This is a genomic window from Variovorax sp. FW301-JW7 (assembly GCF_058788795.1).
Window position 1 is genome coordinate 503,922 of record NZ_JBYTBC010000004.1, and the last position, 112,666, is coordinate 616,587.

Consider the following 112,666-nt stretch of genomic DNA (forward strand, 5'->3'; position numbering starts at 1 on the left):
ATTCCCGAGTTCCAGGCCATCGGCGTGGCGGTGGGCCAGCAGATGAGCGCGGCGCTGTCGGGCAAGGTCACGGTCGACCAGGCGCTGAAGACCTCGCAGCTCGCCGCTGAGCGCGAGATGAAGAAAGCGGGCTACTACAAATAAGCCGCGCTTCTTCCCCTCTCCCCGCGGGGAGAGGGCCGCAGCCTGAGAGGAACAGACCATGAAAAGACTCCTGCCCCGCGCCCTCATGGCGCCCGCCGTGCTCACGCTCTTCCTCTGGATGATCGTGCCGCTGCTGATGACGTTGTACTTCTCGTTCGTGAACTACAACCTCATGCAGCCCGGCGAACGCACGTTCGCGGGCCTCGAGAACTTTCACTACTTCGTCACCGACCCCGACTTCTGGCCGGCCACGTGGAACACGCTGCTGCTCATCGGCAGCGTGATCGTCATCACGGTGGTGTTCGGCGTGCTGCTCGCGCTGCTGGTGAACGAACCCTTCCCCGGCCGCGGCATCGTGCGCGTGCTGCTGATCTCGCCCTTCTTCGTCATGCCCGCAGTGAACGCGCTGCTGTGGAAGCACATGATGATGAACCCCATCTACGGCATCCTGGCCGACGTGTGGCGCTTCTTCGGCGCGCAGCCGGTCGACTGGCTCACCGACGTGCCGCTCTTCTCCGTGATCATCATGGTGGCGTGGCAGTGGCTGCCCTTCGCGTGCCTGATCTTCATCACCTCGCTGCAGTCGCTGGACCGCGAGCAGATGGAAGCCGCGCGCATGGACGGCGCGAGCTCGTTTCAGCGCTTCTTCTATCTCACCATTCCGCACCTGGGCCGCCCGATGGCCGTGGTGATCATGATCGAGATGATCTTCCTGCTCAGCGTGTTCGCCGAGATCGCCATCACCACCAATGGCGGCCCGGGCAACGAGAGCACGAACATGACCTACATGATCTTCAAGCAGTCGCTCATGAACTTCGACGTGGGCGTGGCCTCCGCCGGTGCGCTGTTCGCGGTGGTGCTGGCCAACATCGTGGCCGTGTTCCTGATCCGCATCATCGGCAAGAACCTCGACTGAAGAAGGAACGACCATGCAACCCAGCAACTTCCTTCCCCAGCTGCTGCGCACCGTCGGTGCGTGGGCCGTGGCGCTGCTTCTGTTCTTCCCGCTCGGCTGGCTGTTCCTCACGGCCTTCAAGACGGAGCTGCAGGCCATTCATGTGCCGCCGCTGTTCATCTTCGAGCCCACGCTCGACAACTTCGGCGAAGTGCAGCGCCGCAGCGACTACCTGCTGTACGCGCGCAACTCGCTCATCACCAGCCTGGGCTCGACGATCCTCGGCCTCTTGATCGCAGCGCCCGCCGCGTACTCGATGGCGTTCTTCCGCACGAAGAAGACGCGCGACATCCTCATGTGGATGCTCTCCACCAAGATGATGCCGGCCGTGGGTGCGCTGGTGCCGATCTACGTGCTCGCGCAGACCGCGGGCATGCTGGACTCGCTCACCGCGCTGACCATCGTGTTCACGCTGTCGAACCTGCCGATCATGGTGTGGATGCTCTACAGCGCCTACAAGGACATTCCGAACGAGATCCTCGAGGCGGCGCGCATGGACGGCGCGAGCCTGTGGACCGAGTTCCGCCATGTCGTGATGCCGCTGTCGGTCGGCGGGCTCGCATCGACCGGCCTGCTGTGCCTGGTGCTGAGCTGGAACGAAGCCTTCTGGGCGTTGAACCTCACCTCCGCCAAGGCCGGCACGCTGGCCACGCTCATCGCGTCGTACTCCAGCCCCGAGGGCCTGTTCTGGGCCAAGTTGTCGGCCGCCTCGCTGATGGCCATCGCGCCCATCGTCGTGTTCGGCTGGTTCAGCCAGAAGCAGCTCGTGCAGGGCCTGACCTTCGGCGCCGTCAAGTAAAGAAAGGGAGACATCTCATGGCCTACCTCGAACTCAAGAACATCAAGAAGAGCTTTGGCGACGTCCACATCATCAAGGGCGTCGACCTGCAGATCCAGAAGGGCGAGTTCATCGTCTTCGTCGGGCCCTCGGGCTGCGGCAAGTCGACGCTGCTGCGGCTGATCGCGGGGCTCGAACCCATCACCAGCGGCAACCTGCTGCTCGACAGCAAGGACATCACCTGGACGCCCTCGGGCAAGCGCGACCTGGCGATGGTGTTCCAGAGCTACGCGCTGTACCCGCACATGAGCGTGTACGACAACATGTCCTTCGCGCTGAAGCTCGCGGGCGTGGCCAAGGACGAGATCAAGACGAAGGTCGAGTACGCGGCCAAGACGCTGAACCTCACGCAGTACCTGGACCGCACGCCGAAGGACCTGTCGGGCGGCCAGCGCCAGCGCGTGGCCATCGGGCGCGCGATCGTGCGTGCGCCGAAGGTGTTTCTCTTCGACGAGCCGCTGTCGAACCTCGATGCGGCGCTGCGCGGCAACACGCGCGTCGAGATCCACAAGCTGCACCGCGCGCTCGGCGCGACCACCATCTACGTGACGCACGACCAGGTCGAGGCCATGACGCTGGCCGACCGCGTGGTGGTGCTGAAAGACGGGCTCATCGAGCAGGTCGGCACGCCGCTGGAGCTGTACGACCGCCCCGCCAACCAGTTCGTCGCGCAGTTCATCGGCATGCCGTCGATGAACATGGTGGCGGCGAGCGCCATTCCGAGCTTTTCCGCCGCCACCGGCGGGCGCCTGCCGAGCGACGGCTTCCTGGGCGTGCGCCCCGAAGGCCTGCGCGTGCATCCGAAGCAGGGCGCGGCCGCCGGCGTGCCGGGCCGCGTCGAGCTCATCGAGGCGCTGGGCGCCGACACGCTGATCCACGTGGACGTGGGTGGCGTGCCGCTCATCGCGCGCCAGAACGAGCGCACGCCGCTGCAGGCTGGTGACGACGTGGCGGTCGAGCTTGACCCGTCCGTGCTGCACCTGTTCAGCCGCGAAGGCCGCGCGGTGGCCGCCTGATTCGACGACCCTCACTTTCAACGGACCTTCCCCGTGACCCTCGCAGCAGCGGGCCTCGTGCCCACCCCACCGGCGCCTTCGGAATTCACGGTGCTTCACCTCGGCCTCGGCTCGTTCCATCGCGCCCACCAGGCCGTCTACCTGCAGCGGCTGATCGATGCGGGCGACACCCGCTGGTCGCTGTCGGGCGCCAACATCCGGCCCGACATGGCCGAGGTCGTCGCGGCGCTGCAGGCCCAGGGCGGGCGCTACACGCTCGAGACGGTGTCGCCGGCCGGTGAGTACCGCTACGAGCAGATCGAGGCGATCCGCGAGGTGCTGCCGTACGAGCCCTCGCTGGCCCCGGTGATCGCACGCGGCGCGGCGCCGTCCACGCGCATCGTCTCCTTCACCGTGACCGAGGCGGGCTACTACCTCGACACCAAGGGCCGGCTCGACCTGTCGTTCGCCGACCTCGCGGCCGACATCGAACGCGCGCGGCGCGGCGAGGCCGGCGAGACGATCTACGGCGCGGTCTGCGCGATCCTGCGGGCACGGCGCGCCGCGCAGGCGGGCCCCGTGACGCTGCTGAACTGCGACAACCTGCGTCACAACGGCGACCGCTTTCGCGCAGGCCTGCTCGAGTTCATCGCGCGCGTCGGCGACGCGCCGCTGCAGGCCTGGGTCGACGCCAACACCCGCTGCCCGAACGCGATGGTCGATCGCATCACGCCGCGCCCGCCGCCGGAGCTGCGTGCGCGCGTGCTGGCCGCCACGGGCCGCGACGACGGCGCGGCGGTCACGGGCGAGAGCTTCATCCAGTGGGTGATCGAAGACGACTTCATTGCCGGCCGGCCCGACTGGGGGCGCGTGGGCGTGGAGCTGGTCGAGTCGGTGCAACCGTATGAAGAGGCCAAGATCCGCATCCTCAACGCCACGCACAGCTGCATCGCCTGGGCCGGCACGCTGGCGGGGCTGGGTTTCATCCACGAAGGCACGCACGACGCGGCCATCCGCCGCATGGCCTTCGACTACGTGACCGACGACGTCATTCCGTGCCTGAGCCCGAGCCCGATCGATCTGGCGGCCTACCGCGACGTGGTGCTCGACCGCTTCGGCAACCCCGCGATCCGCGACACCAACCAGCGCGTGGCGGCCGACGGCTTCTCGAAGATCCCGGGCTTCATCGCGCCGACCGTGCGCGAGCGCCTGGCAGCCGGGCAGGGCATCGACAGCGTGGCGATGCTGCCCGCGCTGTTCCTCGCGTTCCTGCAGCGCTGGCACAAGGGCGCGCTGCCCTATGCCTATCAGGACCAGAGCATGGACGATGCCGTGGCCCACGCCATGTGCGACGCGGCCGACCCCGTGGCGGCGCTGTGCGCCGATGCCGGGCTGTGGGGCAGCCTCGCGGGCGATGCGCGGCTGGTCGACGCGGTGCGCCGTGCCGGCGAGCGCGTGGCGCGCTTCATCGAAGAGAAGGCCGCGTCATGAGCGGCCGTCTGCAAGACCGCCATGTGCTGCTGACCGGTGCTGGCGGCGGCATCGGCCTGGCCGTGGCCGAGGCCTGCATCGCCGAAGGCGCGCGCTGCAGCGTGATCGACCGCGCGACCGCCGCGCCCGAGGCCGTGCGCGCGCTGCAGCAAGCCCACCCCGACACGCTCGCTTACATCGCGGCCGACGTGACCGACACGCAGGCCATCGCGCACATGCTGGCCGAGGCGCAGGTCGCCTTCGGCCCCATCCACACGCTGTTCAACAACGCCGCCGTGTTCGACCTCGCGCCGCTGCTCGACAGCGACGAAGCCTCGTTCGACCGGCTCTTCGCCGTCAACGTGAAAGGCATGTTCTTCGTGATGCAGGCCGTGCTGCGCCACATGGTCGAGGCCGGCACGCCGGGCGCGTCGGTCATCAACATGGCCTCGCAGGCCGGGCGCCGCGGCGAGGCGCTGGTGTCGCACTACTGCGCGACCAAGGCGGCCGTCATCAGCTACACGCAGAGCGCCGCGCTGGCCATGGCGCCGCACGGCATCCGCGTCAACGGCATCGCCCCCGGTGTGGTCGACACGCCGATGTGGGACCATGTCGACAGCCTGTTCGCCAAGGCCGAAGGGCTGGCGCCGGGCGAGAAGAAGCGGCGTGTCGGCCTCGCCGTGCCGCTCGGGCGCATGGGCGTGCCGGGCGACATTGCCGGGGCGGCGGTGTTTCTCGCCAGCGACGAGGCGCGCTACATCACGGCGCAGACCCTCAATGTCGACGGCGGCAATGTCATGAGCTGAACTCACCTTCCTTCCGCATTTCTGCATGAACGACGACTTCCACCTGTACCTCGACAGCGCCGACCTGGCCGAGCTGCAGGCCTGCCTGCCGCACCCGGTGGTGCACGGCGTGACGACCAACCCGACGCTGCTGCAACGCGCCGGCGTGGGGCGCGCCGATGTGCCCGACCTGCTGAAACGCTGCATCGACCTGGGCGCGCGCCAGGTGCAGGCCCAGGTGTATTCGAGCGAGGTCGACGGCATGCTGGAAGACGCCGCCGTCCTGCTGCCGCAGTTCGACCGCGGCCAGCTCGTCATCAAGATTCCCGCCACGCGCCAGGGCCTGGACGCCGGCGCGCGGCTCATCGCCCAGGGCGTGCCCGTCACCTGGACCGCCGTGTACGCGCCCGAGCAGGCGCACTTCGCCGCGCAACTGGGCGCGGCCTATGCGGCGCCGTACCTCGGCCGGCTCGAAGACGCCGGCATCGACGGGCTGGCGCTCATCGCGCAGATGCAGTCGCTGGTCGTGCAACGGCCTTCTTCGGGCACGCGGCTGCTGGTGGCGAGCATCCGTTCGCGCGCGGCCTACCTGTCGCTGCTGGGGCTGGGCGTGGGCGCCATCACCATTCCGCCACGCCTCTTTGCCGAGCTGCTCGACCATCCCGCCACCCTGGCTGCCGAAGCGGGTTTCCTGGCCGACGCCCGCGCCTTGCCCTGACAGAAGAAGAAAATCCAAGCACCATGCGCATTGCACTCACGGGCGAGGCCCTGATCGATTTCACCGCCGCCGAAGGTGGCACCCTGGCGTTCCTCGGCCATGAAGGCGGCTCGCCGCTGAACACGGCCGTGGCCTGCGCGCGGCTGGGGCAGCCGACCGGCTTTCTCACGCAGCTGTCGACCGACCTGTTCGGCGAGCGGCTGGTGGCTTTTCTCGAACGCAACGGCGTCGACACCCGCCTCATCCTGCGCAGCGACGCACCGTCGACGCTGGCCTTTGTCGAGCGCACGCCGCAAACCAACCGCTACGCCTTCTACACACGCGGCAGTGCCGACGCCACCTGGGCGCCCGAGCCACTGCCGCAGCTGCCGGCGGAATGCCGCTTCCTGCACTTCGGCTCGATCTCGCTGCTGCAGGAGCCGGCGTCGTCGCGCATCGCCGACCTCGTGGCCGCCCACACGGGGCGCTGCGTGATCGTGTTCGACCCCAACGTGCGGCCCAGCCTGATCCCGGACATGGCCACCTACCGCGCCCGCGTCAGCGAGTGGTTCACCATGGCCGACCTGGTCAAGCTCAGTGACGAAGACGCCGCGCTGCTCGCCCCCGGGCGACCGGTAGATGCGCTCGCGGCCGAGTGCCTCACCGCTGGCGCGCGCGCCGTGATCGTCACGCGCGGCGGTGCCGGTGCCACGCTGTGGCGCACCGGCAGCGCACCGCTCACCGTGGCCGCGCCGCGCGTCGAGGTGGTCGACACCATCGGCGCGGGAGACACCTTCACCGCCGGGCTGTCGGTGGCGCTGCTGGCGCATGGCGTCGAGCACCCGGCGCAACTGGCCGAGCTCGGCGACGACGCCTGGCGCGCCGTGATGCGCTTTGCCGCCACAGCTGCGGCCCTGAACTGCACCCGCGAGGGCGCCGATCCACCGACGCTGGAAGCCGTTCGCACGGCGCTTTCGCAGGAAGACAATGAGGCCGTCGCTTCCCGGCCCTGATCGACCCGTGCCGCCATGACCACGACCACCCGCAAACGCGCGATCCCTCGCCAACGCCAACCCGAGCTGGAGCGCGATTTCGCGCGCTCCCCGTCGCTGGGCTACGAGGCCCCGGAAGAAACCGGCCTCGTGCGCTGCCTCGCGCACGGCTTTCCGAGCCCGCTGGTGCGTTGGCACTTCCATGAAGACTACGAGCTGCACCTGATCACCGAGACCTCGGGCAAGGCCTTCATCGGCGACTGGATCGGGCCGTTCCAGCCCGGGCATCTCGTGCTGTGCGGGCCGCGCCTGCCGCACAACTGGATCTCGCTCGATGTGCCCGAAGAAGGCGCCGCCGGGCGCGACCGCGTGATCCAGTTCCGCCACGAGCCCATCGAGCGCGCAGCCGCCGAGATTCCCGAGCTGCGCGACGTGATGCCGCTGCTCGACCGCGCGCGCCACGGCATCGAGTTCTTCGGCATGTCGGCGCAGGCGCTGGCGCACTGGGACGCCATCAAGGCCGCGCGCGGCGTGCGCCGCCTGGGCCTGTTCTGCGAGTTCATGGCCGACCTGGCGCAGTGCACCGACTACCGGCTGCTGTCGAGCGTGCAGATGCAGGGCGTGCAGGGCAGCGACGGCGATGCGCAGGTCGACCAGATCAACGACATCGTGAACCGCATCACCAACAACATGACCGACTCGATCTCGATGTCGGACGTGGCCGCCGAGCTGGGCATGAGCGAGAGCCGCTTCAGCCGCTTCTTCCGCCGCTCGACGGGCAACAGCTTCACCGACTTCGTGAACCGCGTGCGCATCAACAGCGCCTGCCACCTGCTGATGCAGACCGACCACTACGTGACCGACATCTGCTACCAGGTGGGCTTCAACAACGTGGCCAACTTCAACAGGCGCTTCCTCGAAATCAAGGGCATGACGCCCAGCGAGTTCAGGCGCCAGGCCGACACGCGCTTCGGCTGACTTCTTTCAAGGCGAACGCGCCCGCTCCGAAGGCGCCATCAGGGAGACCATCTTGTATCTGGGACTCGACCTCGGCACGTCCGAGCTCAAGGCATTGCTGCTCGCGGACGATCACCGCATCGTCGGCGTGGCACGCGCGCCGCTCACGGTCGACCGGCCGCAACCGCTGTGGTCGGAACAGGCGCCCGCCCAATGGTGGCGGGCGCTCGACACGGTCATGGCCGAGCTGCGCACCACGCATGCGAAGGCGCTGGCGCAGGTGCGCGCCATCGGCCTGTCGGGCCAGATGCACGGCGCCACGCTGCTCGACGCGGCAGGCGAGGTGCTGCGCCCGGCCATTCTCTGGAACGACGGCCGCAGCGGCGCGCAGTGCGAGGCGCTCACGCGCGTCGTGCCGCGCCTGGGCGAGATCGCGGGCAACCTCGCGATGCCCGGCTTCACCGCGCCCAAGCTGCTGTGGGTGCGCGAGCACGAGCCCGAGGTCTTCGCCCGCGTGGCGCGCGTGCTGCTGCCCAAGGACTGGCTGCGCTTCATGCTCAGCGGCGAAGCGGTCAGCGAGATGTCCGACGCGGCCGGCACGCTGTGGCTCGACGTGGGCGCGCGCGACTGGTCCGACGAACTGCTCGCCGCCACGGGGCTCACACGTGCTCACATGCCGCGGCTCGTGGAAGGCAGTGAAGTCTCCGCGCTGCTCAAGCCGGAACTGGCGGCGCGCTGGGGACTGCGCGAGGGCGTGAAGATCGCCGGCGGTGCAGGCGACAACGCCGCCAGCGCGGTCGGCATGGGGCTCGTGGAACCGGGGCAGGGCTTCGTCTCGCTCGGCACCTCGGGCGTGGTGTTCGTCTCGACCGATCGCTTCCTGCCGAACCCTGCGCAGGCGATGCACGCCTTCTGCCACGCGCTGCCGAAGCGTTGGCACCAGATGTCGGTGATGCTCTCGGCCGCGAGTGCTGTGAGCTGGGCCGCCAAGGCATTCAAGTTCGCCGATGAATCCGCGCTGCTCGCGGCGGCGGCGTCGGTCGCGCTGGCGGACCGGGCGCGTTGCCCGCTGTTTCTGCCGTACCTGTCGGGCGAGCGTTCGCCGCACAACAACCCGAACGCGCAGGGCACGTTGTTCGGCTTGACGCATGCACACGGCCCCGCAGAGATCGCCTATGCCGTGGTCGAGGGCGTGAGCTTCGGCCTGCGCGACGGCTTCGACACCTTGCGCCTGCCGACCGACATGCCGCTGCGCGAAGTTGCGCTCGTGGGTGGCGGCGCGCGCAGTGTGTGGTGGGGGCAGTTGCTGGCCGACATCTTCCAGGTGCCGCTGACGCTGTATGCGGGCAGCGAAACCGGCGGTGCGCTTGGCGCAGCGCGCCTCGCATGGCTTGCCGATGGTGGCGCGGTGGCAGAGGTTTGCACGTTACCGCCGGTCAAGCAGACGCTGACGCCTTCATCCGAAGGGGCCGACGGACACAGGACGCGGCATGCTCGCTTCCAGGTGCTCTACATGGCGCTGCGCGATCAATTCCGATAGAAGACGCAATACCGAACGCCCATAGAAAAAGCCCCGCCGAAGCGGGGCTTTTTCATTTCGCGAAACACCGCGGAACCGGCTTTGCCGGGCCGCAGGTGTTGCCCCCGGTAGGGGGTTGGCGTAGCGGACACGAAGTGCCGCGCAGCCTGGGGGCGAGCGAAATTACATACCCATGCCGCCCATGCCGCCCATTCCGCCCATGTCAGGCATGCCGCCGCCACCGCCGGCTTCGTCCTTCGGAGCGTCAGCGATCATGGCTTCGGTCGTCAGCAGCAGCGAGGACACCGAAGCGGCGTTCTGCAGTGCGGTGCGGGTGACCTTCGTCGGGTCCAGGATGCCCAGCTCGAGCATGTCGCCGTACGTGTCGTTCGCAGCGTTGAAACCGTAGTTGCCCTTGCCGGCCAGCACAGCGTTCACCACCACCGAGGCTTCGCCGCCGGCGTTGTTCACGATTTCGCGCAGGGGCGCTTCGATGGCCTTCAGCACCAGCTTGATGCCGGCTTCCTGGTCGGCGTTGTCGCCCTTGACCGAGTCGCCCACGGCTTGCTTGGCACGCAGCAGAGCCACGCCGCCGCCAGCCACAACGCCTTCTTCCACTGCAGCGCGGGTGGCGTGCAGGGCGTCTTCGACGCGAGCCTTCTTTTCCTTCATTTCGACTTCGGTGGCAGCGCCAACCTTGATCACTGCCACGCCGCCGGCCAGCTTGGCCACGCGCTCTTGCAGCTTTTCACGGTCGTAGTCGCTGGTCGCTTCTTCGATCTGAACGCGCACTTGCTTCACGCGGGCTTCGATGTCACCAGCAGCGCCAGCGCCGTCGATGATGATCGTGTTTTCCTTGCCCACTTCGATGCGCTTGGCTTGACCCAGGTCGGCCAGCGTCACCTTTTCGAGCGTCAGGCCCACTTCTTCAGCGATGACCTTGCCGCCCGTCAGGATGGCGATGTCTTCCAGCATGGCCTTGCGGCGGTCGCCGAAGCCAGGAGCCTTCACAGCCACAACCTTCAGGATGCCGCGGATCGTGTTCACGACCAAGGTAGCCAGGGCTTCGCCTTCGACTTCTTCGGCAATGATCAGCAGCGGACGGCCCGCCTTGGCGACTTGCTCCAGCACCGGCAGCAGGTCACGGATGTTGCTGATCTTCTTGTCGAACAGCAGCACGAAGGGGTTGTCGAGCAGCGCCGATTGCTTCTCGGGGTTGTTGATGAAGTAGGGCGACAGGTAGCCGCGGTCGAACTGCATGCCTTCGACGACGTCGAGTTCGCTGTCCAGCGACTTGCCGTCTTCCACGGTGATCACGCCTTCCTTGCCGACCTTGTCCATCGCGTCAGCGATGAGCTTGCCGATGGTTTCGTCGCTGTTGGCCGAGATGGAGCCGACTTGCGCGATTTCCTTGGAGGTGGTGGTGGGCTTGGAAGCCTTCTTCAGCTGGGCGACCAGGGCCGTGACAGCCTTGTCGATGCCGCGCTTCAGGTCCATCGGGTTCATGCCGGCAGCCACCAGCTTGAAACCTTCGCGAACGATGGCTTGTGCCAGGACCGTGGCGGTCGTGGTGCCGTCACCAGCGTTGTCGCTGGTCTTGGAGGCCACTTCCTTCACGAGCTGGGCGCCCATGTTCTGCAGCTTGTCCTTCAGTTCGATTTCCTTGGCCACGGACACACCGTCCTTGGTCACGGTGGGGGCGCCGAACGAACGCTCGAGCACCACGTTGCGGCCCTTGGGGCCCAGGGTCACTTTGACTGCGTTGGCCAGGATGTTGACACCCTCGACCATGCGTGCGCGGGCTTCGCCGCCGAAGACTACGTCTTTTGCTGCCATGATGAATTAACTCCGAATGGATTGAATTGGGATGAGATCGAAAGAGAGGAGAAGAATTACTTCTCGACGACTGCGAACAGGTCGTCTTCCTTCATCACGAGCAGTTCGTCGCCATCGACCTTGACGGTCTGGCCGCTGTACTTGCCGAACAGGACGCGGTCGCCGACCTTGACGGTCAGTGCGGCCAGTTCGCCCTTGTCGTTGCGCTTGCCCGGGCCCACGGCCAGGACTTCACCCTGATCGGGCTTTTCGGCGGCTGCGTCGGGGATGACGATGCCGGAGGCGGTCTTGGTTTCGCTGTCAACACGCTTGACGATCACGCGATCGGCCAAAGGACGAAGTTTCATTGCATCTCCTGGAAGGGTAAGAAACGGGTTTGTTTGTGGTCGGGCACCGGAGAAACCGGCGACCTGTCGACTGGATGGGAGGGCTGTTAGCACTCGTCAGCAGCGAGTGCTAATCATAAGGGCATTCGATGACCTTTCAAGAGCGTGGCCCTTGCCCTCGTCCTGCACGGCTGTGCTTTTCCGGGGAAACCCCGGGCTGCCGGGTTCCATCGGTCGGAACGTTTGGGGTTCTTTTGTCCGGGTGAAATGAAACCACTCAGACCCCTGCAGGGGCCGCGCGCGGATTGCTTCTTTGTAATCCACGTGATCGGCGATTGACGGGGCGGGCTTCCTAGAGTCGCGGCACGCCAGCACGCAGCACCGGATGGATGTGCGCGCAGGCCGCCCGATCCACCTCTACAACTTCCAAGGACACCATGGCTCTCACCTTCCGCAACACCGTTTTCGCTGCCTTGGTCGCACTGGCCGCGGCCGGCGCTTCCGCCTCGGGCACCCATGCCGGTGGCCACGACCACGATGCCGAAGCCGCCGTCGGCAAGCCCGGCGTGGCTGCCAAGGTGACGCGCACGGTCCAGGTCGACATGACGGATTCGATGCGCTTCACGCCGGCGGACATCAAGGTCAAGCAGGGGGAGACGGTGCGCTTCGTCGTCAAGAACTCGGGCGTCCTGAAGCACGAGCTTGTGCTCGGGACCGAGAAGGCGCTCAAGGCGCACTACGACGCGATGAAGAAGAACCCCGAGATGGAGCACGCCGATCCGAACATGGTCACGCTGGCCGCGGGCAAGACCGGCGAGATCGTCTGGCAGTTCACCCAGGCCGGCAAGGTCGATTTCGGCTGCCTGCAGCCGGGCCACTACGACGCCGGGATGAAGGGCGCGGTGCTGGTGGGCAAGGCCGGCAAGTAAAGACAGGGAAGCGGCCGCGTGCCGGACACGCACGCAGCCGCCCGGCACGCTCAGAACTTCGCGCGCAGCGTCAGCTGCACCTCGCGCCCCGGTCCCGGCAGGATCAGGTTGTCCACGCTGCCGTGGGCCGAGACGTAGTCTTTGCGGTTCGCGATGTTCTTCAGGTTCAGCGCGATCTCGTAGCGCTCGGTCTTGTAGCTGGCCGCGAGGTCGGCGGTCAGGTACGAGGGCAGCGTGACGAGGTTGCTCAGCGACGCGTAACGCGCGCTGACGTAGTTCAGGCCGCCGCCGGCGCTGAAGCCGTGGCCGAGGTCCTTCATGGCCCACACGAAGGCCGAGTGGCGCGGCGTGAGGGCGGCGGTCTTGCCCTGCACCGGGATCGCGGCGCCCACGGGCAGCTGCAGCGAGCTCACGGTGGCGAGCGATTTGGTCATCTTCGCGTCGAGGTAGGCATAGCCCGCACTCACGTCCCAGCGGCCCGGCAGGCGGCCGTTGAGCGCGAGCTCCAGGCCGTTGGTGCGCTGCGTGCCGACGTTGATCTGGCGGCGCGGGTTGTTCGGGTCGGTGTTCTTGATGCCCGAGCGTTCCAGGTTGAATAGCGCGGTCGTGAGGTTCAGGCCGCCGTCGAGCAGGTCGAACTTGGCGCCGATTTCCTTGTTGACGGTGATCTCGGGCGCGTTGTCGATGTTGCCGGTGGACAGCGCGAAGTTTTCGCCCGAGGGCTGGAACGAGCGGCTGTACGACACGTAGTACGACTGCACCGTGTCGGGCTGCCACACCACGCCGGCGCGCGGGCTGAACTTGCGGTCGGTGCGTTCCAGCGGCGCGAGCTTGCGTTCGAAGCTGGTGTCCTGCTTGAACACGTCGTAGCGCCCGCCGATCAGCGCCTTCCACTGCGGCGCCAGCGTGATCTGGTCCTGGAAGTACACGGCCGCGGTCTTGAACTCGCTGTTGCTCGGGATCGCGCCGTCGGCGAGGTAGGTGGCCAGCGGGATCGGCAGCGGGTCCGCCACCGGGCTGAACAGGTTCACGCGCTGCGCTCCCGTGGCGGAAGACACGCTGAACAGCCGCTTGCGCTGCACGCCGAACTCGGCGCCGACCAGCCACTCCTGCTTGAAGCCGCCGATGTCGTTGCGCCAGGTCAGGTCGGTCTGGTTGAACCAGCCGCTCTCGTCGCGCTCGACGATGCCGCGCGTGCGGCCCACCGTCAGGCGCACCGGGTCGGTGGTGCCGCTGGGCAGCGTGTTGTTGCGGTCCAGGTGGTAGCTGGAATAGCGCGTGGTGTTGCGCAGGCTCAGCGCGTCGCTGAAACGGTGGTTCAGCGTGGCGGTGAAGGTCTGCACCTTGCTGGTCACGGTGTCGTCGCGCTTGCCGTGCGCGGAGCCGTAATACGCGCCGATGGGCACGTCGACCGGGCGGCCGTTGAGCGCCGGGATGCCGAAGTCGGTGAGGCGCTGGTCGCGCAGGTGGGTGTATTGCAGCAGCAGGTCGGTCTGCGGGCTGAACTTGATCGCCAGCGAGGGCGCGATGTTGTGGCGGTCGGTGAACTGCTGGTCGCGGTAGCTGTCCGACTGCTCGCCCGCCACGTTCAGGCGGAAGGCCATGTTCTCGCCGATGGGCGTGTTCAGGTCGATCGTGCTGCGCGTGTAGTGATGGCTGCCCAGGCCCAGCGAGACCTCGCCGAAGCGGCGCTCGAACACGGGCTTCTTGGTCACGCGGTTGATCAGGCCGCCCGAGGAGCCGCGGCCGTAGAGCACGGCGGCCGGGCCCTTGAGCACTTCGATGCGCTCGGTGTCCGAGAGGTCGCGGAAGTACAGCGCGTCGTCGCGCACGCCGTCGACGAACCAGTCGGAGATGCCGCTGAAGCCGCGGATCACGACTTGGTCGCGCTGGCCGTCACCGTGGTTGAAGCTCACGCCCGGCACGTTGCGCAGGGCGTCCTGCATCGACACGGCGCCCTGGTCGCGCAGCAGCTGCTCGGGCAGCACGTTGACGGCCTGCGGCACGTCGCGCAGCGGCGCGCTGCCCTTGGTGGCGGTGCTGGCGGCGGCGGGGGCGTAGCCCTTGTCGTCTTCGGCGCTGACGGTGACTTCCTTCAGGGTCGAGGCGGTGGTCTGTGCCAGCGCGACGCCGCTCAGCGACGCGAGGGCGGCGCCGGCCAGCAGCGAAAGGGGCCACAGCGGGCGCGAGGGAGAGGCGGTGCGGTAGGCGCGGGAAGAGGGCTTCATGTTGTCCAGTTTTTTTAAGGCGGCGGCACCACGCACGGCGGGCCGCGCACGCACACGCACCGCCCTGTCGTCCACGCGACGAAGGGCGATGTCGTGCCTTGCCTTGAAAAAATCTGGGTGAGGCGGGGGCCGCGCGGACGGAAGCTCCGTCGGCGGCACCCCTGGGTGACGGCCGCTGGGCGCGGCGGACTGAATTGTAAAGTTCTAGATGCGAGCTGTTCGCATTTGTGGTGCGGATGCGACGTGCGGCCGTGGGCTCACAGCTGGTCGGTCGGCACGAACCACGAGAACAGCAGCAGCTGCAATCGCGTGAGCATGCTGGAGTCGGGCTCGCTGTCGAGCACCTCGTTATGCACGTCACCGGTGCCGATCCACTGCACGTTCTGGCCGTCGGGCTTGAGCACGACGCGGTACACGCCTTCCATGTCGTCCAGCTGGTAGGCGAAGAGCAGCGCCTGCGTGAGCTCGAAGCTGCGCACGCGCACGCCGAACTCGGTGTTCAGCAGGGCGGAGCGGGGGTCGAGGTTCATCGAGCCGAGCAGCACCCACTGGCGGTCGACCAGCGCCAGCTTGGCGTGCAGGCGCCCGCGCGCCTTCTTGAGCAGGCTGCGGAACTGGCCGCTGCGCTTGAGCTGCTGCGTGCTGACCTCGTACAGGTTCACGCCCAGCTTGAGCATGTCGACGCGGTAGCGGTTGTAGTTGATGTTCACCAGCGGCTCGTCGCTGTCGGCCAGCGAGTTGGTGACCACCGTGATGTTCAGGCCGTGCGCGCGGCCCATGCGGATGCGTTCCATGCCCTCGTCGCCGGGAATGAAGTAGGGCGAGATCACCACCACGTTCGACTTCGCGGCGCCCAGCATCTCGTGGAAGCGCTGGGCCAGCGACTCCTGCGGGCGCGCCATCGTGCCCAGGGCCTTGTTCGGGCTGTCGGCGGTGGCGGCGGCCTCGGCACGGATCCAGCGCGTCTCGCCGATGTTGTCGAGCTGAGCGCCCAGCGGCAGGTCGCCCAGCAGGTCGGTGGCGGCCAGCGGGTCGGGAAGGGGCGCAAAGGCGGGCGAGGTCGCGGCGTCGAAGGCGGCCTTGAGCTCATCGGGCGTGAGCGGCGTGCCGGCCATGCGCTGCAGCGGGTAGACCACGTCGCTGTTCCAGTAGGTGTCGAAGATCCCGGCCGACTGCGGCACCACCGGGCCGGCCAGCAGCAGCTCGAAGTCGATGAAGTTGGCGCTCTCGCTGCGCAGGAAGTACTCGTCCGCGAGGTTGCGCCCGCCGGCGATGGCCAGGGCCCCGTCGGCGATGAACAGCTTGTTGTGCATGCGGTGGTTGAGCCGCCGGAAATCGCCGAAGAACTCCAGCCAGCGCATCGACGAATGGTCGCGGGCGTTCACGAAGGGGTTGAACAGCCGCACCTGCGCGTTGGGCTCGGCGGCCAGCCCGAGCAGCAGGCGGTCCATGCCGGCGGTGTAGAAGTCGTCGAGCAGCAGGCGCACGCGCACGCCGCGCCGGGCGGCGTCGCGCAGTTCGCGCAGCAGCAGGCGGCCGGTCTTGTCGTTGCCGAGCTGGTAGGTCTGCACGTCGAGCGAAGACTGGGCGCGGCGGATGAGCTCCAGCCGCGCATCGAGCGCGAACGAGGCCTCGATCAGCGGCCGCATGCTCGAGAGCCCGTCGGGCGGTGAATCGAGGCTGGCGGCGGCGCGGCCGAGCGGGGTGGCGGCCGAGGCGGGAATGGCGATCGAGGGCGGCCCGTCGGGCAGGCGCGGCGGCAGGCCGGCGCAGCCGGTGAGCACCAGCACGGCCAGCATCAGCGCCGGGCCGCGCAGCGCAGGAAACAACGAGGCGAGGAGCTTGAGCATGGGGCCTGTCAGCGCACGCAAACGGCGTGCGGGCGGGATCGTAGCTCGGCTGGTGCGGGCGTCCGCGGCGGTTTTGCAACGCTTCGCCCCCGTCTGCTGGAAAACCCGAGGACCGAGACTTTCTTGACAATAGAATGCGAATTGTTATCAATAGCGTTCAATGAACCATAAAAACATGGCAAGAATGAGGGCGCGGCGCAGGGCCGCTTCGGTGTTGGTGGGCTGCCTGGCGATCTACGCGCAGCAGCACGTTCTGGCGCAAACGGGCGGCACGGGTTCGCTCCCTGAAGTGCGCGTCGATGCCAATGCCGAAGCCGAAACCGCCACCTCGCCCGTGATCGGCTACCGCGCGAAGAATGCCGTCACCGCCACCAAGACCGACACGCCGCTGTCGGAAACCCCGCAGGCCGTGACCGTGGTCACGCGCGACCAGATGGTCGACCAGGGCGCAACCAACCTGCAGGAGGCGCTCAACTACGCGGCGGGCGTGCGCTCCGACGCCTACGGTGTCGATTCGCGCACCGACTCGATGCGCGTGCGCGGCGCCAACCCCGACATCTACCTCGATGGCCTGCGCCAGGCCTACGGCTACTACACCAGCACGACGCGCACCGAGCCCTACACGCTGGAGCGCCTCGAAGTGCTGCGCGGCCCTTCGGGCATGCTGTTCGGCGCGGGCACCGCGGCGGGCGTGATCAACATGGTCAGCAAGCGACCGCTGCAGGAGGCCCAGCGCGAGGTGGGCGTGCAGTTCGGCAGCTTCGGCCGCAAGCAGGTGCAGGCCGACCTCACCGGTCCGCTGAACGCCGACGGCTCGCTGTCGTACCGGCTCATCGCGCTGCAGCGCAAGTCCGATTCGCAGGTCGACCACGTGCCCGACGACCGCAGCGTGATCGCGCCGTCGCTCGCCTGGCGCCCCAACGCCGCGACCTCGCTCACGCTGCAGGGCCTGTGGCAGAAGGACAAGAACGGCAGCAGCTCGCAGTTCCTGCCGTGGGAAGGCACCTTGCTGCCGAACCCGAACGGCCGCGTGCCGAGCAGCCGCTTCATCGGCGAGCCTGGCGACTACTACAACAGCGAGCGCCAGACCTTCGGCTGGCAGTTCGAGCACAAGTTCAACGACAGCTGGACCGTGCGCCAGAACTTCCGCTATGCGAAGAACGAAAACGACAACCGCTACCACTACGGCGGCGCGTTCAGCGGCTTCGACAGCTGGTCGACCGACCCGATCTTCAAGCGCGTGTTCCCCCGCTACTACGACAGCCAGCTGACGCGCAACCGCACGCAGACACTCGACAACCACGTCGAAGGCCACTTCCAGACCGGCGCGCTCCAGCACACGCTGCTCGTGGGCGCGGACTTCGCGCGCCAGCGCGAGAACGTCTGGGGCGGTACCACGGTCGACACCATCGACCTCTATGCGCCGGTGTACGGCCACCTGGACGAACCCGAGCGCGTGGCGCGTCCGCGCACCCGCCAGCGCCAGACCGGCCTGTACCTGCAGGACCAGATCAAGCTCGACCACTGGATCTTCGTGGCCGGCCTGCGCCATGACCGGGCCGTGTCCAGCGCCGCCGGCAGCGATGAGCAAAAGAGCAGCGCCACCACCAAGCGCCTGGGCGTGATGTACGCCCATCCGTCGGGCTGGTCGCCGTACCTGAGCTACAGCGAGTCGTTCACGCCACAGTCGCCGCGCGAAGGCCGCATCTTCTCGCCGCTGCGCGGCGAGCAGTGGGAAGCGGGCGTCAAGTACGAGCCGAAGAACCGCGCCATGGCCTTCAGCGCCGCGGTGTACGACCTGCGCGAGAAGAACCAGATCGTCGAAGAGCAGCCGAAGGTGTTCTCGCAGCGCGGCCTCACCAAGACGAAGGGCGTGGAGCTCGAAGCCAAGGGCTCGGTGGGCGCCAACCTCGACCTGATCGCCCACTACAACTACACCGACGCCGACGCGCAGATCGAAGGCCTGCCCAAGCACCAGGCCAGCTTCTGGGCCAAGTACAGGTTCTCGGTGGCCGGCATGAGCGGCTTCTCGGCCGGCGCCGGCGTGCGCGTGATGAGCTCGTTCCGCGACACCCAGTTCGGCACCGGCCCGCGCATCCCGGGCGTGGCGCTGGCGGACCTGGTGTTTGCCTACGATACGGCCCAGTGGCGCTATGCGCTCAACATCAACAACGTGACGGACAAGGTGTACTTCAGCACCTGCCTCTCGCGCGGTGACTGCTGGTACGGTGCGCGACGCAACATCGTGGCGAGCGCCACCTACCGCTTCTAGCCTTTTCCCACCACCCAACGACGCACGACGACATGGACAGCCGAAAGATCAAGACCTGGGCCTGGGTTCACAAGTGGAGCAGCCTTGTCTGCACGGTGTTCATGCTGCTGCTGTGCATCACCGGCCTGCCGCTGATCTTCCACCACGAGATCGGCCACCTGCTGGGCACCGAGGTCGAGGCACCGAAGATGCCGGCGAACACGCCGCGCATCAGCCTGGACAAGGTGGTCGAGATCGGCCGTGCCAAGCACCCCGACCGCGTGGTGCAGTTCGTCTCGCAGCCCGAGGACGACGACGGCCTGTGGTTCGTCACGCTCACGCCCACGCCCGAGCCCACCGAAGACTTCAAGTCGGTGGCGGTCGATGCGCGCACCGGCGTCGTGCTGGCGCAGCCGGAGTTCAGCCAGGGCTTCATGTACATCATGTTCAAGCTGCACGTCGACCTGTTCGCCGGGCTGCCGGGCAAGCTGTTCCTGGGCTTCATGGGCTTGCTGCTGCTGGTGGCCATCGTCTCGGGCGTGGTGCTGTATTCGCCGTTCATGCGCAAGCTCGACTTCGGCACGGTGCGGCGCGAGAAGCGCCCGCGCCTGAAGTGGCTCGACCTGCACAACCTGCTGGGCATCGTCACGCTGGTGTGGCTGTTCGTGGTGGGCTCGACCGGCATGATCAACACCTGGGCCGACCTGATCATCAAGTACTGGCAGTACGACCAGCTCAGCACGCTGCTCGCGCCCTACAAGAACGAGCCGGTGGTGCCGGTGGCCGAGCGCGGCTCGCTGCAGCGCTCGATGGAAGGGGCGATGCAGAAGGCGCCCGGCATGAAGCTGTCGTTCATCGCCTTCCCGGGCACCTCGTTCTCGAGCCCGCACCACACGACCTTCTTCCTGCGCGGCAACGAGCCCTTCACCTCGAAGCTGCTGCAACCGGTGCTGGTCGATGCCAAGACGGCGGAGGTCACGGCGGCGCCGAAGATGCCGTGGTACCTCACGGGCCTGCTGGTGTCGCAGCCGCTGCACTTCGGCGACTACGGCGGCATGCCGATGCAGATCCTGTGGGCGCTGCTGGACATCGCGACCATCATCGTGCTGGGCAGCGGGCTGTACCTATGGCTCAAGCGCGGCAACACCGTGCAGGCCCGGGCGACCGCGACGACTGCGGCGCCCGCCACGGTATCGGGCCCGCAGCCTGACCCGGCACCGGCCATGAAGGTGCAGGCATGACGACGCACCACAAGGCACCGCACCAATCGCTCTGGCGCATGTGGGGCTGGCCCATCGTGCTGGGCGTGATGACCACCGTCGGCCTGATCACTGCGCTGTTCAGCGACGGCGGTCTCGGCGACATGGTGGCCTGGGTGGGCCTGGGCGTTCCGGTGCTCGTGTGCGCCTGGTACGGCTGGCGCCGCTCGCCGCGCACGGGTTCCCGCTAGGCCAAAGGGGCAGGGCACCGACGCAGAATCGGTGCCGATGAATGCCGCACTCTCCTATCCGCTTCGCCTGCTGATCCTGGGCGTTCCGCTGGCCGTGCACGGCCAGCAGCCCGCAACGTCGCCGGCCGGCACGCTGCGCGACGTCACCGTTTCCACACCGCGCGGCACGCTGTCTCCCTTTCTCGTGCCCGGCTCGGTCGACCGCGTCGATGGCGACGAGATGCGCGACAGCCGGCTGCAGGTCAACCTGTCCGAGAGCCTGGGCGCCGTGCCCGGCCTGCAGGTGCAGAACCGCATGAACTACGCGCAGGACCTGCAGCTGTCGGTGCGCGGCTTCGGCGCGCGCTCGACCTTCGGCGTGCGCGGCGTGCGCCTGTACGTCGACGGCATTCCGGCCACCTTGCCCGACGGGCAGGGGCAGACCTCGAACATCGACATCGGCTCGGTCGATCGCGTCGAGGTGCTGCGCGGGCCGTTCTCGGCGCTGTACGGCAATTCGTCGGGCGGCGTGGTGCAGGCGTTCACGGCTTCGGGGGAGGGCGCGCCACGCCTGTCGTACTCGCTGGCCGGTGGCAGCTTCGGCAGCTGGCGCCAGTCGCTGCAGCTGAGCGGCTCGCAGGGCGCGGTCGACTACCTGCTCGGTGCGAGCCACTTTCGCACCGACGGCTGGCGCGAACAGAGTGCCGCGCGGCGCAACATCGCGAACGGCAAGCTGGGCGTCGCGCTCGACAACGGCGACAAGCTCACGCTGGTGTTCAACAGCGTGCGCATCGAGGCCCAGGACCCGCTGGGCCTGACGGCCGAGCAGGTCGCGCAGGCACCGCGCAAGGCGCCGCTGGCGTTGCAGTACGACACGCGCAAGACGGTCGAGCAGACGCAGGTCGGCCTGCGCTACGAGCGGCGCCTCAATGCCGAGCAGGCGCTGCAGTTCATGGTCTACGGCGGCGAGCGCAAGACGGTGCAGTTCCAGTCGATCCCGCCGTCGGCGCAGCAGAGCCCGCTGCATGCGGGTGGCGTGATCGACCTCTCGCGCCAGTACGGCGGCGTCGACCTGCGCTGGACCGCCGCGCTGCAGCTGGCCGACCGGCCCTTCGACCTCGTGGCGGGCCTGGGCTACGACAGCCTGCGCGAGCGCCGCCGCGGCTACGAGAACTACCTGGGCCCGGTGGCCGCGCCCCTGCTGGGCGTGCAGGGGCGGCTGCGCCGCAACGAGCGCAACGAGGTCTGGAACCTCGATCCGTATGCGCAGGCGGCGTGGCGTTTTGCCGAGCGCTGGACGCTCGAGGCCGGCGTGCGACGCAGCCGCGTGCATTTCGATTCGCACGACCTGTACATCGGTGGTGCCAACCGCGACGACAGTGGCAGCGCGAGCTACAGCAAGACCCTGCCCGTGGCCTCGCTGCGCTACCAGGCCACGCCCGATCTCGCCGTGTACGGCTCGGTCGGCCGGGGCTTCGAGACGCCGACGCTCAACGAGCTGTCGTACCGACCGGGCGGCGCGAGCGGGCTCAACTTCGGGCTGCGGCCGTCGGTGAACGACAGCCTCGAGGTGGGCGCGAAGGCCCGGCTGGGCGGCGGCCTGCTGACGGCGGCGCTGTTCCACACGCGCACGCGCGACGAGATCGTCACCGCCACCAACAGCGGCGGTCGCGCCACCTTCCAGAACGCCGGGCGCACGCGGCGCAACGGCTTCGAGCTGGGCTGGCAGCACGAGACGGCCGACCACTGGCGCACGCAGGTCGCCTACACCTGGCTGGACGCGACCTACCGCGATGCGTTCTGCTCGCCGTCGCCCTGCGCGGGCGGCAACGCGGTGAACGCGGGCAACCGCATCCCGGGCATCGCGCGCCAGTCGCTGTTCGCCTCGCTCGGCTGGGTGCCGCCCGAGGGCTGGCGCGCGGGTGTCGAGATGCGCGCGCTGAGCCGCATCCAGGCCAACGACATGAACACCGCGAGCGCGCACGGCTACGCCGTGGCGGCGCTGTACGCCGGCTACCTGAAGAAGTGGGAGCGCTGGGACTTCAACGCCTTCGCGCGCGTCGACAATCTGTTCGACCGGCGCTACGTGGGCTCGGTCATCGTCAACGAAGGCAATGCGCGCTTCTACGAGCCCGCGCCGGGCCGCAACTGGACGCTGGGCCTGAGCGGCGCGTACCGCTTCTGAAGAACGCGCCACGAAAAGAAAAAGGCCCGCCGCCCCGAGGGGACGGCGGGCCTTGAGACCCGGTATCGCCGTGCTTACTTGAGGCCGGCTGCGGCGCGCAGTGCGGCCGCTTGCGTCGTGGCTTCCCAGGTGAACTCGGGCTCTTCGCGGCCGAAGTGGCCGTAGGCGGCGGTCTTCTGGTAGATCGGGCGCAGCAGGTCGAGCATCTGGATGATGCCCTTCGGACGCAGGTCGAAGTGCTCGCGCACGAGCTCGGCGATCTTCTCGTCGGGGATCACGCCGGTGCCTTCGGTGTAGACCGTGATGTTCATCGGCTGGGCCACGCCGATGGCGTAGGCCACCTGGATCTGGCACTGGCGCGCCAGACCGGCGGCCACGATGTTCTTGGCCACGTAGCGCGCGGCGTAGGCGGCCGAGCGGTCGACCTTGGACGGGTCCTTGCCCGAGAACGCGCCGCCGCCGTGCGGGCAGGCGCCGCCGTAGGTGTCGACGATGATCTTGCGGCCGGTGAGGCCGCAGTCGCCCTGCGGGCCGCCGATGACGAAGCGGCCGGTCGGGTTGATCAGGTAGCGCGTGTTCTGCAGCCATTCCTTGGGCAGCACGGGCTTGATGATCTCTTCGATGATGGCTTCGTTGAACGAGGCCTTCATCTTGGTCGGCGTCTCGCTCTGGTCGGGGCTGTGCTGCGTGGAGAGCACCACGGTGTCGATGCTGTGGGGCTTGCCGTCCACGTAGCGCATCGTGACCTGGCTCTTGGCGTCAGGGCGCAGGAAGGGCAGGCGGCCGTCCTTGCGCAGCTGGGCCTGGCGCTCCACGAGGCGGTGGGCGTAGTAGATCGGCGCGGGCATCAGCTCGGGCGTCTCGTCGCAGGCGTAGCCGAACATCAGGCCCTGGTCGCCGGCGCCGGTGTTCAGGTGGTCGTCGGAGGCGTGGTCCACGCCCTGGGCGATGTCGTTGGACTGCTTGTCGTAGCAGACCATCACCGCGCAGCCCTTGTAGTCGATGCCGTACTCGGTGTTGTCGTAGCCGATGCGCTTGATGGTGTCGCGCGCGACCTGGATGTAGTCGACGTGCGCGTTGGTCGTGATCTCGCCGGCGAGCACCACGAGGCCGGTGTTGGTCAGCGTTTCGGCGGCGACGCGGCTGCGGGGGTCTTGTTCGAAGATCGCGTCGAGGATCGCGTCCGAGATCTGGTCCGCGACCTTGTCGGGATGGCCTTCGGAAACCGATTCGGAAGTAAAGAGAAAGTCGTTCGCCACTGTAGTCACTCCTTGAGTTCAATTGGCGCGTTGCCAACTCTGCGGAGCCCTGGCGAACGCTTTAGCAGATGTCGACGTATCGACGGGACACAATCGCATTCGCGCTTGTGGGTGTCGCCCTGCAAGTTGTTCCGTAACTCGGCGACAATTTGCATTCTATTCGAGCCGCGCAATACCATGCGCGCGCCTCCGTCTTTTGACGCTCCCTGACTCTCTCTCCCTCCCCGCTCAATGATCACCCTGTTCCGCCTGCTTGCCCGCTTGCCGATGCCATTGATGCATCGGCTCGGCGCCTTGCTGGGGTGGCTGGTCTGGTGGTGCGCGCCGGACTACCGCCGCCGCTTCAAGTCCAACGCCGAGAGCGCCGGCTTCTCGCCCGCGCAGTACCGTCCCGCCATTGCCGCCGCCGGCCACATGGCGTCCGAGCTGCCCTGGCTGTGGCTGCGCCCGCAGGGCGAGAGCGTGCTGACGCGCGTGGTGCGCTGGGAAGGCGTCGAGGCCTTCGAGGCCGCGATGCGCGCGAAAAAGGGCGTGATCCTCGTGGCGCCGCACCTGGGCAGCTGGGAGATGTGCGGCCAGGCCATCGGCGAGCGCTTCCTCGCGGACTTCGGGCCGATCACCGCGCTGTTCCGCCCGGCGCGCAAGAAATGGATGGCCGACCTGATCGCCGCGGGCTCGCGCGACCGGCCCGGCCTGCAGACCCTGCCGACCAACAACACCGGCGTGCGCGGACTGATCCGCACGCTGCGCAGCGGCGGCTACACCGGGATCCTGCCCGACCAGGTGCCGCCGCTGGGGCAGGGCGTGTGGGCGCCTTTCCTCGGCCGTCCTGCCTACACCATGACCCTGCTTCCCCGTTTGGCCCAACAGACCGGCGCCGCCTGCTTCCTCAGCGTGTGCGAGCGCCTGCCGCGCGGCGCGGGCTACGTGATCCGCTTCGAGCCGATCGTCGGCACCGCGCTCACCGACCCCGATGCGTCCATCGAGGACGCCGCCGCTGCCATGAACGACGGCATCGGCCGCCTGATCCACAGCCTGCCCGGGCAGTACGTGTGGGACTACGCGCGCTACAAGGAGCCGCGCGGCGAACCGGCCGTGGTGGCCAACGCCGCTGGAGGGGCTGCGCCATGAGCCTCAGTTCCCGACTCGGTATCGGCTTCATGCGGGTGCTGGCCCCGCTGCCCCTGCCGCTCGTGCGCGGCTTCAGCAGGGTCCTCGGCCGCCTGCTGCACACCATCGCCGTGCCGCGGCGGCGCGTGGTCGACCGGAACCTGGCCCTGTGCTTCCCGGAAAAATCGGAGGCCGAGCGCCGCGCCATCGCGCGTGAGACCTTCGTCTTCGTCGCGCAGTCGTGGCTGGACCGCAGCTGGCTCTGGCATGCGCCCGAACAGGTGGTGAAGCGCCGGCTGAAGATCGTCGGTTCTGCCTCGGAAATCCGCGAGATCGCCGAGGGCGACGCGCCGATGATCCTGTTCGCGCCGCACTTCTACGGCCTCGATGCCGCGGCCACCGCGCTCACCATGCACACGGCGCGCCCCTCGGCCACGATCTACACGACCCAGCGCGACCCGATGGTCGACGCCTGGATCCGCGAAGGCCGCACGCGCTTCGGCGACGTGGCGGCGCTCAACCGGGTGGACGGCATCAAGCCCATCCTCTCGGGGCTGCGCAAGGGCGGTTTGCTGTACCTGCTGCCCGACATGGATTTCGGGCGCGACCAGACCATCTTCGTGCCGTTCTACGGCGTGCAGGCGGCCACCGTGCCCTCGCTGTCGCGCTTTGCGCGGCTGGGCAAGGCCAAGGTGGTGCCGGTGGTGGCGAAGCTCACGCCGGGCGGCTACGAGATCCAGGTGCTGTCGGCGTGGCAGAACTTCCCGACCGACGACGTCGAGGCCGACACGGCGCTCATGAACGAGCGCCTGCAGGGCTACATCGACACGATGCCGTCCCAGTACTACTGGGTGCATCGCCGGTTCAAAACGCGACCGGAAGGCGAGCCGCCGATCTACTGATTGCGGGCCAGGAAGCCCTCGATCTCGCGCGCGACCAACTGCGGCTGCTCGTGCACGATCCAGTGGGTGGCGTTGGGCACCTTCTTGACCTCGAGCTTCGGCACGTAGTCTTCCAGCCCTTCGAGCAGGCCCGGCAGCAGCGCGGCGTCGTCGAGCGCCCAGAACACGAAGGTCGGCATGGTCACCGTGAGGCGTTCGCGCGGCAGCACCGGGATGCTGTCGATGGACTGGCCCGGCAGCGGCGGCTTCATCGGCGTCACGCGGTACAGGTTGCAGGCGCCCGTGAGGCCCGCGCTCCAGACCTCGCGGTACTGTTGCTTCACTTCTTCGGTGAGCCAGCCGAAGCCGTCCGGGCCGGCCTTCATCAGCAGGAAGAAGGGCCACATGCGCTTGAAGTCGTCGGCCGCGAGCAGGGCTTCGGCATCGGGGCGCGCGAGGAAGTGCATGTAGGCACTGGCCTGCTGCTGCGCCGGGTTGTTGCGCAGCTCGCGTGTGAAGGTGCCCGGGTGCGGCGAATTGATGATGACCAGCTTGCCGACCTGCTGCGGGAAGGCGTTGGCGTAGCCCCAGGCGAAGGCGCCGCCCCAATCGTGGGCCACCAGCGCGGCCATCGTGCCGTCGGCGCTCTCGGTGGCCACGAGCTGCTGGATGTCCTGGATCAGCAGGTGGGCCTTGTAGTCGGCCACTTCCGTGGGCGCGCTGGACTTCTCGAAGCCGCGCAGGTTCGGCGCCACGCAGCGGTAGCCGCCGTGGGCCGGGTCCGAGAAGTAGGCGAGCAGTTTGTCCCAGATGAACGCGGCTTCGGGAAAGCCGTGCAGGAACACCATCAGCGGCTGGCCCGGCTTGCCGGCGGCGCGGCAGCTCAGGGTGGTGCCGTTGGGCAGGCTGCGTTGGAAGGTCTCGATCATGCTTCGTGTCTCCTTGGGTTGACTGTCGCTATTGTTTTGATAGTGAACTTCGCAGGCGAGGCGCTCGATGCAGCCGGTTCCTCTAGCGCATCAGGCGTCTTCGGCCGGTGGTGGCGCGGGCGCTGCCGGTGCTGCCGCGGCGTCGTCGGGATGCACCCAGCGCCACAGCAGTTCGGCCGCTTCGCCGACCCCTTGCTTCTTCAGGGCCGAGAACAGTTTGACCTCGCCGCCGCCGGCGTTCAGTCGCGTAATCGACAGCACCTTGGCCGCTTCGGTGCGCGTGAGCTTGTCGGACTTGGTCAGCAGCACGAGGAATTTCAGGCCTTGCTCGACGCGCGGACGGATCACGTCGAGCAGGATCTCGTCGAGTTCGGTCAAGCCGTGGCGCGGATCGCACATCAGGACAACCCCGCGCAGACTTTCGCGCGTCATGAGGTAGTTGCCCATCACGCGCTGCCAGCGCAGCTTGGCTTCCTTCGGCACGGCCGCGTAGCCGTAGCCGGGCAGGTCGGCCAGCACAGCGTCGTCGACCTTCTGCTTGCCGATGCCGAACAGGTTGATGTGCTGCGTGCGGCCGGGCGTCTTCGAGGCAAAAGCCAGGCGCGTCTGCTGCGTCAGCGTATTGATGGCGGTCGATTTGCCGGCGTTGGAGCGGCCGACGAAGGCGATCTCGGGCAGGTCGACCGGAGGCAGGTGTTCCAGTTGCGGAGCGCTGGTCAGGAAGTGGGCGGTGTGCAGCCAACCCAGGGCCACGCGCTCGCGTTCAGCGACCTGCGGGTCCACGGCAGGGGCCGCGCGGGGAGGATAAGCGGCGGACTTGGCGCGCGGGGAGGTCATCTATGGGCTTTCGGAACGGGGCGCCATTGTAGAATCGCGGGGTTTTGCGCCATAAATTCGAAGCCCCCGATATGAAGTTGTTTGCCAATATTCTGCTTGCAGCCCTCATGGGCGTCGCAGCCAGCGCGAGTTTTGCAGCCGATGAGCATGCCGCTGCCCCCGCAGCGGCAGCCGCCAAGCCGGCCAAGCCCGATCCCGCCAAGGGCGACACGCTGTTCAATGCGACGCCGGCCAACAGCCAAAGCTGTGCTTCGTGCCACAACGCGGACGGCAACTCGGCCATCGCAGCCAACCCCAAGCTGGCGCAACAACACCCCGAATACATCCTCAAGCAGCTGCAGGACTTCAAGTCCGGTAAGCGCAAGAGCGCCATCATGAAGCCGCTGGCGTCGGCGCTGTCCGAAGACGACATGCGCAACATCGCCTGGTTCGTCGGCTCCAAGAAGATCAAGCCGGGCTTCTCGAAAGAGAAGGACACGGTCGCCCTCGGCGAAAAGATCTACCGCGGCGGCATCGGCGAGCGCCAGATCCCCGCCTGCGCCGGCTGCCACAGCCCGAACGGCGCCGGCCTCCCGGCCCAATACCCGCGCCTGGGCGGCCAGCACGCCGACTACACCGTGACCCAGCTCGTGGCCTTCCGCGACAACGTCCGCCTGAACAGCTCGCCCATGAACGGCGTGGCCGCCAAGCTCAACGACCGCGAAATCAAGGCTGTCGCCGACTACATCGCCGGCCTGCGCTGATTTCCGCTGTCGCGCTGTCCAGCGTGAACTAACCGCCGATAAAAATCCCAAACAAAGGGCGGGCCGATCCAGGAGGATGGCCCGCCCTTTTGTTTTTTTCTCCTTTCCTGGTTCCCTTCCGATGACCGTTTCCACCCATGGCCTTCGCGTGCACCGCGGCCCGCAGCTGCTTCGCGCCGCGGTGGAACTGCTGTCATCGATGCGCTTCGCGATCGCGCTGCTGACGGTCATCTGCATCGCCTCGATCATCGGCACCGTGCTCAAGCAGCACGAGCCGATCAACAACTACATCAACCAGTTCGGGCCCTTCTGGGCCGAGCTGTTCCGCGCGGCCCGGCTCGACTCGGTCTACAGCGCCTGGTGGTTCATGCTGATCCTGCTGTTCCTGGTGATCAGCACGTCGCTGTGCGTCGCACGCAACACGCCGCGCATCCTGATCGACCTGCGCACCTTCAAGGAAGACATCCGCGCACAGAGCCTCAAGGCCTTCGGCCAGCGCGCCGAAAACCGCCTGGCGGAAACGCCCGACGTGGCGGCCAACCGCATCGGCCAACTGCTGGTGAGCGGCGGCTGGAAGGTCAAGCTGCAGCAGCGCCACGCCAGCGCCGACGGCAAGGCCGCGGCCGGCTGGATGGTCGCGGCACGCGCCGGCGGCGCCCACAAGCTGGGCTACATCGCGGCCCACAGCGCCATCGTGCTGGTGTGCATCGGCGGCCTGCTCGACGGCGACCTCGTCGTGCGCGCCCAGACCTGGTTCAACGGCAAGAGCGTGTTCACGGGCGGCGGCATGATCGCCGACGTGGCGCCCGAGCACCGCCTGTCGGCCGCCAATCCGACCTTCCGCGGGAACATCCTCGTGCCCGAAGGCGGGCGGGGCAACGTGGCCATCCTGAACCAGGCCGACGGCGTGCTGCTGCAGGAGCTGCCGTTCACCATCGAGCTGAAGAAGTTCATCGTCGACTACTACTCGACCGGCATGCCCAAGCTGTTCGCCAGCGAGGTGGTGCTGCACGACCGCGAGAGCGGCGAGCAGGTGCCCGCGCGCATCGAGGTGAACCACCCGGCCAGCTACAAGGGCGTGGAGATCTACCAGTCGAGCTTCGACGACGGCGGCTCCACGGTGAAGCTCAAGGCGGTGCCGATGGCGGCCGCGGCCAAGCCCTTCGAGGTCGAGGGCATCATCGGCGGCCCGAGCACCGAGATCACCAACGGCAAGGACAAGCTCACGCTCGAGTACGCCGCGCTGCGCGTGATCAACGTCGAGAACTTCGCCGACGGCGGTGCGATGGGCAGCGGCGCCGACGTGCGCAAGGTCGACCTGCGCCACGGCCTCGAGTCGCGTCTGGGCGCCGCCAACAAGACCAACAAGCCCAAGGTGCTGCGCAACATCGGCCCCAGCATCGGCTACAAGCTGCGAGATGCGGCCGGCCAGGCACGGGAATACCAGAACTACATGGTGCCGGTCGACGCCGGCGACGGCCAGCCGGTGTTCCTGCTTGGCATGCGCGAGAAGCCCGAGGAGCCGTTCCGCTACCTGCGCGTGCCGGCCGACGAGCAGGGCTCGATGGACGGCTTCGTGCGCATGCGCACCGCGCTGGGCGACCCCGCCACGCGCGAGCGTGCCGTCGAGCGCTACATCGCCAAGGCGACCGATCCGAAGCGCCCGGAGATGGCCGAGCAGCTGCGCGTGTCGGCCGCCCGCGCGCTGGCGCTGTTCTCGGGCGCCGAGCGCGCCAAGGCCGACGCCGCGTCGCAGGGTGGCTGGCAGGCGATTGCCGAGTTCATGGAAGCCAATGTGCCCGAGGCCGAGCGCGAGCGCGCCGGCACGGTGCTGGTGCGCATCCTCAACGACGTGCTGTTCGAAGTGCTCAACCTGAGCCGCGAGGGCGCCGGCCTGGCCGCGCTGCCGAACGACGAGAAAACCCAGGGCTACCTCACGCAGGCCGTGCTGGCCCTGAGCGACGCGCACTTTTATCCGGCGCCGGTCGCGATGATGATGACCGACTTCACCCAGGTGCAGGCCAGCGTGTTCCAGGTGGCGCGCGCCCCTGGCAAGAACATCGTCTATCTGGGGTGTCTGTTGCTGATCATCGGTATTTTTGCCATGCTGTACGTGCGCGAGCGCCGTTTGTGGGTGTGGCTGACACCCGGCGGCGGCGCCTCTGGAGACAACGACGGCCGAGACACCAGCGCAACCGTCGCCTCGATGGCGTTCTCGGTCAACCGCAAGACCCTGGACAGCGATCGCGAATTCGAGCATCTGAAGCACAAGCTGCTCGCCCTGAAGAAAGAAGAACCGGCGTCACCATGAACACCACGACCCTCACGCTCCACGAAAGCTGGCTCTCCCGCCGCAACCTGTTCGACTGGGTGTTCGCGGCGTTGGTGCTGGCCGGCGGCGCGTTCGCCTTCATGCGCCACGCCGCCTCGATGGACAGCTACGAAAAGCCGATCCTCGTGGCGGCGCTGGTCTCGGTCATCGGCATCTGCTGGTTCTGGCGCCCGCTGCGGGTGCTGGCGCTGGTGGTGGCCGCAGCCTCGCTGCTGGCCATCAGCTCCTACCAGGGCGACCTGGCGCGCGCCGATTCGGTGTTCTGGCTCAAGTACTTCCTGTCGAGCCAGTCGGCCATCCTCTGGATGAGCGTGCTGTTCTTCATGAGCACGCTGTTCTACTGGATCGGTTTCGTCGCCGGCAAGCAGCAGGCCGACACCTTCGACCTGATCGGTTCCCGCCTGGCCTGGGCGGCCGTGACCATGGCGCTGATCGGCACCATGGTGCGTTGGTACGAAAGCCACCAGCTCGGCCCGGACATCGGCCACATCCCGGTGAGCAACCTGTACGAAGTGTTCGTGCTGTTCTGCTGGCTGACGGCCGCGTTCTACCTGTACTTCGAAGAGCGCTACAACACGCGCGCGCTGGGCGCGTTCGTGATGCTGGTGGTCAGCGCGGCGGTCGGCTTCCTGCTCTGGTACACGATCGTGCGCGAGGCGCATGAGATCCAGCCGCTGGTGCCTGCGTTGCAGAGCTGGTGGATGAAGCTGCACGTGCCCGCCAACTTCATCGGCTACGGCACCTTCGCGCTCGCGGCCATGGTGGCCTTCGCCTACCTCATCAAGGAGCAGGCCAACGAAACCCGCTGGTACAAGCTCACGCCGATCTGGCTGCTGGGCGCGGCGCTGTGCTTCGTGCCGGTGGCCTTCCGCCAGCGCGTGCAGGAAGCCGGCGGCAGCTACTGGGTGGTCTACGCGGGCATCTCGGCGCTGATCGCCGCGGGCATCCTGCTGGGGCGCAAGCGCATCGCGGCGCGCCTGCCGGCCAACGAGGTGCTCGACGACGTCATGTACAAGTCGATCACCGTCGGCTTCGCCTTCTTCACCATCGCCACCGTGCTGGGCGCCCTGTGGGCGGCCGATGCCTGGGGCGGCTACTGGAGCTGGGACCCGAAGGAAACCTGGGCGCTGATCGTCTGGCTCAACTACGCGGCCTGGCTGCACATGCGCCTCGTGAAGGGCCTGCGCGGCACCGTCGCCGCCTGGTGGGCGCTGGCCGGCCTGGCCGTGACCACCTTCGCCTTCCTCGGCGTGAACATGTTCCTGAGCGGTCTGCACAGCTACGGCACGCTCTGAGCGCAGGTTCTGCGCCTTTCGCGAAGAATTGAAACCACGCGCCGCCATGGCGCGTAACCAAACCAGGGCATGTCACGAACTACCCTGAGCACAACGATTCACGCGAAAGGCCTGTCATGTCGTTCCCTTCCCGTTCGCACCGTCGCGACACCCGCGGTTTCACCCATCCGCTGTCGAGCGAGATCACGCCGCGCGCCGCCTACGAAGGCCGGCGCGACCTGCTCAAGCTGATGGCCGGGGGCGCGGCAGGCGCCGCGCTGGCGGGCTTTGCCGGGCGCGAGGCCTTCGCCCAGGCGGCCGGCCCGCACAAGCTGGCCCCGCTGCCGGGCGCCAAGTCGGCCGTGCCGGGCGCGCAGACCATGGAAAAGCTCACCGACTACAAGGACGCGAGCAGCTACAACAACTACTACGAGTTCGGCGTCGACAAGGGCGATCCGGTGAAGAACGCCGGCACCCTCAAGACGCGGCCGTGGACCGTGGAGGTCGAGGGGCTGGTCAAGAAGCCGGGCAAGTACGGCATCGAAGACCTGCTCAAGCTCAGCGCGCAGGAAGAACGCATCTACCGCCTGCGCTGCGTCGAGGGCTGGTCGATGGTGATCCCGTGGGTGGGCTACTCGCTGGCCGAACTCATCAAGAAGGTCGAGCCGCAGGGCAATGCCAAGTTCATCGAGTTCGTGACGCTGGCCGACCCGAAGACCATGCCCTTCGTCGGCTCGCGCGTGCTCGACTGGCCCTACACCGAGGGCCTGCGCATGGACGAGGCGATGCATCCGCTCACGCTGCTGGCCTTCGGCATGTACGGCGAGGTGCTGCCCAACCAGAACGGCGCGCCGGTGCGGCTCGTGGTGCCATGGAAGTACGGCTTCAAGTCGGCCAAATCGATCGTCAAGATCCGCTTCGTCGAGAAGGAGCCGAGCACGGCCTGGAACAAGGCGGCGGCGCAGGAGTACGGCTTCTATTCGAATGTGAACCCGAACGTCGACCACCCGCGCTGGAGCCAGGCGACCGAGCGCCGCATCGGCGACGGCGGCGGGCTGTTCGCGAAGCGGCGCAAGACCGAGATGTTCAACGGCTACGAGGCGCAGGTCGGCCAGCTCTACGCCGGCATGGACCTGAAGAAGAACTACTGAGCGGGCGCGCCCGCCCGGTCATCGCGCCATGCTGAACAAGCTGCTCATGCACCCGGCGACCAAGCCGGTTGTCTTCCTGCTGTGCCTGCTGCCGTTCGCGCGGCTGGCCTTCGGCGCCTTCACCGACGGGCTGGGCGCGAACCCGGCCGAGTTCCTGATCCGCGCGACGGGCGACTGGACCTTGCGCTTCCTGTGCATCGTGCTGGCGGTGACGCCGCTGCGCGTGATCGCCAAGCTCAACGCGCTGGCGCGGCTGCGCCGCATGCTGGGCCTGTTCGCGTACTTCTACGTGGTGCTGCACCTGCTGTGCTACAGCTGGTTCGACATGAGCTTCGAGTGGGGCGAGATCGCCAAGGACATCGCCAAGCGGCCGTTCATCCTGGTGGGCTTCTCGGCCTTCGTGCTGCTGACGCCGCTGGCCTGCACATCATTCAATCGCGCGATCAAGGCGATGGGCGCCAAGCGCTGGCAGCTGCTGCACAAGCTGGTCTACGTGATCGCGGGGCTCGGGCTGCTGCACTTCTTCTGGATGCGCGCGGGCAAGAACAACTTCGCCGAAGTGTTCGTCTACGCCGCGATCATCGGCGTGCTACTGGCGTGGCGCGTCTGGAATTTCGCGCGCAAGCGCCAGGCCAGGCCGGCGGTGGCCGTGCGCGGCAGCGAGAAGCCGCTGCGCACCGGCTGAGACCGGATCAGCCGTCGATCTCGGCGCGCAGCTGGTCTTCCATCGTCTCGCGGCGACGGATCAGCTTCGTTGTGGCGCCGCTCACCAGCACCTCGGCGGCTCGGCCGCGCGTGTTGTAGTTGCTCGCCATGCTCATGCAGTACGCACCCGCCGACAGCACGGCCAGCAGATCGCCGGCCACCACGTTGAGCGCACGGTCGCGGCCGATCCAGTCGCCGCTTTCGCAGACCGGGCCCACCACGTCGTAGGTCGGCGCGTCGCCGGCGCGCGCGCGCAGCGGCACGATCTTCTGGAAGGCCTGGTACATCGCGGGGCGCGGCAGGTCGTTCATGGCCGCGTCGACGATGCAGAAATTCTTGTCCTCGCCGGGCTTGGTGTAGAGCACCTCGGTCACGCACACGCCGGCGTTGCCGACCAGCGAACGGCCGGGCTCGATCACCAGCTTGCGCTGGCCGAAGCCGCGCGCATCGAGCTTGGCGAGCAGCTGCTGCCACAGTGCATCGGCCTTGGGCGGCACTTCGCCGTTGTAGTCGATGCCCAGGCCGCCGCCGAAGTCCAGGTGATGGATCGGCACGCCGGCCGCCTCGATGGCTTCCACCAGGTCGAGCACGCGGTCGCAGGCGTCCAGGTAGGGCGAGGCTTCGGTGATCTGCGAGCCGATGTGGCAGTCGATGCCGACCACCTCGAGGCCCGGCAGCCGGGCGGCGTGCTGGTAGGCCTGCACCGCGCGGTCGTGCGCGATGCCGAACTTGTTGCCCTTGAGGCCCGTGGAAATGTACGGGTGCGTCTTCGGGTCGACGTTCGGATTGATGCGGATGCTGATCGGTGCGCGCACCTTCTCGGCCAGCGCGACCTCGTTGAGCACGTCGAGCTCGGCTTCGCTCTCGACGTTGAAGCAGGCGATGCCGGCCGCCAGGGCCTGGCGCATCTCGGCGCGTGTCTTGCCGACGCCCGAGAAAATGATCTTCTTCGGATCGGCGCCCACGGCCAGCACGCGCGACAGTTCGCCGCCCGAGACGATGTCGAAACCGCAGCCGGCTTCGGCGAACACGCGCAGCACGCCGAGGGAGGAATTGGCCTTCATGGCGTAGCAGATCAGCGCCTCGCGGCCCTCGAAGCCACGCTGGTAGGCGGCCAGGGCGTCGAGCATCCACTGCTTCGAATAGACGAACAGCGGCGTGCCGTGCGTGCGCGCCAGCGCGTCGAGCGCGACGCCCTCGACGTGCAGGGCGTTGTCCCGGTGGGCAATGTGGGGATGGCCGGGCAGGGGGGTGTTCGTCGTCATTTCTGGGGAGAGGTGGGGGCGCTGCTCGCCGCGGCGGGCTTCGGGGCCGCTTCGTCGGAGGCTTTGGAGCCGCCGGGCGTGAGCAATTGGGGCAAGGTGGCGCGCTGGGCGGCCGCCGGATCGGTCGGCAGGAAGAGCGCGCCGCGCTGTCCGCACGCCGCAAGGCCGGCCGCGCTGGCGGCAAGGCAGACCATGAGCGCGGTGCGGGCGCGAGCGCTCACTAGAATTTGGCGAACATTCAACATGCTGAAATTGTAATGACCGACACCGAGTACATGGACCACGCCGAGGCGGCACTTGCCGCCATCGAGCAGGGCTGCGACCGCATCAACGACGCGACCGACGCCGACATCGACAACCAGCGGGTCGGCGGGATGATCACGATGACCTTCCGCAACGGCAGCCAGTTGATCGTGAACCTGCAGAAGCCGCTGCATGAGATCTGGCTGGCGGCACGTTCCGGCGGCTACCACTACCGGCACGACGGCCGGGTGTGGGTGGACACCAAGACCGGGGAAGAATTCTTCGGCAACCTCTCGCGCGAGGCGACGCTGCAGGCGGGGCTGTTGCTGGTCTTCGCAGCGACGGCCTGAGTCGTCGCTTTCCTTCTTTCTTGATCAGTTCCTGAACAGGTCGAGGATGCGGTTGCGCTCCTCGGGCGGCGCAGGCGCGCTGATCGCCGGGCCGCTCAGGGACTCCGCGGGGGCTGCCGGCGCAGAAGATTCCACGCCCAGGCTCGACACGCCGCGGCCCGGCGCATAGTCGTCGTAGTACCACTCGCCGCCGACGCTCACGATGCCCGAGGGGGGCGTGGTCGACAGGTCGGTCACGGGCACGCCCTTGAGGGCGGTTTCCATGTAGTTGATCCAGATCGGCAGGCTCAGGCCGCCGCCGGTTTCGCGGTCGCCCAGGTTGCGCGGCGTGTCGTAGCCGATCCACGAGATCGCCGTCATGGTGGGCTGGAAGCCCGCGAACCAAGCGTCGAGCGAGTCGTTGGTGGTGCCGGTCTTGCCGTAGAGGTCGGGGCGCTTGAGCATCGCCTGCGCCTTCGCGGCGGTGCCGGCGCGCGTGATGGACTGCAGCAGCGTGTCCATGATGAAAGCGTTGCGCTGCGGGATGGCGCGCGACGTTTCATTCAGCAGCGGCGGCTGGACGTCGACCAGCACGCGGTCCTTGTGGTCGGTGATGCGGGTCACGAGGTACGGATTCACGCGGTAGCCGCCGTTGGCGAACACCGAGTAGCCCACCGCCATCTGCATCGGCGTGACGGCGCCGGCACCGAGCGCCATCGGCAGGTAGGCGGGGTGCTTGTCCTTGTCGAAGCCGAAGTTGGTGATCCAGTCTTGCGCGTAGCGCGTGCCGATGGACTGCAGGATGCGGATCGACACGAGGTTGCGCGACTTCATCAGCGCCGTGCGCATCGACATCGGGCCGTCGAAGCCGCCGCCGTAGTTCTTGGGCTCCCAGGGCTGGCCACCGGTGGTGCCGGCGTCGAAGAACAACGGGCCGTCGTTGATGACCGTGGCGGGGGTGAAGCCCTTTTCGAGCGCGGCCGAGTAGATGAACGGCTTGAAGCTCGAGCCCGGCTGGCGCCAAGCCTGCGTGACGTGGTTGAACTTGTTCTTGCCGAAGTCGAAGCCGCCGACCAGGGCCTTGATGGCGCCGTCGCGCGGGTCCATGGCGACGAACGCGCCCTCGACCTCGGGCAGCTGGGTGATTTCCCAGGTGTTCTTGGGCGTTTTCGCGACGCGGATCACGGCGCCGCGGCGGATCTTGATGTTGGGCGGTGCCTTGTCCGAGAGGCCGGACTGCGCGGGCTTGAGGCCGTCGCCCGTGATCTGCACGGCGTCGCCGTTGGCGCGGATGGCCTGGATTTCCTTGGGCGTGGCCTTGAGCACCACGGCCGCCATCACGTCGCCGTTGTCGGGGTGGTCGTTCAGCACGTCGTCCACCGCTTCGTCGAGCTCCTTCGGGTCGTTCGGCAGGTCGATGAACTTCTCGGGGCCGCGGTACACCTGACGGCGCTCGTAGTCCATGATGCCCTTGCGCAGGGCCTTGTAGGCCGCCGCCTGGTCGGCCGCGACCAGCGAGGTGTAGACCTTCAGGCCGCGCGTGTAGGTGCTGTCGCCGTACTGGGCGTACATCAGCTGGCGCACGGTTTCGGCCACGTACTCGGCGTGCAGGCGGTTCGGGTCGGCGGCATCGCGCAGGTGCAGCTGCTCTTTCTTGGCCTCGGCCGCTTGCTCGGCGGTGATGAAGCCGGCTTCCTGCATGCGGTCGATCACATAGAACTGGCGTCCGCGCGCGCGCTGCGGGTTGTTGACCGGGTTGTTCGCACCGGGCGCCTTCGGCAGGCCGGCGAGCATGGCAGCCTCGGCGATCGTCATCTCGGACAGCGGCTTGCCGAAGTACGCCTCGGAGGCGGCTGCGAAACCGTAGGCGCGGTTGCCCAGGTAGATCTGGTTCAGGTAGATCTCGAAGATCTGGTCCTTGCTGAGCAGGTGCTCCAGCTTGAAGGTCAGCAGCACCTCGTAGATCTTGCGGGTCAGCGTCTTCTCGGAACTCAGGTAGACGTTGCGAGCCACCTGCATGGTGATGGTCGACGCGCCCTGGCTCTTCACGCGATTCAGATTCGCGAGGCCGGCGCGGACCAGGCCCTTGTAGTCGACGCCGCCGTGGTCATAGAAGCGGGCGTCTTCGGCGGCGAGGACAGCGTCCTTCACGACCTTGGGGATCGCGGCGATGGGGGTGAGGTTGCGTCGCTCTTCCCCGAATTCGCCGATCTGCGTGCCTTCGGCGGAGAACACCCGCAGCGGCAGCTTGGGGCGGTAGTCGGAGAGCTCCGAGATGTCCGGCAGGTTGGGATAGGCCACCGCCAGGGCCACGGCCACCACGCACAGGATGGAAAGCAGGCCCGCCGCAGCGATGCCCGCGCCCCAGAACACGAAACGCAACAGCCATTTGAGCCAGAAGGGGCGTTCGGGAGGAGGGGTCTTGGCGCGCCCCTTGGGGCTGGAAGTTTCTTGCATGGGGGCCCGGAGAGTCACCGGACATTATAAAAAGCCGCCCCCTCGGCGCGCCCGGATCTTTGTTACCTCGCGCATTCCCTCCCCCGGGGCTAAGCAGAAAGTTACAGAATGCGGCTTTGACGTCACGTTTTGACAACGGTTGCCGGTTCCGGGCTTTCTGCACGCTTGGTGGGCGCTGTGCCTGCTGCTAGCATGCAACCGAACGCATATTTTTCCATTGGTTACAAATAACAGGGGGAGAGGGACCTAACTTGGCTGCTCTTGGATCATTGTTTCGTCGTCAGAACGCCCCCCTGCTGGGACTGGACGTCAGTTCGTCCAGCGTGAAGCTGGTGGAGCTCGGCCGCGAGGCCAGCGGCAAGCTGGTTCTGGAGCGCTGCGCCATCGAGCCGCTCGAGCGCGGCTGGATCACCGACGGCAACGTCGAAAAATTCGACGAAGTGGCCGAAGCCGTGCGCCGCGTCGTGCGCAAGAGCGGCACCAAGACCCGCAATGTGGCGCTGGCGCTGCCGCCCTCGGCGGTCATCACCAAGAAGATCATTCTTCCGGGCGGCATGAGCGAGCAGGAGCTCGAGATCCAGGTCGAGTCCGAAGCCAATCAGTACATCCCGTTCTCGCTCGATGAAGTGAGCCTCGACTTCTGCGTGACGGGACCGAGCACGACCTCCGTCGGCGACGTGGAAGTGCTGATCGCCGCCTCCCGCAAGGAGAAGGTGCAGGACCGCGAAGGCCTGGCGGAAGCCGCGGGCCTGAAGGCAATGATTCTCGACGTCGAGTCGTATGCCTCGCGTCTGGCCACGGCGCGCCTGATCGAGCAGCTCCCGGGCAAGGGCGTGGATGCGATCGTGGCGCTGTTCGAAGTGGGTGCCTTCACCACCAGCATGCAGGTGCTGCGCAACCAGGAAGTGCTGTACGACCGCGACCAGGCTTTCGGCGGCGCCCAGCTGACCCAGCTCATCGTGCGCCAGTACGGCTTTTCCGCCGAAGAGGCCGAGGCCAAGAAGCGCAGCGGCGACCTGCCCGACGACTACGGCTCGGGCGTGCTCAAACCCTTCGTCGAGAGCATTGCGCAGGAAATCGCGCGGGCGCTGCAGTTCTTCTTCACCAGCACGCCGCACAACCGCGTGGACTATGTGCTGCTGGCCGGCGGCTCCTCGTCGTTGCCGGGGCTGACGAACGCCGTGACCCGCCAGACTTCGTTCGCCTGCTCGCTTGTGAACCCGTTCGACGGCATGGATTTCGGTCCCAGCATCCGTGAGAAGAAGGTCCGCCGCGAAGCGCCTTCTTATCTGACCTCGTGCGGCTTGGCCATGCGGAGGTTCCTGCAGTGATCCTGATCAATCTGCTCCCGCACCGCGAAGCCGCGCGCAAGCGCCGCCGCGAGGCCTTCTACGGCACCCTGGGTGCCGCAGCGCTGCTCGGCGTTCTGATCGCCGGCCTGGGCTACCTCTGGTTCGAAGCCCAGATGTCGGCCCAGCGCTCGAAGAACGGCTTCCTTCAGGCTGAGATCAAGAAACTCGAAGTCGAGATCAAGGAAATCTCGACGCTGCAGGAAGAAATCGCAGCTTTGCGCGCGCGCCAACTGGCCGTGGAAGACCTGCAAGGCGACCGCAACCTGCCCGTGCACCTGCTCAACGAACTCGTCCGGCAACTGCCCGACGGCGTCTACCTCACCAGCATGAAGCAGGAGAACCAGACCGTGACCCTGCAAGGCATGGCGCAGTCGAACGAGCGCGTGTCGGAGCTGCTGCGCAACCTCGGCAACAACAGCCCCTGGCTGGTGAAACCCGAGCTGGTCGAAATCACCTCGGCCAACGTGAGCCTGAGCCAGCGTGATCAGCGCCGCGTGGCGAACTTCACGATGCGCATCGGCCTCAAGCGGCCTACGGACGCCCAGAAGGCGGAGGCCGACAAGGCCCTGGCCGCCAAGGCGCAGGCGAAGGGGTAACCGATCATGGCCATCAGCAAGCGATCCCTCCCCAAAGTCGACGTCGCGACCGCACTGCGGAACTTCGGCGACCAGTTCCGTGGACTGAATCCGAACGACCCTTCCATGTGGCCGGCGGTGCCGCGCTACGCGCTGTGCCTCGCTGTGACCGCATTGGCGTTGGCGGGCCTGTGGTTTGTCTGGCTCACGAATTCCAACGACGAGCTCGAAGCCGAGCGCGCCAAGGAAGTCACGCTCCGAGCCGACTACAAGAAGAAAGTGGCGCAAGCAGCCAACCTCGACCTGTTGAAGAAGCAGCGCGAGCAAGTGCAGCAGTACGTGATCCTGCTCGAGAAGCAGCTGCCCAGCAAGGCAGAAATGGATGCGCTGCTTTCGGACATCAACCAGGCCGGCCTCGGCCGCAGCCTGCAGTTCGAGCTGTTCCGCCCGGGCCAGGTCTCGGTCAAGGACTACTACGCCGAGCTGCCGATCGCCGTGCGCGTCACGGGCCGCTACCACGACATGGGTGCCTTCGCAGCCGACGTGGCCAGCCTGTCGCGCATCGTGACGCTCAACAACGTGACCGTCACACCGCAGAAGGACAAGGACGTGCTGACGATGGACGCCACCGCGCGCACCTACCGCTACCTCGACGAAGACGAGCGGGCCGCCCAGAAACGCGCCACGGCGCCGAAGGCGAAGAAATGAAGCCGGTCGCGAAAGTTCTGTGGTTGGCACTGGCCGCGCTGGGCCTGAGTGCCTGCGGCGATTCCGACCAGGAAGACCTGCAGCGCTGGATGGTCGAGGAGCGCGCCCAGGTCAAGCCTTCGGTGCCGCCGATCTCGGAGCCCAAGAAGTTCACGCCGCAGGCCTACACCGAGGCATCGTCGTTCGAACCCTTCAACATGCTGAAGCTGACCCAGGCGCTGCGCCGGGAGTCGAACCAGCCGAGCACGTCCGAACTGATCGCGCCCGAGCTGGCGCGCCGCAAGGAAGCGCTCGAAGCGTTCCCGCTCGACACGATGGCGATGGTCGGCAGCATGAACCGCAACGGCCAGCCGGTGGCGCTCGTGCGTGTGGACAAGCTGCTCTACAAGGTGCGCGTCGGCGAATACCTGGGGCTCAACTACGGGCGCATCACCCGTATCAACGAAACCGAAGTCGCCCTGCGCGAGATCGTGCAGGACGCCGCGGGCGAATGGATCGAACGCGTAGCCACGCTGCAGTTGCAAGAGAGTGCGAAATGAACCAAAAAAAATCAACGATGGCACAGTGGCTGCGCGCCGCCGGGCTGGGTCTGCTGGCTTTCGGTGCCCTGGCCGTCGCCCATGCGCAAAACGCGATCGAATCGGTGACGAGCTCGACCCAATCGGGTGCGGAAGTGATCCGCATCGACCTGGCCCAGCCGCTCACCACAGTGCCTGCCGGGTTTTCCGTGCAGACGCCCGCGCGCATCGCGCTGGACTTCCCGGGCGTGACCAACGCCATCGGGCGTTCGGCCATCGAGGTGAACCAGGGCAACCTGCGCTCGGTCAACGTGGTGCAGGCTGGTGATCGCAGCCGCGTGGTGCTGAACCTGAAGCAGGCTACTGCTTACAAGGCCGAGATCCAGGGCAAGTCGCTGCTGGTGGTGCTCGAGCCGGTGGCCGGCACGGCGCTCGCCGCCTCCGCGGCGACCACTTTCGCCGAGAACCGCAACCGCGACACGCTGCCCTTGCGCGATGTCGATTTCCGCCTCGGTGCCGACGGCACCGGCCGTGTGTTGGTCGACCTGCCGAACAACCAGGTCGGCGTCGATGTGAAGCAGCAGGGCAAGAGCCTGGTCGTGGAGTTCACCAAGTCGACGCTGCCCGAAGGCCTGCGCCGCCGCCTGGATGTGGCTGATTTCGGTACACCCGTCCAGTTGATCACCTCGCAGCAATCGGGTGACCGCGTGCGCATGACGATCGATGCCAAGGGCGACTGGGAGCACAGTGCCTACCAGAGCGAAAACCAGTTCGTGGTGGAAGTCCGGGCCCGCAAGGTCGATCCGAGCAAGCTGACGCAGGGGGTGGGCTACAACGGCGAGAAGCTGTCGCTCAACTTCCAGAACATCGAGATCCGCTCGCTGCTGCAGGTGATCGCCGACTTCACGAACTTCAACATCGTGACCTCCGATTCGGTCAGCGGCGCACTGACGCTGCGCCTGAAGGATGTGCCCTGGGACCAGGCGCTCGATATCATCATGCAGGCGAAGAACCTGGGCATGCGCAAGAACGGCAGCGTGCTGTGGATCGCGCCCAAGGATGAAATCAACGCCAAGGAAAAGCTCGAGTTCGAAGCCAAGGCGGCGATCGAGAACCTGGAGCCGCTGCGCACGCAGTCGTTCCAGTTGAATTACACGAAGGCCATTGCCATTGCGCAGGGCCTGACGGGAACGGGTGCCTCCGCTGGCGGCGGTGGTGGTGGCGGAGGTACCACCTCGCGCATCCTGAGCCCCCGCGGCAGCGTGATCGCCGAAGCGCGGACCAACCAGCTGTTCGTTTCCGACGTTCCCTCGCGCTTGGCGCAGGTCGCCGACCTGATTCAGAAGCTGGACATTCCCGTCCGCCAGGTGCTGATCGAAGCGCGCATCGTGGAAGCCTCGGACACCTTCGGCAAGTCACTCGGCGTGCGGATGGGCGGCGGTATCTCCCGCGAACGCGTCGCATCGGCCAACGGCAATCCGGCATACGGCACCATCGGCGTCATGCCTGCCACCACCAATGGCGGCGGCGTCGGCGGCGCAGCAGCCACCTGGACCAACTCCAACTTCATCAACCTGCCCGCCGGCGACGCTGGCGGCACCGGCAACGCCGCAGGCGCCTTCGCGATCTCGCTGTTCAACTCGAGCTTGTCGCGCATGCTGAACCTCGAAATCTCGGCGCTCGAAGCCGATGGCAAGGGCAAGCTGGTCTCCAGCCCCCGCGTCATCACGGCCGACCAGACCAAGGCGCTGATCGAGCAGGGTGAGGAAATCCCCTACCAGCAAGCCACGTCGAGTGGCGCCACCTCGATCTCGTTCCGCAAGGCGGTGCTCAAGCTCGAAGTCACGCCGCAGATCACGCCCGAGGGCAACATCATCCTGACGCTGGATGTGAGCAAGGATGCCCGCGGCGTCAACACTTCGGCGGGCCCGGCCATCAACACCAAGCACGTGCAGACCGAGGTGCTGGTCGAGAACGGCGGCACGGTCGTCATCGGTGGTATCTTCGAGCTCACCGAAACCAATGACGAATCGCGCGTGCCGGTGCTGGGTGAAATCCCCTACATGGGGGCATTGTTCCGCAAGCGCGAACGCGTTGCCAACAAGACCGAAATGCTCGTCTTTATCACCCCGAAGATGATTACCGACCGCAACGCCGCGCGCTGACGCGCGGGCGTAGCAGCCACCGCGTGGCGGTCGCACTTGTCGGGTTGCCCGGCGCCGGAAAGTCCGCAGTGGGCCGGCGCCTGGGCGCTCGGCTGAACACTCCCTTCATCGACACCGATCACGTGATCGAGCAGCGCATCGGCTGCACGATCCGTGATTTCTTCGACCGTGAGGGCGAAGCCGCCTTCCGCGACATCGAGCAGGCGGTCATCGCCGACCTGGCCGCCCACCCCCACGGCGTGCTGGCGACTGGCGGTGGCGCCGTGCTGCGCGAGGCCAACCGCCAGCAGTTGCGCGGCCATTTCCACGTCATCTACCTGCGCTCCTCGCCCGAAGACTTGTTCAGGCGGCTGCGCCACGACGTCAAACGCCCGCTCTTGCAGGTGGCCGATCCGCTGGGCCGGCTGCGCGAACTGCACGACGCGCGCGACCCGTTCTATCGGGAAACGGCCCATGACGTGGTCGACACCGGCCGCCCGTCGATTGCCGTGCTCGTCAACCTCATTGTGATGCAGCTCGAACTGGCCGGCGTGGTCGAACCCGGTGCCCACCCGGAAGAGCCCTCCGACTGACCCCGACGGGCCCGAGCGCCTAAACTCGCGGCCATGTCCCTGTCTGTTTCGCCCGCACTTTCCGCCCCGCCAAAGCCCGAACGCGTCGAGATCCAGCTCGGCGAGCGCAGCTACCCGATCCTGATCGGCGGCGGCCTGCTGGAAGACCCTGCCAGCTTCGGTGTCGTTCCCGCTGCCGCCAGTGCGCTGATCGTCAGCAACACCACCGTGGCGCCGCTCTACGCCCGGGCCCTGCGAACCGTGCTGGCCGACCGCTTCCGTACGGTCCACCTGCTCGAACTGCCCGACGGCGAGGTGCACAAGAACCTCGAGACGCTCAACCTGATCTTCGACGCCCTCCTGGGCCACGGCAGCGACCGCAAGACGGTGCTGTTCGCGCTCGGCGGCGGGGTGGTGGGCGACATGACCGGCTTTGCGGCGGCCAGCTACATGCGCGGCGTGCCCTTCGTGCAGGTGCCGACCACGCTGCTGGCGCAGGTCGATTCCTCGGTGGGCGGCAAGACGGCCATCAACCATCCGCTGGGCAAGAACATGATCGGCGCGTTCTACCAGCCGCAGCTCGTGCTGTGCGACCTGGACACGCTGCAGACGCTGCCGCCGCGCGAACTGAGCGCTGGCCTGGCCGAAGTCATCAAGTACGGCCCGATCTACGACATGGCCTTCTTCGACTGGATCGAGTCGAACATCGAAGCGCTGGTGGCGCGTGACCCGGCCGCGCTGGCCCATGCCGTGAAGCGCAGCTGCGAGATCAAGGCGCTGGTCGTCGGCCAGGACGAGCGCGAGACCGGGCTGCGTGCCATCCTCAACTTCGGCCACACCTTCGGCCATGCCATCGAGTCGGGCCTGGGTTACGGCGAGTGGCTGCACGGCGAGGCCGTCGGTTGCGGCATGGTCATGGCAGCGCAGCTGTCGCAGCGGCTGGGCGGCGTCGACGCGGCCTTCGTCGAACGGCTGACTCGCCTGATTGAGCGCGCCGGCCTTCCCACGGTGGGGCCGGCGCTGGGTGCCGAGCGCTACCTCGAGCTGATGCGCGTCGACAAGAAATCCGAAGCCGGCGAGATCCGCTTCGTGGTGATCGACCGCCCCGGCTCCGCCGTCGTGCGCAGCGCGCCCGACGCAATGGTGCGCGACGTGCTCGCGCAGTGCTGCGCGGCATGAGCCTTGCGGCGTACGCCTGCCACCCCGCGCGCTCGCGCGGACGGCGTCACGCGGAGCCGCCCGCGCCCACGCGCGACGCCTTCCAGCGCGACCGCGACCGCATCGTCCATTCCACGGCCTTCCGCCGGCTGGTCTACAAGACCCAGGTCTTCCTGAACCACGAAGGCGACCTGTTCCGCACGCGGCTCACGCATTCGCTCGAAGTCGCGCAGCTGGGTCGTTCCATCGCGCGCGCGCTGCGCCTCAACGAAGACCTGGTCGAAGCGATCGCGCTGGCCCACGACCTCGGTCACACGCCCTTCGGCCACGCCGGCCAGGACGCGCTCAATGCCTGCATGGCCGAACACGGCGGCTTCGAGCACAACCTGCAGAGCCTGCGCGTGGTCGATGCGCTGGAGCACCGCTACCCGCAGTACGACGGCCTGAACCTCAGCTTCGAGACCCGCGAGGGCATCCTCAAGCACTGCTCGCGCGCCAACGCCGAGCGCATCGAGGCCGCCGAGCCGCAAGGCGTGGCCCGCCGCTTTCTCGATCGCACGCAGCCGGGGCTGGAGGCACAGTTGTGCAACCTCGCCGACGCCATCGCCTACAACGCCCACGACATCGATGACGGCGTGCGCTCGGGCCTCATCAGCGTCGAGCAGCTGGCCGACGTCGAGTTGTTCGATCGCTACCGCCGCGAGGCGTTGGCGGAGCATCCGCAGCTGCAGGGCCAGGGCCGGCGCGTGCTCTATGAAACAATCCGCCGCATGCTCAGCGCGCAGGTCTACGACGTGATCGACACGACACGCGCGGCCATCGAGGCGCTGGGCCCCGTCGATGCCGATGCGGTGCGCCAGGCGCCGCCGCTGGTGGCCTTCAGCGGCGTCATGCAGGCGCAGTCGGAGGTGCTCAAGCAGTTCCTGTTCCGCAACCTCTACCGCCATCCGCAGGTCACGCAGACCACCGACCAGGCGAGCGAGGTCGTGCGCGGGCTGTTCGACGCCTACCTGGCGCGCGGCACCGAGATGCCCGCGTCCTACGCCGAGCGCCGCGACCGGCACCGTGCCGTGGCCGACTACATCGCCGGCATGACCGACCGCTTCGCCATGCGCGAGCACGAGCGGCTGACTGGCCGGCGAGGCATCGCATGACGGCGGCCGTGCGCTCGAACAGCGCGTCGGCCCGCGTGCCGGCCGCGGCCTTCGCCGTCGTGCTGGGCGGCGTCAGCGCCGCGCTGCACCTGGGCAAGCTGCCGCCCGCCGTGCCGGCGCTGCAGGCGTCGCTGGGCATCGACCTGGTCGAGGCGGGCTTCCTGCTCTCGCTGGTGCAGGTGGCGAGCATGACCCTGGGGCTGATGGCCGGGCTCGCGGCCGACACCATCGGCCTGCGCCGCAGCATGCTGACCGGACTGGCGGTGCTGACAGTGGCCAGCTTGCTTGGGGGTGCCGTCGGCGCCGGCCCGCTGGGCGGGTCGCATGCGGTGCTGTGGCTGTTCGTGTTGCGTGCGGCCGAAGGCATCGGTTTCCTGATGGCGGTGATGCCTGGCCCGGGACTCATCCGCGCACTGACACCGGCGGGCGCCGACAAGGCCGCGCTGGGCCTGTGGGGTGCCTACATGCCGCTCGGCGTGGCGCTGGCGCTGCTGGTCGGGCCGGCCCTGATCGGTTGGGGCGGCTGGGCCGACTGGTGGTGGACGCTGTCGCTGGTGTCGGCGGGTGCGGCACTCTGGGTGTGGCTGGCAGTGCCGCGCGACCGGCCCCGCGTGGCCGGCGCAAGCCCGCAGCCCGTATCGTCCGGCTGGGCGTCGCGGCTGCGCGAGACGGTCGGTGCGCGCGCGCCGTGGCTGGTCGCGTTGACCTTCGCCGTGTACTCGTCCCAGTGGATGGCCGTGATCGGTTTTCTTCCCGCCATCTATGCCGATGCGAAGGTGCCGGCCGCCTGGAGCGCGGTGCTGACCGCGCTGGCCGCGGCGATGAACATCGTCGGCAACCTCATGGGCGGCCGCTGGCTGCAACGCGGCGTGGCGCCCGAGCGCCTGCTGCAATGGGGCTTCCTGGCCATGGCGCTGGGCGGTGTCGCCGCCTTCGCGCAGGTGGGGCAGGGTGCCGAGGCGCTGGGCCTGCCGCCCGCGTTGCGCTACGCCGCCATCTGTGCTTTTTCGCTTGGCGGCGGCATGGTGCCGGCGACGCTGTTCCTGCTGGGCGTGCGGCTGGCGCCGGGGCCGAGCACCGTCTCGACCACTGTCGGTCTGATGCAGCAGGCGTCGTCGCTCGGCCAGTTCCTGGCGCCGCCCGCGGTGGCCTGGGTGGCGCACCGCGTCGGTGGCTGGCACTGGACCTGGACCGCCACGCTGGCCTGCTCGCTCGCGGGCATGGCGATCGCCACGCGGCTCGGGCGCATTCGCAAGCTCGCGGAGGCCACGCCATGAACGAGCCAACCATCATTGAAACCGCACAAGCCGAAGCCGACACCCGTCGCTGGCTCGAACGCGCCGTGATCGGCCTCAACCTGTGCCCCTTCGCCAAGGCGGTGCATGTGAAGGGCCAGATCCACTACGTCACCTACCTCGACACCCACGAAGGCCGCCTGATCGATGCGCTGCTGGCCGAAGCCCGCGCGCTCGTGGCGCTCGACGCCGAGGTGCGCGACACCACCTTGCTGATCGTCCCCCATACGCTGGCGGACTTTCTCGACTTCAACGATTTCACGGAGCGCGCCGAGCGCAAGCTGGCCCGCGCGGGCTTCGACGGCGTGCTGCAACTCGCCAGCTTTCACCCGCATTTCCAGTTCGGCGGCACCGAGCCCGACGACATCACCAACGCCACCAACCGCGCGCCGTACCCCACGCTGCACCTGCTGCGCGAAGACAGCATGGACCGCGCGGTCGAGGCCTTTCCCGAGGCCGAGGCGATCTTCGAGCGCAACATCGAGACGCTCGAAGCCCTCGGCCCGGCCGGCTGGGCTGCGCTCGATGTCGGCCCGGGAAGCGCCACGCCATGAACAACAAGAACACCATGCCCCGTCCCGCGAAAGCCCATCCCACCCAGAAAGCTGCGAAGGCCGAAGCCGATCTGGCCGAAGTCCTGCGGCCGGGCCAGTCCGTCGAGCTGCTCAAGGAGCTGCACATCCTCACGCGCGAAGGCCGACTCAACCAGGATTCGCGGCGCAAGCTCAAGCAGGTCTACCACCTGTTCCAGTTCATCGAGCAGCTGCTGCGCGAGCTGCCGGGCGAGGGCGCCGAGGCCACGCTGGCCGACCACGGGGCGGGCAAGTCGTACCTCGGCTTCATCATCTACGACCTGTTCTTCCGCGCGCGGCAGGGCGGGCATGTCTACGGCATCGAGACGCGCAGCGAGCTGGTCGAACGCTCCCGCGCGCTGGCGCAGCAGCTGGGCTTCGGGCGCATGTCGTTCCTGAACCTCACCGTGGCCGAGTCGGCGCAGGCGAGCGAGCTGCCGGCGCAGATCGACGTGGTCACCGCGCTGCACGCCTGCGACACCGCCACCGACGATGCCATCGCCTTCGGCCTGGCCAAGAAGGCGCGCTGCATGGTGCTCGTGCCCTGCTGCCAGGCCGAAGTGGCGGCCTGCCTGCGCGAGACCAAGGCGCTGGCCCTGTCGCGCACGCCGCTGGCCGAGTTGTGGCGCCATCCGCTGCACACGCGCGAGATCGGCAGCCAGCTCACCAACGTCCTGCGCTGCCTGTACCTGGAAGCCAACGGCTACAGCGTGACGGTCACTGAGCTCGTCGGCTGGGAGCACAGCATGAAGAACGAGCTGATCCTGGCGCGCTACACCGGCCAGCGCAAGGCGAGTGCGGCGACGCGGCTGCGCGAGCTGCTGGCGCAGTTCGGGCTCGACACGCTGGGCGACACGCGCTTCCGCCTCGCCGATTAAGCACCCGGACGGCGTCGTCCACCGTCACCATGGCCCGTCTCCCCCGTCTCACGCTGGCCGGCATGCCGCACCACGTGATCCAGCGCGGCAACAACCGCCAGCCGATCTTCGTCGACCGCGCCGACCACGAGAAGCTGCTCGGCCTGCTGGCCGAGAACGCCGCGCGCTTCGGCATTGCGCTGCACGCCTACGTGCTGATGGACAACCACTTCCACCTGCTGGCCACCCCCGACAGCGCCGCGGGCCTGCCGCAGTTCATGCAATCGGTCGGGCGCAGTTACGTGCGCTACTTCAACGACCGCCACGGCCGCAGCGGCACCTTGTGGGAAGGGCGCTACAGATCGACGCTGATCCAGACCGAGCGCTACCTGCTGACCTGCATGGCCTACATCGACCTGAACCCGGTGCGCGCCGGGATGGTCGCCGAGGCGCGCGACTTCCCCTGGTCCAGCCACGGCCACTACGCCGGCCTGCGGCAGGACCGGCTGTTGACCCCGCATCCGCTGTACTGGGAACTCGGCAACACGCCCTTTGCGCGGGAGGCGGCGTATGCCGAACTGGTGCGTGGCGGCGTCCGTGCGGCCGATCAGCAGGCCCTGACCGAGGCCACGCTGCGCGGCTGGGCGGCCGGCGATGGCGACTTTTTGGACACGTTGCAGAAGTCCATCGAGCGTCGCGTCATCAAGGCCAAGGCCGGCCGGCCGCCGGCATCCCCTAAGGATCAAGACTGAAAACGGCGAAGTGCCGCATGTGTATTGAGGTTCGTGCTCCTGCTTTTAATATGTCCCCAATTTAATTCTGACAAGAAAACTCAAGATTTAATGGGAATCTGACCCTAATTAAAGTGTTTGGCATTCTTTGTGCATCGCAATATGCTCCCTTTCCCTGCGAAAACTGAAGGAGCGCGCCATGACGACGGCTGCCGAGATTCAACACCTCCAAGAACACGGTCTGTATTCCGGTGCCGATGAGCACGACGCCTGTGGCGTCGGCTTCGTCGCCCATATCAAGGGCGAGAAGAGCCACGCCATCGTGCTGCAGGGCCTGAAGATCCTCGAGAACCTCGACCACCGCGGCGCCGTCGGCGCCGACAAGCTGATGGGCGACGGTGCCGGCATCCTGATCCAGCTGCCCGACCTGCTGTACCGCGAAGAAATGGCCAAGCAGGGCGTCACGCTGCCCCCGCCGGGCGAATACGGCGTCGGCATGATCTTCCTGCCGAAGGAACACGCCTCGCGCGAAGCCTGCGAACAAGAGATGGAACGCGCCATCAAGGCCGAAGGCCAGGAGCTGTTGGGCTGGCGCGACGTGCCGGTCAACCGTGACATGCCCATGTCGCCCACCGTGCGCGAAAAGGAACCGCTGCTGCGCCAGATCTTCATCGGCCGCGGCAACGACGTGATCGTGCAGGACGCGCTGGAGCGCAAGCTGTACGTGATCCGCAAGACCGCCAGCGCCAACATCCAGCGCTTGAAGCTCAAGCACAGCAAGGAATACTACGTTCCGAGCATGTCCAGCCGTACCGTGGTCTACAAGGGCCTGCTGCTGGCCGACCAGGTTGGCACCTACTACCTCGACCTGCAGGACAAGCGCTGCGTCTCGGCCCTGGGCCTGGTGCACCAGCGCTTCTCGACCAACACCTTCCCCGAGTGGCCGCTGGCCCACCCGTACCGTTATGTCGCCCACAACGGCGAGATCAACACGGTCAAGGGCAACTACAACTGGATGAAGGCACGCGAAGGCGTGATGTCGTCGCCGGTGCTCGGCGCCGACCTGCAGAAGCTCTACCCGATCAGCTTCGCGGGCCAGTCCGACACCGCCACCTTCGACAACTGCCTTGAGCTGCTGACGATGGCCGGCTACCCGATCAGCCAGGCCGTGATGATGATGATTCCCGAGCCCTGGGAACAGCACGCCACCATGGACACGCGCCGCCGCGCGTTCTATGAGTACCACGCCGCCATGCTCGAGCCGTGGGACGGCCCGGCCTCCATCGTCTTCACCGACGGCCGCCAGATCGGCGCCACGCTCGACCGCAACGGCCTGCGCCCCTCGCGCTACTGCGTGACCGACGACGACCTGGTCATCATGGCCTCCGAGTCGGGCGTGCTGCCCGTGCCCGAGCAGAAGATCGTGCGCAAGTGGCGCCTGCAGCCCGGCAAGATGTTCCTCATCGACCTGGAGCAGGGCCGCATGATCGACGACGAGGAGGTCAAGTCCACCCTCGCGAACAGCAAACCCTACAAGCAGTGGATCGAGAACCTGCGCATCAAGCTCGACAGCGTCAAGGCCGAACCGGCCGCGATCCCCGTGAGCCAGGTCGCGCTGCTCGACCGCCAGCAGGCCTTCGGCTACACCCAGGAAGACATCAAGTTCCTGATGAGCCCGATGGCGCAGGCCGGCGAAGAGGGTATCGGCTCCATGGGCAACGACAGCCCGCTGGCCGTGCTCTCCAGCAAGAACAAGCCGCTGTACAACTACTTCAAGCAGCTGTTCGCGCAGGTCACGAACCCGCCGATCGACCCGATCCGCGAAGCGATCGTGATGTCGCTCGTGTCCTTCATCGGCCCCAAGCCGAACCTGCTGGACATCAACCAGGTCAACCCGCCCATGCGGCTCGAAGTGAGCCAGCCCATTCTCGACTTCGCCGACATGGCGAAGCTGCGCGACATCGGCACCTACACGCAGGGCAAGTTCAAGAGCTACGTGCTCGACATCACCTACCCGCTGGGCTGGGGCGATGAGGGCGTCGAAGCCAAGCTGGCCTCGCTGTGCGCCGAAGCGGTCGATGCCATCAAGGGCGGCCACAACATCCTGATCGTGAGCGACCGCGGCGTGGGCCCGACGCAAGTGGCGATCCCCGCCGTGCTGGCGCTGTCGGCCGTGCACCAGTACCTCGTGCGCGAGGGCCTGCGCACCACCGCCGGCCTCGTGGTCGAGACCGGTTCGGCGCGCGAAGTGCATCACTTCGGCGTGCTCGCCGGCTACGGCGCCGAAGCCGTGCACCCGTACCTCGCGATGGAAACGCTGGCGGCCATGCACGCCGACCTGCCGGGCGACCTGAGCGCCGAAAAGGCGGTCTACAACTACGTCAAGGCCATCGGCAAGGGCCTGTCGAAGATCATGTCGAAGATGGGTGTCAGCACCTACATGAGCTACTGCGGCGCCCAGCTGTTCGAAGCCATCGGCCTGAACACCGAGACGGTGAACAAGTACTTCACCGGCACTGCCAGCCGCGTGGAAGGCATCGGCGTCTTCGAAATCGCCGAAGAAGCCATCCGCATGCACAAGGCCGCCTTCGGCGACGACCCCGTGCTCGCCCACATGCTGGACGCCGGCGGCGAATACGCCTGGCGCACGCGCGGCGAAGAGCACATGTGGACGCCCGACGCCATCGCCAAGCTGCAGCACAGCACGCGTTCCAACAACTGGAACACGTACAAGGAATACGCGCAGCTCATCAACGACCAGAACCGCCGCCACCTCACGCTGCGCGGCCTGTTCGAGTTCAAGATCGATCCGGCCAAGGCCATCCCGGTCGACGAAGTCGAAGCGGCTGCCGAAATCGTCAAGCGCTTCGCCACCGGTGCCATGTCGCTGGGTTCGATCAGCACCGAGGCGCACGCCACGCTCGCCATTGCCATGAACCGCATCGGCGGCAAGAGCAACACGGGCGAAGGCGGTGAAGACCCCGCGCGCTACCGCAACGAACTGAAGGGCATCCCGATCAAGCAGGGCGACACGCTCAAGAGCGTGATCGGCGCGGCCAACGTCGAGGTGGACCTGCCGCTGAACGACGGCGACTCGCTGCGCTCGCGCATCAAGCAGGTCGCGTCGGGCCGCTTCGGCGTCACCGCCGAGTACCTGCACTCGGCCGACCAGATCCAGATCAAGATGGCGCAAGGTGCCAAGCCGGGCGAGGGCGGTCAGCTGCCCGGCGGCAAGGTCACCGAGTACATCGGCAAGCAGCGTTATGCCGTGCCGGGCGTGGGCCTCATCTCGCCGCCGCCGCACCACGACATCTACTCGATCGAGGACCTGGCCCAGCTCATCCACGACCTGAAGAACACCGCGCCGCACGCCAGCATCAGCGTGAAGCTGGTGAGCGAAATCGGCGTCGGCACCATCGCTGCGGGCGTGGCCAAGTGCAAGAGCGACCACGTCGTGATCGCCGGCCATGACGGCGGCACGGGCGCATCGCCCTGGTCGTCGATCAAGCACGCGGGCAGCCCGTGGGAAATCGGCTTGGCCGAGACGCAGCAGACGCTGGTGCTCAACCGCCTGCGCAGCCGCATCCGCGTGCAGGCCGATGGCCAGATGAAGACCGGCCGCGACGTCGCCATCGGCGCGCTGCTGGGCGCCGACGAGTTCGGCTTCGCCACCGCGCCGCTGGTGGTCGAGGGCTGCATCATGATGCGCAAGTGCCACCTGAACACCTGCCCGGTGGGCGTGGCCACGCAAGACCCGATCCTGCGCAAGAAGTTCTCGGGCAAGCCTGAGCACGTCGTCAACTACTTCTTCTTCGTTGCCGAAGAAGTGCGCCAGATCATGGCCCAGCTGGGCATCCGCAAGTTCGACGACCTGATCGGTCGCGCCGACCTGCTCGACATGCGCAAGGGCATCGAACACTGGAAGGCTTCGGGCCTCGATTTCAGCCGCCTGTTCGCGCTGCCGATCGTGCCGGCCGACGTGCCGCGCTTCCATGTCGAGAACCAGGACCACGGCCTCGAGCGCGCGCTCGACGTGAAGCTCATCGAGAAGTCGCGTCCCGCCATCGACAAGGGCGAGAAGGTGCAGTTCATCGAGGTGGCGCGCAACGTCAACCGTTCGGTGGGCGCGATGCTCTCGGGCGCGCTGACCAAGGTGCATCCGCAAGGCCTGCCCGACGATTCGATCCGCATCCAGCTCGAAGGCACGGGGGGCCAGTCGTTCGGCGCCTTCCTGGCACGCGGCATCACGCTGTACCTGATCGGCGACGCCAACGACTACACCGGCAAGGGCCTCTCGGGCGGCCGCGTGGTGGTGCGACCCAGCCTCGACTTCCGCGGCGAAGCCGTGCGCAACACCATCGTCGGCAACACCGCGCTGTACGGTGCGACGACCGGCGAGGCCTACCTGTGCGGCGTGGCCGGCGAGCGCTTCGCGGTGCGCCTCTCGGGTGCCACGGCGGTCATCGAAGGCACCGGCGACCACGGCTGTGAATACATGACTGGCGGCACGGTGGCTGTGCTCGGCAAGACGGGCCGCAACTTCGCGGCCGGCATGAGCGGCGGCGTCGCCTTCGTCTACGACGAAGACGGCCAGTTCGCCTCGCGCTGCAACCTCTCGATGGTGTCGCTCGACAAGGTGCTGACCTCGGCCGAGCAGACCGCCAGCGTGCATCGCAAGATCTGGCACGGCGGCGAAACCGACGAAGCACAGCTCAAGAAGCTGCTCGAGGAGCACCACCGCTGGACCGGCAGCAAGCGCGCGCGCGAATTGCTCGACCACTGGGCCGAGTCGCGTACCAAGTTCGTCAAGGTGTTCCCGAACGAGTACAAGCGCGCCCTGGCCGAACTGCACGACCGTCAGGTCGAGCTGGCCAGCAGCGGCAACAACGCCCACGTGGGCCTCGAGCCGCACGCACTGGCCGCGCCCGCCACGGCCGCCGTCTGAGCGCGCCATAGATACGAAGAACAGAGGACAGCACGATGGGAAAAATCACCGGCTTCATGGAGCATGAGCGTGTCGAAGAGGGCTACACGCCCGTCGAAGAGCGCGTCAAGCACTACAAGGAATTCGTGGTCGGCCTGAACACCGACCAGGCCAAGGTGCAGGGCGCACGCTGCATGGACTGCGGCACGCCGTTCTGCAACAGCGGCTGCCCGGTCAACAACATCATTCCGGACTTCAACGACCTCGTGTACCGCGACGACTGGCAGAACGCCTTCGCGGTGCTCGACTCGACCAACAACTTCCCCGAGTTCACCGGCCGCATCTGCCCCGCACCCTGCGAGGCCGCCTGCGTGCTCAACGTGAACGACGATGCGGTCGGCATCAAGTCGCTGGAACACGCGATCATCGACCGCGCCTGGGATGAAGGCTGGGTGGCGCCGCGCGTTGCCAAGCACAAGACCGGCAAGAAGGTCGCCGTGGTCGGGGCCGGCCCCGCCGGCATGGCAGCGGCTCAACAACTGGCGCGCGTCGGCCACGACGTGACTCTCTTCGAGAAGAACGACCGCATCGGCGGCCTGCTGCGCTACGGCATTCCCGACTTCAAGATGGAGAAGACGCACATCGATCGCCGCGTCGAGCAGATGAAGGCCGAAGGCGTGACCTTCCGCACCGGCGTCATGGTCGGTGCCGCGAAAGATCCGCTGGGCAAGGGCTCCAAGGTCACGAACCTGGCCAAGGAAACCGTCACGCCCGAGCAGCTGCAGAAAGAGTTCGACGCCGTGGTGCTCACCGGTGGTGCCGAGCAATCGCGCGACCTGCCCGTGCCCGGGCGCGACCTCGACGGCATCCACTTCGCGATGGAGTTCCTGCCGCAGCAGAACCGCGTCAACGCGGGCGACAAGGTCAAGGGCCAGCTGCGCGCCGACGGCAAGCACGTGATCGTCATCGGCGGTGGCGACACCGGCTCCGACTGCGTGGGCACCAGCAACCGCCACGGTGCCGTGAGCGTCACGCAGTTCGAACTGATGCCGCAGCCGCCCGAAGAGGAGAACCGTCCACTGACCTGGCCCTACTGGCCGATCAAGCTGCGCACCAGCTCCAGCCACGAAGAAGGCTGCGAGCGCGAGTTCGCCATCTCCACCAAGGAGTTCATCGGCGAAAAGGGCAAGGTCACCGGCCTGAAGACCGTTCGCGTCGAATGGAAGGACGGCAAGATGCAGGAAGTGGCCGGCAGCGAGCAGATCCTCAAGGCCGACCTCGTGCTGCTCGCCATGGGCTTCATCAGCCCCGTGGCCACCGTGCTCGACGCCTTCGGTGTCGAGAAGGACGCGCGCGGCAACGCGCGCGCCACGGTCGACTTCATCGGCGGCTATGCAACGAATGTGCCCAAAGTGTTTGCAGCCGGCGACATTCGCCGCGGCCAGTCGCTGGTGGTATGGGCAATTCGCGAAGGACGTCAAGCGGCGCGCGCGGTCGACGAATTTTTGATGGGATTCAGCGACTTACCGCGCTGATTTTTGTTTCAGTGAAGCGGCGCCGTTCGTGGCCCCGTTATCATCCGCGGAAACCGCATGCCGGGATGCCTGAGAAGGCGCCCGGCTTTTTTATTGTGATGGACCCAGCCACACCACCGTCTTCCTCCTTCGTCGAATTCCGCGATGTCTCGTTCGGCTACGGCGCGCGCGCGATCCTCGATGGCGTGTCGTTTTCCGTGCCGCGAGGCAAGGTGACGGCGTTGATGGGGGCGTCGGGTGGTGGCAAGACCACCGTGCTGCGCCTGATCGGCGGCCAGCAACGTGCGCAACGCGGCGAGGTGCTGTTCGATGGCAAAGACGTCGGCCGCTTCGATGTTTCGACGCTGTATGCGGCGCGGCGCCGCATGGGCATGCTGTTCCAGTTCGGCGCGCTGTTCACCGACATCAGCGTGTTCGACAACGTGGCCTTCCCGCTGCGCGAGCACACGCAGCTGTCGGAAGCGCTGGTGCGCGACATCGTGCTCATGAAGCTCGACGCCGTCGGCCTGCGCGGCGCGCGCGACCTGATGCCCAGTGAGGTGTCGGGCGGCATGGCGCGGCGCGTGGCGCTGGCCCGTGCGATCGCGCTCGACCCCGACCTCGTCATGTACGACGAGCCCTTTGCGGGGCTCGATCCGATCTCCCTCGGCACGGCCGCACGGCTGATCCGTCAGCTCAATGATGCGCTGGGTCTTACCAGCATCATCGTGTCGCACGATCTCGAAGAAACCTTCCGTATCGCCGACCACGTGATCGTTCTGGCCAACGGCGGCATCGCCGCGCAGGGGCGGCCCGAGGAGGTGCGCGAAAGCGCCGATCCGTTGGTGCACCAGTTCGTCAACGCACTGCCTGACGGGCCTGTGCGCTTCCACTACCCGGGCGTCAGCATCCAAGACGATTTCGGGAACCGGGAAGGGGGACGCTCATGAGCTGGTGGAAGCCCGCCGACATCGGCTTTGCCGTGCGCAGCCAACTGGCTGGCATGGGCCACGCCGCCAAACTCTTCCTGCGGCTGCTCGGCCCGGGCGCGCAGATCATGCGCCGCTTCGGGCTGGTGCGTGACCAGGTCCATTTCCTGGGCAACTACTCGCTCGCGATCATCGGCGTGTCGGGGCTGTTCGTGGGCTTCGTGCTCGGGCTGCAGATGTACTACGCGCTGCAGCGCTACGGCTCGTCCGAAGCGCTCGGCCTGCTGGTCGCGCTGAGCCTCGTGCGCGAACTCGGTCCTGTGGTGGCGGCTCTGCTGTTCACCGGCCGGGCCGGCACTTCGCTGACAGCCGAGATCGGCCTCATGAAAGCCAACGAGCAGTTGAGCGCCATGGAAATGATGGCGGTCGACCCGGTGCAGCGCATCCTTGCGCCGCGCTTCTGGGCTGGCGTCATCACCATGCCGCTGCTGGCAGCCGTGTTCAGCGCGGTCGGCATCATGGGCGGCTATGTCGTGGGCGTGCTGATGCTGGGCGTCGACCCGGGCGCGTTCTGGGGCCAGATGCAGGGTGGCGTCGATGTCTGGCGTGACGTCGGCAACGGCGTCATCAAGAGCATCGTGTTCGGTTTCACCGTGACCTTCGTCGCGCTGCTGCAGGGCTTCGAAGCCCAGCCGACGCCCGAGGGCGTGTCGCGCGCGACCACGCGGACCGTGGTGATGGCGTCGCTGGCGGTGCTGGGGCTAGATTTCTTGCTCACCGCCATGATGTTCAGTATCTAAAGGGGCCCCGGCCCCATCGTTCTAGACAGAGAGTGCAAACCATGCAACGTTCCACCAACGACATCTGGGTCGGCCTGTTCGTGCTGATCGGCGGCGCTGCCCTGCTGTTCCTGGCACTGCAGTCGGCCAACCTGCTGAGCCTGAACTTCCAGAAGACCTACACGGTCACCGCGCGTTTCGACAACATCGGCGGGCTCAAGCCCCAGACGGCGGTCAAGAGCGCCGGCGTGGTCGTCGGTCGTGTGGAATCCATCGCATTCAACGACAAGGCCTTTCAGGCGGACGTGACGCTGGCGCTTCAAAACCGTTACAGTTTTCCCAAGGACAGCTCGCTCAAGATCCTGACCAGTGGCCTGCTCGGCGAGCAGTACATCGGGATCGAGGCGGGCGCCGAGGAAAAGAACCTGCAAGCCGGCGACACCATCACCGCGACTCAGTCGGCCGTGGTGCTGGAGAACCTGATCAGCCAGTTCCTGTACAGCAAGGCCGCCGAGGGGAATACGGCGCCGGGAACAGCCAACAAGAAATGACCACACGACTTTTTTCGTCGAATGCTATTAAAAGTGTAGCGAAATCCGCCCGCTGGGCTGGCGCAACCGTCGGGTTCGCGCTGGTGGCCGGATGCGCCACCGGACCCGGGACGAGCCCGACCGACCCTTTCGAGCCATTCAACCGCGGCGTGACGCGCTTCAACGACACCGTCGACGAAGCGGTGCTCGAGCCCGTGGCCAGCACCTACCAGAAGGTGGTGCCCTCGCTGGTGCGACAGGGCGTGACCAACTTCTTCAGCAACATCGGCGACGTCTGGAGCCTGGCCAACAACGTGGCGCAGCTCAAGCTGCAGAACAGCGCCGAGACCTTCATGCGGCTGAACGTCAACACCTTCTTCGGCTTGGGCGGGCTGCTCGACGTGGCCACGGAAGCAGGCATTCCGCGCCACGAAGAAGATTTCGGTCAGACGCTGGGCTATTGGGGCGTGGGCGCCGGTCCTTATGTCGTGCTGCCTCTGCTTGGACCGTCCACGTTGCGTGACACAGTGGCCAAGCCGCTTGAACTCTATGGCGATGCACAGGGCTATATCCACGATGTCGCCTGGCGCAATTCGCTGTCGGTCCTGCGCATCGTGGACACCCGCTCGCGTTACCTGGGCGCGACCCGCCTGCTCGACGAAGCCGCGCTCGACAAGTATTCGTTCACGCGCGATGCGTTCCTGCAGCGCCGCCGCAACCAGGTCTACGACGGCAACCCGCCGGACGACGACAACGCCGGCAAGTGATGGCGGCGCGGCGGACGGGAAGCCTGCTTGCATCCGGTTGCAGGCTTCACCTCCGCTTCAGGAACCCGGTCGGCCTGGCGCCTGTCGAAACCGTTCCTGTCTCAGCACGGGGCCATTGGCTGCACCGTGCAGGGAAGACAATTCAACCTGAGGGACTCACCATGAACAACAAGATCTTGCTGCAACGACGCGACCTGGGCCGACTGGCATTGGCCGGCGCGCTGCTGTTCGGCGCCGCCACCGCCTTCGTGCACCAGCCCGCATACGCGGCCGACGAGGCCCCCGACGCGCTCGTCAAGCGCCTGTCGACCGACGTGCTCGAGACCATCAAGGCCGATTCGTCGATCAAGGCCGGTGACATCAACAAGATCATGCTGCTGGTCGACAGCAAGATCATGCCCAACGTCAACTTCCAGCGCATGACTGCCTCGGCCGTCGGCCCGGCCTGGCGCCAGGCCACGCCCGAGCAGCAAAAGCGCCTGCAGGACGAGTTCAAGACCCTGCTGGTGCGCACCTACGCCGGTGCGCTCGACCAGGTGAGCGACCAGACCGTCACCATCCGCCCGTTCCGCGGCGCGCCCACCGACACCGACGTGCTCGTGCGCACCGAGGTCAAGGGTCGCGGCGATCCGGTGCAGCTCGACTACCGCCTCGAAAAGACGCCGGGCCAGGGCGCCGGCTGGAAGGTCTACAACCTGAACGTGCTGGGCGTGTGGCTGGTCGATACCTACCGCACCCAGTTTGCGCAGGAAATCAACAAGAGCGGCATCGATGGCCTGATTGCCGCGCTGGCCGCGCGCAACAAGGGCAACGGCAAGGGCTGACGGGCGCACGCCATGCTGGTCCTTCCCTCCCGACTCACCCACGACGAGGCTCCTGCCTGCATGCGCATGCTGCAGCAGGGGCTCAAGGGCCAGACCGACTCGACCTCCACCGTGGTCGACGCCACGGCGCTGGCCCAGTTCGATTCCTCCGCGCTGGCGGTGCTGCTCGAGTGCCGGCGCGAATCCAGCGCGCTGGGCCGGGGGTTCTCGGTCAAGGGCCTGTCGCCGCGCCTGCGCGAGCTGGCCGCGCTGTACGGCATCGCGGGCCTTTTGCCCGCTGCGCCCTGACACCCTAGCGCGTGCGTGGCACTGCTGCGGTCAGTAGCGCGAGTGCCTTGTTCAGGGTCGGGGTCGCGAATCGCTCCCCCTTCGAGTGGCCGATGCGCACGACCACAAGATCGTGCGACGGAATCACGAGCACGAACTGGCCCCCTGCGCCGAGCATGTAGTAGGCCGTCGTCGGCGCCGCCAGCGCCCCCGTTCCATTGATCCAGAAAAATCCCCCGTAGATGGGGCGCTGGTCCACGGCCCAGGCCGGTGCGGCCGTGCTCACGAAATTGACGAACCCCTCGGGAAGGATGCGCTCGCCGTTCCACACACCGTCCTGCAGGTAGAGATTGGCCAGCCGGGCCCAATCGCGGGCCGACATGAAGTCGTAGCCTTGCGTGAGGAAGTTGCCGTAGGGATCGGTCTCGATCACCATGGAGCGGATGCCGATCTTGTCGAAGATGGCGCGCTGCGGGAACGAGAGGTACTCTTCGCCGCGCTTCTCGACCGCAAGGCGGACCAGGTAGTTGGCAAGCACCGGATCGGTGTTGCGGTAACGGCCCACCGTGTTGGGTGGCCATTGCTGCGGTCGGGTCGCGGCGTAGTTGAAGGCGTTGATCCGGCCTGTGTAGTAGTAGATGTGATCGGGGTAGGTGCCGTTGGGGTCGAAGTCCGGATCGTCCGGGGCCTTGATGCGCAGCCCGCTGGACATGCGCAGGATGTCGGCAATGCGGATCTGCTGGCGGCCGTCACCGGCACCTTGCCATTCGGGAATCGGCGCGGGCTGGTCGAGCTTGTACACGCCCTGCTTGATCAGCACGCCCATCATCGTGGCCACGACGCTCTTGCCCATCGACCATGATTCGAGCGGCGTTGTCGGGCCGAGGCCGTTCATGTAGCGCTCGCCGATGAGCCGCCCCTTGTGCGTGACCACGAAGGCCGCGGTGTAGGCCTCCGTCGTTTCGAAGGCGGCGTCGATGGCCTGGGTCACCTTGGCCATGTCGACGTCGGCGGGCGGCGGGTCGTTCGGCAGCACGTCCCCCATGGGCCAGGGCACGGTCGCAGGGTCGGCCAGCGCGCTCTTGACAAGGACGGGGGTGAAGAGAACGTCGTCCTTGCCGGGCGGCAGCGTGATGCAACCCTGCGAGCCGAAGTGGCGGGCCACCAGCGTCGGGCCGCCGTTGGGCATCGTGATGCGGACCTCCTTCTTGGTGCGGTCGACCACTGGCGCGCCCACTTTCTTGCGCTGTTCGTACGGCCCCGTGAAGTACCCGACGGTCTCGGCGGCGACCGCAGGATCGAGTCCGGTGATGAAGACCGCCGAGCACATGGCCTTGGCATACCCGGACGTGTTGTGCTCCAGCACATCGCCGGGTGGCGGCACGTAGGGCGTGTCCAGCTCCAGGCACTTGGCGCGCGCAATGAGTGCATCGCGGGCCGGCAGTTGGGCCGAACCGGCAGATGAGGCGCAAGGTGGGGCGGTGCCACCCCCTGCGCCAGCGCCAGCACCGCCGCCGAGGCCAAGGCCGATACCACCACCTCCGCCGCCGCCGCCACCTCCTCCCCCGCAAGCGGTCAGCACCATCGCCAGGAGCAGGGCGGCCACGGTTGGGAGGGGACTGCGGGTCAAACACTTCATGGGCGTTCCTCGCGATGGGCGGTTGCGGTGCGCAAAATCGGCACCGGCGGGATTGTGGGTGAACTCCGGGCCGATGCCTAGGACGGTCGGCTTCCCGCGTTCACCCCTGAACAGCGCCGAACAACCCATCGCCCGTAAAATCGCGGGCTCCCATGCCCGCGATCTCATTCCAGTCGGTCTCCAAGACCTACCCTCCCTCCCGTCAGCAACGCGCCCAAGGCAAGCAAGGGCTGCGTGCGGTCGACGAGGTTTCCTTCCAGATCGAGCCGGGCGAGTTCTTCGGCCTGCTCGGCCCCAACGGCGCGGGCAAGACCACCCTGATCAGCATGCTGGCGGGCTTGTCGCGGCCCACGGCGGGCGCGATCAGCGTGCACGGCTTCGACGTGCAGCGCGACTACGCCGAGGCCCGGCGCCAGCTCGGCATCGTGCCGCAGGAGCTGGTGTTCGACCCCTTCTTCAACGTGCGCGAGTCGCTGCGCATCCAGTCGGGCTACTTCGGCATCAAGAACAACGAAGCCTGGATCGACGAGCTGCTGCAGAGCCTGGGCCTGGCCGACAAGGCCACGTCCAACATGCGCCAGCTCTCGGGCGGCATGAAGCGCCGCGTGCTGGTGGCGCAGGCGCTGGTGCACAAGCCGCCGGTCATCGTGCTCGACGAGCCCACGGCCGGTGTCGACGTCGAGCTGCGCCAGACGCTCTGGCAGTTCGTCGCCAAGCTCAACAAGCAGGGCAGCACCGTGCTGCTGACCACCCATTACCTCGAAGAGGCCGAGGCGCTGTGCAGCCGCATCGCGATGCTCAAGCTCGGCAAGGTGATCGCGCTGGACCGCACCAGCGAGCTGCTGAAGTCGGCCGCGAGCAACGTGCTGCGCTTCAAGACCGACGCCATGCTGCCCTGGGCCATCGCCCAGCACGCGCGCATCACCGGGCGCATCGTGCAGCTGCCGGCGCAGAACGCGCATGAAGTCGAACAACTGCTGGCCGCGATCCGCGAAGCCGGCGTCGCGGTGGAAGACGTGGAAATGCGCAAGGCCGACCTGGAAGACGTGTTCATCGACCTGATGGCGGGCGAGCAGACGCCGCTGGAGGTGTCGCGATGATGGCCGTGACCGGGTGGCGAGCGCTGCTCTACAAGGAAACGCTGCGCTTCTGGAAGGTCGGCTTCCAGACCGTCGGCGCGCCGGTGCTCACTGCGCTGCTGTACCTCATGGTGTTCGGCCATGTGCTCGAGGGCCGCGTCACGGTCTACGGCTCCGTGGGCTACACCGCCTTCCTGATCCCCGGCCTCGTGATGATGAGCGTGCTGCAGAACGCGTTCGCGAACAGCTCGTCCTCGATCATCCAGAGCAAGATCATGGGCAACCTCGTGTTCGTGCTGCTCACGCCGCTGTCGCACTGGGGCTGGTTCTTCGCCTACGTGGGCTCCTCGGTGATCCGCGGGCTGGCGGTGGGCGTGGGCGTGTTCGCCGTGACCCTCTTCTTCGCCGTGCCGAGCTTCGTGGCGCCGGTGTGGATCCTGGTGTTCGCGCTGCTGGGCTCGGCCATGCTGGGCACGCTGGGCCTCATCGCCGGGCTGTGGGCCGAGAAGTTCGACCAGATGGCCGTGTTCCAGAACTTCCTGATCATGCCCATGACCTTCCTGTCGGGCGTGTTCTATTCGATCGGCTCGCTGCCGCCGTTCTGGCAGAGCGTGAGCCACCTGAACCCCTTCTTCTACATGATCGACGGCTTCCGCTACGGCTTCTTCGGGGTGAGCGACGCTTCGCCCTGGCTGAGCTTCGGCATCGTCGGTTCCGCCTGGCTGGTGGTGAGCGCGATTGCCGTTCACCTCCTGCGCATCGGCTACAAAATCCGCGGCTGATCCCGCCTTCCAAGACCCCATGACCGCTGACGAACTCCAAGCCATCATCGCTGCCCATCTGCCGTGCGAGCACATCACGCTCGAGGGCGACGGCCGACATTGGTACGCGACCATCGTCTCGGCCGAATTCGAGGGCAAGCGCGCCATCCAGCGCCACCAGCGGGTCTACGCCACCCTCGGTGCGAAAATGCACACCGACGAGGTGCATGCGCTCTCGATGAAGACCTACACGCCGGCCGAATGGGCCGCCGTGGACAAATGACTTTCCGGCCCCTGCGGGCCTCCTGATTTCGCTGGATCCTTCATGGACAAACTTCTGATTCGCGGCGGGCGTGAGCTTCGCGGCGAAGTGCTCATTTCCGGCGCCAAGAACGCCGCGCTGCCCGAGCTGTGCGCAGCGCTGCTGACCGACCAGCCCGTGGTGCTGCACAACGTGCCGCGCCTGCAGGACGTGTCGACCATGCTCAAGCTGGTGCGCAACATGGGCGTGACGGCCGAGGCCGACGACAACGGCACCGTGCGCCTGAACGCCGGCGAACTCGGCAACCCCGAGGCCCCCTACGAACTCGTGAAGACCATGCGCGCCTCGGTGCTGGCGCTGGGCCCGCTGCTGGCGCGCTTCGGCCACGCCAAGGTCTCGCTGCCCGGCGGCTGCGCCATCGGCTCGCGGCCGGTCGACCAGCACATCAAGGGTCTGCAGGCGATGGGCGCCGAGATCGTGGTCGAGCACGGCTACATGGTCGCGCGCCTGCCCGAGGGCCGCACGCGGCTGAAGGGCGCGCGCATCCTGACCGACATGGTCACCGTCACCGGCACCGAGAACTTCCTCATGGCCGCCGCGCTGGCCGAGGGCGAGACGCTGCTCGAAAACGCCGCGCAGGAGCCCGAGATCATCGACCTGGCCGAGATGCTGATCCGCATGGGCGCGAAGATCGAAGGCCACGGCACCAGCCACATCCGCATCCAGGGCGTCGAGAAGCTGCACGGCTGCGAGCACGCCGTGGTGGCCGACCGCATCGAGGCCGGCACCTTCCTTTGCGCCGTGGCGGCCACGGGCGGCGAGGCCTTCCTGCGCCATGCGCGCGGCGACCACCTCGACGCCGTGATCGACAAGCTGCGCGACGCCGGCTGCACCGTCGTGACCGAACCCGACGGCGTCCGCATCGGCTCGCTGGGCCCCGCGTACGACCACCTGAAGGCGCAGAGCTTCAGCACCACCGAATACCCCGGCTTCCCGACCGACATGCAGGCCCAGTTCATGGCCCTGAACGTGATCGCGCGCGGCGCCTCGATGGTCACCGAGACCATCTTCGAGAACCGCTTCATGCACGTGAACGAGATGGTGCGCCTGGGCGCGCGCATCCACGTCGAGGGCAAGGTCGCGATGGTCGAGGGCGTGCAACAGCTCTCGGGCGCCACCGTGATGGCCACCGACCTGCGCGCCTCCGCCAGCCTCGTCATCGCCGGCCTCGTGGCCGAGGGCGAGACGCTGGTCGACCGCATCTACCACCTGGACCGGGGTTACGACCGAATGGAATCGAAACTGCGCGGCCTCGGTGCCGACATTGAACGCGTGACGGGAGCCGCCGCATGATCACCTTGGCTCTTTCCAAAGGCCGCATCTTCGAAGAGACGATGCCCCTGCTGGCCGCCGCCGGCATCGAGGTCACCGAAGACCCCGAGAAATCGCGCAAGCTCATCCTCGACACCACCCGCCCCGACGTGCGCGTGGTGCTGGTGCGCGCCTCCGACGTGCCCACCTACGTGCAGTACGGCGGCGCCGACCTCGGTGTGACCGGCCTCGACGTGCTGCTCGAAAACGGCAACCAGGGCATGTACCAGCCGCTGGACCTGCGCATCGCGGCCTGCCGCCTCAGCGTGGCCGTGCGCGCCGACTACGACTACGCCTCGGCCGTGAAGCAGGGCTCGCGCCTGCGCGTGGCCACCAAGTACGTGGGCCTGGCGCGCGACTTCTTCGCCAGCAAGGGCGTGCACGTCGACCTGATCAAGCTCTACGGCAGCATGGAGCTGGCGCCGCTCACGGGCCTGGCCGACGCCATCGTCGACCTGGTCTCGACCGGCAACACGCTCAAGGCCAACCACCTCGTCGAGGTGGAGCGCATCATGGACATCAGCGCCCGGCTGGTCGTCAACCAGGCCGCGCTCAAGCTCAAGCGCGAACCCATCCGCCGCATCATCGACGCCTTCGCGTCCGCCATTCCCTCCGCCTGAACCTCAAGCCCATGACTCTGCAAGCAGCCCCCGCCCGACTGTCCACGAACTCAGCCAGCTTCGACGCTGAATTCAAGGCGCGGCTGCATTGGTCCGCGGACGCGGACGCTGCGATCGAGAAGGTGGTGGCCGACATCCTGGCCGACGTGCAAAAGCGCGGCGACGAGGCGGTGCTCGAGTACACGAACCGCTTCGACAAGCTCGACGCGAAGACGCTGCCCGAGCTCGAACTCACGCAGGCCGAGCTGAAGGCCGCGTTCGAGGGCCTCCCGGCCGTGCAGCGCGACGCGCTCGAAGCCGCCGCCCGCCGCGTGCGCAGCTACCACGAGGCGCAGAAGAAAGCCTCGGGCGAAAGCTGGAGCTACCGCGACGCCGACGGCACGCTGCTCGGCCAGAAGGTCACGCCGCTGGACCGCGTGGGCATCTACGTGCCGGGCGGCAAGGCCGCGTACCCGTCGAGCGTGCTGATGAACGCCATTCCGGCGCACGTCGCGGGCGTGGGCGAGATCATCATGGTCGTGCCCACGCCGAAGGGCGAGAAGAACCAGCTCGTGCTCGCCGCCGCCTACGTGGCCGGCGTGACGCGCGGCTTCACCGTCGGCGGTGCGCAGGCCGTGGCCGCGCTGGCCTACGGCACGGCCACCATCCCGGCCTGCGACAAGATCACCGGCCCCGGCAACGCCTACGTGGCCGCCGCCAAGCGCCGCGTGTTCGGCACCGTGGGCATCGACATGATCGCGGGCCCGAGCGAAATCCTGGTGCTGGCCGACGGCTCCACGCCGCCCGACTGGGTGGCCATGGACCTGTTCAGCCAGGCCGAGCACGACGAGCTGGCCCAGAGCATCCTGCTGTGCCCCGACGCCGCCTACATCGACCGTGTGCAGGCCGAGATCGACCGCCTGCTGCCGACCATGCCGCGCGCCGAGATCATCGCCGCCTCGCTCAACGGCCGCGGCGCGCTGATCCACACGAAGAGCATGGAAGAGGCCTGCGAGATCAGCAACCGGATCGCCCCCGAACACCTCGAGGTCAGCAGCAGCGAACCGCACCGCTGGGAACCGCTGCTGCGCCACGCCGGCGCGATCTTCCTGGGCAACTTCACCAGCGAGAGCCTGGGCGACTACTGCGCCGGCCCGAACCACGTGCTGCCCACGAGCGGCACGGCGCGTTTCTCGAGCCCGCTGGGCGTGTACGACTTCCAGAAGCGCTCCAGCCTCATCGAGGTGAGCGAGGCCGGCGCGCAGGTGCTGGGCCCGATCGCCGTCACGCTGGCCGAAGGCGAGGGCCTGCAGGCGCACGCCGAAGCCGCGCGCATGCGCCTGCGTAAGATCTGAGGCTCCAACAACCCCGCTTCAGGGAGGAGCACGCCAGATGATTCAACGCCTCTATCGCTCGCGATTTTTCCGCTTCGCCACCGGCCTCGTTGCCGGTGCCGCCTTGCTGGCCGCCTGCACCCAGATGCCGCAGAACCGCGCCGAGACGACCGCGATGGCGGCCACGTCCAGTGCTGCAAAGCCCGCACCCGCGCCGGCCCAGCTCGGCACGCAATGGGGCGAAGGCATCGAGTCGAAGACCCGCACGGTGGCTGCCAAGCGCCTGTCCGACCAGCCCGACGACGTGGCCTCGATCGGCTACAACGACGCCGCCAGCGTGCGCCGCGATGCGGGCAGCAACCCCGAGCGCCGGCTGAACCTGCAGCTGGCCCAGGGCGACATCGAATGGTCGGTGCTCGACGAGAACGACCGCCCGCTGCCGTTGCAGCGCGCACGTCGAAGCGGCAATGACATGTTCCGCCTCGCTGGCGTCGAAGGCGCGCGCTACACGCTGCGCTTTCGCAACCTCAGCGACCGCAGCTACGAGGTGATCGCCACCGTCGACGGCCTGGACGTGCTCAACGGCAAGCCCGGCAGCCTGCGCAACGGCGGCTACGTGCTGCGCCCGCAGCAGACGCTGAACATCGAGGGCTTCCGCAAGAGCCAGAGCGAAGTGGCTGCCTTCCGTTTCGCCACGCCGGGCCGTGCCTACGCCGCGAACACCGAGGCCGGCGACGTGCGCAACATCGGCGTGATCGGCGCCGCGTTGTTCGAGCTCGAAGAGCCGAACGCCCCGCGCCGCACCCGCCGCGACGCCTCGCCGTCGCAGCCCAGCGCCTTCCCGGCCGACGGCGCGTACGCGCCGCCGCCGCGCTACCGCAAGTAAGCCGGCGAGGCCATGCAACGTGCCGCCGTCCTGCTGTTGCCGCGCCTGCCGGCGCTGCTGCTCGCCCTGGCGGCCGGTGCGATCGGCGCCGGCGCGCAGGCCATGAGCATCCGCGAGCTGCGCACCCTCGAAGCCAACGAGAAGGACGGCAAGGCCTACGCCAGCTACTACCTCGTCGGCGTGCTCGAAGGCCTGCGTGAGGGCGTCGAGTCGTCGCAGCGCAACGGCCAGGTGCCGCCGTTCTGCATCGAGGGCCGCCGCCTCGAACCCTCGATGGCCCGCTCGCTCTACCAGACCGAGCTGAGCCGTAACGCCGACAGCTACGAAGCCGACATGCCCGTGCAACTGGTCATGGCCGGCGCCCTCCGCAACAGCTACCGCTGCACCCGATGACCGTTTCCGACTCTTCCGCCTCCGACACCCGCCTGCCCCTCGAGCGCATCCGCGCCGACGTGCGCGCCATGCACGCCTACGCGGTGCAGGACGCGCGCGGCTTCCTCAAGCTCGACGCGATGGAGAACCCCTACGGCCTGCCGCCCGCGCTGCAGGCCGAACTGGGCGCGCGCCTGGGCGCGCTGGCGCTCAACCGCTACCCCGGCGACCGCGGCGCCGACCTGCAGCGCGCGCTGGCCGCCCATGCGGGCCTGCCCGAAGGCTTCGGGCTGATGCTGGGCAACGGCTCGGACGAACTGATCTCGCTGCTGGGCATCGCCTGCGACCAGCCCGGCGCCGCCGTGCTGGCGCCCGTGCCCGGCTTCGTCATGTACGCGATGAGCGCCCAGCTGCAGGGCCTGCGCTTCGTGGGCGTGCCGCTGACGGCCGATTTCGAACTCGACGAGGCCGCCATGCTGGCAGCCATCGCGCGCGAGAAGCCCGCCATCGTCTATCTCGCCTACCCGAACAACCCGACCGCCAACCTCTGGGACGACGCCGTCATCGAGAAGATCGTGCAGGCCCAGGGCGCGCAGGGCGGCCTGGTGGTGATCGACGAGGCCTACCAGCCCTTCGCTGCCCGCAGCTACATCGACCGGCTCGCCAAGCACCGCCACGTGCTGCTGATGCGCACCCTGAGCAAGTTCGGCCTGGCCGGCATCCGCCTGGGCTACCTCATGGGCCCCGCCGCGCTGGTCGCCGAGATCGACAAGGTGCGCCCGCCCTACAACATCAGCGTGCTCAACTGCGAGGCCGCGCTGTTCGCGCTGGAGCACGCGGCCGTGTTCGAGGCGCAGGCGCGCCAGATCCGCGAAGGGCGCGACCAGCTCATGGCCGCGCTGGCCCGGCTGCCGGGCGTGAAGACCTGGCCCAGCGACGCCAACATGATCCTGCTGCGCGTGCCCGATGCCACCCGTACCTTCGAGGGCATGAAGGCCCGCGGGGTGCTGGTGAAGAACGTTTCTAAAATGCATGAACTGCTCGCCAACTGCCTGCGCCTCACCGTCGGAACGGCCGACGAGAACACGCAGATGCTGGCGGCGCTCGAAGCCTCACTATGACCACCCCCACGACCCCGGGCAGCACCGATCGCATCGCGACGGTCACCCGCCACACCGCCGAGACGAAGATCACGGTCAGCGTCAACCTCGACGGCACCGGCAAGGCCAAGCTCTCCACGGGCATCGGCTTTTTCGATCACATGCTCGACCAGATCGCCCGCCACGGGCTGATCGACCTGGACATCGACTGCGAGGGCGACCTGCACATCGACGGCCACCACACGGTGGAAGACGTGGGCATCACGCTCGGCCAGGCCGTGGCCAAGGCCATCGGCGACAAGAAGGGCATCCGTCGCTACGGCCATGCCTACGTGCCGCTGGACGAAGCGCTGAGCCGCGTCGTCATCGACTTCTCGGGCCGCCCCGGCCTCGTGATGCACGTGCCCTTCACCAGCGGCATGATCGGCACCTTCGACAGCCAGCTCACCTACGAGTTCTTCCAGGGCTTCGTGAACCACGCCTTCGTCACGCTGCACATCGACAACCTGAAGGGCGTGAACGCGCACCACCAGTGCGAGACCGTGTTCAAGGCCTTCGCGCGCGCCATGCGCGGCGCGCTGGAGCTCGATCCGCGCTCCGTCGGCGTCATTCCCTCGACCAAAGGTTCGCTCTGAAACTCTCTGGCGAACAGCTATGAAATCTGTAGCAAAAAATTCCGTCGCGGTCGTCGACTACGGCATGGGCAACCTGCACTCCGTGTCGCAGGCCGTGCGCCATGCGGCCGACCAGGTGGGCGTGGAGGTGTTCGTCACCTCCGACCCGGACGTGGTGCGAAAGGCCACCCGCGTGGTGCTGCCGGGGCAGGGCGCCATGCCCGACTGCATGCGCGAGCTGCGCGACTCGGGCCTGCTCGAGTCGGTGCTCGAGGCGGCGGCCAGCAAGCCGCTCTTCGGCGTGTGCGTGGGCATGCAGATGCTGCTGTCGCGCAGCGACGAGGGCCCGACCGACGGCCTGGGGCTCATTCCCGGCGAGGTCGTCAAGTTCGACCTGGCCGGTCGCCTGCAGCCCGACGGCAGCCGCTTCAAGGTGCCGCAGATGGGCTGGAACCAGGTGCGCCAGGCCCAGCCGCACGCGGTGTGGGCGGGCATTCCCGACCAGAGCTACTTCTATTTCGTGCACAGCTTCTACGCATGTCCGGCGGATGCCCGGCACAGCGTGGGCGAGGCCGATTACGGGGCATGCTTTACCGCGGCCATCGCACGCGATAACATTTTTGCCACCCAGTTCCACCCGGAGAAGAGTGCGGACCATGGGCTGCAGCTGTATCGCAACTTCCTCCATTGGAACCCCTGACCTTATATTCCCGCCCGGGCCGCACCGTTCGCAGCCCGGCTTTCGCACACTCGCGTCACTTCCATGCTCCTCATTCCCGCCATTGATCTCAAAGACGGCCACTGCGTTCGCCTCAAGCAGGGCGACATGGACCAATCCACGGTCTTCAGCGAAGACCCCGCCGCCATGGCCCGCAAATGGGTCCAGGCCGGCGCGCGCCGGCTGCACCTGGTCGACCTGAATGGCGCCTTCGCCGGCAAGCCGCAGAACCACGCAGCGATCAAGGCGATCCTGAAGGAAGTCGGCGAGGACATCCCCGTGCAGCTCGGCGGCGGCATCCGCGACCTCGACACCATCGAGCGCTACATCGACGACGGCCTGCGCTACGTGATCATCGGCACCGCCGCGGTCAAGAACCCCGGCTTCCTGAAGGATGCCTGCAGCGCCTTCGGCGGCCACATCATCGTGGGCCTGGACGCCAAGGACGGCAAGGTCGCCACCGACGGCTGGAGCAAGCTCACGGGCCACGAGGTGGCCGACCTGGGCAAGAAGTTCGAGGACTACGGCGTCGAATCGATCATCTACACCGACATCGGCCGCGACGGCATGCTCTCGGGCATCAACATCGACGCCACCGTCAAGCTCGCGCAGGCGCTGACCATCCCCGTGATCGCCTCGGGCGGCCTCTCGAACATGGCCGACATCGACCAGCTCTGCGCGGTCGAGTCCGAGGGCGTCGAGGGCGTGATCTGCGGCCGCGCCATCTACTCGGGCGACCTCGACTTCGCCGCCGCCCAGGCGCGCGCGGACGCGCTGGCCGGCGCCTGACGCCTTTGCCGTAGCGGCGCGTGCTCTCCGCGCTCGCCATCGCCAACTACCGCTCGCTGCGCCAGCTGACGGTGCCGCTGGGCCGCCTCACGGTGGTCACGGGCGCCAACGGCAGCGGCAAGTCGAGCGTGTACCGCGCGATGCGCCTGCTGGCCGACATCGCCAACGGCGGCGTGATCCGCTCGCTGGTGCGCGAGGGCGGGTTGTCTTCCACGCTGTGGGCCGGGCCCGAGCGCTTTTCGGCGGCCATGCTGCGCGGCGAACAGCCGGTGCAGGGCACCACGCGCAGCGAGCCGGTGGCGCTGAAGCTGGGCTTCGCCGGCGCTGAAACCGACGATTTCGGCTACGCCATCGACATCGGCCTGCCGCCGCCGATCCCGTTCTCGGCCTTCTCGCACGACCCGCAGATCAAGCACGAGGCGATCTGGAGCGGCCCGCTGCCGCGTCCTTCCACGCACCTGGTCGACCGCAAGGGCGCCGCGCTGCGCCTGCGCGACGGCAAGGGCTGGCAGGCCGCCGGCCGGCCGATCCCGGCCTTCGCCAGCATGATGACCGAGCACGCCGACCCGCGCGACGCGCCCGAGATGCTCACGCTGCGCGAGCAGATGCGCTCCTGGCGCTTCTACGACCACTTCCGCTCGGACGCCGAGGCGCCCGCGCGCCAGCCACAGCTGGGCACCTACACCCCCGTGCTCGCCAACGACGGCGCCGACCTGGCCGCCGCGCTGCAGACCGTCCGCGAGATCGGCGACGGCGAGGCGCTCGACAGCGCCGTGGACGATGCCTTCCCGGGCGCCCGCATCGAGGTGCAGGCGAACGGCGACCGCTTCGAGACGCTGATGCACCAGCACGGCCTGCTGCGGCCCCTGACGGCCGCCGAACTGTCGGACGGCACCCTGCGCTACCTGCTGTGGATCGCGGCGCTGCTGACGCCCCGGCCGCCCGCGCTGCTGGTGCTCAACGAGCCCGAGACCAGCCTGCACCCCGACCTGCTGCCCGCGCTCGGCCGCCTCATCGCGCAGGCCGCGCGGTCGTCGCAGGTGATCGTGGTGTCGCACGCGGCGCGCCTGATCGCCGCCCTGGACGACAGCGAGGGCCTGCAGCCGGTGGTGCTCGAAAAGCGCTTCGGCGAGACCCGCATCGCGAACCTCGACATGAGCGAGATTCCGCGCTGGGAGTGGCCGACGCGTTGAGATTGATGGCTCTCGGGCTTGTCTAGCCAGCTTTCATGGTCTCAAGGACACATTACGCATCCTGCTCGAAATATGCGAGGAAATGTTTCCGGCGCCGTTAGTGCAGTTAACTGCGACTTCCATCCGTACAATGCCTCTGCGGCAAACGGCCTCGTCCTGCTGAATTTGCAGGGCTATCGTTCTACTGGCTGCCGTATTCCTGTTCACTGATTTTCAAGAATCCGACTGTAAGGTGGAGCTCCCCTGCACGGTTCAAACAGCACGGATCGCGGAACTTTATGACTGCTATTGCAAAGCTTGCAGATATGGCGAGCTACCTTCCGGAAGGCGTTCTCGAGAACGACGCGTTGGAGCGCCTGTATCCAGGGTGGACCGCAGAAAAGATTTACGAGAAAACGGGGATCAGGACTCGTGGTGTCGCTGCTATAGGTGAAACGGCGGGTGACTTGGCATTCGAGGCTGCGAGAAAGCTGTTTGCCCAAGGGCTCATTGGCGCGAGAGATGTGGATTTTCTAATCCTGTGCACTCAGGCACCAGATCACGTACTTCCTACCACGGCTTGCTTATTGCAAGATCGACTGGGTCTTGCAACAAGCATCGGTGCACTCGACGTCAACCTGGGCTGTTCGGGCTTCGTCTATTGTCTTTCTCTGGCAAAAGGTCTGATCGAAACAGGCGCTGCTCGTTGTGTATTGCTGCTGACCGCAGATACCTATTCGAAGTACATCCACCCGCTCGATAAGAGCGTCAGGACGTTATTTGGCGATGCCGCCGTTGCGACTGCGATCGTTGCAACCGATGACAGGGAGTCTTCTATTGGCCCATTCGTTTTTGGAACCGATGGAAGCGGCGGCCAGCATCTGATTGTCGAGGCTGGTGGATTTCGTCAGCCGTCGTCGGCTGAGACCTCGACGGAAACAACTGACACATCGGGCAATGTGCGGTCCAAAGACAACCTCTATATGAACGGTGCGGAGGTGATGTCTTTTTCATTGAGAGAAGTCCCTCGAGCAGCGGATGCATTGCTTGCCAAGGCGAATCTGTCGCGGGAAGCAGTGGATTTCTATGTGCTTCATCAAGCCAATCGCTTCATGCTCGAGGCGTTGCGAAAGAAGATGAAACTACCTCCCGAGAAGATGCCAATTCATGTGGAGGACGTTGGAAACACGGTGTCCTCCACGATTCCTCTTACCTTGCTGGCTATGCGCGAGCAGGGGCTCTTTGTTGGCCGCAAGCGTCTGATGCTGATTGGATTCGGTGTCGGCTATTCGTGGTCCGCGTGTTTTTTGACTCTTTAGGAGATTTTTGGTGAGTGCTTTTTATGATGGTATGGCCGAAATTTTTGAGGTCGAAGTTTCGGCCATCAGCTCGGCTTTCGCTTTGCAGGAAGCCGAAATCGCCTGGGACTCTTTGGCTGTCGTTTCAACCATCGCATTGGTTGACGATTGCTTTGGGGCTTCGCTCAACGGTCAAGCGCTCGCCGAATGCCAGACGGTAGGCGATATCGAGGCCTTGATTACTGCGGCTCAGAAGGCCTGATCTACCGTGCAGTCCCCAATCGGTCGTGAGGCCATCACACACGGAGCTCGGATCGTCGGCATTGTCAGTTGCGTCCCCTCGCGAAGCTTGGGTAACGACGACTTTCACGCTAAGTTCGGGGCGGACGGTGTCGCGGATGTGATCAAGATGATCGGCGTTCAGTCGCGCCGTTGGGTCGAGCCGGGGGAAAGCACCCGGGATCTGTGTCACACCGCAGGCATGGATTTGCTCAAAAAACTCGAGTGGCAACCGGATTCGGTGGATGCCCTCATATTTGTTTCTCAAACACCAGACTACCGCCTTCCAGCGACTGCTTGCGTACTTCAGGCAGACCTCGGCATCAGTGCAGGCTGCATTGCCTTCGATGTCAATCTGGGGTGCTCGGGTTACCCCTATGCGCTATGGCTGGGGATGACCATGATCCAATCGGGCGCGGCGCGGCGTGTGCTCCTGGCTGTCGGGGACACGATCAGCAAGATCATCGATCCGCAAGATCGGGCAACCAGCCTGTTGTTCGGAGATGCAGGTACCGTCACGGCGCTGGAGGCTTCTGACGATGTGGCGGAGGCTCGTTTCATCTTGGGGTCAGATGGGCGCGGAGCAGCGAATCTGATCGTTCCTGCGGGTGCGTACAAGGACTACGTGGCCACCAGCAAAGATCCGCGACTGGCGAACAGAGACCCTCTCTGCCTTTTCATGGATGGCGGGGAAGTCTTCAATTTCACGTTGCGCGCGGTGCCGGCATTGGTAGCACGTACGCGTGAGCTGGCCGAGACAGATGGAGTCGAGCACGATTTCTATCTCTTTCATCAGGCGAACTTGTTCATGCTCAAGCATCTGGTGAAGAAATCCAAGCTTCCAGTCGAGAAAGCACCATTCAATATCGACGAGTTTGGAAACACGAGTTCCGCGTCGATTCCTCTTCTTCTCACCACGCGCTTGCGCAACGAGCTCCTTAACGATTCAAAGAAGATCGCTATGCTCGGATTCGGAGTGGGTTATTCCTGGGCATCTGCATCGATTGATGTGGGGCCTCTTCGAGTCATCGATACCATCGAAAAATGAACGTGTTCGACCATCAATCATTGACCGGCCAGCGTTATCTCGTCACTGGGGCTTCCTCAGGGATCGGGAAGGCGACGGCGGAATTGTTGGCCTCTTGTGGTGCGACCATCGTCGCGGCAGGAAGGGATGTCTCGCGATTGACTTCGGCCGTCGAGGCATTGGCAGGCGGACCTCATGAGATTGGTCAATGTGACTTTCAGGAGGCGGACGGTGTTGCCGCGTGGGTCAAGGAGTTGGTTGATGCGGGAGGCGCGTTTACTGGAGTCTTCCATGCGGCGGGCATTGAGTTCGTCCGGCCGCTGCGCATGACCAAGCAGGCTCATCTCGAGGGCATTCTTCGAGGATCGCTCTTTGCCGCGATGGGGATCGCTCGCGCCGCTTCGCAAAAAGGGGCTATGGTCGATGGTGGATCGATCGTTTTCATGTCTTCTGTTGCGGGAGCGTCGGGTCAAGTCGGCATGAGCGCCTACTCCGCTGCCAAGGCTTCGGTCGATGGACTTGTGCGCTCCGCCGCATGCGAGTTTGCGCCCCGGAAAATTCGGGTCAATTCGTTAGCGGCAGGTGCTGTTCGAACGCCAATGCACGATCGCTTGATGCAGGGAGCAGTAGAGTCCGTGGTGCAAAACTATGAGAGCAGCCACCTCTTGGGGTTTGGCAATCCAGAAGACGTGGCGCAGGCTGCTGTATTTCTTCTCGGGCCAGCCTCACGATGGGTTACAGGTACTACGATGGTTGTTGACGGAGGCTACCTTTGCAAATGAACGCCAAGCGCTTGACTCTCGTGGGAGCAGGTGGTTTCGGTCGTGAACTCGTCAACTGGGTGGAAGATGCGACCCAGGCTGGTAGATTGCCAGCGTTGACTGGCTTCCTGGATCGGGACCCGACTGCGCTTGATGGATTTGCGTATGGGTTGTCTTATCGAGGTACCCCCGATGACTATCGACCCGAAGATGGCGAGCTTCTCGTCATGAGCATCGGTGATCCCGTTGTGAAACTGCGCGTCGCGCATGAGCTCAAGGAGCGGGGCGGCGTGTTTGCAACAGTTGTGCACCCTTCGGCCGTGCTGGCGAGAAGCGCTCTTCTGGGAGAGGGCGTGGTGGTGTGCCCATATGCCCTGATCTCAGCGGACGCTCGAGTCGGCGATTTTGTCGCGATCAACGGATTCAGCAGCGTTGGGCACGATGCCACTGTGGGCGACGGATCGACGTTGAGTGCACATGTGGATTTGACAGGGGGCGTGAGCGTGGGCGAGGCGTGCTTCTTCGGGTCCGGTGCCAAGGCATTGCCAGGTGTGCGAATCGGCGATCGCGCTAGGATCGGCGCGGGTGCAATCGTCATGCGCAATGTTCGAGATGATGTGACGATGTTCGCGGCACCTGCAAAAAAGCTCTGAGATGAACCTCGATCAATCGCTCATCAAGGAGTATTGGCACCTGATATGTCATCGGCAAGAGCTACCGTCGCCGGGGGACTATTTCAAGTTCAGCACCGCAGTTGGCGACATCGTTGTCTTCAATGACGGCGTCGATCTTGTCGCATTCGACAATCATTGTCCGCACCGCGGTGCAATCATGTTCGATGGGGCGCATGGCAATCAACCGGCAACCTGCAAGTACCATGGCTGGACATGGACTGCTGGCCGGATCATCGTTCCTCATGTCGAAGGGTTTGCCGGATGCGATGTCGGGGAGGCTCAGCTACGTCGTTTCAAACTCGAATGGTGCGGTGATTTTGTTTTTGTCGCAATGGAGCCCCGTCTCTCGCTCTATGAGCAGCTTGGCGGTGTAGCAGAGCTACTCGAGAACATTTCATTCAATGTTTCGAGTCTGTTGGATGTCAATCAATATCCATATGAGTGCGGTTGGCAGATTGCGGTTGAAAACGCATTGGAGCCATATCACATCTCCATGGTGCATCCGACAACGCTCGCTTCCTTGGAGCTGGAAGAGGGGCGCAACGAATTTTTTGGTTTGAATTCGGTGTGGTATGCACCTATTGCAAACGCTTCCTTGCATCGTAAGCTGGAGAGATTGAAGAGGTTCTTTTTTATAGATTTCGCATACGACGGGTATATGAGTATTTATTTGTTCCCGTTCGTCATGATCTCTTCGACTTTTGGTTATTCCTACTCAGTGCAGCACTTTTTTCCGGCACAGGATGGAGCGACGTTATTCAGCAGCCGGCTGTTGAGAACGCACTTGGTCGATGAAAAAAGCGAACAGGTGCTTGGTTCTTTTTTTGATTCCACTGCGCAGATGAATCGAAAAGTATTTGAGGAAGATCACGAGATTTGCAGACGCGTACCTAGCCGGACTTGGTCGCCTGCACCGTTGCGGTTTCCCGCCGATAGTGAAGCAAAGATCGATCACTTCAGACTTTCATGTCGCGAGCATCTTGCGCACAAGGTCGCGGAGGCGACCCCAAGCTGTCCCGTCACCTTGGACGCATGAATGACATCGGTGGCGAGGAGTGCCTCTCGGAGGCTCTCGCATCGGACGTGATCGTGCCGCCTATTCCGCCTTCACCGCCATCGTCTGGATGATCGTTTCCAGCTGCGCGCTCATCGGCAGGTTGAGGCTTTCCCCCGAGGGCAGCTTGCGCATGAACCAGCGCTTGTACTGGCGGTGGATCTCGCCGTCTTCCGCCAGCACCTGGAAGGTGTCGATCACCACCTTGTTCAGCTGCGGGTCGCCCTTGCGGTACATGACCGCGTACGGGTCGTAGGAGAGGAAGTCGCCCACCACCTCGTACTGCGCCTTGGCGGCGTCGCGGGCGATCAGGCCGTAGAGCAGCACGTCGTCGGTGGCGAAGGCGTCGGCCTGGCCTTCTTTCACGAGCGCGAACGACTCGGCATGGTCGCGCGCCACCTTCAGCTCGATGTTGAGCTTGAACTTCTGCGACAGGTCGCGCAGCGTCTTCTCGTTGGTGGTGCCGGCCGTCACGGCCACCTTCTTGTCGGCCAGGTCGCGGAACGACTGGATCGGCGCGCCCTTCTTCACCAGCACCTTGGTGCCCGAGACGAACATGGTCGGCGAGAAGGCCACGCGCTTCTGGCGCTCCAGGTTGCTGGTGGTGGAGCCGCACTCCAGGTCGACCTGCCCGCTCACGACTGCGTCGATGCGCGAGTCGGAGGTGACGGGCACCCACTTGATCGTGAGGCTCTTGTTGACCGTGTCCTCGATGGCCGTGACGAGCGCGCGGCACAGCTCGATGGAATAGCCGATCGGTTCCTTGCGCGCATTGAGGTACGAAAAAGGCACCGAGGCCTCTCGGTGGCCGATGGCGATGGTGCCGCTCTCGCGCACCTTGGCCAGCGTGCCGGTAAGGAGCTCCTGCGCCTGCGCGGGGCCGGTCGGCAAGGCGAGGACCACGCCCGCCAGCAGCCATGCGGCGACGGCGGAGGGCAGCGTGATGATGCGCGTCATGGCGTGGCGCCTCACGCGTGCGCCGGGTGGGCGAGGGTGGCGGCGGCTTCCTCGTCGAGCACCTTGGCGTTGGCCTCGGCGTCGCTCTCGGACAGCAGCTCGCCCTCCCACTTGGCGACCACGGCCGTGGCGATGGAGTTGCCCACCGCGTTGGTGGCCGAACGGCCCATGTCCAGGAAGGTGTCCACGCCCAGGATCAGCAGCAGGCCGGCCTCGGGAATGTCGAAGTGGTTCAGCGTGGCGGCGATCACCACCAGCGAGGCGCGCGGCACGCCGGCCATGCCCTTGGAGGTGAGCATCAGGATCAGCAGCATGGTGATCTGCGTGCTGATCGGCATGTGGATGTCGTAGGCCTGCGCGATGAACAGCACGGCGAAGGTGCAGTACATCATCGAGCCGTCGAGGTTGAACGAGTAGCCCATCGGCATCACGAAGCTGGAGATCTTGCGCTTCACGCCGAAACGGTCGAGCGCCTGCAGGATCTTCGGGTAGGCGGCTTCGGAGCTCGCGGTGGCGAACGAGAGCAGGAACGCCTCCTTGATGAGCACCAGCAGCTTGAACACGCGCGGCCCCAGGAACAGCAGGCCGGCCATGATGAGCACGCCCCACAGCACGAACAGGCCCAGGTAGAAGTCGCGCATGAACACGGCGAACTTGATGAGGATGCCGAGGCCATTCACGGCCACGGTGGCAGCCATGGCGGCCAGCACCGCCAGCGGCGCGAGCTTCATGACGTAGCCCGTGATCTTGAGCATGGCGTGCGACAGCTCCTCGATGGCGGCCACCAGCGTCTTGGCCTTGTCGCCGAGCGAGGCCAGCGCCACGCCGAAGAACATCGAGAACACCACGATCTGCAGGATCTCGTTGTTGGCCATCGCCTCCACGAACGACTTGGGCACCGTGTGGCTCACGAAGTCCTTGAAGGTGAACTTGTTGGTCGCCAGGTTGGCCGAGGCGCCGATGTCGGGCAGCGGCAGGCCCAGGTTCTCGCCGGGCTTGAGCAGGTTGGCCATGACCAGGCCGATCACCAGCGAGATCAGCGAGGCCGTGAGGAACCAGCCGATGGCCTTGCCGAACACGCGGCCGACCGACTTGGCGTCGCCCATGTGCGCGATGCCCACCACCAGCGTGGAGAACACCAGCGGGCCGATCAGCATCTTGATCAGGCGCAGGAAGACGTCGGAGACGATGGAGACGTAGTCCGCGATCTCCTTGGCGGCCTTCTTGTCGGGAAAGCTCGTGAAGATCATGTAACCGACGATGATGCCGAGCACCATGGCGATCAGGATCCAGGCGGCCATGGGCAGCTTTTTCTTCATGCGTATCCCCTTTGTCGTGTGAGAGTGGTTCTTTTCGAGTGCACGGGACCGACCCGGCACAGGGTATCCAAGAAAGGCGGATGCACGCAATGGCCCGCTGCCAGGATGCGGCGGCTGCCTACAATTCCTCACATGGATATCCGCTCGATCGAGTTTCGAGGCCAGCCGGCGTTGCACGCCGTGGCGGCCGATGGCAGCACGCTGACGGTGGCGTTGCATGGCGCCCAGGTGCTTTCCTGGGCCCCGGCCCGCGGTGGGGAGCGACTGTATCTGAGTCCGAAGGCCGTTTTTGACGGCCAAACCGCCATCCGCGGCGGCATTCCCCTGTGCTGCCCCCAGTTCAACCAGCGCGGCATGCTCCCCAAGCATGGCTTCATGCGCAATCTGCCTTGGATTCGCGAGGAATCGGGCGCGCCCGACACGCTGCGGCTGGTGCTGCGCGACAACGACGCCACCCGCCGGCTCTGGCCGCATGCCTTCGAGGCCCGGATGGACGCCACGCTCGCCGCCGGCCAGTTGCGCACCGCGCTCACCCTGACCAACACCGGCGACGCGCCCTGGCCGTTCTCGGCCGCGCTGCACACCTACCTGCGCGTGGACGACATCGCCGCCGTGCGCCTCGAAGGCCTGCAGGGCGCCGCCCGCTGGGACGCGGTGCGCGACGTGCGCCAGACCGAAACCGCCGCCGCGCTGCAGTTCGATGCCGAGTTCGACAGCGTCTACACCGCCCCGGCCCAGCCGCTGCGGCTGGTGCAGCCTGGCGGCACGCTCGAAATCACCCAGAGCGAAACCTGCACCGAAACCGTGGTCTGGAACCCCGGTGCCGTGCTCGGTGCGACACTCGCGGACATGCCCGCAGAGGGCTTCCGCCACATGCTGTGCGTCGAGGCGGCCCGCATCGACGAACCCGTCGTGCTGGCTCCCGGTGCCCAATGGCAGGGCTGGCAACAGCTTTGCGTTCTCTGATTTCTCTCTGGTTCACCACCCCATGCTTGCCAAACGCATCATTCCCTGCCTCGACGTCACCGGCGGCCGCGTCGTCAAGGGCGTCAACTTCCTCGAGCTGCGCGATGCCGGTGACCCGGTCGAGATCGCCGCGCGCTACAACGCGCAGGGTGCCGACGAACTCACCTTCCTGGACATCACGGCCACCAGCGACGGCCGCGACCTGATCCTGCCGATCATCGAGGCGGTGGCCTCGCAGGTCTTCATTCCGCTGACCGTGGGCGGCGGCGTGCGCACCGTGGCCGACGTGCGCCGGCTGCTCAATGCGGGCGCCGACAAGACCAGCTTCAACTCGGCCGCCATCGCCGATCCGCAGGTGATCAGCGACGCGGCCCAGAAGTACGGCTCGCAGTGCATCGTGGTCGCCATCGACGCCAAGCGCCGCAGCCCCGAAGACGCCGCCACGCGCGGCGCGGGCTGGGACGTCTACAGCCACGGCGGGCGCAAGAACACCGGCCTGGACGTGGTGCAGTGGGCGACCGAGATGGCGCGCCGCGGCGCGGGCGAGATACTGCTTACCAGCATGGACCGCGACGGCACCAAGAGCGGCTTCGACCTGGCCCTGACGCGCGCCGTGAGCGACGCGGTCAACGTGCCCGTGATCGCCTCGGGCGGCGTCGGCAGCCTCGACGACCTGGCCGACGGCATTCAGAAGGGCGGCGCCGACGCGGTGCTGGCCGCGAGCATCTTCCACTACGGCGAGCACACCGTGGGCGAGGCCAAGGCGCGCATGGCCGAGCGCGGGATTCCCGTGCGCATCGACGCCTGAGCGGGACCGGAAGGGTCTTTTCCCATCCTCGACAATATCCCCATGAATTGGCTTGATGAAGTGAAATGGGACGCGAACGGGTTGGTGCCCGTGATCGCCCAGGAACAAGGCACGAACGACGTGCTCATGTTCGCGTGGATGAACCGCGAGGCGCTCGAAAAGACCGCCGAGCTGGGCCGCGCGGTGTATTTCAGCCGCTCGCGCAGCAAGCTGTGGTTCAAGGGCGAGGAGTCGGGTCACGTGCAGACCGTGCACGAAATCCGCCTGGACTGCGACAACGACGTGGTGCTGCTCAAGGTGACCCAGCTCGGCCACGAGCCCGGCATCGCCTGCCACACCGGCCGCCACAGCTGCTTCTTCAGCAAGTACGAGAAGGGCCAGTGGACCGTGGTCGAGCCGGTCTTGAAAGACCCTGAGTCAATCTACAAATGACCGCCATAGTGAACGACGCCAACAACACCTCCGACGCGCTCGCCCGCTTGGCCGCGGTGCTCGAAAGCCGTCTGCCCGCGAATGGCGGTGACCCCGAAAAGAGCTACGTCGCCCGGCTGCTGCACAAGGGCCCCGACGCCTTCCTCAAGAAGATCGGCGAGGAAGCCACCGAGGTCGTGATGGCCGCCAAGGACGCCGACCACGGCGGCGACCGCTCGAAAATAGTGAACGAAGTGGCCGACCTGTGGTTCCACACCATGGTGGCGCTGGCCCACTACGGTTTCTCGCCAGCCGACGTCGTCGCGGAGCTCGAGCGCCGCGAAGGCACCAGCGGCATCGAGGAAAAAGCCCTGCGCAAGGTGCAGGCCCGCGAAGCTTCCAACGACTGACTGATCGATTGAAAGGGCATCGACCATGGCCAATGACATCGTGAACGTGGAACCCGACGACTCCCTCAAGACCTGGGGCTGGGTCAGCTACGTGCTGCACCTGATCGTGGCCATCGGCGCGGTCGTGCCGGGCGCGCAGGCCTCCGTGCTGCTGCTGCTCATCGCCCTGCTGATCGATTTCGTGAAGCGCGACGACGCGGCCGGTACCTGGCAGGCCTCGCACTTCAGCTGGCGCATCCGCTCGGTGCTGTGGGCCGGCCTGCTGTACATCGTCACCTCGTGGCTCTGGCTGCTGCTGTTCGTGCCGGGCTGGATCGCCTGGAGCCTGATTTCGCTGTGGTTCCTCTACCGGATCGTGAAAGGCATGATCCGCATGAACGACAGCCGTCCCATGGAACCCAAAGATGTCATCTGATCCGAACTGCGTCTTCTGCAAAATCATCGAAGGCAAGATCCCCTCGCGCAAGGTCTACGAAGACGACGACCTGTTCGGTTTCCATGACATCGCCCCCTGGGCGCCCGTGCATTTCATGCTGGTGCCCAAGAAGCACATCGCCTCGATGGCACAGCTCACGCCCGAGGATTCGGCGCTCATGGGCAAGATCATGACCTTGGCCCCCCAGCTGGCGCTGGAGCAGGGTTGCCGGCCTTATCCGGACGGCGGCTACCGGGTCGTCGTGAACACCGGCGCCGAAGGCGGGCAGGAGGTTCACCATCTCCATGTGCACGTCATGGGCGGCCCCCGGCCTTGGCTTCGCGGCTGATCAGGGTTAAGCCAAACTGTCACATTCCCCCCGACTAAAATCGGACACATTCTTAGGAGTTCTCCATGGGTTCTTTTTCCATCTGGCACTGGCTGATCGTGCTGCTCGTCGTGGTCATGATCTTCGGCACCAAGAAGCTGCGGAACATGGGTTCGGATCTCGGTGGCGCCGTCAAGGGCTTCAAGGACGGCATGAAGGACGGCTCGGCCTCCCCCGATGCCTCCACCACGTCGGCCCCCACGCAGCAAGTGACCGGCCAGCCGGCCAACAGCGACAAGTCGACGATCGACGTCGAAGCGCGCCAGAAGTCCTGAGCACCGCAGGCACACATCCGTGATCGACCTCGGCATTGAGAAGCTGGCGCTCATCGGCGTCGTGGCGCTGATCGTGATCGGGCCGGAGAAGCTGCCGCGCGTTGCACGCACGGTGGGCGCCCTGCTCGGCAAGGCACAGCGCTACGTGAACGACGTCAAGGCCGAAGTCAACCGTTCGATGGAGCTCGACGAGCTCCGCAAGATGAAGACCACGGTCGAGGACGCGGCGCGCGACGTGGAGCACAGCATCCACACCGGCGCCAGCGAGTTCGAGAAGCAGTTTTCCGGCGCGTCCGGCGACACCCTGTCGGCGCTGGCCGAGCCCGAGCAGGCGGTGCCCGAATACAGGCATCCCCGCAAGAACTGGCGCCTGAAGCAGGGCGCCACGCCGAACTGGTACAAGGCGCGCAACGGCGTGCGTACCAAGGCGCTGTCGGGCGCGGCGCGGGTCGCCCGCTTCCGCCCCCACAAGATCAACTGACGCACGCGCACGCCCCGCGGCGTTCCCGGGCGCTCCGTGCGCCTGTGTCTTCTCCCACGCTTTTTCCTCTCCCATGGCCGATTCCGACAACAAGAACAAAGAAGAAGACGAGCTGGCGGGCACCGAGCAGCCGTTCGTGCAGCACCTGGTCGAGCTTCGGGACCGGCTGCTGTACTGCGTCTACGGCCTGGTGGTCGCGGGCATCCTGCTGGCGATCTGGCCCGGCCCGGGCGGGCTCATGGACATCATCGCCATGCCGATCCGCGCGCACATGCCGCCGGACGCCAAGCTGATCGCCATCGGCGTGTTCTCGCCGTTCTTCGTGCCGCTCAAGGTGCTGATGATGGCGGCCGTGCTGCTGGCGCTGCCCTGGCTCATGTACCAGGCCTGGATGTTCGTCGCGCCGGGCCTGTACAGCCACGAAAAGCGCTTTGCGCTGCCGCTGATCTTCTTCGGCAGCGCGCTGGCCTACGGCGGCATCGCCTTCGTGCAGCTGTTCGTGCTGGACAAGATGTTCGGCTTCATCCAGAAGTTCACGCCCGCGGCGGTGGCGGCCACGCCCGACATCTCGTCCTACGTCGAGGCCATCCTGTCGCTGTACATCGCCTTCGGCGTGGCCTTCCAGGTGCCGATCGTGGTGATGCTGCTGGTGCGCTTCGAGATGGTCACCATCGAGAAGCTGCGCTCGTTCCGCGGCTACTTCATCGTGATCGCCTTCGTGGTGGCCGCGGTGCTCACGCCGCCCGACGTGGTGTCGCAGCTCGCGCTGGCGGTGCCGATGTGCCTGCTGTACGAGGTGGGCATCATCGGGGCGCGTTATTTCGCGGGGGCCGGCAAAGCGCCCGAGGGTGAGGAAGAGAGCGCAGGGTCGGGGTCTTCCGGCAGTTCCTGATCCCCCGGATCGATCGGCTCCGCCCCGGCGGCTTGCCCAAAAAGAAAGCGGCCCTCGGGCCGCTTTCTTTTTGCCTTCCGCGGCCTCGGCCGCGTCTTGCGTTGCTTCGCCTATTCGTTGTTGGGCAACTGCTGCCGGATCGGGCTCTTCGGCCGCAGCCCCGGCGTCACGTCCAGTTCCATCTTGTCGGTGCCGCGTTGCAGCGCGAAGCGAGAGGTGTCGCCAGGCTTCAGGCCGGCCACGGCGGTCAGCAGGGCCTGCACGCTGTCGGTCTTCTTCTCGCCCACCGAGGTGATCACGTCGCCCGGGCGGATGCCGGCCTTGGCGGCGGGGCCGTTCTGCAGCACGCCGGTGATGATCACGCCCGCGTCGGCCTTCACGCCGAAGGTCTCGGCCAGTTCGGGCGACAGGTCGCTCGGCTCGACGCCGATCCAGCCGCGGCGCACCTGGCCTTCCTTCACGATGCCCTCGAGCACGATCTTGGCCATCGACACCGGGATGGCGAAGCCGATGCCCATGCTGCCGCCCGAACGCGAGTAGATGGCGGTGTTGATGCCCTGCAGGTTGCCGTTGACGTCGATCAGCGCGCCGCCCGAGTTGCCGGGGTTGATGGCCGCATCGGTCTGGATGAAGTTCTCGAACTGGTTGATGCCCAGCTGGTTGCGGCCCAGCGCCGAGACGATGCCGCTGGTCACTGTCTGGCCGACGCCGAAGGGGTTGCCGATGGCCAGCACCTGGTCGCCCACCAGCAGCTCGTCGGAGTTGCCCAGCACGATCACCGGGAGCTTGTCGAGCTCGATCTTGAGCACGGCCAGGTCGGTGTCGGGGTCGGTGCCGATCACCTTGCCGCGCGCGTGGCGGCTGTCGTTCAGGGTGACCTCGATTTCGTCGGCGCCTTCGACCACGTGGTTGTTGGTGAGGATGTAGCCGTCGGGGCTCACGATGACGCCGCTGCCCAGGCCCACCTGGGGCTGGTCGGCCTGGTCGCCGAAGAAGAAGCGGAACCACGGGTCGTCGCTGCGCGGGTGTCGCTGCGCGGCCTTGCTGGTGTTGATGCTCACGACCGCCGGCGAGGCCTTCTTGGCCGCCGCGCTCAGGCTGCCCGCGGCGGGCACGGCCGGCGCGCCGCTGGGCGCTTCCACGATGGACACCACGCCGCCCAGCGAGGTCGAGCGCTTGTGGATCCACTCGGGCTTGAGCGTCGCGACGACGAAGTAGGCCGCCAGCAGGACGGTCACGGCTTGGGCAAAGAGCAGCCAGGTGCGTTTCATGAAAGCTTGAAGAAAGAGCGTTGGAAAAGCGCTGAAAGAGGGCGCCGGTTGCAATTGTCCCTCAACCGGCCTGGTGCCATAGACCGCGCGGCAGGATCGAGATTGCGCGGCCTGCGGGGCGTGAATACGGGCTAACCCTTAGTATCGGCAGGCGATCCGACCCGGATCGCCCCCTCAGGCCTTCCGCGCCGCCTACCCGGCGGACGCGGCCAGGCGATCCTTTCGTCGGCGTGCCACGCTCTGCCCCTATCCGGTTCAAGGCAGGCGAGCGGCCACGATACCCCTGCCTGCCATGACCTCAGAAGCTACCTACACGGACGGCGCCACGCCCGCTCCGGCGCGCACGCTCGATGCGCGCGACTACAAGACCCTGGCCCTGTCCGCACTCGGCGGCACGCTCGAGTTCTACGATTTCGTCATCTACGTCTTCTTCGCGACCGTGCTGGGCGCGCTGTTCTTCCCCGTCGACATGCCCGACTGGCTGCGCCAGCTGCAGACCTTCGGCATCTTCGCGGCGGGCTACCTCGCGCGGCCCGTGGGCGGCATCGTCATCGCGCACTTCGGCGACCTGCTGGGGCGCAAGCGCATGTTCACGCTGTCGATCTTCCTAATGGCGGCGCCCACGCTGGTGATCGGCCTCTTGCCCACCTACGCGAGCATCGGCGTCGCGGCGCCCCTGCTGCTGCTGGCCATGCGCGTGCTGCAGGGCGCGGCCATCGGCGGCGAAATGCCCGGCGCCTGGGTGTTCGTGGGCGAGCACGTGCCGGCCAAGCGCTACGGCTTCGGCATCGGCACGCTGACCTCGGGCATCACCGGCGGCATCCTGCTGGGCTCGCTGGTGGCCGTGGCCATCAACCGCTACTACGGGCCCGTGCAGGTGCACGACTTCGCCTGGCGCATTCCCTTCATCCTGGGCGGCGTGTTCGGGCTGTTCTCGGTCTACCTGCGCCGCTTCCTGCACGAGACGCCGGTCTTCAAGGAACTGGCTGGCCGCAAGACGGTCGCCCGCGAACTGCCGCTGCGCACCGTGCTGCGCGAGCACCGCTTGGCGAGCGTGTACGTGGGGCTGCAGACCTGGGTGCTGTCGGCCGCGATCGTCGTCGTGGTGCTGTACACGCCCACCTACCTGCAGAAGGTGCACCACATTCCGGCGGCGCTGGCGCTCGAAGCCAACGCGCTCGCCACGCTGACCCTGACCATCGGCTGCGTGATCGTCGGCTGGGCCAGCGACCGCATCGGCACGCGCGCCGTGATGCTCATCGGCTGGGGCGGCCTCTTTGCCACTGCCTACCTGTTCTACACCGGGCTGCCCGGCACGCCGGCCACGCTGTTCTGGCACTACGGGCTGGTGGGCCTCTTCGTGGGCACCATCGCCACGGTGCCGATCGCGGGGGTGCGCGCCTTTCCGGCGCCGGTGCGCTTCACGGGGCTTTCGTTCGCCTACAACATGTCTTATGCCGTCTTCGGCGGCCTGACGCCGGTGATCCTCACGCTCTGGCTGCAGCACGACACCATGGCGCCGGCGCACTACGTCGCCGCACTGGCGGCGCTGGGCTTCCTGCTGGCCCTGTGGCCCCTGGCCGCACGCGGCCACCCGGTGCGCGGTAGTGCAGCGGGCGTTGGGAGCGCGACAATGTCGCGATGAGCACCACACGCCACGAACTGCTTCACGCATTCGACCTGCTGCTGGCCCCCGGGCGCTTCAAGGACTACGGACCCAACGGCTTGCAGGTCGAAGGGCGCACCGTGGTCCGCAAGATCGTCTCGGGCGTGACCGCCAGCCGCGCGCTGATCGAGGCCGCGATCCACGCCGAGGCCGATGCCATCTTCGTCCACCACGGCCTGTTCTGGCGCGGCCAGGACGGCTGCGTCACCGGCTGGATGAAGCAGCGCCTGGGCCTGCTGCTGGGCGACGACGTCAACCTGTTCGCCTACCACCTGCCGCTCGACGCGCACCCCGAACTGGGCAACAACGCGCAGCTCGGCCTGCAGCTGGGGCTCGTGGCGCACCCGGGATCGGCCGGGCGTTTCGGCGAGCAGGAGCTGGGCTTCCTGGGCGCGCGCGAGAACGGCGAGAACTTCGCCAGCGCCAAGGCCCTGGCGACCCATGTCGAGAAGGTGCTGAAGCGCCCCGTCACGCTGGTCGACACGGCCCACCGCCCGATCAAGAACGTCGCCTGGTGCACGGGCGGCGCCCAGGGCTACTTCGAGGCCGCCATTGCGGCCGGCGCCGATGCCTTCATCACCGGCGAGATTTCCGAGCCGCAGGCGCACTACGCCCGCGAGCTGGGCGTGGCCTTCCTGGCCTGCGGGCACCACGCCACCGAGCGCTACGGCGCGCAGGCCGTGGCCGCCCACGTGGCGGCGCAGCTCGGGCTGAAGCACGAGTTCATCGACATCGACAACCCCGCATGAAGGCGCCGATCGCGATCACGCTCGGTGACCCGGCAGGCATCGGCCCCGAGATCATTGCCAAGGCCTTCCGTGACGCGCCCGATGCGGTGCACGGTGCGTTCGTGGCTGGCGACGTCGGCACGCTGCGAAATGCCTCGCAGGCGCTCGCGGCGCCGGGGCGGCTGGGCTGGCCTGTCGTGGAGATCGCCAGCGTCGCTGAAGCGGCTGCCGTGCCGCCGGGGTGCATCCCGGTGCTGCAGGTGATTGCGCCGCCGAAGGGCATCGTGCAGGGCCGCATCAGCGCCGAGGCCGGGCGTGCCGCTGGCGACTGCGTGGTGTGGGCCGCGCGCGCCGCGTTGCGCGGCGAGATCTCGGCCCTTGTCACCGCACCGCTGCACAAGGAAGCGCTGGCCGCGGCCGGCTTTCCGTACCCCGGCCACACCGAGCTGCTGCAGGCCGAGGCCGCCGCCCACCTGGGCCGCACCGTGGCCGATGTGCCCGTGCGCATGATGCTGGCCAACGACGAACTGCGCACCGTGCTCGTGAGCATCCACATGTCGCTGCGCGACGCCATCGAGGCCGTGCGCTTCGACGGCGTGCTGGACACGCTGCGCATTACCCATCGCGCGCTGACCCATGCGCTCGGCCGGCCGCCGCGCATCGGCGTGGCCGGGCTCAACCCGCACGCGGGCGAGGGCGGCCTGTTCGGTTCGGAAGAGCGCACCGTCATCGCGCCGGCCATCGAGGCCGCACGCGCCGAGGGCATCGACGCCCACGGGCCCCATGCGCCCGACACCGTCTTCATGCGCGCGCGCGCCAAGGCCGGCGTGCCGTCCAGCGGCGAGTTCGACGTGGTGATCGCGATGTACCACGACCAGGGTCTGATCCCGGTCAAGTACCTCGGGGTGGAGAAGGGCGTGAACGTGACGCTCGGGCTGCCGCTGGTGCGCACCAGCCCGGATCACGGCACGGCGTTCGACATTGCGGGCCAGGGCGTGGCCGATGCCTCGAGCCTCGTCGAGGCGCTGCGCATGGCGCGAACGCTGGCCGGCGCCTGAGCGCGCGGCCAGTAAGAAAAGCTCAGGGGCGCTTCAGGCTGTCGCGGATCTCACGCAGCAGCGTGATGTCTTCCGGCGTGGCGGCCGGTGCTGCGGGGGCGGCCTCTTCGGTCTTGCGCAGCTTGTTGATCTGCTTGACCATGATGAAGATGATGAAGGCGAGGATCACGAAATTGACAGCAATCGTGATGAAGTTGCCATACGCCAGTACCGGCACGCCGGCCTTCTTCAGCTCCGCCAGCGTGTTCGCCACGCCCGGCGGCACCGTGCCCAGGATCACGTAGAGGTTCGAGAAGTCGAGCTTCCCGAACACCATGCCCACGAGCGGCATGATGATGTCGGCCACGAGCGAGTCGACGATCTTGCCGAACGCCGCCCCGATGATCACGCCGACGGCGAGGTCGATGACGTTGCCCTTGACGGCAAACTCCTTGAATTCACTGAGGATGCTCATGATTCAGAAAGGGTGCTGAAGACCTGCTGTTGAAAGGGGTGCCAGTATGCCTGCGGAAGCGGGAGGCCAAGACGGGCGGCGCCTCGGGTGATGCGGGACCGCAACTGAGGCATGACCGCTGGCGGCTCCTGCCTGGAGCGGACGGAGGGTACCCAGTCTCCGTAGCTAAACCTTGCCGACTACGCTTTGGAACGTCTTGTTTCCAATTTCGCGGGATGGGTAGAAGCGGCTGGATACGCCGTGTTTTGCTCTCGAAAAGAAGGCAAAACGGCGCAGTGCGGGCATTCCGGAAGCATCCTGGAACGCAGGCAAAGCCCCATTGACAGTGCACTGCACTGGTACGATGAGAGGGGAGCAGTGGGGAGCGGCCGCGCGAAATCGACCTTCAAGACTTCTGTCTGTCAGAGCGCATTCGCCCTGGGTGCGCCAGATTCTTGCGTGACCCCGCGATGAATTCTGCACCTTTGTTGCCTGAATTTGCCAGTTTCAGCGCGACTATAGCTGTTCAAATTTTTACATAAATGGTGCCGCGTAGTGGTGGCGATCACAAGTGTTTGAAAAAGAAGCGCGATACAAAAGAGCGGATGTGCGAGCCTTGCATGCCTCCGGGAATTGCCGTTCTTTCGCCGCTTCGTTGTTGATACGACTGACTGACTTTCAAGGGACCTGAATTGAGAAGAGATGCGAAAGCCCTCGCGTGGGTAGCGCTTGCCGGCGCGGTGTTGCTCCAGGGCTGCGCCGTGGTGCCCGGCATGGGCTCGGTGGAGCCTTACGAAGCGGGCGGCGAGTTGCCGTCGCAGTTTCGGTACCTTCCTGACGAAGCGCCTGAGGGTGAAATCACCCCGATCTCGCTGGCGCTGGTGCGCACGCTGGCGGAGGTGTCGCCGAAGGGGGTGCCGCCTGACGTGCAGGCGTTGTTCGGTAAAGGGGCTCGCTACACCATCGGGTCAGGCGACGTCGTGGGCGTGATCGTGTACGACCACCCGGAACTGCTGCCGAACGCGGGGGCCGTGATTTCGCAGTCTGCCGACCCGACCGGCGTGCAGGTGGCACCGGGCTTTATCGTCGATGCTGACGGCGAGATTGCCTTTCCTTATATCGGCCGTGTGCGCGTAGCAGGCTTGAGTGAAGGCGATGCTTCCGACCTGATCGGCAAGCTCTTGCGGCCGCACGTCCGTGACCCGCAGGTGACGGTGCGCATCCAGTCCTTCCGAAGCCGTCGCGCCTATTTGGAGGGTGAAGTGCGCACCCCGGGCTCGCAGATCTTCACCGACGTGCCCATGACACTGAGCGAAGCGATCAACCGCGCTGGCGGGATGACGTCGAACGCCAACCAGTCGGCCATCACCCTGATCCGCGACGGTCGCTCGGTTCCCATCGACATGACCCGGTTGCGCGAAGCGGGCTACGACGGAAACAGCATTCCTCTGAAGAACGGTGACACCGTTCGTGTGGCGCACCGGGAAGATTCCAAGGTCTTCGTCATGGGTGAAATCATGGCGCCTGTCGCCCTGTCCATGCGCAGCAATGGCCGCTTGAGCTTGGGCGAGGCTTTGGGCGAGGCGGGGGGGCCGATGACATCCACCGCCAACGCCGGCCAGATCTACGTGATTCGCCAAGGCGCGACCGGCGCACCGGCCATCTTCCACCTGAACGCCAAGAACCCAGCGACGATGGCATTGGCGAGCCAGTTCCGGTTGCAGTCGCAAGACGTCGTGTATGTCGACCCTGTGCCGCTGGTCAAGTGGAACCGCGTGGTCAGCTTGATCCTGCCATCCGCTACGGTGGTCAACAACGCGAGCGAGGTCTACGTCAGGCATCGCTAAACAAGTTTGGACCAAGGCCGAGTTCTCGGGGTTCGCATCACGAGTCTGCCGGCTTTGAAGTCAGCGGCCGCGAAAGCGGTGCGGCGGCATGGCTCCTATCAGGGTCTGTCGCCAATTTTTTGTCTCCGGTGTTTTCAACATGCAAGTCATTCAATCAACTCAACCCATCGCGATCATCGGCCTCGGCTACGTGGGCCTTCCTCTTGCGGTGGAGTTCGGCAAGAAGCGCCGGGTGATCGGCTTCGACATCAATGCCAAACGCATCGCAGAGTTGCAAGGGGGGCATGACCGTACCCTGGAAACGACGAGCGAGGAGTTGAAGGAGGCCGTCCAACTGGCGTTCACCTCCCATGCCGATGACCTCCGCGATTGCTCTGTGTTCATCGTGACTGTCCCCACGCCGATTGACAACGCGAATCGGCCCGATTTGACACCATTGATCAGGGCCAGCGAAACCGTTGGAAAGGTGATGCGAGAAGGTTCCATCGTGATTTTCGAGTCGACGGTGTATCCCGGCGCCACCGAGGAGGTGTGTGTTCCGGTTCTCGAAAAGTTCAGCGGCAAGAAGTTCAATGTGGATTTCTTCTGCGGTTACAGCCCCGAGCGCATCAACCCCGGTGATAAGGAGCACCGCCTGCCCAGTATCAAGAAGGTGACCAGCGGCAGCACACCGGAAGTAGCCGAGGTCGTCGATCACTTGTACCAACAGATCATCACCGCTGGTACCCACAAGGCCAGCAGCATCAAGGTCGCCGAAGCCGCCAAGGTGATCGAGAACACACAGCGGGACGTGAATATTGCGCTAATGAATGAGCTGAGCCTCATTTTTCACCGGCTCGGCATCGACACGCTCGAAGTGCTGGAAGCAGCCGGCACCAAATGGAATTTCCTGCCCTTTCGCCCGGGACTGGTGGGGGGGCACTGTATCGGCGTGGACCCGTACTACCTTACCCACAAGGCGGTCGAGGTTGGCTATCACCCCGAGGTGATCTTGGCCGGTCGCCGCATCAACGACAACATGGCGAGCCACGTCGCGGACGAAGTCATCAAGCTGATGCTGCGTAAGAACGTGCCGGTCTTGGGTAGCAAAGTGCTGGTGCTGGGGCTGACCTTCAAGGAAAATTGCCCGGACGTGCGTAACACCAAGGTGGTGGACATCGTGCGGACCTTGAAAGGCTACAACACGCAGGTCGACGTGTTTGATCCATGGATCGACGTAGCCGAGGCCGAGCATGAGTACGGCCTGCGGTGCCTGCCCGAGATGCCTGTCTCCGGACAATACGCCGCCATCGTTCTGGCCGTGGGCCATCATCAGTTCGTGGCACTGGGTGAAGCGGGCATCAAGGCGCTGGGCCAACCCAATGTCGTGCTATTCGATGTAAAAAGTCTGTTGCCCTTGGGCACTGCAGACGGTCGGCTGTGAGCGGGGTAGGCATCGTGAATCAACCCAGTCTTGTCCCATCAGCCTACGACAGACTTCGCGCTCGTCTGGTCACAGAGTCCCAGACGTGGCTCATCACCGGCGTGGCTGGCTTCATTGGCAGCAACCTGCTTGAGAGCTTGCTCAAGCTGAACCAACGCGTAGTGGGTCTCGACAACTTCGCCACCGGCCACCAACGCAACCTAGCTGAGGTTCAAGCTCTGGTCACGCCCGGGCAATGGGCCAATTTTCATTTCATTGAGGGTGACATCCGCAACCTCGACGATTGCAAGCATGCGATGGTCTTTCCACAGGCTGATGTGTCGTCGGTAGAGCGCGGAGAACCGGTGGCGTACGTTCTTCACCAAGCCGCCCTTGGCAGCGTCCCGCGAAGCCTGGCCGACCCTATCACGACCAATGGCACCAACATCAGTGGCTTCCTGAACATGCTGGTGGCTGCGCGCGATGCCAGCGTGAAGAGTTTTACGTATGCCGCCAGCAGTAGCACCTATGGAGACCATCCGGGGCTACCGAAGGTCGAACACACCATCGGCAAGCCCCTTAGCCCTTATGCCGTCACCAAGTACGTCAATGAACTCTATGCCGACGTGTTCTCCCGTTGCTACGGTTTCAACAGCATTGGGCTGCGTTACTTCAATGTGTTCGGCAAACGTCAGAGCCCCAATGGTGCGTATGCTGCCGTTGTTCCCAAATGGGCGGCGGCGTTACTGAAAGGCGAGTCCGTTTTTATCAATGGCGACGGCGAAACCAGCCGAGATTTTTGTTATGTGGCCAACGCTATTCAAGCTAACTTGCTTGCGGCGACCACTGAAAATCTGGAAGCCGTAAACCAGATCTACAACGTCGCTGTTGGCGATCGCACAACGCTTGATACATTGTTTGCTCTGCTTCGCGATGGGTTGGTTCCTCACGGGGTGGGGCCTACTGTCGAGCCGGTGCATCGCGACTTTAGAGCAGGCGATGTGCGCCACAGTCAGGCTGACATCGGAAAGGCCCAACGGTTGCTGGGGTATGCCCCGACGCATCGAATAGCCGAAGGCATAGGCGAAGCCCTTGATTGGTACGTCAGGAATTCAAGGTAGCCAACTTCAATGCGCTTGTCTCACATTGGCTGGAATCTGGCCGGCTTGTCACTGCCGCTCTTGGTGGCAGCGGTCACGGTGCCGCATCTCATCAGCACGCTTGGGCATGAACGGTTTGGGCTGCTTGCCCTCGCCTGGGGACTGATTGGATACGCAGGAGCGCTCGACCTAGGCATTGGTCGAGCTGTGACTCAGATGGTATCTCGCTTGCGAGGGGAGGGCGATTTGAGTTCGGTTCCGACGGTGCTGGCAACCGCCCGTCGCATTACTTTGGCAGCAGGACTGATAGGTAGTGCCGCGATCGCAGTCGCCGCGCTGTGTGGTGGCGCGACATGGGTGGAAGTGGCAACGGTGCCGCGCACTGAAATCAGAAATGCGATGTTCTTGTTGGCTATTGCGCTGCCTGCGCAGGCCATGAGTGCTACTTACCGAGGCCTGAATGAGGCTTTTCTGAATTTCAAGGGGATCAGCCTAGTTCGCGTTGCGCTAGGTATCGTCAACTTCGGCGGGCCGTTTCTCGTGATGCATTTCACGGTCGAACTCCCTTGGCTGGTGGCGACATTGGTCGCCAGCCGATTATTGGCGCTCTTTGTTTTTCGCAAATTAGCCTACTCGTGCTTCGAAGATTGGACGCCCTTGAAGCGTCGTGCCAGTTATTCGGCGCTTGTTGCGAGAGCGCTCTTCTCTTTTGGTGGTTGGATCGCGGTTAGCAGTGTCGTCAGTCCCGTGCTGGTGCAGGCCGATAGGTTTTTGATTGGAGTTATTCTTTCTGCTGCGGCAGTTAGTGCATATGTTTTGCCTTATGAGGTTGTTGTTCAAAGCCTCGTTCTGGTAGGCGCCATTTCTTCTGTGATTTTCCCGTCACTCACGAAAATGATGCATGAAGAGTCTGATGCTTGGGTCGGTTATTTTCGAAAATGGCTTTTGATAGTGGGGGGCATGATGCTGTTGGTTTGCAGTGTTCTTGCTTTGATTTTGCCTTTTGTATTGCAGCAATGGGTTGGAAGTGATTTGCAGCCCAAGTCAATCGTGGTGGGGCAAATTCTTTGCTTGGGTGTCCTTGCAAATGCCATCGGCTCAATGTTTTTTGCCTTGCTCCACGCTCGGGGGCGTGCCGATCTAACGGCAAAATTGCATGTTGTCGAGTTGCCTCTTTTCTTGATTGCGCTGTTTTTACTACTTCACCGATATGGAATTGAAGGTGCCGCCTGGGCTTGGGTGGGGCGGATGGTGTTTGACGCATTGGCGCTGGCTTGGTATTCAAAGAAATCAAATGCTTGAGTGTCTTCTGTCTTTGGTCTTCGCAGGGCTCGTGTTGGCCAGCCAAAAGAAGATGGGGTTTGCAAATCCATTTCAAATATATTTTGGCTTGTGGTTTGCTTTGATCTTTGGCTACTTCCTGTCGAGGAGTAGTTTTATTTCGGTGGCGCCAGAATTTTTGCTCTTGATGATTTCCGCGAAGTCATTTGCGTTTTTGTTGTTGATTGCTGTTTACGTCGGAGCGCCAAGGATTTCACGACGGCAAATTTTTGAGGGAGTTCCTCTGCCTAGAGATCGGCTCCTTTTGATCGCGCAAATATTGCCTCTGCTTGCTGCTCCATTTGTCTATCAAAGAGCAGTGGCGATAGCTGGTGGGGATGATATCTTTACCGTGATTGGATACATAAAACTTAGAACCGCAATGTCGGAAGACGGTGAGGGTTTTGGCGTCCTATCATATTTTTCAGTGTTGTCCTTTGTCGCAACCTCTATAGCGGTTGGATCCTATTTCGAGCGGCGAACAGGTCTTTTTCGCCTCTGTCTGTCGATTTCGATAAGTTCTTTTTATGTCTATGTTTCAACAGGAAGAACGTTTGTTTTACTTTTCGCGGTAGTACTTGCGGTCCCCTTGATCTTGACGGGAGTCATGCGTATCAAGGGAATGCTGATTTCTTTGGCGCTCTTGGTATGTTCGTTTGTTTTTGTGGCTGCTATGACGGCGAAAGGAATCGAGGTTGAGGCCGGTGCTGGCGATAATGCAAGCTCTTTTTTGATGGGGTTGAGGGGCTACACCATTGCTCCTTTTCTTGCACTCTCTCAGCTCACAAGCAAGCTGTCGATCGCGGATTTTGGTCAAAACACGTTTCGCTTAGTATTCTCTGTCTTGAATATCCTGGGAGTGACTGATGCCCCTCCTAAAGCATTGATACGAGATTATGAATTTGTACCGGATGCTACAAACGTCTATACCGTATACGATGCGTATTTTCGCGATTTTTTCTATCCCGGATTTTTTATTCCACCTGCTTTTTTGATTGGGCATTGGTGGTTATATCGAAGAGCAAAGAGTCGCGGAGGTAGGTGGATCTACTACTATTCAGCCTCCGTGTACCCCTTGGTGATGCAGTTTTTCCAGGATCAATATTTTTCCTTGCTATCCATGTGGATCCAGATTGGGTTTTGGTATTGGGTGCTTCTGGATTCTCGATCAAAAATCAAAGTGGAAACGACAAATGATTGATATTGTGTTGGTGAACTGGAATTCCGGTGCCCAGCTTCGCCAAGCTGTGGCAAGTATTGTTGAGAATAGTAAGAGATTGGTTGGCCGAATTGTTGTTGTGGACAATAATTCGGCCGACAATTCTTTGTCGGATGTTGGTGTTGCTGATTGTGAAATTCCCTTGGATTTTATTTTAAATAAGGAGAATTTTGGCTTCGGCGTGGCGTGCAATCAAGGCGCAAAACTATGCGACGCAGAATATATTCTTTTTTTAAATCCGGATGCCAAATTGTTTCGCGATTCATTATCTGTGCCATTGGATTTTATGAAAAATCCAGAGAACTCAAATGTTGGAATTGCGGGTATTCAATTGGTTGATTCGGAGGGGCGAGTGTCACGTACTTGTGCGCGATTCCCTACGGCGGCTTTATTTTTTGCGCAAGCCATTGGTTTGAATAAAATTCCGTGGTTGCGCTCGTGGAGTCACCATATGGGGGAATGGAACCACGCTTGTGATCGAGAGGTTGATCACGTAATAGGTGCATTTTTTTTCATTCGACGCTCTCTATTCGTAGCTCTTGGTGGATTCGATGAGCGCTTCTTTGTTTACCTGGAAGATTTGGATGTTTCTTATCGTTCCAAGCTTGCTGGTTGGCGTAGCGTTTATCTGACTGGTGCGCAGGCATTTCATGCGGGAGGGGGGACTTCGGAGCAGATCAAGGCTGGCCGGCTTTTTTACTCGTTGCGTAGCCGCTTGCTATATGCGTTTAAGCATTTTTCTTTTTTTTCCGCTTGGGTGCTTGCTGGAATAACTTTATTTATTGAGCCAGTGTCCCGTGCAGTATTTTCTCTGGTGCGTGGCGGATTGGATGATTTTCGCAATACATTGAGTGGCTACGGAATGCTGTGGCGTGAAATCCTAAAAATTCTTACATATTCCCGGAAATGAAGATTTTGGTGCTAACCCGCTATGGACGGCTGGGGGCCTCCTCTCGCTTGCGTTCGTTGCAATTTTCCTCAATTCTGAAAAATTTCGAAATAGATAGCACCGTTCATCCACTTTTTGATGATGAAATGCTGATGAGGAAGTATGAGAGGAAAAAGTATGGCAGCTTATTGGTTTTAAGGGCCTATACCAATCGCATTTCGCAGTTGCTTCATCGAAATAATTTTGATTTGGTTTGGATTGAAAAAGAGGCGCTACCCTGGATGCCGGCCTCGTGGGAAAAGGCGCTACTTACTCGCGTGCCGTATGTGCTCGACTACGATGATGCAGTTTTCCACAACTACGACCTGCATCCCTCAGTATGGGTTCGCCGTTTATTAGGGCATCGCATTGATCGTCTGATGGCAGGAGCAAGCTTGGTCATTGCAGGCAATGACTATTTGGCGCAGCGTGCGCGGGAGGCTGGTGCGCCCTGGGTGGAGGCGTTGCCCACGGTAATTGATCTGGAGCGGTACGCCCCTCAATCGTTGCCTCACGCGCACGACGGCGTACGGCGTATCGTGTGGGTTGGTTCACCATCCACGGTCAAGTATTTGGCCGCACTTGAAGCACCGTTAGCAGCGTTGGCCGCACGCTTTGCATTCAAGCTGCGCGTAATAGGGGGGACGTTGGAGATGGCCGACGTCGACGTCGAGTGCATCCGATGGACTGAGGAGTCAGAGGTCCGGTCGATTGTGGAGTGCGATGTGGGCATCATGCCTTTGAGTGACTCACCGTGGGAGCGCGGCAAGTGCGGATACAAGCTCATTCAATACATGGCTTGCGGCTTGCCAGTCGTCGCCTCTCCCATTGGCGTGAACACCCAAATCGTGCGAGACGGCATCAACGGGTTTTTAGCGCCAACGGAAGATGCTTGGGTAGGGAGGCTCGAGCAACTGCTCAGTGATGCGGAGCTCCGTAAATCCATGGGAGATGCGGGGCGTCAGCGCGTGGAGGCTGAATACTGTGTTCAGCAGGTGGGACCTCGGTTGGCAAGCCTTTTGTTAAAGGCCGGAGAAAAAAGAAGATGTGCGGATTGACGGGTTTTTTGGGGGGGCTCGCTCAGGACGCATCCACTCAGGCGGACGTGGCAGAGCGCATGGCTGCGCAGATTCGGCATCGTGGGCCGGACGACGGTGGTGTATGGACAGACCCGGACGCGCAGTTCGGGTTGGGTCATCGCCGCTTGGCTGTGGTGGATCTATCTCCGGCGGGCCATCAGCCCATGCGGTCAGCGAGCGGTCGATACGTTATTGCCTTCAATGGTGAGATTTACAACCATATGGATTTGCGTGTCGAGTTGCAGAAGAAGGACCAAGCGCCCATGTGGCGAGGAACCTCTGACACCGAAACGCTCTGTGCCGGTTTTGATGAGTGGGGTGTGCAAGGCACTTTGGAGCGCGCTGCAGGCATGTTTGCCATCGCACTATGGGACAGAAGGGATCGCACGCTGACGCTGGTTCGTGACCGTGCGGGGGAGAAGCCGCTGTATTACGGATGGCAAGGTGCTGGTCAAGCGGCGGTCTTCCTGTTTGGGTCTGAGTTGAAGGCGCTGCGAGCCCACCCCGCGTTTGCTGCGCCAATCAGTCGCGACGCTCTGTGCCTGTACATGCGGCACAACAACATTGGCGGGGACCGATCCATTCACCACGGCATCCATAAGCTGCTTCCAGGGACCTGGCTATCGGTTTCGCGAGACGTGCCGGAGCCAAAGATACAGGTTTACTGGTCGGCTGCCGAAATAGCGAAACAGGGAAAGGCGCGGCCCTTTGTGGGGTCCGCGACCGAGGCCATCGATGCATTGGACGGTCTGCTTAAGGATGCTGTGGGTCGGCAAATGATGGCCGATGTCCCGTTGGGGGCATTTCTGTCCGGCGGCGTGGATTCTTCCACCGTGGTGGCGATGATGCAGGCCCAGTCCATGCGGCCGGTCAAGACGTTTTCTATCGGGTTTCCCGAGGCTGCTTACAACGAAGCTGTGCATGCCAAGGCGGTGGCACGACATTTGGGTACTGATCACACGGAACTCTATGTTCAGCCGCACGAGGCCATGGCGATCATCCCGCGCTTGCCTCATCTCTACGATGAGCCCTTTGCTGACTCATCTCAGGTACCTACCTTTCTGGTCAGCCAACTCGCGCGCCAGCATGTCACGGTGTCGCTCTCCGGTGACGCCGGGGACGAACTGTTTGGAGGCTACAACCGCTACCAGTTGACGGCGAGTTTGTGGAAAAAGCTGTCAGTGCTGCCGCTGCGGTTGCGCGAGGCGATGGCTTGGGGCTTGACACGCTTCTCTCCTCAAAGCCTCGACGCCTTTGCATCGCACTTGCCTGCTGCAGCGCGCTGGGCTGGTGTGGGCGACAAGTTGCACAAAGGCGCCGGGGTCATGGCGGCAAGTTCTGCAACCGAGCTGTATCTGGGAATGGTTTCACAGTGGCAGAGCCCTGCGCAGATCGTGCGGGAGGGAGGGGAGCCGGCGACGCTGCTCTCGGGCTTACAGCCGCAGTTGGAAGGTTTGACCGATGTGGAACGCATGATGGCGCTCGACCTGCAAACCTACTTGCCTGATGACATCTTGACCAAAGTCGACCGTGCCGCCATGGGCGTGAGCTTGGAAACGCGCGTGCCTTTCCTCGACCACCGCGTCATGGAGTTTGCGTGGCAACTGCCTCTGGAATACAAGCTGCGACGCGAAAACAAGAGCTACACGACCAAATGGGCATTGCGCCAAGTGCTGTTTCGTCACGTACCCAAAGTATTGATCGAGCGTCCCAAGATGGGCTTTGGTGTGCCCATCGACAGTTGGTTGCGTGGCCCCCTGCGCGCGTGGGCGGAAGACTTGTTGAGTGAGTCGCGATTGACGCGCGAGGGCTATTTCAATCCCATCCCCATACGAAAAAAGTGGGCTGAACACTTGAGTGGGCAGCGCAACTGGCAACACCAGCTCTGGTGCGTATTGATGTTCCAGGCCTGGCTGGCGGAGCAGGCACCGGTGCAGGGCGGCGTGCGATGAAGTTCTTGCTGGTTGCCAGTCTGGCCGAATCGCTGATCAATTTTCGCGGGCCATTGATTGCAGCGTTGCAAACGCACGGTCTACAGGTGCACGTTGCAGCCCCCGACTTGCCTGAGGCGAGTCCTGTCCGCCTGAGGCTGGAGGCCGAGGGCGTGGTGGTGCATGAGGTGGCCATGCGGCGCACTGGTACCAACCCGGTCGCAGACTTGCGGACTCTGTGGGGTCTTTGGCGGCTCGTCCGGCGTGTGCGGCCCGAATACGTACTGGGCTATACGATCAAGCCGGTCATCTATGGCTCGTTGGCGGCTTGGTTGGCCGGCGTTCCCAAGCGCTTTGCACTCATTACTGGATTGGGCTACGCGTTTCAAGAGGAAGGTCGGCGAAGCGGGTTGCAGGCGTTGGTGCAGCGGTTGTATGCGATTGCCTTGGCATGCGTGCACACAGTGTTTTTTCAGAACCCCGACGACGAGGCACTGTTTCGCGAACGCAAGCTCCTGAAGCCGAACGCTCGGAGCTACGTGGTCAACGGTTCCGGCGTGGATGTTGCCGCTTTCGATACGGTGCCGCTGCCAACGGGATCGGTATGCTTTCTCTTGATTGCCCGCTTGCTCGGGGACAAGGGCGTGCGTGAGTATGCGGAGGCCGCTCGCAGAGTCCGGACTGCGCATCCCAGTGCGCGTTGCCTTTTGGTGGGTTGGCTCGACACCAACCCTAACTCCATTGCGCAACACGAGTTGGACACTTGGGTGGCTGACGGGACGCTGGATTTCTTGGGGCGCCTGCATGATGTGCGCCCGGCCATTGCTCGCAGCAGTGTGTATGTGTTGCCTAGCTATCGAGAGGGCACGCCTCGAACTGTGCTGGAAGCCATGGCAATGGGGCGCGCGGTTATCACCACCGACGCTCCCGGTTGCCGCGAGACAGTGGTGCATGGCGAAAACGGGTTGCTGGTGCCGGTCAAGTCGGTCGATGCATTGGAGCAGGCCATGCTGAAGTTTGTTGAAGATGAAGGGTTGGCACAGCGCATGGGGCAGCGGTCACGAAACATGGCAGAAGTGAAATACGACGTACATAAAGTCAACGTCACGATGCTGCGAGAAATGGGGATCGAATGAAGCGATTGTTCGATCTCATCGTGGCTAGTCTGGCGCTCGTACTCTTGGGCATTCCGCTGTTGTTCCTGACATGGCAGGTGCGCCGCAAGCTTGGAAAGCCCGCGTTCTTTCGCCAGACGCGACCGGGCTTGAAGGGGCAGCCGTTCAATATGGTCAAGTTCCGCACAATGACGGATGAGCGTGGCCCCGACGGTCAACTGCTGCCCGATGCAGACCGGTTGACTCCCTTCGGTCGCTTCTTGCGTGCCAGCAGCTTGGACGAACTGCCCGAGCTCTGGAATGTGCTCAAAGGCGATATGAGTCTAGTTGGCCCGCGTCCATTGCTGATGAGCTATTTGTCGTTGTACTCCGCCGAACAATCTCGACGTCATGAAGTGCGGCCCGGCATCACGGGCTGGGCGCAGGTGAACGGACGCAACGCGCTGAGCTGGGAAGAAAAATTCAGGCTTGACGTGTGGTACGTGAACAACCGTTCGATGTGGCTCGACTTGAAGATTCTTTTTCTTACCGTCAAGAAGGTCGTTGTGCGGGAGGGCATTAGCGCAGCGGGCGAGGCAACTATGGCTGCGTTCACTGGGTCTGGCTGTGATTCGACTAAAGGTACGAAATGACAAATGATCTAATGAAAAGGTCAAGTCAATCGAAGTGCGCCCGGATTTTGGATGTCGCAGCATTTCATTCGAAAATGCGGTTGACGAATACTGATCTCGCAGATTTGCGTCCAGGTTGGCTCGACCGGAGCAAGGACATTGCCCTGAATCAGATTGGGTCGGATGCGATCATTGGTGCGGGTGGTTCCGTTGTGTGCTCGGCTCCGTCGAGCACGACCATGTATGCGGTGCCAGCAAAGCGGCTTGCTCTACACAGGTCGCAAAGCGACGAGAAATAACAAGGCTGATGATGCTCAATACCTCTTTTTCCCCTTGGCCTAGTTTCACCGGCGAAGAAGCCGATGCCGTGCAGCGCGTGCTCCTATCCAACAAGGTCAACTATTGGACCGGGCAAGAGTGCCGTGCATTTGAAAAGGAGTTCGCTGCTTGGGCAGACTCTGCGCATGCTGTCGCGCTGGCCAATGGTACGCTGGCTTTGGATGTGATTCTCAAGGGCATGGATATCGGGCCGGGTGACGAGGTGATCGTGACGCCGCGGACTTTCATTGCCAGTGTGTCATGCGTCGTGAATGCGGGAGCAGTTCCAGTGTTTGCGGATGTCGATGTCGAGAGCGGAAACCTGTCCGCCGAGACCATCGCTCAAGTGATCACACCCCGAACCAAAGCAGTCATTTGCGTGCACCTGGGCGGTTGGCCGTGTGACATGGATCCGATCATGGCACTTGCGGGCAAGCACGATTTCAAAGTGATTGAAGACTGTGCTCAGGCGCATGGCGCCCGCTACAAGGGGCGGTCCGTTGGCTCCATTGGTCATGCTGGCGCCTGGTCGTTCTGTCAAGACAAGATCATGACGACGGGCGGAGAGGGCGGCATGGTGACGACCAACGATGAAGCGTTGTGGCGCGCCATGTGGCAGTACAAGGATCATGGAAAAAGCTATGAAGCCGTCTACGAGCGCGAGCACCCGCCCGGCTTTCGCTGGGTACACGAAAGTTTTGGCACCAATTGGCGAATGCTGGAGCTGCAGGCTGTCGTCGGCCGCATTCAACTGCGCCGGATGACAGATTGGACTTCTACGCGTACGCGCCATGCGCAGGCCCTGTGGGAAGTTGCGCGTCCCCATGCCGCCGTGCGAGTGCCCGTCTTTGTGGGCCACGACGCGGCAGGTAGTGCTCATGCGCACTACAAATGCTACGTCTACGTGCAGCCGGAAAAGTTGGCGACAGGATGGAGCCGCGATCGGATCGTCGAGGCGATCCAAGCACATGGCGTGCCCTGCTATCAGGGGTCTTGCTCCGAGGTTTACCTGGAGCGAGCGTTCGATGGCACGGGTTGGCGGCCAGCTGAACGATTGCCTGTTGCTCGCGCATTGGGGGAAACGAGCCTGATGTTTCTCGTGCACCCGACACTTACCTCGATCGAGATGGAGAAGAGCTGCAAGGTCATCGCGCAGGTGCTGGCAGAGGCATCGGCGTGAGTGTGTTGTGGGCTCGCCTCGCGGCCCACGCGATCTTGTGGCGCTGGCTGCTGGTCATCACCTTGCTGGCGGTGTTGGTGCTGAGCTTGATGCCCGCCTCTCTTTCGGTGCCGAGTACGGGCTGGGACAAGAGCAATCACGCGCTAGGTTTTGCAGCCCTGGCGTTCCTTGCGTATGGGGCGTGGCCGGGACGCATCCCGCTATCGCTCTTGGGGCTGCTCGGCTACGGAGGGCTGATTGAAGTGCTGCAGTCGCTCACGCCTGATCGCACGGCCGAGTGGAGCGACCTATGGGCGGATGGGATTGGCCTGATGATCGGCACTGCCGTTGCTTCGCTGTTGCAACGGTTTTCGGTAACGCGAAAGGGTTGAGGCGGCAGGGCTCCTGGTGGTGGCAGTCGTGGCAACTGCTACTGCGAGACTGGCTTCACCGGGCCTGACGCAAGGAGGAGGTGCTCCGATGCTCCCTCACCCCTCCGAACTGGCTCAGTGAGCCGGGCACTCATGCCTCTTTGTACTTGTATTCGGTGTATCGATAGCCGCCGTACTTGTAGCCGTAGCTACCATAGTGCCGGCGAGAAAGGTCCATGCCGTTGAAGACCACACCGTTGACCTGCTGGCCCGCATGCGCGAGGCGTTTGACGCTCTCATTCAATTCGCCGAGTTGAGTCAGGTTGTCACGGGCAACCAACAAAACAGCGCCGGCATGTGCTGCGACCGCTGCGGCGTCGGCCGCCACCAGCACGGGCGGGCTGTCGATCACAACCAGGTCGTAGCGCTCCGAGAAGTCGTTCAGCAGTTCGCCCAGCTTTGACGAAAGCATCATGTTGGCTGGGTTGAACGGATAGTTTCCGGTCGTCAAAACATCCAGGTTGGGGATCACTTGCCCGTGAATGGTCTGCTCGGGAGACATATCACCTGCCAAGACGTCGGCCAAACCACCTTTGCGCGGGAGACCAAATGCTTTTTGGAGGTGTCCCTTTCGCAAGTCGGCGTCGATCAGCAACACGCGCTTGCCCGCCTGTGCCATGAGGACGGCGAAGTTGCCCGAGACGAAGCTCTTTCCCACCCCAGGGGTGGCACCTGTGATGAGCACGCGGTTGTTGCCACTCTCCATCAATGTCAGCTGCAGAGACACCCGCAGGTTGCGCAGGCTTTCGATGGCGAGGCTTTCAGGAGAGGTGACGGCCAGCAGTTGCACGCCCTTCGCGCCGCCGGCAATGTGTTCCAGAATCGTTTCTTGCTCGAGTGCCAATGGAACGACGGAGTAGACATTCAGGCCGAGCCGGTCCTCGATTTCCTGGGGGTTGCGAATACCGCTCGATAGCTTGCTGCGAAGGATGGCCAACGCCATGCCAGCGAGCAGGCCCAATATCAGCGAAAGCGCCACGATCGTGGACTTTTGAGGTTTGACAGCCTTCTTGGGTTCAACCGCTGTGTCAAGCAGCCGTACATTGCCGATCTTGCCTTCCTTGACCAGGCGCAACTGCAAAGAGCTGTTAAGCAGCGACTTGTAAAGTTCACCATTGACTCGGACGTCGCGCTCCAGCCGTAGGGCGTCGCGTTGTATCGCAGGCATGGCACTCACGCGAATTTCGAGACCGTTGATCTCATGCTGGATGGCCGCAATCTGGCCATCGATCATGCGGACCTTCGGGTTGGCTTCTGTGAAGCGCGCTAGAAGTTCACGGCGCTGTTGTTGAGATTCAAGCCGCTTGGTTTGTAGCTGTACTGATAACTCGAGCACGGCCTTGGCTTCTTCATCGAAGGCGACGGTGCCGTTCTGGTTGCGAAAGCGTGCGTAAGCGTCTTCAGAGTCTTCGAGTTGCGTCTTGAATTCGGGCAGTTGCCGGTCGAGGAATTCGATTGTCTTCTCCGCCTCAGCCGCCTTGCGTTCGACGTTCTGACGCACGTACTGTGTACCGATTTCGTTGAGCGTGCGCCGTAGGCGGTCGCGGTCGCTGTCTTCAAGCGCGACGCTGATCACATTCGACTGCTTGCCTTGTTCGCTGAGTTGCACACGTTTTTGCAAGTCTTCGGTTGTGGCGAGCGACGACGCACGTGAGACAAGAAATTCAGCGCTAGGTTTGGCATTGATGCGCGACACCATCAAAGTGATAGTGCCGCCTGGGACTTGTTGACTGAGCACCTTGCCGACTGTGCCGGTTAGTGGTTCAGCGAGGTCGGGGTGTGAGAGCGTGTACTGATCACCGGTCCGCGCAATGATCGTGAAGGGTTGCTGGTCTTCGAGTGCGGAGGGGATATCGAACTTGGAGATGTCGATGGTTTCAGTGCCGGAGACGTACCCGCCTATTCCCAGGAAGCCCGGGTCTGACAATTTCTTGGAACGCCGAGAGAGCCATTCGCCAATAACGGGAACATGGCGTGGCCGAGCGTCTATGTACAGGCGCATGGCTTCCACGGCGCCCCCGATAACCATTCGTGAACGAATGATCTGGATTTCGCCGGTAGCCGGCGTCTTGACATCGAAGAGGTTGGCCGTATCGCCGAGAAAATTCTTGGCGTCAGGTGCGGAGTCCTCGACCTGAATCAGCAGGTTCGATTGGTAGATTGGAGTGGTTAGAAGCGCGTAGGCAATCCCTAGTGCAAGAGCTGCCGCGGCGACACCCGCTACTAACCATTTCCTATCGAGCAGGATGTCTATGTATTCGGACAAGTTGATGGCGTCATCGTCATCGTCGCGAGGGCGTACCGTGTTGGGCGTCAAAGGGGCCGATGTGGAAGCAGAAGGGGTCATGAGAGTTTGCGAATACGTTCGGCCCAAGCGTGGGCACCATCAGCGATGAGTTGCAAGGCGTGTTCGAACGCTGGGAGGCCCAGGCGGTAGGGGTCGGGGATGTCGACGCGTGCGACTTCACCCAGTCGGAATAACTTGCCGCGGGTCAGTGGATGGCGTTGGCCGATGTGGATTCGTTGCGCTTCATCCATTGCCAGAATGAGATCGGCCTGCTGGCACATCTGTCCTGTGAGTTGGCGCGCGCGGTGCGCCTCGATGTCGATGCCGTGTGCAGCCATCAACTTGCGTGCGATCGGATCTGCGGGGTGGCCGACCAGAGCGCCTGTCCCGGCGGACGTGACTTGAACCTGTGGCAATGCTGCAGCGATCAGTGCTTCCCCCATTGGACTGCGACAGATGTTGCCAATACATACCACCAGAACGGATTTCATGAGACTTGGCTCCCTGCGAAGACTTGTGCTTCTGTTGTCAGACTCAACGTTTTGCGTGCCGGGTGGTTCATATCCAACGTGAATCACATGTCACACCGAAATTCCCTCACCAATTGCCCTTGGCTGAGCGACTGGATCGCGCTATCTAGATGAGAGGGCAAAGGGCTGGGCACGCCCTTGGCATTGTAGTCAGGGCGTTCGTGGCTACTGCCCGCTGCTGTTGCCGCGCAGTGGGCATTCTCTGTACCCCGCATCGATTTTGGTCGCAAGGCGCAGCAGGGCAACGGCGTGGATGCTCGCTTCGTGACCAAAGTCATGTCGATGCACAAGATACAAAAAATGACATTTTGAATGTCGCGAATCCCCTGAATTGGGGGGGAGGGGTGGGTACCCTTCACGGACAATTGTTGCAGCGCGGCACCCTGTAGGTGCTGCAGGAGTTTTCAGTGTGATCAATCGTCTGGCTGCGCCCTTGCTTGCTTTGCCGCGTCCCTTGAAGCGCATGCTGGCTCTAGGGGTTGACGCAATGCTCTGCGTCCTGTGCGTCTGGTTGGCATTCAGCTTTCGCTTCGAGCAATGGATGGCTCCACGCGGCGTTCAGTGGTCGGCTGTCGCGGTGGCCGTCGCCCTTGCGCTTCCCCTCTTTGTGGTTTTCGGGCTCTACCGAGCCATCTTTCGCTATGCAGGTACGGCTGCAGTGATGGCTATCGTGCGCGCGTGCGTGCTCTTTGGCCTCGGCTATGCGCTGATCTTTGCGGTGGTCGGTGTGCGAGGGGTACCTCGCACGGTCGGTTTGCTGGTGCCGTTGCTCTTGTTCTTGGCTATCGCCGGTTCGCGCATGTTTGCGCGCTATTGGTTGGGTGGTCTCTACATGAGCGCTCTGCAGCGTAAGCAACTGCCTCAGGTTGTGATCTACGGTGCCGGTAGCGCGGGCTTGCAACTGGCTGCGGCGTTGGCCCAGAGTCGGGACATGGTCGTCCGCGCCTTCGTTGACGATGATTTGCATCTCCAAGGCAACACGATCAATGGTCTGCGCATTCAGTCGTCGGATTGGCTCAGCAATAACGCTGCCAGCTGGGGCATCACCGACGTGCTGTTGGCGATGCCTTCGGCCAGCCGTGGACGCCGCGTTGAAATTCTGAACCAGTTGTTGCCATTGCATCTGCATGTACGGATGCTCCCGGGATTGCTCGATCTGGCCAACGGCAAGGTCCAGGTCAATGACCTAGTTGAAATCGACATCGAGGACTTGCTAGGGCGGGATCCAGTTGAGCCCGTGGCAGACTTGTTGCACAAGCATATCCAGGGCAAAGTGGTGCTGGTGACGGGGGCTGGTGGCTCTATCGGCAGTGAGCTGTGCCGGCAGATCGTTCAACTGTCGCCTTCCACGCTACTGCTCGTAGAGCTGAGCGAATACGCGCTCTATGGCATCCACCAGGAGCTGGAGCAGTTGGCGCCGAACGTACGTGTCGTCCCACTGCTCGCCTCGGTATGCGATGCGGCGCGGCTGCGTGAAGTGATGCGCGCCTGGCGCCCTGACACGGTCTACCACGCGGCGGCATACAAACATGTGCCGCTCGTCGAGCACAACCCGGCAGAGGGGGTGCGCAACAACGCGATGGGCACCCTCACGACGGCGCGGATTGCGATGGAGTGCAAGGTTCCCAACTTTGTCCTGATCAGCACCGACAAGGCTGTGCGACCGACGAACATCATGGGGGCCAGCAAGCGCGTCGCCGAAATGGCGTTGCAGGGGCTGGCGCAGCAGAGTTCAGACACTTGCTTCTCGATGGTCCGCTTCGGCAACGTGCTCGGCTCCAGTGGCTCGGTGGTGCCGTTGTTTCGCAAGCAGATCGAAGCGGGTGGTCCGATCACGCTGACGCATGCGGACATCACGCGCTATTTCATGACCATTCCCGAGGCTGCCCAGCTGGTGATTCAGGCGGGCGCGATGGCGCAGGGTGGCGATGTCTTCGTGCTCGACATGGGCGAGCCGGTGAGGATCATCGACCTCGCTCGTCGGCTGGTGGAGCTTTCGGGGCGCACGGTCCGTGACGAGCATTCGCCGGATGGCGATATCGAGCTACAGGTGACCGGGTTGCGGCCCGGCGAGAAGCTCTACGAAGAGCTTCTGATTGGCGACAGCGCGATGCCCACAGCGCATCCTCGTGTCATGAAGGCGCACGATCCCTGTCTGCCTTGGGATGAACTCTGGCGCCAGTTCGAGACGCTGAATGCGGCGCTCGAAAGCAGCGATGTACCGATGCTGAAGCAGACGCTGACGCAGATGCTTCCCGGCTATCGGCCTCATGCGGAGGTGGTGGATTGGGTGCATATGGAGCGTCACCGTGTGCGTGACCGTGCTCTGCCGCACGCAGCAGCAGTCGGCGCTGTACAGGTGGGCGAGGCTGAACAGCCGTCCACGCCGAATCAGATTGCCGTGGCAATCTGATTCGATAGAACTGCTGCATTCTTCTCCCACCCCGACTCACTGGGGAATGCTGAGACCAAGAGTCCCAAATCGGGGCTCTCTTGTTTTTAGCCGGCGTCGCCTATTGCGCCCGCTTGAAGTCGAGGATGTTGTCCCCCGCCTTGGGTGCTTTGTCGTCGGGCGGCGAGAAGCTGAAAGCCTTCGGATCCCGTATCGACGTCATCTCGTACAGCGGGTTGATCCGCCCCAGCTTTGCGCCACCGTCCCGCACCAGCGGAGCCCAGGCAAAGTTCGCAGTGAACTTGCTTGAGCGCGGCAGCAGCGCGTCGAAAGGGATGGAAACGTAGATGCCCTTATCGAAGCTGCCTTCACCGAACTGTGCAGCGGAGACATTGGTCTTGGTGGCCCACGCGCCAATCGTTACACCGTTGTCGAAGCGGCGGCTGATGTCGAGAGTGACGCCACGATCGCCCGCAAGGTACTGACCCGCGCTGATCTTGGCCTGCACCCCGTTCCAGCCCGTGTCCCAGTAGAGCGTGGCGTGGCCGGTGTTGACCTTGTAGTCGCGCAGGCCGAGGTCCTGCGCGAAGTCGCGCTGGCGTACGTGGTTGATGTCGATGCCGAAGGCAAACTTGCTGCGCCATGGGCGGTAAAGCCATTCGGCGCCCACGCCGGCGAACATCGACTCGAGCGCGCCGCCGTAGACGCTGTAGTACTGGTCTTCGTTCAGTCGGCCCACATGGGTCAGCTGAAACACCGGCATCGTCAACCGCTTGGTCGTTGCGTACTCGCGCTGGTAGGTTCGCACGCGGGGAAGGTTGCTGGGCGCCGTGTAGGTGAACTTGTCGAAGTTGTCGATCAGGCGCCAGGTCAGTGCGGCGTTCACCCAGGTGCTCGGTGTGAAGCGGTACTCCGCGGTGGCCGAGACGCCGAGTTGGTAGAGCATGAAGGCATCGGGGCCGCCGAGGATCTGCGAGAAGCTCGGGGTCAGGCCGAAGGTGAGTTTTTCTGTGCGTCGCTCCCAAGGAGCCATGGCCGGCGTCTCGCCGGGCGATGCGGTGGCTGTTGCGTCGGCGGGTGTGCGCTGTGGCGATGCTGGCGTGTAGAGCCCGTCTTCGGTCCTGCCGCGCGGCGGGGCGTAGTCCTCACGCTGGTCCGTGGCGCGCAGTTCTGCGGGCGTCTGTGCTTGGTAGTGCGCGGTCACCCACTCGCTGCGATTGACAACCTGCGTATGCAGAGCCAGTCCGCGCTCGTTGTAGTGAAGGATGAAGTGCTTGATCGACGCCGGGGCATCGCGATGCATGACAGCAATGACCTGCTGCACGCGAGCCTCGCGATACACCGTGTGGCTTTCGGTGATCCAGACGTGCGCGCTGTCGCCCTGCGGTGCGATGCGCTGCACGGTCCATTCGGTGCGTGCCTGGATCTCCGCGGCAGTGGCGGCCCAGCCGGGTGGATTGGCCGGCGCCTCCGGCGTGAAGTGGGGCAGAGGCGGGTCTGCGGGCTTGCTGGCCCGCATGTTTGCCATGTTGGTGGACAGGGTCAGGCCCACCATCACCTTGTTGCCGCGCTCCAGGCCAGCGGTGAAGGCGACGCCGGGTGAGTAGCGATATTCCAGTCCGATGTTGAAAGGCGAGCGCTGAACCTGGTTGTTCTGCTGAGGCTCGTTCTTGTAGTTGTTGCCTTCGTACTCGAGCTTGACGGTCAGCGGATCCCAGGGGGTGCGCCATTCGACGCCGCCGAACAAGGAGGCTGGGCCTCGAAAGAAGGCCTTGAAGTTCGCCTCACCGCCTGTTGCGGAACTTACCGTGCGCGTTCTGAAGCGATTGCTCAGGGCCAGCAAGGGGTTGCGGATGTTGCCGCTGTTGCCCAGGTATCCCCAGCCGATACCGAGGCTGAAGTCGAGATCGCCGTAGCGCTTGTTGGCGACTAAATATTCGGCCGAAAAGAGGCCGGTACCGCCAAGGTCGCGGAAGCCCAATGCAACCTGAGGCACATACGCGGATTCGCGCAGCAGCCGCAGCTTCACGTCGATGCTCTTGTCCTTGTTGCTCTGGCCAGTGGTGCTGGCGGCGTACGCGCGGTTGCTGATGGAGGTGTAGCGAAAGCCCGCCTCCATCCAGTCCAGCGGCTGGAACATCACGTTCAGTCGCGTATAGGGCGACACGTGGCTGATCGACGTGCGGAAATCACCGGCCTCGCCCATGCGTGCCGTCGGCGTCTGGAGCAGGCCAGTTTCGCCCCAATCGTTGCTGCTCGTGCGAGGTGCCTTGTATTGCGGGGCCGAGGCGTCGGGGTGCACCGAGATGACGCTTTCCGGCGGAACTGACGGTGGAATGGACGTATTGAGTGTTGCGGTCGGCTTGGCAGCTGCAAGCGCGGCAGTGGTGGTGCGCAGCGTCGCTGTCTGTGGCGAGGGGCCTTGGGTCGCCAGGAACTTGATGATGCCTTCCGATGCGTCGACCAGTTCGGTCGCGCCGCGCGGTGCTGCCCAGATCCATGCGCCGGGCGCCGGCTCATCGGAGGGGTGGCCGTTCCAGGGGGCGATGCCCACGCGCGATGTTCGGCCGTCGGGTTGTGCCACCCATGCCCAGTCGTGGGTGCTATCGGGCGCGCAGGCGATGACGTAGTCCCAAGTGGTCCGGCCGGCTTCGTGCGC

105 protein-coding genes (2 of these 105 only partly in view) are annotated in these 112,666 nt (G+C 65.0%); 87 read left to right on the forward strand and 18 right to left on the reverse strand.

The genetic code is table 11. The features are described from left to right. The 10 genes from AC3WQM_RS14165 to xylB all read left to right on the forward strand — a co-directional run. Positions 1–144, forward strand: partial view of an ABC transporter substrate-binding protein gene (locus AC3WQM_RS14165; RefSeq protein ID WP_492679525.1) — the final stretch only. The gene continues 1,170 nt to the left of window position 1, outside the view; 144 of the gene's 1,314 nt are visible here — the last part of the coding sequence; its start codon lies beyond the left edge, outside the window; the stop codon is at positions 142–144. A 58-nt stretch (positions 145–202) separates the two neighbouring features. Then, positions 203–1,060: a carbohydrate ABC transporter permease gene (locus AC3WQM_RS14170; RefSeq protein ID WP_062472670.1), complete on the forward strand. Its 858-nt coding sequence runs from the start codon at positions 203–205 to the stop codon at positions 1,058–1,060. A gap of 13 nt (positions 1,061–1,073) precedes the next feature. Further along, positions 1,074–1,898 carry a carbohydrate ABC transporter permease gene (locus AC3WQM_RS14175; protein ID WP_013539656.1) on the forward strand — a complete coding sequence of 275 codons (825 nt, stop codon included), beginning with the start codon at positions 1,074–1,076 and terminating at the stop codon, positions 1,896–1,898. A gap of 17 nt (positions 1,899–1,915) precedes the next feature. Beyond that, positions 1,916–2,953 (forward strand): ABC transporter ATP-binding protein, encoded by a 1,038-nt coding sequence (locus AC3WQM_RS14180; protein ID WP_070059983.1) that lies wholly within the window; start codon positions 1,916–1,918, stop codon positions 2,951–2,953. A 90-nt stretch (positions 2,954–3,043) separates the two neighbouring features. After that, positions 3,044–4,423: a D-arabinitol 4-dehydrogenase gene (dalD, locus tag AC3WQM_RS14185; RefSeq protein ID WP_492679796.1), complete on the forward strand. Its 1,380-nt coding sequence runs from the start codon at positions 3,044–3,046 to the stop codon at positions 4,421–4,423. After that, positions 4,420–5,208, forward strand: coding sequence for an L-iditol 2-dehydrogenase (locus AC3WQM_RS14190; RefSeq protein WP_492679527.1), 789 nt, complete (start codon positions 4,420–4,422; stop codon positions 5,206–5,208). Before dalD ends, AC3WQM_RS14190 begins: the two co-directional genes overlap by 4 nt. 25 nt (positions 5,209–5,233) lie before the next feature. Then, positions 5,234–5,905, forward strand: a complete 672-nt coding sequence (locus tag AC3WQM_RS14195) for a transaldolase family protein (RefSeq protein WP_492679529.1) — start codon at positions 5,234–5,236, stop codon at positions 5,903–5,905. Positions 5,906–5,928: 23 nt separating this feature from the next. Beyond that, positions 5,929–6,897: a carbohydrate kinase family protein gene (locus AC3WQM_RS14200; protein WP_492679531.1), complete on the forward strand. Its 969-nt coding sequence runs from the start codon at positions 5,929–5,931 to the stop codon at positions 6,895–6,897. Positions 6,898–6,912: 15 nt separating this feature from the next. Beyond that, positions 6,913–7,854 (forward strand): AraC family transcriptional regulator, encoded by a 942-nt coding sequence (locus AC3WQM_RS14205; RefSeq protein WP_062471853.1) that lies wholly within the window; start codon positions 6,913–6,915, stop codon positions 7,852–7,854. Between the two features lie 52 nt (positions 7,855–7,906). Next, positions 7,907–9,373, forward strand: coding sequence for a xylulokinase (gene xylB, locus AC3WQM_RS14210; RefSeq protein WP_492679533.1), 1,467 nt, complete (start codon positions 7,907–7,909; stop codon positions 9,371–9,373). 162 nt (positions 9,374–9,535) lie between these two features. Here the strand turns inward: xylB and groL are convergent, their stop codons facing one another. Both groL and AC3WQM_RS14220 read right to left on the reverse strand, forming a co-directional pair. Next, positions 9,536–11,188, reverse strand: coding sequence for a chaperonin GroEL (groL, locus tag AC3WQM_RS14215; protein ID WP_492679535.1), 1,653 nt, complete (start codon positions 11,186–11,188; stop codon positions 9,536–9,538). 56 nt (positions 11,189–11,244) lie between these two features. Then, complete coding sequence (locus AC3WQM_RS14220) at positions 11,245–11,535, reverse strand: co-chaperone GroES (RefSeq protein WP_056572926.1); 291 nt, start codon at positions 11,533–11,535, stop codon at positions 11,245–11,247. Positions 11,536–11,951: 416 nt separating this feature from the next. Between AC3WQM_RS14220 and AC3WQM_RS14225 the strand changes: the two genes are divergently transcribed. Continuing rightward, the gene (locus AC3WQM_RS14225; protein ID WP_492679537.1) at positions 11,952–12,443 is read left to right on the forward strand and encodes a cupredoxin domain-containing protein; all 492 of its coding nucleotides are present in this window, start codon (positions 11,952–11,954) and stop codon (positions 12,441–12,443) included. A gap of 50 nt (positions 12,444–12,493) precedes the next feature. On the opposite strand, the gene AC3WQM_RS14230 is transcribed toward AC3WQM_RS14225, so the two are convergent. After that, positions 12,494–14,671, reverse strand: a complete 2,178-nt coding sequence (locus tag AC3WQM_RS14230) for a TonB-dependent receptor (protein ID WP_492679539.1) — start codon at positions 14,669–14,671, stop codon at positions 12,494–12,496. A gap of 257 nt (positions 14,672–14,928) precedes the next feature. Further along, positions 14,929–16,521, reverse strand: a complete 1,593-nt coding sequence (locus AC3WQM_RS14235; protein WP_492679541.1) for a phospholipase D family protein — start codon at positions 16,519–16,521, stop codon at positions 14,929–14,931. Between the two features lie 175 nt (positions 16,522–16,696). Here AC3WQM_RS14235 and AC3WQM_RS14240 point away from each other — a divergent pair, with 175 nt between their 5' ends. From AC3WQM_RS14240 to AC3WQM_RS14255, 4 genes are read left to right on the forward strand one after another with little or no spacing between them, the layout of a single operon-like run. Beyond that, complete coding sequence (locus AC3WQM_RS14240) at positions 16,697–18,793, forward strand: TonB-dependent siderophore receptor (protein ID WP_492679543.1); 2,097 nt, start codon at positions 16,697–16,699, stop codon at positions 18,791–18,793. 32 nt (positions 18,794–18,825) lie between these two features. Next, a complete protein-coding gene (locus AC3WQM_RS14245) occupies positions 18,826–20,013 on the forward strand; it encodes a PepSY-associated TM helix domain-containing protein (protein ID WP_492679545.1) in 1,188 nt (395 codons plus the stop codon). Then, a complete protein-coding gene (locus tag AC3WQM_RS14250; protein WP_492679547.1) occupies positions 20,010–20,222 on the forward strand; it encodes a hypothetical protein in 213 nt (70 codons plus the stop codon). Before AC3WQM_RS14245 ends, AC3WQM_RS14250 begins: the two co-directional genes overlap by 4 nt. 37 nt (positions 20,223–20,259) lie before the next feature. Then, on the forward strand, positions 20,260–22,386 hold the full coding sequence (locus AC3WQM_RS14255) for a TonB-dependent receptor domain-containing protein (protein ID WP_492679549.1): 2,127 nt from the start codon (positions 20,260–20,262) through the stop codon (positions 22,384–22,386). A 74-nt stretch (positions 22,387–22,460) separates the two neighbouring features. On the opposite strand, the gene metK is transcribed toward AC3WQM_RS14255, so the two are convergent. Next, on the reverse strand, positions 22,461–23,645 hold the full coding sequence (metK, locus tag AC3WQM_RS14260; protein ID WP_062471813.1) for a methionine adenosyltransferase: 1,185 nt from the start codon (positions 23,643–23,645) through the stop codon (positions 22,461–22,463). 231 nt (positions 23,646–23,876) lie between these two features. On the opposite strand from metK, the gene AC3WQM_RS14265 reads away from it, so the two are divergent. Together AC3WQM_RS14265 and AC3WQM_RS14270 are read left to right on the forward strand one after the other, a co-directional pair. Next, positions 23,877–24,776: a lysophospholipid acyltransferase family protein gene (locus AC3WQM_RS14265; RefSeq protein ID WP_492679551.1), complete on the forward strand. Its 900-nt coding sequence runs from the start codon at positions 23,877–23,879 to the stop codon at positions 24,774–24,776. Continuing rightward, positions 24,773–25,657 (forward strand): LpxL/LpxP family acyltransferase, encoded by an 885-nt coding sequence (locus AC3WQM_RS14270; RefSeq protein WP_492679553.1) that lies wholly within the window; start codon positions 24,773–24,775, stop codon positions 25,655–25,657. Before AC3WQM_RS14265 ends, AC3WQM_RS14270 begins: the two co-directional genes overlap by 4 nt. Here the strand turns inward: AC3WQM_RS14270 and AC3WQM_RS14275 are convergent. Both AC3WQM_RS14275 and yihA read right to left on the reverse strand, forming a co-directional pair. After that, a complete protein-coding gene (locus AC3WQM_RS14275; protein ID WP_492679555.1) occupies positions 25,651–26,565 on the reverse strand; it encodes an alpha/beta fold hydrolase in 915 nt (304 codons plus the stop codon). The two genes, AC3WQM_RS14270 and AC3WQM_RS14275, sit on opposite strands and share 7 nt — an antisense overlap. 90 nt (positions 26,566–26,655) lie before the next feature. Further along, positions 26,656–27,402, reverse strand: coding sequence for a ribosome biogenesis GTP-binding protein YihA/YsxC (yihA, locus tag AC3WQM_RS14280; RefSeq protein ID WP_492679557.1), 747 nt, complete (start codon positions 27,400–27,402; stop codon positions 26,656–26,658). Positions 27,403–27,473: 71 nt separating this feature from the next. Between yihA and AC3WQM_RS14285 the strand changes: the two genes are divergently transcribed. The 5 genes from AC3WQM_RS14285 to msrQ all read left to right on the forward strand — a co-directional run bounded on the left by AC3WQM_RS14285 (position 27,474) and on the right by msrQ (position 33,587). Next, the gene (locus AC3WQM_RS14285) at positions 27,474–28,145 is read left to right on the forward strand and encodes a c-type cytochrome (protein ID WP_492679559.1); all 672 of its coding nucleotides are present in this window, start codon (positions 27,474–27,476) and stop codon (positions 28,143–28,145) included. 121 nt (positions 28,146–28,266) lie between these two features. Beyond that, positions 28,267–30,456 carry a cytochrome c biogenesis protein ResB gene (locus AC3WQM_RS14290; RefSeq protein WP_492679561.1) on the forward strand — a complete coding sequence of 730 codons (2,190 nt, stop codon included), beginning with the start codon at positions 28,267–28,269 and terminating at the stop codon, positions 30,454–30,456. Next, complete coding sequence (ccsB, locus tag AC3WQM_RS14295; RefSeq protein WP_070059952.1) at positions 30,453–31,772, forward strand: c-type cytochrome biogenesis protein CcsB; 1,320 nt, start codon at positions 30,453–30,455, stop codon at positions 31,770–31,772. The genes AC3WQM_RS14290 and ccsB overlap by 4 nt, the downstream gene beginning before the upstream one ends. A 116-nt stretch (positions 31,773–31,888) precedes the next feature. Further along, a complete protein-coding gene (gene msrP / locus AC3WQM_RS14300; protein ID WP_489059010.1) occupies positions 31,889–32,902 on the forward strand; it encodes a protein-methionine-sulfoxide reductase catalytic subunit MsrP in 1,014 nt (337 codons plus the stop codon). Between the two features lie 31 nt (positions 32,903–32,933). Beyond that, the gene (gene msrQ / locus AC3WQM_RS14305) at positions 32,934–33,587 is read left to right on the forward strand and encodes a protein-methionine-sulfoxide reductase heme-binding subunit MsrQ (protein ID WP_492679798.1); all 654 of its coding nucleotides are present in this window, start codon (positions 32,934–32,936) and stop codon (positions 33,585–33,587) included. A 7-nt stretch (positions 33,588–33,594) separates the two neighbouring features. Here msrQ and lysA read toward each other — a convergent pair whose 3' ends face one another. Together lysA and lptM are read right to left on the reverse strand one after the other, a co-directional pair. Beyond that, complete coding sequence (gene lysA / locus AC3WQM_RS14310; protein WP_492679563.1) at positions 33,595–34,872, reverse strand: diaminopimelate decarboxylase; 1,278 nt, start codon at positions 34,870–34,872, stop codon at positions 33,595–33,597. Continuing rightward, positions 34,869–35,117 (reverse strand): LPS translocon maturation chaperone LptM, encoded by a 249-nt coding sequence (lptM, locus tag AC3WQM_RS14315; RefSeq protein ID WP_489059008.1) that lies wholly within the window; start codon positions 35,115–35,117, stop codon positions 34,869–34,871. The genes lysA and lptM overlap by 4 nt, the downstream gene beginning before the upstream one ends. Before the next feature lie 12 nt (positions 35,118–35,129). Between lptM and cyaY the strand changes: the two genes are divergently transcribed. Further along, complete coding sequence (cyaY, locus tag AC3WQM_RS14320; protein WP_489059006.1) at positions 35,130–35,465, forward strand: iron donor protein CyaY; 336 nt, start codon at positions 35,130–35,132, stop codon at positions 35,463–35,465. A 24-nt stretch (positions 35,466–35,489) separates the two neighbouring features. On the opposite strand, the gene AC3WQM_RS14325 is transcribed toward cyaY, so the two are convergent. After that, positions 35,490–37,901, reverse strand: a complete 2,412-nt coding sequence (locus AC3WQM_RS14325) for a penicillin-binding protein 1A (protein WP_489059004.1) — start codon at positions 37,899–37,901, stop codon at positions 35,490–35,492. A 251-nt stretch (positions 37,902–38,152) separates the two neighbouring features. On the opposite strand from AC3WQM_RS14325, the gene AC3WQM_RS14330 reads away from it, so the two are divergent. From AC3WQM_RS14330 to AC3WQM_RS14425, 20 genes are all read left to right on the forward strand, one after another. After that, positions 38,153–39,232 (forward strand): pilus assembly protein PilM, encoded by a 1,080-nt coding sequence (locus AC3WQM_RS14330; RefSeq protein WP_489059002.1) that lies wholly within the window; start codon positions 38,153–38,155, stop codon positions 39,230–39,232. Then, complete coding sequence (locus AC3WQM_RS14335; RefSeq protein ID WP_489059000.1) at positions 39,229–39,849, forward strand: PilN domain-containing protein; 621 nt, start codon at positions 39,229–39,231, stop codon at positions 39,847–39,849. Before AC3WQM_RS14330 ends, AC3WQM_RS14335 begins: the two co-directional genes overlap by 4 nt. A gap of 6 nt (positions 39,850–39,855) precedes the next feature. After that, a complete protein-coding gene (locus AC3WQM_RS14340; RefSeq protein ID WP_492679565.1) occupies positions 39,856–40,536 on the forward strand; it encodes a type IV pilus inner membrane component PilO in 681 nt (226 codons plus the stop codon). Beyond that, the gene (locus AC3WQM_RS14345) at positions 40,533–41,075 is read left to right on the forward strand and encodes a pilus assembly protein PilP (protein ID WP_489058997.1); all 543 of its coding nucleotides are present in this window, start codon (positions 40,533–40,535) and stop codon (positions 41,073–41,075) included. Before AC3WQM_RS14340 ends, AC3WQM_RS14345 begins: the two co-directional genes overlap by 4 nt. Then, on the forward strand, positions 41,072–43,219 hold the full coding sequence (locus tag AC3WQM_RS14350; RefSeq protein WP_489058995.1) for a type IV pilus secretin PilQ: 2,148 nt from the start codon (positions 41,072–41,074) through the stop codon (positions 43,217–43,219). Before AC3WQM_RS14345 ends, AC3WQM_RS14350 begins: the two co-directional genes overlap by 4 nt. 23 nt (positions 43,220–43,242) lie before the next feature. Beyond that, a complete protein-coding gene (locus AC3WQM_RS14355) occupies positions 43,243–43,791 on the forward strand; it encodes a shikimate kinase (protein WP_119554249.1) in 549 nt (182 codons plus the stop codon). Positions 43,792–43,824: 33 nt separating this feature from the next. Next, positions 43,825–44,949 carry a 3-dehydroquinate synthase gene (aroB, locus tag AC3WQM_RS14360; protein ID WP_489058993.1) on the forward strand — a complete coding sequence of 375 codons (1,125 nt, stop codon included), beginning with the start codon at positions 43,825–43,827 and terminating at the stop codon, positions 44,947–44,949. Beyond that, positions 44,946–46,082, forward strand: a complete 1,137-nt coding sequence (locus AC3WQM_RS14365) for a deoxyguanosinetriphosphate triphosphohydrolase (protein WP_489058991.1) — start codon at positions 44,946–44,948, stop codon at positions 46,080–46,082. The genes aroB and AC3WQM_RS14365 overlap by 4 nt, the downstream gene beginning before the upstream one ends. Beyond that, entirely contained in the window at positions 46,079–47,359 is a 1,281-nt protein-coding gene (locus AC3WQM_RS14370) for an MFS transporter (RefSeq protein WP_489058989.1), read from the forward strand. The genes AC3WQM_RS14365 and AC3WQM_RS14370 overlap by 4 nt, the downstream gene beginning before the upstream one ends. Next, positions 47,356–47,931, forward strand: a complete 576-nt coding sequence (locus tag AC3WQM_RS14375; RefSeq protein ID WP_492679567.1) for a DUF1415 domain-containing protein — start codon at positions 47,356–47,358, stop codon at positions 47,929–47,931. Before AC3WQM_RS14370 ends, AC3WQM_RS14375 begins: the two co-directional genes overlap by 4 nt. Positions 47,932–47,945: 14 nt before the next feature. After that, positions 47,946–48,827: a class I SAM-dependent methyltransferase gene (locus tag AC3WQM_RS14380; RefSeq protein ID WP_492679800.1), complete on the forward strand. Its 882-nt coding sequence runs from the start codon at positions 47,946–47,948 to the stop codon at positions 48,825–48,827. A 29-nt stretch (positions 48,828–48,856) separates the two neighbouring features. Next, the gene (locus tag AC3WQM_RS14385; protein ID WP_492679569.1) at positions 48,857–49,558 is read left to right on the forward strand and encodes a transposase; all 702 of its coding nucleotides are present in this window, start codon (positions 48,857–48,859) and stop codon (positions 49,556–49,558) included. 178 nt (positions 49,559–49,736) lie between these two features. Then, positions 49,737–54,482: a glutamate synthase-related protein gene (locus tag AC3WQM_RS14390; protein WP_492679571.1), complete on the forward strand. Its 4,746-nt coding sequence runs from the start codon at positions 49,737–49,739 to the stop codon at positions 54,480–54,482. A 35-nt stretch (positions 54,483–54,517) separates the two neighbouring features. Then, positions 54,518–55,996, forward strand: coding sequence for a glutamate synthase subunit beta (locus tag AC3WQM_RS14395; protein WP_492679573.1), 1,479 nt, complete (start codon positions 54,518–54,520; stop codon positions 55,994–55,996). A gap of 65 nt (positions 55,997–56,061) precedes the next feature. After that, on the forward strand, positions 56,062–56,925 hold the full coding sequence (locus tag AC3WQM_RS14400; protein WP_492679802.1) for an ABC transporter ATP-binding protein: 864 nt from the start codon (positions 56,062–56,064) through the stop codon (positions 56,923–56,925). Next, on the forward strand, positions 56,922–57,704 hold the full coding sequence (gene mlaE / locus AC3WQM_RS14405; protein WP_489058977.1) for a lipid asymmetry maintenance ABC transporter permease subunit MlaE: 783 nt from the start codon (positions 56,922–56,924) through the stop codon (positions 57,702–57,704). The genes AC3WQM_RS14400 and mlaE overlap by 4 nt, the downstream gene beginning before the upstream one ends. 41 nt (positions 57,705–57,745) lie before the next feature. Further along, positions 57,746–58,234 carry an outer membrane lipid asymmetry maintenance protein MlaD gene (gene mlaD / locus AC3WQM_RS14410; protein WP_062471729.1) on the forward strand — a complete coding sequence of 163 codons (489 nt, stop codon included), beginning with the start codon at positions 57,746–57,748 and terminating at the stop codon, positions 58,232–58,234. Beyond that, positions 58,231–58,980: an MlaA family lipoprotein gene (locus AC3WQM_RS14415; RefSeq protein ID WP_492679575.1), complete on the forward strand. Its 750-nt coding sequence runs from the start codon at positions 58,231–58,233 to the stop codon at positions 58,978–58,980. Before mlaD ends, AC3WQM_RS14415 begins: the two co-directional genes overlap by 4 nt. 161 nt (positions 58,981–59,141) lie before the next feature. Continuing rightward, the gene (locus tag AC3WQM_RS14420; RefSeq protein ID WP_354347910.1) at positions 59,142–59,804 is read left to right on the forward strand and encodes an MlaC/ttg2D family ABC transporter substrate-binding protein; all 663 of its coding nucleotides are present in this window, start codon (positions 59,142–59,144) and stop codon (positions 59,802–59,804) included. A gap of 12 nt (positions 59,805–59,816) precedes the next feature. After that, on the forward strand, positions 59,817–60,092 hold the full coding sequence (locus AC3WQM_RS14425; RefSeq protein WP_119554261.1) for an STAS domain-containing protein: 276 nt from the start codon (positions 59,817–59,819) through the stop codon (positions 60,090–60,092). A 4-nt stretch (positions 60,093–60,096) separates the two neighbouring features. Here AC3WQM_RS14425 and AC3WQM_RS14430 read toward each other — a convergent pair whose 3' ends face one another. After that, on the reverse strand, positions 60,097–61,677 hold the full coding sequence (locus AC3WQM_RS14430; RefSeq protein ID WP_492679577.1) for a serine hydrolase domain-containing protein: 1,581 nt from the start codon (positions 61,675–61,677) through the stop codon (positions 60,097–60,099). Between the two features lie 185 nt (positions 61,678–61,862). On the opposite strand from AC3WQM_RS14430, the gene AC3WQM_RS14435 reads away from it, so the two are divergent. From AC3WQM_RS14435 to AC3WQM_RS14525, 19 genes are all read left to right on the forward strand, one after another. Further along, a complete protein-coding gene (locus tag AC3WQM_RS14435) occupies positions 61,863–62,810 on the forward strand; it encodes an ABC transporter ATP-binding protein (protein WP_062471713.1) in 948 nt (315 codons plus the stop codon). A gap of 5 nt (positions 62,811–62,815) precedes the next feature. Beyond that, a complete protein-coding gene (locus tag AC3WQM_RS14440; protein WP_489059448.1) occupies positions 62,816–63,571 on the forward strand; it encodes an ABC transporter permease in 756 nt (251 codons plus the stop codon). Between the two features lie 19 nt (positions 63,572–63,590). Beyond that, positions 63,591–63,833, forward strand: coding sequence for a BolA family protein (locus AC3WQM_RS14445; RefSeq protein ID WP_062471708.1), 243 nt, complete (start codon positions 63,591–63,593; stop codon positions 63,831–63,833). Positions 63,834–63,875: 42 nt separating this feature from the next. Beyond that, the gene (gene murA, locus AC3WQM_RS14450; protein WP_492679579.1) at positions 63,876–65,165 is read left to right on the forward strand and encodes a UDP-N-acetylglucosamine 1-carboxyvinyltransferase; all 1,290 of its coding nucleotides are present in this window, start codon (positions 63,876–63,878) and stop codon (positions 65,163–65,165) included. After that, on the forward strand, positions 65,162–65,803 hold the full coding sequence (gene hisG, locus AC3WQM_RS14455) for an ATP phosphoribosyltransferase (RefSeq protein ID WP_492679581.1): 642 nt from the start codon (positions 65,162–65,164) through the stop codon (positions 65,801–65,803). The genes murA and hisG overlap by 4 nt, the downstream gene beginning before the upstream one ends. Positions 65,804–65,814: 11 nt before the next feature. Then, entirely contained in the window at positions 65,815–67,137 is a 1,323-nt protein-coding gene (gene hisD, locus AC3WQM_RS14460; protein WP_492679583.1) for a histidinol dehydrogenase, read from the forward strand. Positions 67,138–67,174: 37 nt separating this feature from the next. Then, positions 67,175–68,002, forward strand: a complete 828-nt coding sequence (locus tag AC3WQM_RS14465) for a hypothetical protein (protein ID WP_095949881.1) — start codon at positions 67,175–67,177, stop codon at positions 68,000–68,002. Positions 68,003–68,014: 12 nt separating this feature from the next. Further along, a complete protein-coding gene (locus AC3WQM_RS14470) occupies positions 68,015–68,395 on the forward strand; it encodes a hypothetical protein (RefSeq protein WP_070059929.1) in 381 nt (126 codons plus the stop codon). Then, positions 68,392–69,495, forward strand: a complete 1,104-nt coding sequence (gene hisC / locus AC3WQM_RS14475) for a histidinol-phosphate transaminase (protein ID WP_492679585.1) — start codon at positions 68,392–68,394, stop codon at positions 69,493–69,495. The genes AC3WQM_RS14470 and hisC overlap by 4 nt, the downstream gene beginning before the upstream one ends. After that, positions 69,492–70,109 carry an imidazoleglycerol-phosphate dehydratase HisB gene (gene hisB, locus AC3WQM_RS14480; protein ID WP_062471688.1) on the forward strand — a complete coding sequence of 206 codons (618 nt, stop codon included), beginning with the start codon at positions 69,492–69,494 and terminating at the stop codon, positions 70,107–70,109. The genes hisC and hisB overlap by 4 nt, the downstream gene beginning before the upstream one ends. Before the next feature lie 19 nt (positions 70,110–70,128). Next, positions 70,129–70,788, forward strand: coding sequence for an imidazole glycerol phosphate synthase subunit HisH (gene hisH / locus AC3WQM_RS14485; protein WP_307695396.1), 660 nt, complete (start codon positions 70,129–70,131; stop codon positions 70,786–70,788). Between the two features lie 63 nt (positions 70,789–70,851). Then, positions 70,852–71,595 (forward strand): 1-(5-phosphoribosyl)-5-[(5-phosphoribosylamino)methylideneamino]imidazole-4-carboxamide isomerase, encoded by a 744-nt coding sequence (hisA, locus tag AC3WQM_RS14490; protein ID WP_489058963.1) that lies wholly within the window; start codon positions 70,852–70,854, stop codon positions 71,593–71,595. Positions 71,596–71,615: 20 nt separating this feature from the next. Continuing rightward, a complete protein-coding gene (locus tag AC3WQM_RS14495; protein WP_492679587.1) occupies positions 71,616–72,788 on the forward strand; it encodes an AAA family ATPase in 1,173 nt (390 codons plus the stop codon). 278 nt (positions 72,789–73,066) lie between these two features. Next, complete coding sequence (locus AC3WQM_RS14500) at positions 73,067–74,086, forward strand: ketoacyl-ACP synthase III (protein ID WP_492679589.1); 1,020 nt, start codon at positions 73,067–73,069, stop codon at positions 74,084–74,086. Between the two features lie 10 nt (positions 74,087–74,096). Continuing rightward, positions 74,097–74,327 carry an acyl carrier protein gene (locus AC3WQM_RS14505; protein ID WP_492679591.1) on the forward strand — a complete coding sequence of 77 codons (231 nt, stop codon included), beginning with the start codon at positions 74,097–74,099 and terminating at the stop codon, positions 74,325–74,327. A 6-nt stretch (positions 74,328–74,333) separates the two neighbouring features. Further along, entirely contained in the window at positions 74,334–75,392 is a 1,059-nt protein-coding gene (locus AC3WQM_RS14510) for a ketoacyl-ACP synthase III (RefSeq protein ID WP_492679593.1), read from the forward strand. Beyond that, on the forward strand, positions 75,389–76,153 hold the full coding sequence (locus AC3WQM_RS14515; protein WP_492679595.1) for an SDR family NAD(P)-dependent oxidoreductase: 765 nt from the start codon (positions 75,389–75,391) through the stop codon (positions 76,151–76,153). Before AC3WQM_RS14510 ends, AC3WQM_RS14515 begins: the two co-directional genes overlap by 4 nt. Further along, entirely contained in the window at positions 76,150–76,785 is a 636-nt protein-coding gene (locus AC3WQM_RS14520) for an acetyltransferase (protein ID WP_492679597.1), read from the forward strand. Before AC3WQM_RS14515 ends, AC3WQM_RS14520 begins: the two co-directional genes overlap by 4 nt. Position 76,786: 1 nt before the next feature. Then, a complete protein-coding gene (locus AC3WQM_RS14525) occupies positions 76,787–77,842 on the forward strand; it encodes an aromatic ring-hydroxylating oxygenase subunit alpha (protein WP_492679599.1) in 1,056 nt (351 codons plus the stop codon). Between the two features lie 60 nt (positions 77,843–77,902). Here AC3WQM_RS14525 and AC3WQM_RS14530 read toward each other — a convergent pair whose 3' ends face one another. Together AC3WQM_RS14530 and AC3WQM_RS14535 are read right to left on the reverse strand one after the other, a co-directional pair. Beyond that, entirely contained in the window at positions 77,903–78,817 is a 915-nt protein-coding gene (locus tag AC3WQM_RS14530; protein ID WP_492679601.1) for an amino acid ABC transporter substrate-binding protein, read from the reverse strand. Between the two features lie 11 nt (positions 78,818–78,828). Beyond that, positions 78,829–80,136 carry a dicarboxylate/amino acid:cation symporter gene (locus AC3WQM_RS14535; protein ID WP_062471672.1) on the reverse strand — a complete coding sequence of 436 codons (1,308 nt, stop codon included), beginning with the start codon at positions 80,134–80,136 and terminating at the stop codon, positions 78,829–78,831. A 132-nt stretch (positions 80,137–80,268) separates the two neighbouring features. Between AC3WQM_RS14535 and AC3WQM_RS14540 the strand changes: the two genes are divergently transcribed. The 9 genes from AC3WQM_RS14540 (at position 80,269) to tatC (ending at position 85,182) form a co-directional block, all read left to right on the forward strand. Continuing rightward, a complete protein-coding gene (locus AC3WQM_RS14540; RefSeq protein ID WP_492679603.1) occupies positions 80,269–81,102 on the forward strand; it encodes a D-hexose-6-phosphate mutarotase in 834 nt (277 codons plus the stop codon). A 22-nt stretch (positions 81,103–81,124) separates the two neighbouring features. After that, positions 81,125–81,910, forward strand: coding sequence for an imidazole glycerol phosphate synthase subunit HisF (gene hisF, locus AC3WQM_RS14545; RefSeq protein ID WP_095743770.1), 786 nt, complete (start codon positions 81,125–81,127; stop codon positions 81,908–81,910). Between the two features lie 42 nt (positions 81,911–81,952). Further along, positions 81,953–82,342, forward strand: a complete 390-nt coding sequence (hisI, locus tag AC3WQM_RS14550; protein WP_095743771.1) for a phosphoribosyl-AMP cyclohydrolase — start codon at positions 81,953–81,955, stop codon at positions 82,340–82,342. Continuing rightward, positions 82,339–82,731 carry a phosphoribosyl-ATP diphosphatase gene (locus AC3WQM_RS14555; RefSeq protein WP_492679605.1) on the forward strand — a complete coding sequence of 131 codons (393 nt, stop codon included), beginning with the start codon at positions 82,339–82,341 and terminating at the stop codon, positions 82,729–82,731. The genes hisI and AC3WQM_RS14555 overlap by 4 nt, the downstream gene beginning before the upstream one ends. Positions 82,732–82,756: 25 nt before the next feature. Continuing rightward, a complete protein-coding gene (locus AC3WQM_RS14560; protein ID WP_099795316.1) occupies positions 82,757–83,146 on the forward strand; it encodes a DUF4870 family protein in 390 nt (129 codons plus the stop codon). Further along, positions 83,136–83,495 carry a histidine triad nucleotide-binding protein gene (locus AC3WQM_RS14565; protein WP_062471658.1) on the forward strand — a complete coding sequence of 120 codons (360 nt, stop codon included), beginning with the start codon at positions 83,136–83,138 and terminating at the stop codon, positions 83,493–83,495. The genes AC3WQM_RS14560 and AC3WQM_RS14565 overlap by 11 nt, the downstream gene beginning before the upstream one ends. 65 nt (positions 83,496–83,560) lie before the next feature. After that, the gene (gene tatA / locus AC3WQM_RS14570; RefSeq protein WP_062471655.1) at positions 83,561–83,809 is read left to right on the forward strand and encodes a Sec-independent protein translocase subunit TatA; all 249 of its coding nucleotides are present in this window, start codon (positions 83,561–83,563) and stop codon (positions 83,807–83,809) included. Between the two features lie 19 nt (positions 83,810–83,828). Beyond that, positions 83,829–84,290, forward strand: coding sequence for a Sec-independent protein translocase protein TatB (gene tatB, locus AC3WQM_RS14575; protein ID WP_062471652.1), 462 nt, complete (start codon positions 83,829–83,831; stop codon positions 84,288–84,290). Positions 84,291–84,363: 73 nt separating this feature from the next. Continuing rightward, positions 84,364–85,182 carry a twin-arginine translocase subunit TatC gene (gene tatC / locus AC3WQM_RS14580; RefSeq protein WP_492679607.1) on the forward strand — a complete coding sequence of 273 codons (819 nt, stop codon included), beginning with the start codon at positions 84,364–84,366 and terminating at the stop codon, positions 85,180–85,182. Positions 85,183–85,292: 110 nt separating this feature from the next. Here the strand turns inward: tatC and AC3WQM_RS14585 are convergent, their stop codons facing one another. Then, positions 85,293–86,453 (reverse strand): S1C family serine protease, encoded by a 1,161-nt coding sequence (locus tag AC3WQM_RS14585; protein ID WP_492679609.1) that lies wholly within the window; start codon positions 86,451–86,453, stop codon positions 85,293–85,295. A gap of 292 nt (positions 86,454–86,745) precedes the next feature. On the opposite strand from AC3WQM_RS14585, the gene AC3WQM_RS14590 reads away from it, so the two are divergent. The 3 genes from AC3WQM_RS14590 to pdxA are packed head-to-tail and all read left to right on the forward strand — an operon-like array spanning position 86,746 to position 89,905. After that, positions 86,746–88,098 carry an MFS transporter gene (locus AC3WQM_RS14590; RefSeq protein WP_492679611.1) on the forward strand — a complete coding sequence of 451 codons (1,353 nt, stop codon included), beginning with the start codon at positions 86,746–86,748 and terminating at the stop codon, positions 88,096–88,098. Further along, positions 88,095–88,868, forward strand: a complete 774-nt coding sequence (locus AC3WQM_RS14595; protein WP_070059915.1) for a Nif3-like dinuclear metal center hexameric protein — start codon at positions 88,095–88,097, stop codon at positions 88,866–88,868. The genes AC3WQM_RS14590 and AC3WQM_RS14595 overlap by 4 nt, the downstream gene beginning before the upstream one ends. Continuing rightward, positions 88,865–89,905 carry a 4-hydroxythreonine-4-phosphate dehydrogenase PdxA gene (gene pdxA / locus AC3WQM_RS14600; RefSeq protein ID WP_492679613.1) on the forward strand — a complete coding sequence of 347 codons (1,041 nt, stop codon included), beginning with the start codon at positions 88,865–88,867 and terminating at the stop codon, positions 89,903–89,905. Before AC3WQM_RS14595 ends, pdxA begins: the two co-directional genes overlap by 4 nt. Before the next feature lie 22 nt (positions 89,906–89,927). Here pdxA and mscL read toward each other — a convergent pair whose 3' ends face one another. Further along, a complete protein-coding gene (gene mscL, locus AC3WQM_RS14605; protein ID WP_139701059.1) occupies positions 89,928–90,359 on the reverse strand; it encodes a large conductance mechanosensitive channel protein MscL in 432 nt (143 codons plus the stop codon). Positions 90,360–91,111: 752 nt separating this feature from the next. Here mscL and AC3WQM_RS14610 point away from each other — a divergent pair. The 12 genes from AC3WQM_RS14610 (at position 91,112) to AC3WQM_RS14665 (ending at position 104,759) form a co-directional block, all read left to right on the forward strand. Continuing rightward, positions 91,112–92,185, forward strand: coding sequence for a polysaccharide biosynthesis/export family protein (locus tag AC3WQM_RS14610; protein ID WP_492679804.1), 1,074 nt, complete (start codon positions 91,112–91,114; stop codon positions 92,183–92,185). Between the two features lie 139 nt (positions 92,186–92,324). Next, positions 92,325–93,608, forward strand: coding sequence for a Vi polysaccharide biosynthesis UDP-N-acetylglucosamine C-6 dehydrogenase TviB (tviB, locus tag AC3WQM_RS14615; protein ID WP_492679615.1), 1,284 nt, complete (start codon positions 92,325–92,327; stop codon positions 93,606–93,608). A gap of 14 nt (positions 93,609–93,622) precedes the next feature. Further along, positions 93,623–94,708: an NAD-dependent epimerase/dehydratase family protein gene (locus AC3WQM_RS14620; protein ID WP_492679617.1), complete on the forward strand. Its 1,086-nt coding sequence runs from the start codon at positions 93,623–93,625 to the stop codon at positions 94,706–94,708. A 9-nt stretch (positions 94,709–94,717) separates the two neighbouring features. Further along, a complete protein-coding gene (locus AC3WQM_RS14625) occupies positions 94,718–95,989 on the forward strand; it encodes an oligosaccharide flippase family protein (RefSeq protein WP_492679619.1) in 1,272 nt (423 codons plus the stop codon). After that, positions 95,898–97,208 carry an O-antigen polymerase gene (locus tag AC3WQM_RS14630; RefSeq protein WP_492679621.1) on the forward strand — a complete coding sequence of 437 codons (1,311 nt, stop codon included), beginning with the start codon at positions 95,898–95,900 and terminating at the stop codon, positions 97,206–97,208. Before AC3WQM_RS14625 ends, AC3WQM_RS14630 begins: the two co-directional genes overlap by 92 nt. Further along, positions 97,201–98,136, forward strand: coding sequence for a glycosyltransferase family 2 protein (locus AC3WQM_RS14635; protein ID WP_492679623.1), 936 nt, complete (start codon positions 97,201–97,203; stop codon positions 98,134–98,136). The genes AC3WQM_RS14630 and AC3WQM_RS14635 overlap by 8 nt, the downstream gene beginning before the upstream one ends. Then, positions 98,133–99,212 (forward strand): glycosyltransferase family 4 protein, encoded by a 1,080-nt coding sequence (locus AC3WQM_RS14640; protein ID WP_492679625.1) that lies wholly within the window; start codon positions 98,133–98,135, stop codon positions 99,210–99,212. The genes AC3WQM_RS14635 and AC3WQM_RS14640 overlap by 4 nt, the downstream gene beginning before the upstream one ends. Next, positions 99,200–101,185: an asparagine synthase (glutamine-hydrolyzing) gene (gene asnB, locus AC3WQM_RS14645; protein ID WP_492679627.1), complete on the forward strand. Its 1,986-nt coding sequence runs from the start codon at positions 99,200–99,202 to the stop codon at positions 101,183–101,185. The genes AC3WQM_RS14640 and asnB overlap by 13 nt, the downstream gene beginning before the upstream one ends. Further along, positions 101,182–102,300, forward strand: coding sequence for a glycosyltransferase family 4 protein (locus AC3WQM_RS14650; protein ID WP_492679629.1), 1,119 nt, complete (start codon positions 101,182–101,184; stop codon positions 102,298–102,300). Before asnB ends, AC3WQM_RS14650 begins: the two co-directional genes overlap by 4 nt. Then, a complete protein-coding gene (locus AC3WQM_RS14655; RefSeq protein WP_492679631.1) occupies positions 102,297–102,911 on the forward strand; it encodes a sugar transferase in 615 nt (204 codons plus the stop codon). The genes AC3WQM_RS14650 and AC3WQM_RS14655 overlap by 4 nt, the downstream gene beginning before the upstream one ends. A 289-nt stretch (positions 102,912–103,200) precedes the next feature. Next, positions 103,201–104,388 (forward strand): DegT/DnrJ/EryC1/StrS family aminotransferase, encoded by a 1,188-nt coding sequence (locus tag AC3WQM_RS14660; RefSeq protein ID WP_492679806.1) that lies wholly within the window; start codon positions 103,201–103,203, stop codon positions 104,386–104,388. Then, positions 104,385–104,759: a VanZ family protein gene (locus tag AC3WQM_RS14665; protein ID WP_492679633.1), complete on the forward strand. Its 375-nt coding sequence runs from the start codon at positions 104,385–104,387 to the stop codon at positions 104,757–104,759. Before AC3WQM_RS14660 ends, AC3WQM_RS14665 begins: the two co-directional genes overlap by 4 nt. A 130-nt stretch (positions 104,760–104,889) precedes the next feature. Here AC3WQM_RS14665 and AC3WQM_RS14670 read toward each other — a convergent pair whose 3' ends face one another. Together AC3WQM_RS14670 and AC3WQM_RS14675 are read right to left on the reverse strand one after the other, a co-directional pair. Then, a complete protein-coding gene (locus AC3WQM_RS14670) occupies positions 104,890–107,145 on the reverse strand; it encodes a polysaccharide biosynthesis tyrosine autokinase (RefSeq protein ID WP_492679635.1) in 2,256 nt (751 codons plus the stop codon). Beyond that, complete coding sequence (locus tag AC3WQM_RS14675; RefSeq protein ID WP_492679637.1) at positions 107,142–107,576, reverse strand: low molecular weight protein-tyrosine-phosphatase; 435 nt, start codon at positions 107,574–107,576, stop codon at positions 107,142–107,144. Before AC3WQM_RS14675 ends, AC3WQM_RS14670 begins: the two co-directional genes overlap by 4 nt. Before the next feature lie 448 nt (positions 107,577–108,024). On the opposite strand from AC3WQM_RS14675, the gene AC3WQM_RS14680 reads away from it, so the two are divergent. Further along, entirely contained in the window at positions 108,025–110,028 is a 2,004-nt protein-coding gene (locus AC3WQM_RS14680; RefSeq protein WP_492679639.1) for a polysaccharide biosynthesis protein, read from the forward strand. Positions 110,029–110,128: 100 nt separating this feature from the next. Here AC3WQM_RS14680 and AC3WQM_RS14685 read toward each other — a convergent pair whose 3' ends face one another. Next, on the reverse strand, positions 110,129–112,666 hold the 3' portion of the coding sequence (locus tag AC3WQM_RS14685; RefSeq protein WP_492679808.1) for a YjbH domain-containing protein. The gene runs 516 nt beyond the window's last position; 2,538 of the gene's 3,054 nt are visible here — the last part of the coding sequence; its start codon lies beyond the right edge, outside the window; the stop codon is at positions 110,129–110,131.

Bases quoted from the DNA above. Each gene is read 5' to 3' on its own strand.
- AC3WQM_RS14170 (WP_062472670.1), top strand. From the start codon at position 203: ATGAAAAGACTCCTGCCCCGCGCCCTCATGGCGCCCGCCGTGCTCACG.
- AC3WQM_RS14175 (WP_013539656.1), top strand. From the start codon at position 1,074: ATGCAACCCAGCAACTTCCTTCCCCAGCTGCTGCGCACCGTCGGTGCG.
- AC3WQM_RS14180 (WP_070059983.1), top strand. From the start codon at position 1,916: ATGGCCTACCTCGAACTCAAGAACATCAAGAAGAGCTTTGGCGACGTC.
- AC3WQM_RS14190 (WP_492679527.1), top strand. From the start codon at position 4,420: ATGAGCGGCCGTCTGCAAGACCGCCATGTGCTGCTGACCGGTGCTGGC.
- AC3WQM_RS14195 (WP_492679529.1), top strand. From the start codon at position 5,234: ATGAACGACGACTTCCACCTGTACCTCGACAGCGCCGACCTGGCCGAG.
- AC3WQM_RS14200 (WP_492679531.1), top strand. From the start codon at position 5,929: ATGCGCATTGCACTCACGGGCGAGGCCCTGATCGATTTCACCGCCGCC.
- AC3WQM_RS14205 (WP_062471853.1), top strand. From the start codon at position 6,913: ATGACCACGACCACCCGCAAACGCGCGATCCCTCGCCAACGCCAACCC.
- groL (WP_492679535.1), bottom strand. From the start codon at position 11,188: ATGGCAGCAAAAGACGTAGTCTTCGGCGGCGAAGCCCGCGCACGCATG.
- AC3WQM_RS14220 (WP_056572926.1), bottom strand. From the start codon at position 11,535: ATGAAACTTCGTCCTTTGGCCGATCGCGTGATCGTCAAGCGTGTTGAC.
- AC3WQM_RS14225 (WP_492679537.1), top strand. From the start codon at position 11,952: ATGGCTCTCACCTTCCGCAACACCGTTTTCGCTGCCTTGGTCGCACTG.
- AC3WQM_RS14230 (WP_492679539.1), bottom strand. From the start codon at position 14,671: ATGAAGCCCTCTTCCCGCGCCTACCGCACCGCCTCTCCCTCGCGCCCG.
- AC3WQM_RS14235 (WP_492679541.1), bottom strand. From the start codon at position 16,521: ATGCTCAAGCTCCTCGCCTCGTTGTTTCCTGCGCTGCGCGGCCCGGCG.
- AC3WQM_RS14240 (WP_492679543.1), top strand. From the start codon at position 16,697: ATGGCAAGAATGAGGGCGCGGCGCAGGGCCGCTTCGGTGTTGGTGGGC.
- AC3WQM_RS14245 (WP_492679545.1), top strand. From the start codon at position 18,826: ATGGACAGCCGAAAGATCAAGACCTGGGCCTGGGTTCACAAGTGGAGC.
- AC3WQM_RS14250 (WP_492679547.1), top strand. From the start codon at position 20,010: ATGACGACGCACCACAAGGCACCGCACCAATCGCTCTGGCGCATGTGG.
- AC3WQM_RS14255 (WP_492679549.1), top strand. From the start codon at position 20,260: ATGAATGCCGCACTCTCCTATCCGCTTCGCCTGCTGATCCTGGGCGTT.
- AC3WQM_RS14265 (WP_492679551.1), top strand. From the start codon at position 23,877: ATGATCACCCTGTTCCGCCTGCTTGCCCGCTTGCCGATGCCATTGATG.
- AC3WQM_RS14270 (WP_492679553.1), top strand. From the start codon at position 24,773: ATGAGCCTCAGTTCCCGACTCGGTATCGGCTTCATGCGGGTGCTGGCC.
- AC3WQM_RS14275 (WP_492679555.1), bottom strand. From the start codon at position 26,565: ATGATCGAGACCTTCCAACGCAGCCTGCCCAACGGCACCACCCTGAGC.
- yihA (WP_492679557.1), bottom strand. From the start codon at position 27,402: ATGACCTCCCCGCGCGCCAAGTCCGCCGCTTATCCTCCCCGCGCGGCC.
- AC3WQM_RS14285 (WP_492679559.1), top strand. From the start codon at position 27,474: ATGAAGTTGTTTGCCAATATTCTGCTTGCAGCCCTCATGGGCGTCGCA.
- AC3WQM_RS14290 (WP_492679561.1), top strand. From the start codon at position 28,267: ATGACCGTTTCCACCCATGGCCTTCGCGTGCACCGCGGCCCGCAGCTG.
- ccsB (WP_070059952.1), top strand. From the start codon at position 30,453: ATGAACACCACGACCCTCACGCTCCACGAAAGCTGGCTCTCCCGCCGC.
- msrP (WP_489059010.1), top strand. From the start codon at position 31,889: ATGTCGTTCCCTTCCCGTTCGCACCGTCGCGACACCCGCGGTTTCACC.
- lysA (WP_492679563.1), bottom strand. From the start codon at position 34,872: ATGACGACGAACACCCCCCTGCCCGGCCATCCCCACATTGCCCACCGG.
- lptM (WP_489059008.1), bottom strand. From the start codon at position 35,117: ATGTTGAATGTTCGCCAAATTCTAGTGAGCGCTCGCGCCCGCACCGCG.
- cyaY (WP_489059006.1), top strand. From the start codon at position 35,130: ATGACCGACACCGAGTACATGGACCACGCCGAGGCGGCACTTGCCGCC.
- AC3WQM_RS14325 (WP_489059004.1), bottom strand. From the start codon at position 37,901: ATGCAAGAAACTTCCAGCCCCAAGGGGCGCGCCAAGACCCCTCCTCCC.
- AC3WQM_RS14340 (WP_492679565.1), top strand. From the start codon at position 39,856: ATGGCCATCAGCAAGCGATCCCTCCCCAAAGTCGACGTCGCGACCGCA.
- AC3WQM_RS14345 (WP_489058997.1), top strand. From the start codon at position 40,533: ATGAAGCCGGTCGCGAAAGTTCTGTGGTTGGCACTGGCCGCGCTGGGC.
- AC3WQM_RS14350 (WP_489058995.1), top strand. From the start codon at position 41,072: ATGAACCAAAAAAAATCAACGATGGCACAGTGGCTGCGCGCCGCCGGG.
- aroB (WP_489058993.1), top strand. From the start codon at position 43,825: ATGTCCCTGTCTGTTTCGCCCGCACTTTCCGCCCCGCCAAAGCCCGAA.
- AC3WQM_RS14365 (WP_489058991.1), top strand. From the start codon at position 44,946: ATGAGCCTTGCGGCGTACGCCTGCCACCCCGCGCGCTCGCGCGGACGG.
- AC3WQM_RS14370 (WP_489058989.1), top strand. From the start codon at position 46,079: ATGACGGCGGCCGTGCGCTCGAACAGCGCGTCGGCCCGCGTGCCGGCC.
- AC3WQM_RS14375 (WP_492679567.1), top strand. From the start codon at position 47,356: ATGAACGAGCCAACCATCATTGAAACCGCACAAGCCGAAGCCGACACC.
- AC3WQM_RS14380 (WP_492679800.1), top strand. From the start codon at position 47,946: ATGCCCCGTCCCGCGAAAGCCCATCCCACCCAGAAAGCTGCGAAGGCC.
- AC3WQM_RS14385 (WP_492679569.1), top strand. From the start codon at position 48,857: ATGGCCCGTCTCCCCCGTCTCACGCTGGCCGGCATGCCGCACCACGTG.
- AC3WQM_RS14390 (WP_492679571.1), top strand. From the start codon at position 49,737: ATGACGACGGCTGCCGAGATTCAACACCTCCAAGAACACGGTCTGTAT.
- AC3WQM_RS14395 (WP_492679573.1), top strand. From the start codon at position 54,518: ATGGGAAAAATCACCGGCTTCATGGAGCATGAGCGTGTCGAAGAGGGC.
- AC3WQM_RS14400 (WP_492679802.1), top strand. From the start codon at position 56,062: ATGCCTGAGAAGGCGCCCGGCTTTTTTATTGTGATGGACCCAGCCACA.
- mlaE (WP_489058977.1), top strand. From the start codon at position 56,922: ATGAGCTGGTGGAAGCCCGCCGACATCGGCTTTGCCGTGCGCAGCCAA.
- mlaD (WP_062471729.1), top strand. From the start codon at position 57,746: ATGCAACGTTCCACCAACGACATCTGGGTCGGCCTGTTCGTGCTGATC.
- AC3WQM_RS14415 (WP_492679575.1), top strand. From the start codon at position 58,231: ATGACCACACGACTTTTTTCGTCGAATGCTATTAAAAGTGTAGCGAAA.
- AC3WQM_RS14420 (WP_354347910.1), top strand. From the start codon at position 59,142: ATGAACAACAAGATCTTGCTGCAACGACGCGACCTGGGCCGACTGGCA.
- AC3WQM_RS14425 (WP_119554261.1), top strand. From the start codon at position 59,817: ATGCTGGTCCTTCCCTCCCGACTCACCCACGACGAGGCTCCTGCCTGC.
- AC3WQM_RS14435 (WP_062471713.1), top strand. From the start codon at position 61,863: ATGCCCGCGATCTCATTCCAGTCGGTCTCCAAGACCTACCCTCCCTCC.
- AC3WQM_RS14445 (WP_062471708.1), top strand. From the start codon at position 63,591: ATGACCGCTGACGAACTCCAAGCCATCATCGCTGCCCATCTGCCGTGC.
- murA (WP_492679579.1), top strand. From the start codon at position 63,876: ATGGACAAACTTCTGATTCGCGGCGGGCGTGAGCTTCGCGGCGAAGTG.
- hisG (WP_492679581.1), top strand. From the start codon at position 65,162: ATGATCACCTTGGCTCTTTCCAAAGGCCGCATCTTCGAAGAGACGATG.
- hisD (WP_492679583.1), top strand. From the start codon at position 65,815: ATGACTCTGCAAGCAGCCCCCGCCCGACTGTCCACGAACTCAGCCAGC.
- AC3WQM_RS14465 (WP_095949881.1), top strand. From the start codon at position 67,175: ATGATTCAACGCCTCTATCGCTCGCGATTTTTCCGCTTCGCCACCGGC.
- AC3WQM_RS14470 (WP_070059929.1), top strand. From the start codon at position 68,015: ATGCAACGTGCCGCCGTCCTGCTGTTGCCGCGCCTGCCGGCGCTGCTG.
- hisC (WP_492679585.1), top strand. From the start codon at position 68,392: ATGACCGTTTCCGACTCTTCCGCCTCCGACACCCGCCTGCCCCTCGAG.
- hisB (WP_062471688.1), top strand. From the start codon at position 69,492: ATGACCACCCCCACGACCCCGGGCAGCACCGATCGCATCGCGACGGTC.
- hisH (WP_307695396.1), top strand. From the start codon at position 70,129: ATGAAATCTGTAGCAAAAAATTCCGTCGCGGTCGTCGACTACGGCATG.
- hisA (WP_489058963.1), top strand. From the start codon at position 70,852: ATGCTCCTCATTCCCGCCATTGATCTCAAAGACGGCCACTGCGTTCGC.
- AC3WQM_RS14500 (WP_492679589.1), top strand. From the start codon at position 73,067: ATGACTGCTATTGCAAAGCTTGCAGATATGGCGAGCTACCTTCCGGAA.
- AC3WQM_RS14515 (WP_492679595.1), top strand. From the start codon at position 75,389: ATGAACGTGTTCGACCATCAATCATTGACCGGCCAGCGTTATCTCGTC.
- AC3WQM_RS14520 (WP_492679597.1), top strand. From the start codon at position 76,150: ATGAACGCCAAGCGCTTGACTCTCGTGGGAGCAGGTGGTTTCGGTCGT.
- AC3WQM_RS14525 (WP_492679599.1), top strand. From the start codon at position 76,787: ATGAACCTCGATCAATCGCTCATCAAGGAGTATTGGCACCTGATATGT.
- AC3WQM_RS14530 (WP_492679601.1), bottom strand. From the start codon at position 78,817: ATGACGCGCATCATCACGCTGCCCTCCGCCGTCGCCGCATGGCTGCTG.
- AC3WQM_RS14535 (WP_062471672.1), bottom strand. From the start codon at position 80,136: ATGAAGAAAAAGCTGCCCATGGCCGCCTGGATCCTGATCGCCATGGTG.
- AC3WQM_RS14540 (WP_492679603.1), top strand. From the start codon at position 80,269: ATGGATATCCGCTCGATCGAGTTTCGAGGCCAGCCGGCGTTGCACGCC.
- hisF (WP_095743770.1), top strand. From the start codon at position 81,125: ATGCTTGCCAAACGCATCATTCCCTGCCTCGACGTCACCGGCGGCCGC.
- hisI (WP_095743771.1), top strand. From the start codon at position 81,953: ATGAATTGGCTTGATGAAGTGAAATGGGACGCGAACGGGTTGGTGCCC.
- AC3WQM_RS14555 (WP_492679605.1), top strand. From the start codon at position 82,339: ATGACCGCCATAGTGAACGACGCCAACAACACCTCCGACGCGCTCGCC.
- AC3WQM_RS14560 (WP_099795316.1), top strand. From the start codon at position 82,757: ATGGCCAATGACATCGTGAACGTGGAACCCGACGACTCCCTCAAGACC.
- AC3WQM_RS14565 (WP_062471658.1), top strand. From the start codon at position 83,136: ATGTCATCTGATCCGAACTGCGTCTTCTGCAAAATCATCGAAGGCAAG.
- tatA (WP_062471655.1), top strand. From the start codon at position 83,561: ATGGGTTCTTTTTCCATCTGGCACTGGCTGATCGTGCTGCTCGTCGTG.
- tatC (WP_492679607.1), top strand. From the start codon at position 84,364: ATGGCCGATTCCGACAACAAGAACAAAGAAGAAGACGAGCTGGCGGGC.
- AC3WQM_RS14585 (WP_492679609.1), bottom strand. From the start codon at position 86,453: ATGAAACGCACCTGGCTGCTCTTTGCCCAAGCCGTGACCGTCCTGCTG.
- AC3WQM_RS14590 (WP_492679611.1), top strand. From the start codon at position 86,746: ATGACCTCAGAAGCTACCTACACGGACGGCGCCACGCCCGCTCCGGCG.
- AC3WQM_RS14595 (WP_070059915.1), top strand. From the start codon at position 88,095: ATGAGCACCACACGCCACGAACTGCTTCACGCATTCGACCTGCTGCTG.
- pdxA (WP_492679613.1), top strand. From the start codon at position 88,865: ATGAAGGCGCCGATCGCGATCACGCTCGGTGACCCGGCAGGCATCGGC.
- mscL (WP_139701059.1), bottom strand. From the start codon at position 90,359: ATGAGCATCCTCAGTGAATTCAAGGAGTTTGCCGTCAAGGGCAACGTC.
- AC3WQM_RS14610 (WP_492679804.1), top strand. From the start codon at position 91,112: ATGGGCTCGGTGGAGCCTTACGAAGCGGGCGGCGAGTTGCCGTCGCAG.
- tviB (WP_492679615.1), top strand. From the start codon at position 92,325: ATGCAAGTCATTCAATCAACTCAACCCATCGCGATCATCGGCCTCGGC.
- AC3WQM_RS14625 (WP_492679619.1), top strand. From the start codon at position 94,718: ATGCGCTTGTCTCACATTGGCTGGAATCTGGCCGGCTTGTCACTGCCG.
- AC3WQM_RS14630 (WP_492679621.1), top strand. From the start codon at position 95,898: ATGGAATTGAAGGTGCCGCCTGGGCTTGGGTGGGGCGGATGGTGTTTG.
- AC3WQM_RS14635 (WP_492679623.1), top strand. From the start codon at position 97,201: ATGATTGATATTGTGTTGGTGAACTGGAATTCCGGTGCCCAGCTTCGC.
- AC3WQM_RS14640 (WP_492679625.1), top strand. From the start codon at position 98,133: ATGAAGATTTTGGTGCTAACCCGCTATGGACGGCTGGGGGCCTCCTCT.
- asnB (WP_492679627.1), top strand. From the start codon at position 99,200: ATGTGCGGATTGACGGGTTTTTTGGGGGGGCTCGCTCAGGACGCATCC.
- AC3WQM_RS14650 (WP_492679629.1), top strand. From the start codon at position 101,182: ATGAAGTTCTTGCTGGTTGCCAGTCTGGCCGAATCGCTGATCAATTTT.
- AC3WQM_RS14655 (WP_492679631.1), top strand. From the start codon at position 102,297: ATGAAGCGATTGTTCGATCTCATCGTGGCTAGTCTGGCGCTCGTACTC.
- AC3WQM_RS14660 (WP_492679806.1), top strand. From the start codon at position 103,201: ATGCTCAATACCTCTTTTTCCCCTTGGCCTAGTTTCACCGGCGAAGAA.
- AC3WQM_RS14670 (WP_492679635.1), bottom strand. From the start codon at position 107,145: ATGACCCCTTCTGCTTCCACATCGGCCCCTTTGACGCCCAACACGGTA.
- AC3WQM_RS14675 (WP_492679637.1), bottom strand. From the start codon at position 107,576: ATGAAATCCGTTCTGGTGGTATGTATTGGCAACATCTGTCGCAGTCCA.